The sequence below is a fragment of the Eisenbergiella porci genome (assembly GCF_009696275.1).
Lineage (GTDB): Bacteria > Bacillota > Clostridia > Lachnospirales > Lachnospiraceae > Eisenbergiella > Eisenbergiella porci.
Genome location: NZ_VUMI01000002.1, coordinates 115343 through 230685, shown reverse-complemented (window position 1 = coordinate 230685; position 115343 = coordinate 115343). Strand labels below are relative to the sequence as shown.

Genomic DNA, 115343 nt, shown 5'->3' with positions numbered 1-115343 from the left:
TTTTTTCCATAGTATAACAACCCAGCTGACCGCCAATCCTTTCTGTATATACTATCAGGCTGTAGAAAGCACTACCACCGGTGGAAATACGGAAGCGGCAAGCCTGGAAAGGTACACCGCCTTTGAGGGAAATATCATGAAAGAATATACAAGCAAAAACAATCTGCAGTGGATGTTAAAATCCCGTCGCGCCAAGCAGGGAGTCACCGGTTTCAGTATGCAGGATTCTTTCACTTTGCTTATATCCAGTCCCGGGCTGACCGGAATTCCGGTTTATACTGATGGAACGGTGTACCAATATACCCTTTCTTCAGATGATGTTGCACAAATCTATACCTTTGACGCCGCATCCATGCTTCTTATCAGTATCCATGGTGTGATTCCCGGCAAAAACGACGGCATACAAAATATTACCAACCGCCTGGACTATGTCATTACCTATAACATGTATGACGCCTTTGGCGTCCCGGCGGAAATAGCCGGTGCCGCAATACCCGTTTCATAAGGCGTATTTAAAAATTGCCCTAACGCAGCCGGTTCGTTCCGGTATCAAATTCCGCGCTGCCCATACCCAAATGATCAAATATAAGCTTTCCGTCCAGCCAGAACCGGCACCATACGGTGCATACCAGGTTTTCCTTGATAAATCGGTTCATTGAACCCTGGACCGGCGCTTTCAGATGCTGTCCTTCCGTTGGTTTTACCCGGATGGACAGCATCATTTTTCCCTGGCGGAGCAGCACTTCATTTTCACAGAATTTCAGAATCCTCACGCCGCGGTAGGTTGCCAGCCGGTATTCCTTCCCCCGGTAATAAACAAATGCGATGCAGCCCGGGAAATGGCCTCCCAGGAAGGGGATGTCGGCCACAGATACCATGAGGCTGCATTCCTGCCTGTCATACCAGCCGGACTGGCACCAGAAATAATAGGAAGGGAAGGAAGAGCCCCAGTCCTTTTCAATATAGCCTCTTCCTCCATGGAAATTATAGGTATCGCCATTGACCTTTAAGCTTCCTCTTGTCTTGTGGCACATGCTCACCACGCCGTGGCGGCACTGCAGGAAGGGTACATAGCGGAAGGGGCCCATAATATCACTTTTCAGGGCCGCCAAACCAGCGTATCGGATCCGGCCCTCTATTTTTATGGTCCGGCCGTCTTCCTCTTTATTTAAGGACACCCGGATGCCCCGGGGAGAAAAATAATTGTTCCCTATCTGTATCGTATCCTTCTTCCCGAAAACCTTTACCGCATCCAGCGGGAAATTAAAGTTCCAGGCCGCTTCCTCCGTAATCACCTGCACGGAAGCATATCCGGGAGCATCCGCCGGAAAATGAAAAGCAGGAATCAGGGCAGCCGCGCGGCTGCCTTTTTCCTGCTTGAAATACCATCCTTTAAAAAAACCTTTCCCTGCCATAGGCACCTCCGTCTCTTTTTCAGAAGCAGCTGTTTTCGGAAAGACAATTTCCAAAAAACTGCTTCCCGGCAAGCGGCTGCCAAAGAACCGCTTCCCGGCAGGCGTTACCCAAAGAAACGCCTGCCTGCCTATGGTTCAGGATTCCCGTTCTTCCCGCTTCTATACCTCACACATGAAGGGCTTCATGGGCAAATCGGCGGAATTATAAAATCTGACTCTGATATAAGGCACCCAGGCGAAGGAAACCTGGCATTTTGCATCGGACAGCGGCTCTGTCCGATGCACCACCGTATCCTCGCGCAAATCAATCTCCCTGATTTCCAGCAGCCTGCCCTCCTGGCTCACCACAAATCCATCCTTCATCTGTTCCGGTCCGGTCAGCGGAGAGGGCCGTTCCGCCTCCGCCTCGTTTTCCGGCTGTCCTTCCATCTCCCACAGGCCGATACCTGTATTGGCAAAATGCAGGGCAATGCCCTCCTGCGTCCGCTCTGCCCCGTTCAGAGCCGGAGGTTCACACAAAACCGGCTCGCCGTACACCTTTCCCCGTGCCAGCAGCGCCAGACGTTCCCCCACTTCTTTTTTATGCTTGGGATGGATATCCTCATACATTCCCAGATCCATAATGGAGGCCATATATGCCCCGGGCACGCTCTCGCCCACCATTTCCTGTCTGTGGCGAAGCTCGGGATACTTCTCCCCGGTGCCCCCCAGCCACCAGCCATAGGGTGCAAGCTGTACATACAAGAAGGGCAGCTCCTGTCCGAAGCTCTTTCTCCAACAGCGGATCATAGCCGTAAACAGCCGGTCATAAATTTCCGCATGGCCTTCGTCCGATTCCCCCTGATACCAGAGAACACCCCTCGCTGAGAAAGGGATGATTTTTTCCAGCATCTGATGATACAGGCCGCCGGGGCGTCCCACGTTGTAAGGGCCCATGGGATTTTCCGGGCCTGCCGGCCTTTTCATCCACTCTTTTTGTTCTTCCAGGCCGATTCCGTACATCACGCCGGCCCACTCCCTCCGATGCTCCATGGAGTCCTCCAGGGCAAAGGCCTTTACCGAAGCCGCTTTCAGCTCCTCCGGATCCTTACCCGCCACGGATGCCTCATATTCCTTCAGATACACATCCAGAGGCGCTTCCTTAAGCCAGCTCTCCTCCAGCCAGGTGGAAGCGCTGGTGCCGCCCCAGTTGCAGCCGATGATTCCCACAGGCACACCCAGCACAGGCTGCAGGCTCCTGGCAAAGGAATATCCGGGCGCGCTGAAATACGGCCATGCGTCATCCTCTTCCTCAAACCAATAGCCGCACTCCGACACATCCTTATCATGTCCGGGAAATGCCAGACGGGGCACATTGAACATATGAATGCGGGGGTTTTTGTTTTCATGCGCCGCGCACTGCATGTCCGCCCACTGTGCGTCATAGCACAGGAAAAATTCCATATTGGACTGTCCTCCTGCGATCCATACCTCTCCCACCGAAACATCCCCGATGGAAAGCGTCTCTTTCTGGCAGGTGATTTCCATGCACAGCCCTTCCGCGGCCTCCATCGGCGGCAGCGTACAGCGCCAGCTTCCGTTCTCCACACGGCAGACGGCCCTATTGCCGGCAAGCGCAACCGTCACCTCTTCCCCTTCCGGCCCTTCGCCCCACACAGCTATCTCCTTCTGCCGCTGCAGAACACATCCGTCCTGAAATAAAATACCTGTTTTCAACTGCTCCATTTCCTTTTAACGCCTCCTGCAATGTAATGATCTGTTTTTAAAAACCATTATAAAACAATCCGGCAGATTTGTCCTCATTTTTCCAGCAGCCAGTCCAGATTAAACTGTGTATAGCACAGGCAGTTGTTGGGCAGCGCTTCATACAGCAGGCCGATGCTGCCGTTTTCCTGGACGCACATGCAGGAATAGGAAAAAATATTGGTGAAAATGGGATCCTCCGCTGTTTTCCAGGTTCCCTCCAGCCTTATTTTTTTATGGGCCTTCCAGGTGATTTGACAGTCCTCTCCCACTTCTCCCAGCGATATGGTTCCGTCCGTTCTTCTGATATCCTCTCTGTTGTTTTCCCCCGAGGGGTAGGAACAGAGCACATACTGTCTGCCCTTCTGCATTCCCTCCGGATACCTCCAGGGAAAATTTTCTTCCGTTCCCTCATCCACGGGAAGGGCAATCAGGGATTTCTGGCAGGACTGCACGAAAAGCCGCGTTGCCTTTCCTTCCACCCAGTGTTCACCGCCGTCCCGGCTGTAGGAAACCGGGGTATACCCCGGACGGCGGGGCCTGCCGAAGCTCAGTATTGTTCCATCGGAAAGCTCTGCCGCCTGCACTTCATCGCAGTTGTACATATTTTTCTCACTGCGGCGCCAGGTAATTCCGTTGTCATCGCTGTATATTACGGAAGCGCTGTTTTCGCTTTTGCAGCTTTGGTACACCGGAATCAGGATTCTATTGTTTTTCCGGGGATCCTTTTGCCTGGAAAGCCTGATCCCCGCCCCAGGGCCTGTCCCCAGGAAAACACCCTCCCCATCCCTCTTTACCATTGGCGTCAGATCCACGGGCTGCTCCCAGTGCTCTCCGCCGTCCCGGCTGATTGTCATCCACAAATGCATGGCAGCGGCCGCCACAAGGGGGGCGGGATCCGTTTCCAGCACTCTGTAGCCGGAGGGGGCCTGCTCCCCCGGGCCGGCCATGCGTTTCCTGACAAATTCCGGCGTCCCCTGGGGAAATGAGGGCTTATTCCAGCTTAAATACACATTACCCACGTATATATCCTCTCCCTCTCCCGGTTTTTCCGGGATCAGCGGAGGCTCCCTGTCCAGATAATCCGCTTCTCCCACCGCATAATATAAATCCCCCAGCGTCTGGAAGCCGTGGGACGCAGAATGCTTCTGCGGCATGTAATATCGGGTTCTGCGGCCCTCGGGATCATAAACCCAGCCCTGCTCCCTGACGGTATAGCAGTTCCCCTTCTGTGCCTCCGGCCGGTCACCCACGCGGGTATCGCCGTCAAAGAGCATGAGACGGCTTTTCCCATCGATTTCCATAAAGGCATTTTCCTCCAGCCACTCCCTTTTCCAGAAGCCCATGCTTTCGGGGAACATATCCATAACCGCTATTACGGTCCCGTCCTCCGCCTGCACCATGCAGGGATCGATGACAAAAGGCGAATGCCAGTCATAAAAATCCTGCGGCGCATGATGGGCCTGCAGCGTGATTACCCGCTGAAGCTTTCCAAAGCTCCGTCCGCTGTCCAGGCTCCTTCTCACACCGAAGCCAAGCCAGCCCCAGTCCGCCCCTTCGTTTCCCACATCCGCGGCGGCGATGATCACCTCTCCCTCCGGTGCCTGGACGCTGATCAGGGAAGGGATCCGGCATCCCTTCAGATCTCCCAGCTCCTCCTCCCTTCCCGCCAGCTCCGGGATTTTCAGCCTGCTGCCGTCCGTACTCACGAACAGCGGTTTATTTTTACTTTTCCACGGTTTTCCCATCTGTGTTCTCCTTTCCCTTTTCCACCAGTCTGCCATGGGAACGGCCGCATAGCAATGGCAGGGCTTCATTCTGTTTTTACTTTCATAAAGATTTACATAACCGTACACTGATTTCATGGCTGGCTGTTAAAAAAATCAAATACTCATGGCATGTCTGCCTGGCCCGTTGCCCATGAAATAAAAAACGCCCTTCCGAATCAACGGAACAGGCGTTTTCCTTCATTATGCACTTTATTCCCACCGCAAGCCGATATTCTCCTGGGCGGGGCCGTCCAGCACCTTACCTTCATAATCAAACCGGGAGCCGTGGCAGGGGCAGTCCCAGCTTTTTTCGTCCGGGTTCCAGGTCAGCTCGCAGCCCAGGTGGGGGCAGCGGGCTGACACCAGGTGCAGTGTGCCCGATTCATCCCGGTATGCGCCGATTTTTCCGTTGCCGTATTCCACCAGATGGCCCTCGCCCGGCCTGAGATCCTCCAGATGCTCGCCGCCCGTCGCATTACGTTTCCCCACATAGCCCTTTATGGTACAGCCTGCCTGCTTCGCCAGGCTTTCCGCCGCATCCCAGCCGAACCTGGAGGGCGTGAACACCTCCTTTGCGGGATTTTCCTTTCCGGTAATCAGATCGGTCAGCAGCCGCGCCGCCACCATGGAATGGCTCATGCCCCATTTGCCGAAGCCCGTGGCCACGTACCAGCCGGGCGCTGCCGGGGAGAAACGGCCAATATAGGGGACCGCGTCCAGTGTCATGCAGTCCTGGGCCGACCAGGCCGCCTCCTCTTTGCAGTCCGGCCAGTAGCTGCGGGCGCTGTTTCGCAGGCGTTCGTATCTGCCTCCCTCATTCGCCCCCGTACGGTGATTGCAGCCGCCGAGGATCACCAGATCCTTATCCTCCAGGCGAAGGCCGCGGAAGGAGTAATCTCCCTCGTCCATGCCGTAATACATGCCTTCCATATGACCTGCGCCGGACAGAGCAAGGCAGTAGCTTCTGTCCTGATGCATCCTGGCAAAATAATAGCCGGGCCGGTTAATAAAAGGGAAATGTCCGGCAAAAACAATATGTTCCGCCGTCACATCGCCGCCTGCCGTGGTAATCACTTTCCCTTCCACACGCTTCACCTCCGTGTTTTCATAAACCGTCAGTTCGCCTGCGATGTTAAAAAGAAATTCCAGCGGGGAAAAGCAGGCCTGCCCTTCCATTTTTGCCGCGCCCGCCACCGGGAACGGCAGCTGGGTATCCGTTACAAAGGTAACCGGAAGTCCCAGTTCGTCACAGGCGCGCACCTCATTTTCCACAACATCCCGTTTACAGCGGGTATACAGGTACGCCGGGCAGTCCAGCCACCGGCACTGTATGTTCCGGCTTTGCACCAGGCTGCGGTAATCCTCTACCGCCCTGCTGTTTGCCCGGGCATAAAGCGCCGCCTTTTCCTTTCCCTGGCTGTGGATCAGGCCGTCATAAATCAGACCGTGCTGTGCCGTGATTTTGGCGGTGGTGCTTCCTGTCTGCCCCTCGCCCACATGCCCTGCCTCCAGCACGATTGTTTTCACCCCTGCTTCCTGCAGGAAAAAGGCGGTCAGGATGCCTGCCATCCCGCCGCCTATCACCGCCGCTTCCGTTTGAATATGACCGGAAAGCGCCAGCCTTTCCGGGTTATGAGTTATTTTTCTCCAGATAGAATCCATGCCGCACACCTCTTATCCGCCAGCTTCGGGCAGTTCTGCTATGTTCCTGTTATGCATAGTGTGGGCAGCGCCGATGAATTCTATACGGCTTCTTTTCTTTTTTCAGTGACCCTTCTGCACAGCTGCAGGCCCAGCAGCAGCACAATGGGAAATACGATGGCCGCAAACAGGCCCGCCGTGAGCCTGCCGTCAAAGGCATCGGAAACCATTCCCACCAGAGTCGGCCCGGAGGAACAGCCCAGATCGCCTGCCAGGGCAAAAAAGGCGAACATGGCGGTGCCGCCTCTGGGACATTTTTCCGCCGCCAGGCTGAAGGTGCCCGGCCACATGATGCCTACCGAAAGGCCGCAGAGCCCGCAGCCTGCCAGGGAAAGCAGCGGAATGGGGGACAGGGAAGACAAAAGATAACTGGCCACGCACAGCAGGCTGCTTGCCGTCATGAAGGCGATGAGATTGATTTTCTCACTGAATTTTGCATAAAAGGCGCGGGAGGTTCCCATCAGGATGGCGAACATGCACGGGCCCGCCATATCCCCTATTGTTTTGGATACCTTCAGGCCTGTTTCCGCAAAGGCGGAAGCCCACTGGCTCATTGCCTGCTCCGATGCCCCTGCGCACACCATGGTAATGGCAAAAATCCAGAACAGCTTGCCGGAAAGCAGCTCCTTTACGGACATTCCCTGTCCGTCCTCATTCAGGGAACGCACCGGCACAAGGCAGAAATATACCGCATTCAGCAGCGGCACCAACGCCCAGATAAAGCTAAGGATTCTCCAGTTATGTATACCGGCCAGCGCGAAAAACAGCGTGGAAATCAGGATTACCGCCACATGGCCCCAGCAGTAGAAGGAATGCAGCAGGCTCATTGCCGCCGATTTCTGGTCAAAGGGGCAGGCCTCCACGATAGGGCTGATCAGTACCTCTATCAGGCCGCCGCCGATGGCGTAAAAGAAAATGGATATCAGCATGCCCACGTAAGGGTCCGGCAGCAGATCCGGCAGGATTCCTAAGCCCGCCAGGCCCGCAGCCGCCAGCACATGGGCGGCTACGACGGATACCTTATAGCCTATTTTGTCCACAAAGCGCGCGGACAGGAAGTCCACCACCAGCTGGATGCCGAAATTAATGGTGACCAGCAGTGTTATTTTTTCCAGGGAAATCCCGTAGGACGCGATAAAGGTGGTAAAAAGCAGCGGTACAAAGTTGTTGACGATAGCCTGGGTGATATAGCCCAGATAGCTTGCATACAGGGTGTGGCGGTAGCTTTTCAGCACGGAGCCGCCGCGGGTGGCAACATTGGTTTCCATAATATTTTCGTCTCCTCAAAAACAGTCTTTTCTGTTGTGATTCCCGGGCTTATGGGAGCCGGGTTTTTGCATGTCAGGGACAGGGCAAATTGCTGTGCAGTTTTGTCTGCGTAGGGTTTTGCGGGCTGGAAATTGCCTGCGGCGATTTTCCCCGGCAAAGCTTTTTCAACAGCATTTTTCTTTGCTTGCATCAGGCCTGACAATTTAGTATTATAAAGTCACATTCCGAATAAAAATAGTGATTTTTTGTCATTATTTATGATATTTATTGAATTATCCGGTCATTTTATGTATTTTCCCTTTGCAGCGGGGCAATTCCTGTTTTTCCATATGCCCGGGCACATAAATATATCCTGTAATCTTCTGCAGCGGTAATAAAATGGAGGTGTTTTCATGCAGCTGGCCCATATCGAAATCGGCTCCGATTTACAGGAGCTGACAAAGCACGGTTCCAAAGCCTTCCCCTTCCAGGCCTATCTGGATGATATGTCGTTATATTATGCAGGCAGCATTCCCTGGCACTGGCACCGGGAGTTTGAACTGTCCGCGGTGGTTTCCGGGCAGGTTTCCTTAATGACTGCTTCGGAGTCCCATATCCTGCGGGAGGGGGATGGTATTTTCATTAATTCTGATATACTGCACAGCGCCTCTTCTGCCGCAGACGGCCGTTGTGTCATGTATAATTTTGTGTTTGCCCCGGAGCTTATCCAATCCTCCCCGGACAGCCTGATTATGGAAAAATACCTGTATCCCCTGATGAATAACAAAAGCTTTTCCAGCTATATTTTTCACAGGGAAGAGGCCTGGGAGGCGGAGTGTATCCGCACCATGCTTTCTATGTATGAAGCATCCCTGCAAAAGGACTTCGGCTATGAGCTGAAGATTCAAAGTCATATTGGCAGCCTTTTTACCGCATTTGCGTCCCATCTGCCCGCCGCATTCGCCCCGGCACAGAATGCGGGACGTGAGGAAGAGCTGCTGAAGGATATGCTGCATTACGTTGAGCTGCATTTACAGGAGCCGATAACCCTGAAGGAGCTGGCCTCCTCCTTTCATGTCAGCGAAAGCACCTGCAGCCGACTGTTCCGCCGTCATTTATCCATTTCCCCCTTCGGGTACATACTTACCTGCCGGATTGAAAAAAGCCTGCCGCTGCTTTCCGATACCAGGCAGACCATTACGGAAATCGCCTATGCCTGCGGCTTCCATGATACCAGCTATTACTGCCGGACCTTTAAGCGGATGAAGGGCATTACCCCTCTGCAGTTCAGGCGGCTGTCCGTTAGCAGCAGCTCTGATGGCTGAGCTGACGCGGCCGTTGGCAATGGCTTCGATAGCCGAACGGCCGCGGCCGTTACCTTGCAGAGCGCTGTTCCCAGTAAATACTGCGCAGCCGTTCATCCATTGTTTCCACAAACGTTCTTTTATACAGAAGAAAGTCCTCCAAATCCATAAGAACATGGTATAGGGCCGCCCTGTTTTCAAATTCCTCCCTCGTCCCGGGAAGCGGCTCCGCCTTCATCTGTTCCATCACCCCATGGAGGCGGGCAAGCTGTGCCTTGGGATCGTTAGGTTCATGGATATATGAGGCGCAGTATTCCATAAAAGAGGCCACCGCTGCAGCCTGTCCCGGCAGTGAACTCAGCTTGATAAGCTCTCCGTGCAGGTTACGGAGCACAAGGCACTGTTTTGTCCGCATCTCAAAATAGCGCAGATAATAGCCGGCATGGGGCCGGAGGATATTATAACGGTATTCATACGCCTGTTCCCGGAATCCCTCCAGCCTGCTTTCCAGAAGCTCCAAATCCTCCCATGCCCTGTCCTGCCGTCCGCTTCCCGACAGGTACGCCGCCAGCTCCTCCAATATCTTCTTTAATTCACCCTCCGTCAGCCGCACATGCGCCAGCAGCTTTTTTCTGCGTCCGGCATTGTTCTGGAACAGGTTCAGCAGTATTGCGAAAAAAATACCGATTATCACCAGCGCAAGTTCATTCCTGATAAAAGCCGGGCTGAAGTCCCCCGTTTCCAAAAAATGGGTGCCAATGACCGCATTGACGGAAATCACAGCCCCCCAGTCCATCAGGGTAAAAATAACGGAAATAAGAAACACGTACATACCATAGGCCAGCCAGTCCCCGGGCATATGCCGGAACAAAAGCCGGCAGAGAAACACGGACAGAACAAATGACAGGAGCCGGTAACAGGAGAGCTTGAGTGTCTCCCACCGGGTAGTCAAAAGGGTCAGCAGGGTAATCGTCCCTGCCGAGGCTGCGAAATCCAGCTGCAGCTGCCGGGCGATATACATGGAAATGCAGCTTCCCGCTGCTATTTTCAGGGCGGGGATTGTGGTGTGCATAATTTTTTTACTGCCGTTTCTTTTATTTTTACTGCTATTCCTTCGCTTATTTTCATTAATCATTCTGCTTCAGGGCCTTTCTGAGCGAATCAAATCCTAATACTATGGTAAGCAGTTTCGGAGATTTCATGTAAATATCTTTCTAGCATACTTTTTATTACTGTTTCTGTTTCAGCATAAAAATCTTGACTTAGAGTTGACTCAATGGGGTATGCTTTTTATCAGCCTGATAAAATTTACACAAAGAAAGAAGGATGCAGCATGGAAAAAGCAAAGGTTTATTTTACAAAAGAACTTACCCCCGAAGCAATGGAGCGTATGTACCGGGTTCTGGGAAGCAGGCTTTCCGGGGAAACGGCAGTCAAAGTACATTCCGGAGAGATGGGGAACCAGAATTTTATCCGTCCGGATTTTATGAAGAAGGTAATAGAAGCCGTAAACGGCACCGTTGTGGAATGCAATACAGCCTATGAAGGAAAGCGGAATACCACAAAGGAGCATTGGGAAACCATGAAGGCACATGGCTGGACGGAGCATTTCCGGGTGGATATCATGGATGAGGACGGGGAACTGGAGCTGCCTGTGGAGGGCGGGAAACAGATTTCCGTCAATTATGTGGGAAAGAATCTTCAAAATTATGATTCCATCCTGGTGCTTTCCCATTTTAAAGGGCACCCCATGGGCGGCTTCGGCGGCGCCCTGAAGAATATCTCCATCGGAATCGCCTCTTCTCACGGCAAAGCACATATCCACGGCGCAGGCCATCCGGAGGCCATGTGGACCGCAGATCATGATTCCTTCCTGGAAGCCATGGCCGACGCTGCCAAGTCAATCGTGGCTCAATTACATTCAGGTCATGCTTATAACTTTCCCTGTAAGGTTTCTGTAAAACATTTTATACTGAATACACACAAAAGAACCGGCAAACACACCATAATAGTGTATTTGCCGGTTCTTCTGTTCTCATCTATTATACGCTTTCAGGCAACGGCCAGCATCTCACCCACGCTCCAGACACAGAAAACTCAGCCCCGGAACCACAATGGCATTCCCGTCAGGCCCGGCCGTGCACCGCCTTATGCAGCTTTCAGCCTCCGTCTCATGGGCCATACGCCCTTCTCCCTGCAGCCCGTCCTTCAAAAACCAGCGTCCTTCCGGCAGGGCCGTCTGCACCGCCGCGCCGGAGTGGTTTACTATATAGAGCTGCTCCTTACCGCTTACCGTTTTCACAGCCAGGGCAAACAGATTTTCCGCTCCCGTCTCTGTCCCGGCCGCTGTGCAGGGCTCAAAGACACGGGCAAACATGGCAAAAATTTGGCCCATGCAGGACAAATAACAGGTTTCCTTCGTTGCCTCAATGATATTCTGCCCCCAGGTATTGCACATGTTATTGAAATTAGCCAGCGCAAACTCTCCGCCGTAGCTGATGTAATCCAACAGCCTGTGCGCGCCGTTTAAGGCATAGTTCCAGCTGATCTGCTGCACGCCAAAAATATTGGCATAATCATTGGTCACTTCCCCATGCCACCTGAAATCCTGCGGCATGGCAGGGTTCTCAAAAGGCTCCGGGCTATGGCAGGAGGGCAGCCATTCCGTGTTGACCAGCTTCAGATCCGTACCGTTTTTCCGGTTATATTTCCTGATAACGGGAAGGATTTTGTGGACAAAATCCGGATCGCCCTGCCTGTAAATCACATACTGGATATCCTTTCCCGCAATCTCCAGCATATCCGGCAGAAGCTCCGGGGAATAGGTATAAGCTGCCATCATCAGCTCGATATCAGGATCCGCCAGCCGCATTTCCCTTGCGAATTTCACGCACTCTTCGGCATACTGGCAGGCCGTCCATTTTCTTCCCGGCTCATTGTCCATTTCAAACAGCCTGACCCCGTAAGGCTCCTTATGCCCGTTTTGCATACGAAGGCGCCCCATTCCCACATCCTCCGGCGCATTCAAATATTCCACCATCTGCCTGGCCTTGAAGGGCTCCGAGGTCATCATATTAAAACAAAGCTGCGGTTCAAAGCCCACCAGCTGGGACAGCTGCAGGAATTCGTCCAGCCCCACATCGTTTTCCTCCAGGCCGCCCCAGTAAAAGCTGGGCTGCGGCTCCCTTCTGTCCCGGTCGCCGATGGAGCTTTCCCAGTTGTAGAAGCTGACAAAACAGCCTCCGGGAAAACGCACCACGCTGGGGGCCGCCTCCTTCAGCTTTTCCACCACGTCAGCGCGCCAGCCGCCCAGATTATCGGCAGGCATCAGCGAGGCAAAGGAGAGCACCAGCGTGCCCGGGAAGGAAAAGGTCAGACAGATTTGTGCATTTCCCCCGCAGGCTTCCTCCCATTCCCAGGTAAACAGGCGGGGAACCGTGGTCAGGGCAAAGCTGGTCTCCTGCGAGCCTATTTTCACGTTCAGAAGCTCCGCCTTTTCGCTGTGGATGGTATCCCCGAAGCCGTTCAGCCCGGCCTCGCTCATATCTCCCCTGACGCCTGCAAAAATCCGGAACTGATACCGTTTTCCCTTCTGCAGATGGAGCCCCTTCTGCAAAAGCCCGCATTCGCTCCCATCCGTATTCTTAAGAAGCAGCGATGTCATTCCCTTATAGGTATGGGTTCCGCAGGTATGTTCCTGCTCCGGCGCACCGATCACCTCCCAGTCATTTTCCTCATAGCCGCTGTGCCAGAAGGGCGCATTGCTGTTATAATGCTCCTTATCCAGCCCCAGCCACTCCCAGGTGGCGATTTTAATGGCCGGCACATCCCGGAAGGCACGGTTGTAAAGCATTTCACTCCACATCCCGTTCACCTGCCTGCCGAACCCGGATTCAATAAAATTCCCGAAAATCCGCCGGCCCGCCGGTTCCTTTGTCCATTCCTTTTCCACAATAATTTCCGCCATATCCCTTTTCCTCCCGATTCTGGCAACATTTCAGGCAGCTGCTCTTTTTATTCTGCCACAGGTACATGCAAATGGCAATCAGCCCTTCACTGACCCAACCATAACACCTTTTTCAAAAAACTTCTGTGCGAACGGATACATAATGATCAGCGGCAGTGCGGAAAGCACCATGCAGGCCAGCTCGATGGTCTTGTAGTTCGCAGCGGAGTTGGATACCGTTGTCAGCACGGAGGCTGCCCCTGCACTCATCGTCTCACCCAGCTGCGCAGCGGAAGCGCTGGCCTTTGTGATGGAGAGCATGTAGTAGGACAACGTCTGGATTTCTGCGGATTTCGTATAGTACAGCGTCTGGGTGTAATCGTTCCAGGTGGCAACCGCCGTGAAAATCCCCAGCGCACTGATTACCGGCTTGGAAAGCGGGATTACCAGTTTAAAGAAAATCGTATACTCGCTGGCGCCGTCGATTTTGGCGGATTCGAACAGGGATTCCGGAATCGACTTGAAGTTGGTATTGAAAATGATTACATTATAAAACCCGCCGAACAGCGCCGGAAGGATATATACCCAGTAGGTATTGTAAATATGCATGGCGTTAAACAGGATAAAATACGCGATAACGCCGCCGTTTAAGTACATGCTGACAAAACCGATTACGGTATAGAATTTTTTCCCCACCAGATTGTCCCTGGAAAAACCATAGGCAAACATGGAGGTAAAAAGCGTCTGTATCACCGTAACGATAATGGTTCTGGTAAAGGTAATCCCGAAGGCCCTGAAAATCTCAGGGTTTTTCAGCACCGACTGCCAGCTTTCCAGGGAAAACTCGCCGGGCAGCAGCATGGCATAGCCGTTTTTGGCGATATCCTGCGCACTGTTTAAGGAATTTATCAGGGAATACCACACCGGATAAACCGTGATTATCATAATAAGTATCATCACTGCGGTAAGGAGTACAGAAAAACGTTTCTCCTTCCTTGACTTGATTTTATTCATAGGAACCCTCCGTTTTCCGATCAGAACAGCCCGTTGTCCGTCAGTTTATTGGATACAAAGTTGGCGGTGGTCAAAAGGATAATTGCCAGGATGGATTTGAAAATATTTACAGCCGCCGCCATACCGAACTGCAGCTGCTGCAGGCCGACTTTATAAATATAGGTGTCAATCACTTCACTCTTTTCCAGGTTAAAGGAATTCTGCAGCACGTAAAGCTGGTCGAAGTTATTGTTCATGATACCGGCCACGGCAAAAATCACCATGATCACAATGGTTCCCTTGATACAGGGAAGAGTCACATAACGCATTTTCTGCACTCTGCTTGCCCCGTCCAGATCGGCCGCTTCATAAAGCTCCTGATCCACGCCGGAAATGGCCGCCGTGTACAGAATAGTGCTCCACCCTAATTCCTTAACCAGATTGGAAAGGATGGCAATCGCCCAGAAATATTTCGAATCCGCCATAAAAACGATAGGCTGCTCAATCACGCCCAGCTTCAGCAGGATCTGGTTGAAAAGCCCGCCGTCCCCGCTCAGCAGCGTTATAACAATGCCGCCGAATACTACCCAGGAAATAAAATGCGGCATATAGGTCACCGTCTGGACAAAGCTTTTGAATTTGGGGCGGGCTATTTCATTGATGAACAGGGCGAACAGAATCGCCATCACAATATTCACCAGGTTTCCGATCAGGTTAATGCCCAGCGTATTCACCAGCATGCGTTTGAAGTCAAAATTGCCGAATATCACCTTAAAATTCTGGAAGCCATACCAGGGGCTGGTGAATACGCCTTTAATGCCCTCTATGACACTGTAGTTTTTAAAAGCCAGCAGCAGGCCGAAAAGCGGCACAATGGAAAACAGCAGCATCAATACGGTTCCGGGGAGCATAAGCGTATGCAGCTGAAGCTGTGTGGCCCTGTCATAGCCCAGCCGGAATCCCGTAGTTTTTTTCTTTTTACTCTTCATATAGAACCTCCGTCTTCCTCAGGCAAACATAAGGCTGCCGCGTTTTGCGGGCCAGCCTTATGCTGCCGCCGGGGATTATTTGTAAAGTCCGGCGTTTATATCTTCGATTTTGTTGCCCTTCTTCTCACAGTACTCCTGGTATACTTTGTTGTATTCCTCGTCAATCGCTGTGATTTCATACTGATCCAGGGTGTCGAGCATGTTCTGGTATTCCTTTTCAAAGGCCTCGTCGGAGGCAGCCGTCACGATTTTTGCCTTCTGGGATTCCAGATAGGTCTTGATCTGGGAAAGCTTGATTCCCAGGTCGCTGGAAGGCTCGATAACCGTGCTGTTTTTGAAGCCCAGCAGGGAATCATCATAAATGTATGTATCCTTGTAATTGCCAAATGCAGGCATCAGCGCTACTTCCACGCCTCTGTTGCTTGTGGGATCCGGAACAGGCTCCGTATTTCTTTCAAAAGAGGTGTTGGCAAACGGCCACATCAGTACATTGTTGTCATACTCTTCCGCCAGCTTCTTCTTACCTTCTTCCGTTTTTGTTACAATGCCTTTTTCGTCAATCGTATAGTCCGTTCCTTCAATACCATAATAATTAAGGAGCAGTCCTTCCTGGCTGGAAGCCCAGCTTAACAATTTTGCAATTTTTTCAGGATTCTTGCAGTCTTTGGAAACAAGGGTCTGAATCCAGCCGGTGCCTGCGGACTGGTTAACGGGCATGGCCGGTCTGGCGCCGTTGGAGGCAAGGATCGGTCCGAAGGATACCCAGGGCATATTTGTTTTGTCCTGCTGTGCCTGGTTGCCGATCCAGCAGAATACTCTCTTTGCATCCAGATAGGTCTTCAGGGCGGTTTCATCAATTGTAAGGGTATTCACATCCAGGTAGTTTTTCTGTACCAGGGTATTCAGGAATTTCAGGCCGTTTTTATATCCCGGGCTGAGTTCCATATGTCTGTAATTGCCGTTTTCATCCACCGGCACTGCACCGAAGTTCCAGGAAACAATGCCGTCCAGGCTGGAGTTAATCCAGAGGTTGCACTGCAGCACTACCGGCAGGACGCTCTGTCCGTCCACCTGATAGCCGGAATTTTTCACTTTTTCACAGGCAGCATAGAAGCCTTCCTCCGTCTGTACGTCCTCCTGGGTAATTCCCAGCGCATCCATGATTTCCTTATTGAACATGATACAGCTGTTGCTGCCCTTTTCCACTACGTCAATCCATACCTGATCATCGGGAGGGAATACCTTCCTGTTATCCTTGGATTCCATATGGCTGGGATAAGAATACCAGCCGCCGTAGGTATCTGTCAGAGCCTGCTTGATATCCTCCGGGAAGTCCTTGAGCAAATGAGATTCCGGATCATAGGTTTCCAGGAAGGTTTTCATATCCCATACCTTGTCCGCTGCCACAAGCTGCTTATAAATGTCCGCATCCGTAATGGACATCATATCCGGAAGCTCTCCTGAGGCGATCATCAGGCCCAGCTTTGTGGTTACATCCGTAGGCGGCTGCTCTATTTTCAGGGTAAGCCCGAAATTTTCTTCTATGTATTCAGTCGCCGGTGATTCCTTGGTGGACCAGTTCGCTGTCGCAGGTCCCCATCCGGATACATCAGAAAACCAGTAAAGCTCGCCTGTTCCCTCACTGGAAGCAGAAGCATCTGCCGGGGCATTCTCCCCTGAAGCCTCACTCTGGGCCGCCTGTGTCCCTGCCGTCCCTGTTTCAGCCGAACCGCACGCTCCCAGGCTCAAAACCATAGTTCCGGCCAGTGCCAACGCGCACATTTTCTGCAGTACATGTCTTCTCATAACCATTCCTCTTTCCTTCTTTATTAACAGTCCAGGAAACCGGACTGTTACCTTTTTCATAATTCCATTTATCTGTACAATGCATTGTAACCTGATGGACTTTATTGTAATTTTTTCCCTCCATCTTTTGTATGGAGATTATTTTACTATTTTTGTCAAATATTTAGATTCTCCTATACAAAACGAATAAAGGCCACGGATTTTTCCCCGCAGCCTCACAATTACTCTTATAAATTTTATAATATCTTCTACATTTTTCAACTTGTTCTTATCACATCTGTCAATCCAGCACAACCCTGCCGCATAGCCAAAGGAATGCGTCCGCCTGTGTGGGGCTGCCGCTGTATTTCTTCTCCGGGGGCGGCTTTGGGGGAGTTTCCGGTCCATAGGAAAAAACGGTGATGTTTCTTACTGCTTCCGGAGGCCGAAATTCTGCCGCCCCTAGCGGCCTGTCTGACGAACACAGGCAACGGCCGCTCCCAACGCCCACGGCTGCCCACTACCCCGTTGCCTGCGGAGGAGTTTTGGCCGCGCTGGCAGAATTCCGGCCTCCGGAAACAGTTAGAAACACCCCGTTTTTGAGACTGGACCGGAAACTCCCCCAAAGCCGCCCCCGGAGAAGAAATACAGCGGCAGCCCCACGCAGGCGGACGGATTCCGCTCCCCCCTACAACTGGCGCCTGTAGGCTGCGGGGCTAATCCCCGTGGCCTTTTTGTAGACCTTGGTAAAATAAAAATAGTCCGGATAGCCCACTCTTTCCGCAATGGCCTCAATGCTGTCATTGGTAGTGCGCAGGTATTCCTGGGCCTTCTGAATCCTTACCTCCATCAGATGTTCCCCAAAGCCTTTTCCGGTTCTCTTCTTTATGAGACTGCTGATGTAGCTTTCACTCATTTTAAACTCACCGGCAAGGGTGGCAAGCGTCAGTCCCTCTCCAAAATGCTCCTGGATATATTTTACCATATTCTGCACCTGGATTTTTTCCGACTGGTAGCCCTCATCCTCATTTTCTCCGGAAAGTTTTACCCCCCCCCCTGAATTTTTCCCGTCCAGTATGCCCTTCACCTTGGACAGATATTCTATCAGCTCCTGCTCCTCCACCGGCTTTACCAGATATCCGGCGCAGCCGTACTGCAGGGCCTTCCTGGCATATTCGAAATCCGTATAGCCGCTCACCAGAAGCACCTCCGCCCTCAGCCCTCTGTCCCTGATAGTCTGCAATAGTGACAGCCCGTCCATTCCCGGCATACGGATATCCGAAATGATCAGATCCGGATTGGTTCTGATAATCCGTTCCAAAGCCTGCTCCCCGTCCTCGGCTTCCCCGCTGACGGCAAAGCCGTAATCACTCCAGTCAATCAGATTCTGCAGCGTCATCAGCGCCCAGGGTTCATCATCCGCTAAAAAAACATGATACATCTCTATCTACCTCCCGCCGGCAAAACCATTGTAATTTCCGTGCCTTCCCCGGCCCTGCTTTCCACCGTAAATTCAGCCGCCGTCCCGTAAAAAAGCCGCAGCCGCCTGTATACATTCAGGAATCCGATTCCGTGACCGTCATCAGGAATCGTACCTTCCCTGTCGTAGCATTCCATGGCCTGGCGCAGCTGTACAAGCGTCTCCTCCGGAAAGCCCTGGCCGTTATCCTTTACCACTGCCACGATTTTCTGTTCCGTCCCGCTCACGGCAACGTGCACCACGCCCCCGTCCACCTTCGTTTCCAGGCCGTGGAGCACCGCATTTTCCACCAACGGCTGAAGCAGCATTTTGGGAATTTTGACCAGATAGACTTCCCGGGAGGCTTCCACCTCCACCCTGTGTTTTCCGTTGAAGCGGTACTGGATGATTCTGGCATAACGCTGCAGATTTTCCAACGCCTCCCGCACGGTTACTGTTTCCTCTCCCTGTACGCTGTACCGGAAAAAGCTGGACAGCGCCATTGTCAGTTCTGCGATTTCCTTTTCCCCGTGATATAGCGCCATTCCCCGGATACAGTTAAAGGTATTGTACAGGAAATGGGGATTGATCTGGCTCCGATATGCAATCATTTCCGTCTGTTTTTTTGCATACTCCATCTCCAGATATTTCCGGTTGGATTCGATAATTTCCCCGTTGAGCTTTTCGATATCATCCAGCATCTGGTTCATCTTATGGGCCATTTCCCCGATTTCATTCTCCTCCAGCACCTCAATACGCTGATGGGTATCCTCCGTAAAGCCCGCCATAAATGCCGTCTGGCGGGAAATGGGATAAATGATCCGCTTATACAGCATGGCGCACAGGAAAATCATCATGGAAACCACCGCCAAAAAGGTCACATAAGTAATATTTCTCATCTGCTCCGCCCCGGTAAGCAGCGCTTTCTTGGGGATCACATTCACAATCCGCCAGCCCGTCGTGCCTATGTAATCCGCGTAAACAAGCCTTTTTTTATCCTCCAGCGCCGTCTCAAAATCCCCGTAATAATCTTCCCACTGCCCGGCTTTGACAATGGCCCTTCCATTGCCGTCCACAATCGCAATGGCCGAATCCCGGTTTAACAGCGCCCGATCCATGATTTCCTGCAGATTTCCCACATTGAATAAAAGGTAAGCGCTTCCCAGCAGTGTATAGCCGTCCGTCTCCTCCTTATAGATGGGAAGCCCCACCTCAAAACATGCCTGTTTCGTAGCTCCATCCCACATTCTGCCTGAAAAATTCAGCATTTCATTCAGTTCTAGCTCCGGCTTGTCCAGGAAAACATTTCCCAACGCAAAAATCAGGTTTCCATCCTCATCATAAAAAATGATGTTTTCCAGGTTCCGGTTGATTCTCCGGTTCATTCCAACCATCCCCTGGACGCTCTCCAGCATTTCCCAGCGTTCATAGCTGTCCGCAGCTTCCAGAAAGGCAAGCACGGAATCATTTTTTACCACATTCATGTACATGTTCTGAAGATCCTCTTCGACCTGCTCCAGCTGCTCCCTGGCCTGTTTGTAAATGACCCTTGAGGAATTCCTGGACTGTTCCATTGTTGTGGAATTGGCAATATACCCGATGATCAGAAAGGACAGCAGCAGCACCATCCCCATAATGATAAAAATAGCAATATAATCATGGAGCAGCCGTTTCCGCCTTCCCCTGATTTTATCCGTTATGTACTGAAACATTTTCTGAAAGCCCCTTTTGTAACTTTTTCCTTATTTTACCACATCCAGGCCTGTTTGCACATACACCGGGGCCGCCTAATTCCGCCTGAGGCTGTTCCGCAAGCGGCGTTACGTCCATGTCCCGGCATCCCCGCCTTGCACCCGCGCCCTCCCTGTGCTAAAATAAAACCGCCTGATACCGGTTGATAATGGCCGTTTTCCTGCCCGTTTACAGATAAATACGGCACGGATCCAGCCAACCGGCCAGTTGAAATATTTTTCAGGAGGTAATCACATGGATGGAGAACAGCGCAGGGAAGCCCTGCTTCAAATGCTGGGAGATGCCCGGGAGCCTTTGTCAGGATCCGCACTGGCCCGCAGGCTGGGAGTGAGCCGCCAGGTCATCGTCCAGGATATCGCGCTCCTGCGGGCGACCAACCGCGATATTCTTTCCACCGCCAGGGGATATCTGCTCTATAATCCCGCCGGCGCCCATTGCAACCGCTGTTTTATGGTGTCCCACTCCACACAGCAGATTGCGGATGAACTGAATACCATTGTGGATCTGGGCGGCAAGGTGCTTGACGTGATCATCACCCATCCCATTTACGGCACCATTACAGTGAACCTGATTATTTCCAGCCGCAGGGATGTGCAGGAATTCGTACGGAAAATCGCAACCAAACAGACCAAGCCTTTAAAGGAGCTTACCGATGACATCCATTACCATACGGTGGAGGCGGAAAGCGAGGAGGTCCTGGATTCCATCGAAAAAGCCCTTGCCGAAAAAAAATACTTGCTTTCGGCACCCTGATGTGCTATTTTATACCTCAAGGTGACAAGACACATGTAAACACATATGTAAATGCAATTGTCACGGCATAGGGAACAATTTATGCCGTGGCATTTTTTCTGCAGTATTCTCTGCAAAAAAGCAGTAACCGTTCAGATAACCGGACTGCTGCAAAACATATCCTGCCGCCTGACTTGCATAAATATGCCCGCCAGGGCATCAGAGGGGATGAAGAATATGGAAAAAGTAAAGAAACTCTGCAACCGGATTTTTATTGACGGCCTTTCCGGCATGGCACAGGGACTGTTTGCCACGCTTCTGGTAGGCACCATCCTGGAACAGGTGGGCAACCTCATCGGCGGCACCATCGGCGCTTATATCATCGTCGTTGCCACCGTAGCCAAAAAGCTCACCGGCGCGGGAATCGGCATCGGTGTCGCCAGCAAATTCAAGGAGCCGCCTCTTGTGACCGTATCCGCCGCTGCCGCAGGCATGATCGGCGCATATGCCAAGACCATCATTGGCGGCACTATTCTGTCGGAGGGCATTTTTACCCTGGCAGGCGTGGGGGAACCGCTGGGCGCTTTTGTCGCCGCTTACCTGGCCGTGGAAATCGGCGGGCTGGTGGCCGGGAAAACAAAGGTCGATATCCTTGTAACACCCATTACCACGATTACCGTAGGCTCTGTTGTCGGTCTTTCCATCGGCGTTCCCATCGCCGCATTTATGACCAAGGTGGGCGAACTGATCAACTGGGGCGCCGTACAGCAGCCCTTCTGGGCAGGCATCATCGTTTCCGTCCTGATGGGCATTGCCCTGACGCTTCCTATCAGCTCCGCCGCCATCGGCGTATCGCTGAACTTAAGCGGAATTGCCGCGGGGGCCGCAGCCGTGGGCTGTGCGGCCAATATGGTCGGCTTCGCCGTCGCATCCTTCCGTGAAAATAAAACGGGCGGGCTGGTGGCGCAGGGGCTGGGCACCTCCATGCTCCAGATGCCAAACATCATCCGCAAGCCTGTGATCTGGCTTCCCGCCATTCTGGCCAGCGCCATCCTGGGGCCGATTTCCACCTGCGTACTCGGCATGACCAACAATGCCACCGGAAGCGGTATGGGGACCTGCGGCCTTGTTGGACAGATCATGGCGTTCCAGACCATGACCGGTGAAGGGATGGGCGCCGCCCTGGTACTTCTCCAGATCCTGCTGATGCATGTGGCTGCCCCTGCCATTCTGGCGTTGCTGTTTTCTGAGCTGATGCGGAAAAAGGGATGGATTAAGCTTGGGGATATGAAGCTGGATATCTGATTTCAGCAAAATGGCAGACCGGAAATCTGCCCCACTGCCGCGAAGGCCAAATCCCCAATGCTGGCATAGCCGCCCGGCTCTTTGCCCACGGCAATAAATCTGAAAAATTTAAAATAATCCCGGTCCGCCTGTTGCTGCGGGACCGGGATTGTGTCTTTTTATATGGGTTCATAACTGTCTGGACTGCGCAGCTAAATGCGTTGGCCTGACTAACAGTTATGTTTCTTTTATCTTTTATCTGCACATCACTTTACAGAGCTTCTTATAAAAGGAAATCCCATATTTAATAAAAATATGGTAGCCTTCCAACCTTAGTTCAGCATCATATTGCTTCTCTTCTATCTGTATAAGCGCTTCCTCCGCCTTTTCCACCAGCTGCGCATAGGTATCCGCCACCTTAAGCTCCATGATAATGGCAATCCCGTCATAAGGGGCAGACAAAAGCTGAAGGACGCTTCTTCCCAGTCCGCTTTCCCGGTTGGACTTGATGGTATAGCCGTCCATCATTTTAAGAAGGCCCCCAGAAAGCTATGGTAATATTTCTCACGGTAATCGTAAAAGCTGATTGTCTCCATCAGGTTTACCGAAATCTCCCTTTCCAGCAGCTGTGTGTCCTTCTTCAGCAGCGCACTGTAAATCCCGGTCAAATCCTTGTGACGGATCTTTCTATCGAACCATTCCAGAATCGTATTCTGGTATATATATTTCACTTCCATATTGGGAATCGCCAGCGTCAGATAGGCAGTTACATCCTCCAGACGTTCCTCTACTTTTTTCAGGTATCCTGTGAAAAAAAGAAAATTCCAGAGATTATCCGCCGTCAGGTAAATGTCCTCATAAGTGATATCCTCATGTACCGGCTTTTCAATGGTACCTCCCTCTATCAGCGTCTCCATCTCCTGCTTTACACTGCTGTCAGCGCGTTCCACCAACTCCCGGATGATACTGTTCGATAAGGTGTTTGCCCAGTACGGCCTGGGAATTGCATCCTGTCCAGCCTCAGCTTATCTACATACATCAGTATGCTCCAGGGATTATAAACCTCTGTCTTCCCAAACTGATAACCGTCATACCAGGCTTTTCCTTCCTCCTCACGTCCTGTAATACCATAATACTGAAGCATCCTGTCCACTTCTGCCTGGGTTAACCCAAACTGCTCGGAATAGTCTACATCAAGGAGCGATACCATTTTCAGATTATTAAATCCTGTAAAAATACTCTCTTTGGAAATTCTTAAACAGCCTGTCACTACTGCAAATTCCAGGTTTGCATCGGCTGTTTGGCAGATTTTAAAGAAAAACTTATCACCGGATACTGCCCCATATGTTTTGTATACAGCTCACCTGCTTCCATAATCCGTAAGCCTTCAAACAGACTGCTGTTATCTGTTTCGATGCCATTTTCATCATAAGCCTTTTCAAAGTAATATTTTAACATACTAAGGCTTAAGGTTTTGCCAAATCTGTGAGGACGCATAAACAGACTAACTTCGCTTCTGTTATCCAGAAGTTCCTTCACGAATCCGGATTTATCAACATAGAATAGTCATTTTCTATCATCTCTTTAAAATCTTCAATTCCGATAGGCAGCCTTCTTTCCATAACAGTTCCTTTCCACCAGCGAACAGTGCTTCTCTTTACTCTCCAATTAAAAGTATGCCCTGATTCCCGGCTTTACGCAATTCTGAAAACAGAAGTATACACGAATCAATAATGCAGCTGATTAAAATGCACGGTTTATAAACTTCTCCGCCTTCTAAACAAAAAATTGAAAATATTTTACTACTTTTTCAGAATTCGCAATACGAAGTTGGTACAGGGAACCATTCGATATAATTCAGGTGTTTCCCTGCCGCCATTGTCCAGCTCAGTCCTCCCAGAACTCATCCAACTCCTTCAGCGCCTCCTTCAATTCCTCCCTTGCCGTTTCAATTTTCCCATTGTCCCTGGTATCCAGAGCGGCCTCAAATTTTCTCAGCTCCAGCTCAATGGCCATGCGCTTGTCGCCCAGGCTCTCCTCATAGAGCCGTTCGCATTTCAGCAGAAGCAGCTTGTTCTCCTCCTGATCACGGGGATGGATTTTCAGGAAGGAAAGCTCCCGGAACCGTTCTTCGATTTCCTCATCCGTCATCTGCACCTCTTCACCCTTGATGATTTTCCGCGTCATCTCCTGGGTGGAAACCACGGTGGCCTCCACCTCCAGGATGGAATTGATATCATAGGTATAGGTGATGTCTATCGCTTCCTCTCCCGCCTTGTTTTTGGGCACCTCAAGCTCTACCCTTCCAAGGAGCAGGTTATTGGAGGCGAAGCGGCTCTCCCCCTGGAGGACAGGGATGCTGATTTTGGTCTGATCATCATAAATTGTATAAAAACGCTCCGTCCTGCTGGCGGGTATCACCGTGTTCCTTTCAATGATAGGACAGAAATGCCCGCTCTCATACTGGCCGGAAATGCGTTCCTTCACCGCCACCTCCGTTCCCAGGGTAAAGGAGCAGACATCGGTAAGGATCACCTCGCGGATAGCGTCGTTTCTGTCCTTCATGGCAGCCTGGATCGCCGCTCCCAGCGCCACAGCCTCATCGGGATTGATGTGGGTATCAGGCACCCGGCGGAACAGCCTGCCGATAAACTGGCGCACGATGGGCAGTTTGGTTGCGCCTCCCACAAGCACCACCTCGTCTATCTGGGACAGACGGATGCCGGCGTCGGAAAGACTCCGTTTCACGGGCTTGCGTATTTTTTCAAACAGCGGAGCGCAGGCTTCCTCGTACTCTGATATTTTAAACGTCTCCTCCCATTCCTCCCCATCCATCACACAGCGCATCACGCTGGAGCGTTCCTCCGAAAAACCCAGCTTGCACAGCTCCGCCTGTTTTTTCAGGTAAAGCCTCGTTTTCAGGCTCAACGTTTCCTCCTCCAGCCCCCGGCGTTTTAAAAACAGCTGGTAAAGGACCTCGGTAAAATCCTCCCCGCCCAGAAAATTGTCCCCGGCCACGGCGCGGACCTCCAGGATGTTGTCGTACATTTCCAGGATGGAAACGTCAAAGGTGCCACCGCCCAGATCAAATACCAGGAACTTGCTTGCTCCCTTTTTTTCATACAGCCCATAGGCGATCGCTGCGGCGGTGGGTTCGCTGATAATCCGCTCCACCTTCAGCCCGGCCAGCTCTCCCGCGCGCTTGGTCGCTTTTCTTCTGGAATCGTTAAAATAGGCGGGCACGCTGATTACCGCTTCCGTCGCCTCCTCGCCCAGAAAGCTTTCCGCATCCTCCTTCAGGGAACGCAGGACAAAGGAAGAAAGCTCCTCTGCCAAAAATTCCTTTTTCCCTAACCGGTATTTTCTGCCGGTTCCCATGCTGCGCTTGAAAACCTCGGCGGCAGTGCCGGGATAGAGCGCCATTCTCTCCCTGGCGGTCTTTCCCACATAAATCTGATTTTCTTCATCCATGCTCACTACGGACGGCGTAAGATGGTGTCCCAGACGGTTCGGTATGATTTTCGGCCCCTCCTGCGTAAAATAAGCGGCCAGGCTGTTTGTCGTCCCCAGGTCAATTCCTATAATCATTCTTTTTTCCCTTTCCTGATCTTTGTCTTACCCGCCCGTCCGGCGGCCTTCGTGCACTCCTCCAGACTCTTTTCAATACAGATGTTTCTTCCTCCGATCTCAAATGCCGTGCGGTAATAGCCGCAGGCCGCATCATAATCCTCCGCCGCCTCCGCAAGCATTCCCAGCGCCTGATAATACTCCCAGCATGCAGGCTCAGTACATTGCTGGCAGATTCTTCCCCTGTAAGATCCGGCCGCTTCCCCCTCCGGCTCCTGCGCCTTCATGCAGGGAGCCATTGCATGGAAGCATTGCGCCGCTTCCGTAAGCCTGCCGGAATAATAAAACAGCTTTCCCACCGCAAACAGTCTGGCATTCCTGTACTTTTTCGCCGACAGATATTCCTTCAGGGAACCGTACTTCTTTTCGATAATGCCAATGGATTCATCCGCGTAGCTGCGGGCTTCCTTCCATTTCCCCCGGAAAGCCGATATTTTCGTCATATCATTTACATATTCCTCATACAGAGAGTCTGTTTTTTTCAGGAAGGACTGCGCTGATTTAAAAGTCTTTGCCGCCTTTTTGCCGTCTCTTAAGCTGTCCAGGTAAAGCTCCGCCAGCGTAAGGTACGGACGCAGATATTCCGCCTCCTCCCGCATGGCCCGCTCACAAAGCTCTATGGCAGTCTGATATTCTCCCATCTGCTCATAAATCCCGGCCAGCTTCGACTGATAGTAGGCCTTGCGCACTCCCTTCAGCTTCAGGATCTCCTCCAGGATCTGTCTGGCTCTCTCCAGAAGCTCCGGCGTCCCGATCTTCTCCAGAAGCTTCACATAATCCCAACGCACAGCGGCGGATTCCGGGAATTCCGCAATATTTTTCTCATAGGCGGCGGCCGCCCGATCCAGCTGGTTCATTCTTTCATAGCATTCTCCCAGCCCTCTGAAAAAAACGGTGGATTCCTTTTCCGTGCGCAGCGAAATCGCCTTCTCAAACATTTCTACCGCTTCCTCATACTGTCCCGCATACTTCAGTATGCAGGCCCAGTTGTAGTAAGCATAGGCATTGTCAGGTTCCAGCCTGGCGGCCTCCCTGAAATCCTCCTGCGCCTTTTCCCATTCGCAGCTCTCTATGTAAAGCTGTCCCCTTTCAATATAATAATAGGCTGTGGGGGTCTGCTTCAGCTGCCTGCAGGCATAGTCCAGCGCCTTGTCGTAATCCTCCCTGCGCTCCCGGCTGCTGTACTTTTCCCGGTAGATGGCCGCAAGGCGCCCGCAGGCGCTGGGGTGCTCCGGATCCAGCCGCACCGCCGCCTCCAGGCACTCCCTTTCCTCTTCCTCCCGGCCGCCCTTCCTATGGCAGGCAGCCATGTCCGTCCAGATATTCGCGTTATCCGGTATCTGCTCCTTCACCTCCTCATAAGCCTTCAGCGCCTGGGTAAAGGAACCGTTCTGATAAAGCAGATCTCCCTTCACCCACACATAAACATAGGCTGACGGGTCAAAACGGATAGCGTTATCTATCAGCTCCAGTGCATTTTTCAGTTCTCCAAGGCTCGAGTGGCACAACGCCATTTCCCGGAAAACCTCCGCTTCCCTGCGATCCAGCTCGGAAACTGCCTCCCCGCCGCTGTCTCCGTCCGTCTTGCGCTCCTCCTCCAGCTTCTTAAGCAGCCCGCCGGAAAGCTTCAGCACCTCCTCATACTGCTCCTTTTCCTTTGCCAATGCCCTCTTTGCCTTCACCTCCATCAGATCCAGCTTCCGGCTGTCCACCTCCGTCTGCGCGGCCTGTTCCACAATATGAAGCACGTCCTTATACTGCCTGTAAATCTGGAAAACATCGGCCGCCAGCTCATAAGGCCGGGGCAGCGCCGCATAAATCTCCTTAATCCGGTAGAAATCATCCACCACCTGCTGCGCCATATGCAGCGCATAATAGTCCTCCTGCCTAGTCACAAGGGCGGGCAGGTAGCCGTCGTTAAGCCCCAGAATAATATCGCACACATCCACGCTTTCCTGATATCTTCCCAGCTTGAAAAGCGCATCCGCCTTCTGCTGGTAGTAGGCGGCGTCTTTCCGCTGCTCCAGCGCTTTCCCGGCCGCCTCCAACGCCCCTTCATAATCCTCCTGCATCTTCCTGGAGGCCGCCAGAAGGCTGTAGGCGGTGCCGAAACGGGCGGGCAGCTCCGCCTTCTGGCTTTCCGTTTCCGCCTGTTCCAGGCGGATGCTTTCCAGCCAGGAGAGGAACTGCTCCTCCGCCTTTGCATATTCCTTTTCATTGTAATAAAAACGGCCCAGCAGGCTGTGATACTCCGCGGAGTTTGCCTGATCCGGGACGATCCCCTCCATCAGAGAAACTCCCGTTTTACTGTCCTCATTCTGCAAAAGGCACCAGCCCAGCTTGAAAAACAGGGAAAGGTTTTCCTTTTCCGCCTCCCAGTTTTTCCGGTACAGGGGAATCAGCCGTCCATTGACCTCATGGATGGCGTCTCTTACATCCTGCGTGTCATAGCCGGCGTCCACCAGCGCGATCAAACGCTTTTTGGCTTCCTCCACTTTTCCCCGTTTCATTTCGAACTGGCTGCACCGCAGGCACGGCAGATAGCTTACAGGCTCCTTTTCAAGCACCGCCAGGAAATCCAGGTAAGCGCCGTCCTCGTCTCCCGCCGCCTGCCTGACCTGTCCGGCAATATCCCTCAGCCAGGGATCCTCCGGCATCTTTTCCGTCACCTCTTCCATCAGCCTGCGTGCCTCTTCCTTTTTATCCTTCTGCACCAGTACGGCGGCATAGACCGCGGCCGCGTAAGGGTGGCTGATCCCTGTTTTTCCCAGATCCTCATACAGGCTTTCCGCTTTTTCCGTATTCCCTTCCTGCCATGCGCTGCGCATTTCGTAAAAACAGGAAAGCCACGTATCATAATCCGCGTCCTCCTCCCCTTCAAAAAGGGCATAGGGGAACCATTCCTCCTGGGTGCATTTATTCTGCACATACTGCAGGAAATCACCGGGAAAACGTTCTCCCAGATCCTCCATATCCTCCATCAGGGAAAATTTCTCGTCTATGATTTTCCAGATTTCCGAGGGCAGACGGAAGTGATCCATCAGAAAGCGCAGCAGGCCGTCCCTTGCTTCCAGCGCCGTCTCCAGATCCACACAGACATCCTGTTCCAGCAGACTTGCCCACAATTCAGTATCCAGCCTGGAGGACAGCCTGCCATAGGCTTCCTTCACCTCCCAAAGCCAGTCCCCCACCGGTCCCTCCGGCAGCTCCTCCTCAGGCTCCTGCGTTTGCGCCGCCAGACGCAGCGCCTGCTCATAAGCCTCCCGCAGACGCTTGAACCCTTCCGGATCATCCTCCGGGTTGGTCCGCGCAAGCTTCTTTCTGTAAGCCTGCTTTATCTGCTCTTCCTCCTTTGTGGGTTCTGTTTCCAATACCAGCCATATCTGTTTTTCGTCCATTGTCGCATCACCTCTGTTAATCTTTCACCCAGCATCCGATCTTCCCGCTCATGAATACTATTTTACTATGTTGGATTTTTACTTTCAACAAAGAAAAACAGACACACAAAAAAAAGGATCCGTTTTCGTTACTGTTCACTCAGAACTGTGCATTTACTGCACAGTACGTAAAAAAGTGATTCAAGAGTGCATAAATCCCATCGCCGTAGGCGATTTTTAATGGATTTATGCAGTTACTGGTCACGGAGTGAACAGTAACCCGTTTTCAGCCTGATCTGCGTAAACCGTATTTTTCAACGTATCTGTTATCCGCACAGCTTGTTTTTCAGGAAAAAAATATGGCAATTTCCATTTCAAACCGGAAATTGCCATATTAATCAGATTTTTTACCCGTTAATTAAAATATATTACGGATATTCGCATCATAAAAACCGGAATCCTTTGTGCGGATTTCCTCAAAGCATTCCTCCGCACGCTGCGTTTCTTTCCTGCCCAGATGGCCCAGCCCTTTCATAAACAGGCAGTGGCTTGCGTTCTTCCTGTTCAGATCCTCTTCGAATATGAGGAGATCAGGCAGGGAAACCGCAAAGTAGTCAATCTTCATCTCGTCAAACAGATGGGCTTCTCCGTAAGCTATCAGCTTATTGAAGCGTCCGTACGCCTCCTTCTGCCGTCCCAGCTTCAGGAGGGCCAGGCCCTGGTAATAAATCATTTCCGGCGGCTGGTCATTGTAGTACATGGCTCCTACCGGCTCCGAAATACCTGTGGAGGCCTTTGCAAAGCATTCCGCGGCTTCTTCCGCCCTTCCCTGGGCCTCCAGCGTACAGCCCAGATAATAATAGATGTGGTTTTCCTGGGCGCCGTAAAGCTTGCCCTCTCCGCCTTCCCATGGATGGAACTGCCTGCCCAGGGTCCGTTCCAGTGCTTCTTCATGCCTTCCCAGGATATTCAGCAGAGTGATATATTCCACATACAGATCATCCCTGTCCTGGGTCTGTTCCATATGCGCCTCCAGCAACGCCGCCCTTTCCTCAGGGCTTCTGCCAATCTTTTTATAAAGCTGATCCAGCTCCATGAGCACACGGGAATCCCCGGTATTAAGCGTATATGCCTTCTCCAGGGAAGCAAGCGCCTTATCTGCTTCCTGCTTCTTGTTGTAATACACCAGCGGCTCTCTGCGGCTGTTTGCATCCAGCCCGTCAATGGCGATAGTCGAAAACGTCCATGCCTTTGCCTCTTCTGTCCTTCCCATTTTTCTGAGAAGACAGGATTTCAGGTTTCTTGCCTTGATGTTATGGTAGTTTCTCACAAGGGATCTTTCTATATGGGAAAGGGCGGCTGCAAAATCCCCTCCGGCACAGTCAATACAGGCCAGCTGATAGAAGGCCGCGTCCTGCCAGGCTCCGTTCCATGTGGCTTTGTAAAACGCGTCATAGGCTTCCTGCATTTTCCCCTGGAATTTCAGGGAAAGGCCCAGCTGGTAAAGAGGCTCCCCGTCATAGGGGTTGGGATTGGAGCGCAGCTGCTTCTCCACCGCCCTGCGGAAATAAGGTTCGCTTTCCGCAAACAGCCCTCTGTTAAACAGCAGCTTTCCGTAAGCGTTGTTTAAGCGGATGTCGCTGCCGTCCAGGCCGTACAGATACAGATCCTCGCAGCTTGCCGCATCCTCAGGCGCAGGGGCCGCCCTGGCAGGCTCCGGTATCTTAACCACTTCCTCCTTCTTGGGCCTGTAGGAAACCAGTTCCTTTCCTTCCTCAGAAATCACCTGAACCAGAAGCTCCTCTTCCCTGATATCCTCCGGCAGCTTCACTTCCTTCCTGTAATGCAGTCCGGGATCCAGCTGTGCGTCCTCCTCAAAAAGGATCTGCTCTCTGCGCGTCAGACGGATTTTTACTTGCTCCTCGCCCATGGTATAAACGGTCACGACAGCGTTCCCGCCTTCCGTTTCCAGTCCCACGGCAGCGTCCAGTGTGGCATTTTTCACCATGCCCACACCCTTGTAGGGCATGAAATATTGGGTAAAGGTCTTTTCCTCATAGGGAGCCAGCCAGGAAAAATCAGGCTGATTATCCGTAAAGCAGCCGGTCATCAGCTCCACATAGGGACCGTCCTCATCCGTCAGGTTCCGATCCCAGGCCTGGCCGAATTCCCCGCAGCCCCAAGTCCACTGCTTCTTGCCGGGCGCAATATGATGATCTGCGATATGCAGGATTCCCGCCTCTTTCCCGTAATCATACCCGCCTACAAAATCATAGTCGGAATGGCAGGCCATGTAGGACGTGGGAACCGGGATGTTTTTATACCGGGAAATGTCCACACCTGCGGAATAGTCCATTTTATAATAGGTTCCCGTGGCTATGGGGAAACGGGATACGTCCCTTTTGCCGTGATCCATCACCGCATGCACATCCGGCGGGAACACGGACTGGGTGTTGTCATTGACGGGCACCGCCGGATTGGCCCACCAGAGGAAGGTCTGGGGCACGCTGGTCCGGTTGTAAAGCTGGGCGCGTATTTCCAGCCAGGCCTTATCCGGGTACAGGGTAAAATAGGCGTTTCCCTTGGTGCGGAACATGTTCTCCGCCTCGCCCACCATAACGGTGGCGCTGCCGTCTTCGTTTTCCTGCATATGGAAGGACACCGGATCATAGGTGCTGGGCCTGTGGTGCTGCGGCCAGTTGAACTCAATGCCTCCTGAAATCCAGGGACCTGCCAGGCCTACCAGCGCCGGCTTAATCACATGATTATAATAGACAAAATCATAATTGTTGGTTTTATCCGTGGCTCTCTGGATTCTTCCTCCCAGCTCCGGAAGCACCATGATTTTCAGATAATCGTTTTCCAGGAAAACGGCGCGGTACCTTTGCTTTACCGTGTTCCATTTATTGCTTCTCCTTTCTCAGACTGATTTCCAATGTGAAAGCGAACTCCCCGCCCGGCTCCAGCACACGGATGGTGCCGTTTTTTATTGTCCTTGGTACATCGTCATAAAAACCGGTGGCCGGCTCCAGCGCGCAGTTATAATCTCCCCTGTAGCCGCCTGCGGTGATCCACACGCCCAGATAGGGCAGCTTATTTGCATCATATTTCAGGGTGCAGCGCACTTCCTGGGAAGGATACCACAGGCCGCACTGTCCCGTATGGCTCCTGCCCTCCCCGTAATATTTTACCGCCGTATGGCTTTCAGCCTTCGGCACCCTGGTAAAATCATAGCGGCCGTTCACCGCCTCCAGGATGCTTCCCGCCGCCCCCATCACCGGATGGTCAGCCACACAGCGGTACCTTTCAAAATCTTCAGGCAAAAGCAGCCGCATATCCTCCTCATAACGCATCAGGCCGTGGAAGGTCCACAGCCAGGGAAAGGCTGCTTCGGACCTGTTTTCTATCCGGTAACGGATGAAAAGGGAGTTGCCCGACAGTGAAAACCGCTTCTCATACAGATAACCGAACCTGCTGCTTTCCCAGGAAAGCAACGGCCCCTCCGGGGTCTCACACACTGTAAAAGGGTGGCTCCATATCTCTCCGTGATCCGGATAGCAGTACGTCCTTCCCTCCCACTGTGTCACACAGGCGTCTATGTTGGGGAACGCATCATCCAGTCCGGAAGCGTCATACCTGGAAAAATCCGGCCCTCTATCCCCATCCCGCGCCGCTGCTGTGTCTTCCTTCCCGTAATCCTCCTGCGGCTGCCGGTATTTCCCTCCCGTATTAGGAGCCGCCAGTTCAAAATCATTTTCCTTCAGGCGCAGGGAAGTGATTTTGCCTCCCAGCCCGGGCAGGATGCGCACCGATAGCGCTTCATTTTCCAGTGTCAAAAATTCATTGCTCTCCATCATATGTAACCTCCAGAATCATCAGCCTGCTGCCATAGTCTCCCCGAAGCCTGACGGCTGTCTGGCTTTTATTTGTCTGACTTTTATTTGTCTGGCTTTTAGCTGCATGGCTTTTAACTGTTCGTCTTTTATCTGTCTGACTTACGGCCGTCCGCCTTTTGGCTGCCCGTATTGAACCTTACTTATACATTTTCACGCATAAATATCCCCTGTTTCAGGATTTTTCCTTCCCCGAAATCACTTTATGGGCTTATTATAAGATGACGTTAAAAGAAAAGCTATAATAAATGCATGCAGTCATTTATATAAATCTTGCATTTTCTTCTGCCGCCCTTTACACTGGAAATAAGGAGGGACTGCTGCCATGCTTGTTTATGATCAGTATATATACCCGGAGAAACCAGATATTGACGATGATATCGTCGTGTTCCACTCCGGCTTCTGCTCCACGTCTCCCAACTACAGCTACGGCAAGGATACCCGGGACTACTATCTCATTCATTTTGTCACCCGGGGGAAGGGTACCTACCGGGTAGGGCAGCGCATCTTCCATCTGTCCGCAAACGATGGTTTTTTAATCACTCCCGGCACCACAATCGTACATACAGCGGATAAAAAGGAACCCTGGGATCTGTGTTGGGTTGCCTTTTTCGGCAGGCGCGCTGCCGCACTTCTGGAAAAAGCCGGATTGGACGAAGAGCATCTGATTTTTCATTATGATAAGGATGATTTTCTGGAAACCTGCATCAAGAATATTTACAATGAGAGCCGAACCGGCAAAAACATCGCCTCCATTACAGGCTATTTCTACCTGTTCGCCGGCCGGCTGATAGAACTGCATGAGGAAAAAGAAAAGAAAGAACCTGACATCGTCAGCTTTTCCCGCTTTGACGACGCCGTCATCTATATCCGGCGGAATATCCGCTCCCGGATCACAATCGAAAACCTGGCAAACTACATGCGGCTGGACACCTCCCAGGTCTACCGCATATTCAAGAAAAATACCGGCATGTCCCCGCAGTGCTTCATCACCCGCATGCGGATGGAAAAGGCCTGTGAAATGCTGGAAAAAACAGATCTTCCCGTGAAGGAAATCGCCGAATGGATGGACTATGAATACCAGTCCCATTTCACGAAGCAGTTTCGGAAGGAAATGGGGCTTTCACCTTCGGAGTACCGGGAACGGATTGCGGATAAAAAGAAGCCATAAAAACAGAGTATCGGATACTGGAATTTATCCGATACTCTGTTTTTACATGACTCAAATACCTGTTTTGCCTTTATTTTTTATCCTGGCTGCGTTTCCTCCTGTTCCAAAAACCAAAGCCGCCTAATACTGCCGCCGCACCCGCAAATACCATAAGCCAGGAAATCACAGGCGTCATATCTGACGTACCCGGACCTTGGGCCTCACCTAAAACACCGATCTGGGCTTCAGGGATTTCTATCACAGGAGCCGCGCTGTCTCCGAGCACCGCTGTAGCTGGCACAGCAGGCGTCCCCGGTGTTGACGGTGTTCCCGGCGTATCTTCAGGCGGCGGAGTCCCTTCCGTCTCATATTGATTTCTGAATTCCACACCGGCAAGCTTATCCCCTCCCGTTGAGGGATGAAGTACAGCGGCAGCTTCCAGACCGCTGCCGTCTTCGGCATTGACAATATAGACCGTCAAATTGTATATGGTGCGGTCATAGGTGCATTTCGCATTTGTTCCCGGTTCCTGATAGACCGTATAAGTATAAATTCCCGGTCTGTCATAAGTTATCATTGGAAAATTCCCGCTGCCTCCTCCAGTGATAACCATGGAGTACACCCCATTCTCTGCGCCGTCCGGCATGGGATACGACTCGTGTCCTGCAGACAGCTTTACTGTGAAGTCCTCCGCCCTGGAGGGGAGTGTTCCCGAAAGGGAAATCTTCACCGGTATGGAAATCCCCGCTTCCCCGGCCGCAAAGGCTGTCTGTGCATTGAGCATAGTACAGATCACCATCCACAGCAATGCCGTAAATATGCTGATAATCTTCTTTTTCATGTGCCCCCTCCTTCTAATCCGCTGTCTGATAAGGTTTCATTACAGCCAGAATAATGGTTCGCGCATCTGTAAACTCCGTAGAGCAGGTAGACAGGGCAAGCAGCTTAGGTTCCTTAAGCCTGTTCACCTCTTCCAGAGTATTCTCATGAAGATACAATGCGTTTTCTTCTATATAAGCAAGCTCTCCATCTATATCAGCCTGCCACTGCTCCGTATTAAAAATAAAATCATCCGAAACCGGAATCAAAAGGCAGGCAAGGATTTCCAGTTTATATGCCCTGTCGGGCAGTATCAGCATTCCCGTGGTATTATCATCGAAAAATGCTTTCTTTTTATATAACTCAAGATCTCCGAACATTCCGCTGTTTTCCATATGATGCCCATACAGCAGGGAATAGGTGTCAGCAAAGGTTCTGTCATTGCGGGAATCCAGAAATATACTTCCCGCAAGGGCAAAATTGCCGTAAACGTCTCTATTGATATAAGCCAGATTCGTATCTCCCTGTAAAACAGGATAGTCCACCTTGGTGTTATCCAGGCTCACCCAGGCGCATACATCCGGGTTAACGGCCAGCAGCTCCTCAAAGGAGGCGCCGTTTTCCACATCCTGTGTTTGAGGCTTCAGTTTCAGCATGTCCGCCTGTACATCTTTGGCAGCCGCATAAATACGGCTGTTATCCCATAAAGCATAGGCTGCATATACTCCGGCGGTACAGAGGGAAAAAAACACAATGAAGCTGACTATAAAATTCACGGCTTTTAACAGGATTTTTATCATAAATTGAAACAGGCTTATCTGACAGCCCTGCTCCTTTCCATCACACCAGACTGTCGGATTCACAGAGGGCCGAAACGCCCTCTGTACCCGACGGCAGGAATTTACATCGTTAACATACTTCTCCGTTACTTTTCACGGGAGCTGCGTTTCTTTGCGAAAAATACACTCATACCGCCAAAGACACAGGCCAGAATCAGAACATAAGGAACATTGTCAAGAATGACGCCGGTATCAATATCCATATCTTTATTGTTGGTAATTGTCACCGTATCGGAAGCGGAGTCTATTTTACAGTTTCCATCTGATAAAGTATAGGCCGCTTTATCATAATCATCGTTCCCCTCCTCATCCTTTGTATAATCAGCTTCTGCAACGGTATAGGTAACACCATAAGGCAGGTTTTCAATGGTAATGGTATCATCGTGTTTCAGATAAAAATCTGTAGGGATTCCGATTTCAATGATTTCCGGATTCTCCTCATAACTGCCGCCTGTAACGCTGTAAGAGGCAGCATAGTCTTTTTCTTTTTCGCCAGTGAGGGTAACGGTCACCTTAAAGTACTTTTCCTTATCTCCCATATTTCCGGTAACTACCTTGGCGATAGCCAGGGAACCTGCGGAATATTCATTCGGAAATTTATCGGCTTTATCCCCGCCCTCTGCCTCGGTATGAACTGCAGCTACACGGAGCCTGCCATTCTCCCCCTGCAGAACGGTTACCACCAGCTTAATCTCCTTATCATAATATGTAACACCAGCGGTTTTTCCTGGAATTTCTTTGAATGAATAGGTATAAACGCCAACGCTACTATAATTATTAGGCAAGGTTATGATAGCGGTCTTGCTCATGTTTTCGGAGCCCGCGTTTCCCGACTCATAGCTTATACTGCTGATTGTAGGAGTCGGCATACTATCTACAGTTACTCCCTCCGCAGCATCTGTAACGGAGACATTGGTCAGTTCACTGAAAGTAAATGTCTCGGCAGGTGATACCGTACCAGGATTCGTCAGTTTATACTCCTTGGTAATTGTTACTTGGGACATGTCCGCATAATTCCCTTCCTCAGCCAATGCAACGGTGCCATGCTCAGCGTAAGAACAATAGCGAACACAATGGATAAAATTTTCTTCATTTGGATTTCCTCCCTTTCCTTTAATGGGTTGTATGCTGATTCAGTACTTCCGTACTGATCAAAGCATCTGTTTCATGGGGGCTATAATCCCCGTCTGCGGAGAATGGTGATGACCTTCCCCGCCACACACTCCATCGGTACCGGCCCAAAGTCCCGGCTGTCAACGGTCTGCGTACGGTAATCTCCCAGGATAAACACATGGTTTTCCGGTACTGTCAGCGGGTATTCCAGCCCTTCCTCAGCATAGGTGGGATACAGGATCTCTCCGTTTTGTGCGGTTCCATTTATCAGCAGCGTTCCGCTTTCATCCAGCATAACCGTATCCCCCTGTCTTGCAAGAATACGTCCGATGTACTGTTGTCCGTTGATATGGCAGACTACCACATCATTCTTGGCATAATCCTGCTGCAGGCGGAAGCCTATCACCAGATCCCCATCCTTTATGGCCGGAAACATGGCATTTCCGCTGGCCTGTGTAATGAAAAACACCCTGGTAAACAGGAACCATACTGCCAGTGTGAAAAACAGGATACGCAACAGGAGACTTACACCGTCCTGTCTTACAAGAACATTCTCTCTGCGTCTGCTGATGATTTCTGCAATAGATTGATTTTTAGTACTTTGTTTCATCACCAGCTTTCTCCATTTCCGTAATGTTTTTACTTTTTTCACATATTACTTTTTCCAGCCGCTTTGCTTCATAATCCGCATATTCCTTCAGAAGAACGTCATACCGAATCCGTTCAGCGGCCAGTTCGGCTTCATACAGCTCATTGAGCTCAGCAATTTTCTTCCACACATCCGCTTCATTGACTCCACCCAAAATAGTTTTTTTAAAGCGAACCTCTTTCAGCCATTTTTTGATACGCAGCCGCTCCTCTTTCTGCGGTGAACCGCGCTCCATATCCTTCTGCATCTGTAAAATGGAACCTACAGCGCCATCGCTTTGTTCCTGATGCCGGTTGAATTTTTTCATTCACACCTCCTCAATTAATCGTCATCATGATTCCTGCGCTTCCTCAGGAACATAAACGTACCGACTATTACAATCATCAGAATCAAAATATATGGTACGGAATCAAGTAAAACACCGGTATCGGGAATCTCTCCCTCCTTACGGTTTATTACAGTTATATTAATCGGTTCTGAAGCATTCAGCGGAATGGTATAGGAACCTTCACTGAGTTCCTTCGGATCCGTGCCCACCGTAAACGTCATCTTATATCCATCCGCATTGCTTTCGTAAATGGTCAGGGTAGAGCCCGTTCTTACTCCCTTCAACACTATGCTGCCATCGTGCTTCAGGCTGAACCTTGCTTCCTTGCTGCCTTCCGAGAGGGTATAACCGTCTCCCTCCGCCATTTCCCGGTCACAGGAAACAATAAAATCAAAGCTCTTCGTTATATCTCCCATACTGCCTGCAACCATTTTCCTGATGGTTACATCAATAGAAATGGGTCTCCAGATAGCATATAAGATTGTTATATCACTTGTTAACGTAATGCTTCCTTCTCCCAGCTTATAGGATGGAACCTCGGCATTACTGTTTTCATCCCAGCCGGCCAGCTCATATCCCTGACGCACGAAATGAGGAGTAGAAGCATCCATATTATCCCAGACAGTTACAACGCTCCCACGATCCCAGGTTTCGCTCACATCATTTCCACTTCCGCCGTTAGCATTATAAATTAGCTTTACGGCATCCCTGGACCACTGGGCTTCAAACTGCATGAGGATACGGGTTACAGGAACATATCTGCCCGGCTGATAAATTGCCCCATTGGGCGCTTTCCAGCCAACAAAGGTCATACTCTTGTCTGAAGGTACAGAATTATCTTTCCAGACAGAATCGTAAGAAGGCAGCATGACGCTGGCCGCATTAATCTCATATTTTCGTTCGTCAAAGACCTCCTGTGTACTGTTATCTCCGCCTGCACCGGGAAGATAGCTGACCTTACCTTCCGTGCCGTTCCATCTGGCATAAAGCTTGAGGATTCCATCCTGGTCCACATGATTTTGGCCCACGGCAGAAGTAAAATCAAAGGGCTGCAGCCTGCCGTCCTGATACCAGTACCAACCAAGAAAAATATCCTGCACTGCGGGCGGAACCGTCCAGTCCGTAATCCTGCCTCCTTCCGCAAAGCCTTCCTCGCGATAAGGGACTGATTCATCGTCCGTATAGAGGTAGAACCTTGCCGTAAACTGATTTGGTTCCCATTTGGCATAAAGTTCCATGTTTCCGGAAATTCTTGAGTTTATATCAGGAACATACTGGGTACCGTCAGTAAACCTGGAATCCGTATACCAACCGGCAAATATGTAATTCTTTTTATCCATTCCCGCTTCCACGGTTTTAAGCAAATCGGTATCATCGTTATAAATCCAATCGTTGTAAAGGTAGTCCTCCTTTTGTACGTTTATTCCGTATGTATCATCGTTTACGTGAAGCGAAAGAGAAATTTTATTCCGGTCATAGAGCAGAATCTGGCACCTGTCACCAGGATCCCATTCACTTCCATGATTAATCTGATCAGGAAATATACTGTCAAATACCTGCTGCATAGGACTATTATCTGCGGTTCCTACACTAAAACTCCCAGAAGTAATAGAATCTCTGGCCATATTATGATATTTTGCTACAAAAGTCGGAGTTCCACTGATAGGGGTACATCCTTCTAATTGTTTATAGCCTAAGTTTGTAGTGCTTTCAATATATAACTTTTGGCAAGCTTCCGTATAAATTGTATAATTCTTACCGTCAGATACAAAATCAGGGCTTTCACCGGGAAGCGTTGTCCGCGCATAGATAGCCCATAGGACGGATACTACTTTTTCCACTGCCGGAAGATTTCCGGTGCAAACCAGTACACCATTAGTTATGTAACGTTGATCAAACAGATCCCTTTCTAAAGTGTACATATTTGTAACCTGAATATCGTTATTGCTTTTCCTCCAGCCATAGAACTGCTTTCTTCCGGAGCTGTCATTTTCCACCCATCCAATCTGCGGCCAGACCGGTACAATGTTTTCTCCGTATTTCGCTGTAAATGAATAGTCAAAGACATTATACTTAGTCCCGTAACCAACTTGTTTTTCAATATACTGAACATTATATTTAGCCTGGTCAGCAGCGCTTATCCGTGCATTCACATCAATTGAGGCATTGTTGAAAAGGTCATAGGTAAATTTCAGCGTAACCCGGGCACGATTATAATATATAAGCATAACCGTAGATCCATCCGGCATTACAAAACGGTTATTGGAAGCAGAAGAATACTGGAAATAAGTTTCGCGGATATCCGGCAGCGTAGCTTTATACGTGCCCTGCGCATTGCTGGAAGCATTACCCGCCGCTTCCCCTCCCGCATCATTGGAATATATAATGTCATGCGTTTGATTCAAAGCCGTAATATTATTTTTCCGTATGGACAGATAACTGCCCGCAGGCGCATAAACAGTCTGTCCGGCTCCAGCAGGAGTATATTCACTGTCATTCGCATTCTCATCCATATAAACCAGCGTAACCGGAACCAGCTTTGGCTCCCAGAAAGCATATAGAGTTATGCTGGTAATTACAGGAGCAGTGAAATCAAATTTCATAAATTCCGTATTACTTTCGGACCAGCCGAGGAAGATATAGCCTTCCCGTTCGGTTATCGGTTCTTCCACCATCTCTCCTGCTGCAATAACAGCTGTAGGAACCGCCATGCCGCCATTGGATACAAAACTTACACTTACCTCATCACCATACCATGCATATAGATTCAAAGTGTTTCTGCCATCCGTAACCGCTTCGCTCACCGTTTTTGAAAAATCAAATTTTACAATATCAGTTACCAGGGAATCCCCCTGTAAAACTGATGACCAGCCGCGGAAAATCTTGTTCTCCACTACAGGAGCATTGTCAGGAGGATTTACAGTTCTGTTCTCTTCAACAGAAAGGGTCAGACAGACAACAGAGCCATCCTGATTGAAGAAATTGACATAATAAAGGTCTTCTTCATCAAACCCGTTCCACTTAGCATAAACAACAGTATCAGAACTTATAACTGTGCCCGTATCAAATTCTGTTTTAAACTCTTTATCCAGGTACCAGCCGCCGAAAGCCTTTTCAGGATTTCCGTCCGCTCCCATCCAGACAGGGGTGGGAAGGTTATCCACTGTTCCCTTCTCATTTACAAAAACATCTTCCGGAACGGCCACGCCCGCTTCCTCTGCATCTGCCCCGATACTAAACGATACCTTATAAAGCCCCAATGCCGGAACATCATCCTTCTGTTCATTCATTTCTAAGGAATCGCCGTACCATGCATACAGTTTTAATATATTTCCGCCATCTGCAGCTGCCGCACTCACAGCAACCGTAAAATCAAACCATTCCATCTCTTCCGAAACTTCAGCTAATGGCTCTTCCTGCATAGTCTCCGACCACCCAAGGAAAACCATATTTTCCAAAACAGGAGGGTCGGGTGGGCTAACCATCTGTCCCTCTGATACGGAAATCGTACTGCAGACGGCAGCTCCATCCCGGCTGTAGAAGCTGACATAATAAAGCTCTTTTTCATCAAGACTGTTCCACTTTGCATATAAGGTGATATCAGAGCTGACAACCGTTTCCGAATCAAACACCTCTGAAAAATCTTCACCTGTATACCAGCCGCCAAAGGCTTTTACAGGTTCTCCATCCGTATTATTCCAAACAGGGACGGGAAGGCTGCCGGCATTTTTATTTTTAGTTACGGTAATGTCTCCCGAAACAGAAACCCCCGCTGCAGCTGCCTCAGCTCCTATGTTGAAAGAAACCGTACAGGAATCCTCTGGTTTTATTTTTACTTTTAATATAGAGTTCTGAGCCCCCAGATTGTCCGCAGAAATATCATCCGCTCCGGAAACATCCCATTTTGCATAGACGGTCATATTACTTTTCACAGGAGTTCCTGTATCAAATTTCCGGGTAAATCCTTCATCCATATACCAGCCGCCGAAGACCTTTACTGATTTTCCATCCTCATCATTCCAAACAGGGACGGGAAGGTTTCCTATGGTTTCATCCTCGTTTACAGAAACGCTTTCCGGTACGGAAACGCCTGCAGCCATTGCATCCGCGCCAACACTGAAGGAGACTGTACAGGAATTCGTCATAGAACCGGGCATACTCTCAGACTCAGTACAGGAATGCTTCCCAGATTCACTTTCCTGTACTTCCTCTGTTTCAGACACGGTCATGGTCTCTTCCCCTGGGGCCTTCTCATTTTTCTCCGGGACATCCGATGTATCCAGAACCACGTTTTCCTCTTTCCCATCACTTCCTGAGCCATTTTGATCAGACACTATACCGGTTATGGATTCACTGGTCATTTCCGTCTCTACTGAGCCCCCGGCATCCTCATCCAACACAGGCGCCTCTTCTGTGAAAACCGGAGTTTCTGTTTCTGCGAAAACAGTCAGCGGAATACCGCTTTGTCCGCAAATACAGACAACACACAGCATCAGGGAAATTAACAGCGACACCTTACTCCTTTTTTTCCTGCTTACTAATCTTTTCATAAGGAATACCTCCCGCCTCTCCTTGCATTTTCTGTGAATCATCCTGCAAAACCGCCTTTACTCTTCAGGGTGAGTAAAATGCCAAATCCAAAAACATCTTTATCCTTCCTGCCCCCATCTTCCTGATTAACAAATGCTCATCTAAAGATATTTTTATATTTATAATACTCTTTTGCGTGTAACATAAAGCGTTACAATTACGATAATCCGAGAAAAAAAATAAGACATTGGATTATTAAAATCCAATGTCCTATCAAAACTTATCTGTTTTACTTTTTTATGCCAGGAAATCCTCTATAATCACCGCTTCCGCCTCTTCCTCCGTCATGCCGAAGGTCCGGAGCTTCAGTATCTGTTCATTATTAATCCTTCCAATAGCCGCCTCATGAATGATCTGGGCGTCAATATCCCTGGCGTTGATCTCCGGTATGGAGGAAATCTGCGCTTTATCCATGATAATGGAATCACACTGTACATGCGCATGGCACAGCGCATTGCCGATGGCAATCGGGTGGAAGGTCTGAACGGAATGGCCCTTCGCCACGGAACGCGACACGATCTGGGCTGAGCTTCCGGCGCCGTTCATTTCCACAGTCATATCCGAAACAGCGGTCTGGTTGCCATGGGTCATCAGCTTCTCCATCACAAACAGCTTCGCATCAGCCTCCATGGAAACTTCAGTTTTTCGCACTGTGGAATCCACTCCGCCGATTTGTGCCGTATCAAGCGTAAATACGGCGCCCTCCTCCAGAAAAATCTGCGTCACAGGATTCAATATCCTCTCTCCGGTGCCGCTTCCTTCTCCATAATGCTTCTCCGCATAGGTAACGTTGGCATTCTTTCCCACATGGAAGGCATGAATACCATCATGCCGGCTGTCGTTGCAGCCATCGTTATGGATGCCGCAGCCTGCCACAATCGTAACATTGGCTCCCTCTTCCACATAAAAATCATTGTATACCACATCCGTGATACCGGAAGCGGATACCACTACAGGAATATGAACCTGCTCGCCCTGTGCCTCACGGCTGATATACACGTCAATCCCCTGCTTATCCTCTTTCCTGCGGATTTTGATATGCTCCGTATCACCGTGGCAAAGCGGCTGTCCGTTATAGCGCAGGTTGAAAGCGCCCTCCTGCTTAAAGCCAAGGTCATCTATTTTGCTTAATACGCCATCAGTAACTGCATCCAGCTTCATTGCCGTTTCCTCCTTCCCTGTCCAGACATGTGCATCCCGCTTGGTCAAGGAAAAGCATGGGGACAATTGCATCCCTGCTGCCGCAGCTCTCCACCCTGCCGTCCCTGACTACCATGATGCGGTCCGCCATGCGTATAATTCTTTCCTGATGGGAAATCAGGACAAGGCTTTCCTTTTTCTCCCTGTGAATCTGCTCAAACTGCTTCACCAGCATGGAAAAGCTCCACAGATCGATTCCGGCCTCCGGTTCGTCGAAGATGCTTACTTTATGATCCTTCGCCATCACCGTGGCAATTTCCACTCTTTTTCTTTCTCCGCCGGACAGCGTGGCGTCCACCTCCCTGTCCAGATATTCCTTCGCGCACAGGCCGACGCTGCTTAATAGCCTGCAGCTGACATGCTCCGGCAGCTCGCTTCCCGCCGCCAGGTTCAAAAGCCTGCGCACGGTCATTCCTTTAAAAGCGGGCGGCTGCTGGAAGGCAAAGCCGATTCCCGCATTGGCGCGCTGGTCAATCGTAAGCGGCGTAATATCCCTTCCGTCCAGAAGGATCTGTCCCTCCGTCTCCTTAATAACTCCCATCAGGAGCTTGGCAATTGTAGACTTGCCGCCTCCGTTAGGGCCTGTGATGACAAGCATTTCGCCATCATTAACGGTAAAACTGATATCGGCAACGATGGGAAGCGTTTCCTGGTTCTCCGTTACCGTGTATGAAAGATGTTTCACTTCAAGCATGGGGGTACACCTCTTTCGTCTGAAACTCCTATAAAATACAGGCAGAGGATTCCCCTGCCTGTGTCTTTCCTGAACTGCTTTTTATTGTACACAATACTGATATACATTGCAAGTACAAGTTTGCCATATTAAGGCATATCCGTTACAGTCCGGCCTGCAGGCGAGCATGCCAGGACCGGGCTGCAACTCATTTCCCGCACCGGTCCGGTTAACCGGCCCGGCCGGGTTTACATTTCAATAACACAGTCCGGCTCAACCTTGCGGCATACGTTTACCACTTCCTTCATGATGCTGTCAAAACGGCTGTCATCCGCATCAATGGTCAGCTTCTGTGCCATAAAGCTCACGGTCGCATTATTGACGCCGTCAATTTTCTTAATGGCGTCCTCCATCTTTGCAGCGCAGTTCGCGCAGTCGAGATCGGTAAGGTTGTATTTTTTCTTCATAATGATAAGCCTCCTGAAAATTTCATAAAACATATGATTAATTGTTCATATGATTATATTATACAAAGACAGAGGCTGTTGTCAATGTTTTTTTATTGAAACGCCAAACTTTAAAACGGCAAACCTGCTTTTTTGTTGATATGCCAAACCTTGAAACGCCGCACTCTTTCCCTCTGCATGGCCCCCATACCTGTTATCCCTGGAACGGCTCCGTAAAATACCCCATTTCCGAAACCAGTTCCCCTCCGGCCCTCAGATGGCTGGTATCCCCCGCCGTCTGACAGCGGAAATATGCCGTTCCGGGACAGCGTTCCTCGGAAGCAAGCACCGTGACTGAGGCAGGCGCCAGGAAGAAGCCGCTGGTGAGCACCACCGGGGAAATGCCCAGAAGATGGCTGCACAGAAACAGTGTCACGCCCATATGACAGAACAGGACGATTGTGGCATCATGCGCCGCGCCCTCCGTTTTGCCGGTACGGTAAAGCCCTCCCTCACGCACATAGCCGTATTTTGCCAGGAGCGCATCCAGTTCACCCGAAATTCTTACGTACTCCTCCATCACCCGGCCGCTCTTCATCACTTCGGTATTTCCGAACCCATCCTTATCGTACATCTCGGGTATTTTCGTCCAGTATTCCGGATAAAAATCCCAGGGTATCACATTTTCCCCTCTGGTGGGATCGTTAACAGGGCCATGGAATTCTCTCAGCCAGTCAAAGGTTTCAGCCGTCCTGCCCATCTTTTTCAGGCTCAGCGACGCCGTATCCCGGGCTCTCCCCAGCGGCGACACATAAAAATCCATCACATCCCATCCGCTCACGCGCTCCGCCAGCAGCGCAGCCTCTCTCCAGCCCTTTTCCGTCAGCGTATCGTTAGCGTAATCCGGCTCTGCGTGTCTCACAAAAATAATTCTCATCCCTATGCTTCCTCCGCAACAAAGTTTTGTATCCATATTCCTTTTTTCACAAGGATAAACCCAATCACACACTTGATTATATCCGCCATCTGGCATATCAGATACAGCGGGACGATAGGCAGGCCCGAAAAGCGGCTCAGGCAGAAGGCCAGCGGTATGCTCACCACCCACATGAATGCGCTGTCAAACAGGAAGGTAATAAAGGTTTTCCCTCCGGAACGCAGCGTGAAATAGCAGGCATGCATAAAGGCCTGGATCGGCATTACCATCGCGGATATCCAGATAAACTGCTCCGCCAGGCGGCGCACCTCATCCGTCGTATTGTACATTCTGGGGAAGAGCGGCGCAATCACCGCCATCACGGCCCCGATGCCCAGGCAGCTCACCACGGAGAAAAAGATCATCTTCGTATCCGTATCCTTCGCCTCTTCCATCTTTCCCGCGCCCAGAAGCTGGCCGATAATGATGGAAACGGAATTCCCCAGCGCCAGGAAAACCACGTTGAAAAGGTTGGAAATCGTGGAGGATATGTTAAGCCCGGCAATGACCGCCAGCCCCCGCATGGAATAGCACTGCATCATAATCGCCATGCCTGCGGACCACAGCGTCTCATTTAACATCAGCGGCAGCCCCTTGAGCACAATCTGCCCAATCAGATGAGAGGGTATTTTCAGCGTCCGGTACACGCCTTCCATATACGGCGCGCGCTCCCGGTGGACATGCGTCCAAAGCACCACGATCAGGCACTCCACATATCTGGAGATTACAGTGGCAACTGCCGCGCCCACAACCCCCAGGGCAGGCGCGCCGAACTTTCCGTATATCAGGATATAATTCAATACCAGGTTTACCAGCACCGCCGCAATCCCGGCCTTCATGGGAAGCATGGTCTCTCCCGACTCACGCAGCGTACTGGAATACGCCTGCGACAACGCATACGGCGCCAGCCCGAAAAGCATGCATAGCAGGTAGCTGTAGCCGAAGGAAAGCGTCCTTGCCACATCCCCCGCCTCCGAGCTTTCATGCAGATAGAGGGAAATCAGGCTTTCCCCGCCGCCGATGAACACAGCGATGCCAAGCAGCACCAGCGCCGCGCAGAACCACAGCTTGAACCGGAACGCATTCCGTACGCCCTCATAATTTCCGCATCCGTAAAACTGGGCGCCAAAAATTCCGGCCCCCGATATTGCGCCGAAAATGCAGATATTAAACACAAAAAGCAGCTGGTTGGCAACAGCAACTCCCGACATCTGCTCCGTTCCTACCTGCCCGACCATAATATTGTCCAGCAGTCCCACAAAATTAGTGATTCCATTCTGAATCATTATCGGCACCGCCACAGACAGCACCAGCTTGTAAAAGTCTTTTGTCCCTATCAGTTTTTTCCGTAAGCTCACTTTATGTAAATCCCCTGTTTTCAATATTACAGCCCCGTAATTATGCGGGGCTGCCGTTTTCTTTTTTAGTTTTAAAATATGCTACACGCTGATGCTGTAGGAAGCGTTAAATTCGCCGCCCGCTTCCAGGGAATTGCTCCATTCCCGTTCCTCCAGCGTGCCGTTGAAATCCCTGTGATCGCATCTTCCATACCAGGGCTCAACACAGATAAAAGGCGCATTTTTCCCCGGCGGCGACCAGATGCCGAAAAGAGGCGCGTCAAACCGGACCGTCACAAAAGTATTTCCCTTAGGATCCACCAGTCCCAGAGAATGGGCCTGTCCGCCCTCAAGCACCAGCGCATCCCTGTCGAAAAGCGCTTCCTTTACCGGAAGCCTTCCGTCATCCAGAAGATATTCCTCATGCTCATCCGTCGCCAGGCCGTCCGGTCCGATAATCCTTGTTTCTACCGGTCCTGCCGTATCAAACTGCAGGGCATAGCCGTCTTTATTTCCCTCTTCATTCAAAGGGCAGGCAAAGGCCGGATGCCCTCCGATGGAAAACCAGATTTTCCTGCTGTCCGTATTTTTCACCCGCCAGAGCACTTCCAGGGTTCTGTCCTTCAGACGATATCCCAGCTCCAGCCGGAAATCAAAGGGATAACTTTTCCTTGTCTCCTCATCCGAATCCAGCGCCAGCCAGATTTCCGTATCCGTACCGGATATCCGCGTAAACTCCCGATCCCTTGCAAAGCCATGCTGTGACATGACATATTCCTGTCCGCCGAAGCTGGTTTTTTTATTCTTATAATTTCCTACCAATGGAAAAAGCACCGGAGACACTCTCTTCCAGTATGCCGGATCGCCGCTCCACATATATTCCCTGCCGGCATCCTTCAGTGACTGAAGCTCCGCCCCAAACGATGCTATCCGGGCCGTAATTTCCCCATTGTCCAGTTCAAAATACCCCATACCGCTCCTCCTTTTTATGGAATTGTAACATATTCAGTGCATTGCGATTAAAGCCAGCCATACCGCTTTATATCCGCAATTGTACTGCTAAAGCACCGCACAGCTCAGGATAAACATATCAGCTTCCCTCAGTCGATAATGTCATCATCCCCATACAGGCTGCCGTCCATTCCGTTTTCCACCGCGTCCCGGATAATCTTCGTCACACGCCGCGCCCTGGAGAAAATCCACAGATCGGAAACACCGTCAAATACCAGGAAAACACCGATAAATTTAACGGCAATGTTCATCGCCTCAAAAGGATTCCAGATCAGGACGCCCCCAAAAGCTACGGTCAGCACTGCAAACAGCAGGGCCAGCCACCAGAAGCTGTACTTCGCCCTGCACAGGTAAACCGCCTGCTGCAAATCGTAAATGCCGTGGAGAATAATGATAATCCCCACAATCACCGGAATCAGCCTGATTACGAATTCCGGCTTCAGCAGAATCCATACGCCGATGGCCACGAAACAAATCGTGAGCAGCAGGTGGATCTGCTTCATGAACGATCCCGCAGGGGAAGAAAAGAAGCTTACCAGATAGACCGCTCCCATCAGTACCAGAATGGCTCCCAGCACCATACACACGATTCTGGCCGACACATCCGGCCATACGAACAATACCACTCCGCATACAATACAGAACAGCGCGGTTAAAATAAAATTAAGCTTCAGCTCCTGCATAAAATCTTTCATTTAATTCAAGCTCCCCTCTGCGGTTCCTCCGCTTCTGCGGCCAGGGCCTGTACGGCTAAAGTCACAGCATATTCTACGTAACAGTACAGTCTTCGGCCAAACTGTTACCGCATACGCCCATTAAAAATCGCCTTCGGCGACGGTCGGATGCCTGCTGCCACCACATTTTCTCACGATCTGCGCAGCAAATGCGCAGACCTGCCTGAACTGTTACTATTCTACCTTTAACTTACTCTCAGCCTCTTCCCCTGTCAAGCCTTCTTCCAAAAACCAGCCAGCCCCAGTAGCCAAGCATGGCGCCAAAGCAGTTTAACAGAAGATCGTCCACATCAAAAGCGCCAAAGGAGGAAAACAGCTGGAACACCTCAATTCCCGCCACAAACAAAAACGCATTAACAAGCACCTTCCACCAGGCTGCAAAGCGGGAATCCACCCAGGGCAGAAGCGCCCCGAAGGGAATAAAAATTGCCACATTCCCAAACAGGTTCTCAAAACTGTTCAGCCGGTCCCTGTACACAATATACATCCGCACCGTCTTAAACAGCCTGAAATTAGCAGTCTCCAGCCCCCGCAGAATTACGCCGCTCTGCCAGGTATCCATAATCTCCTTCAGATCAGCGAAAGGGTATTTAAAAATAATAAGCCTGATAGTAAGCATCAGATAAATCAAAAAAACAGCCCTGCGGATGTTTTCCCGTTTTTGTTTCTGCAAATGATATCCTCTCTGCCCCGGTGCGCTCCCGCCAGACACCGGATCAATAGCTTACTTCCATCAGCGCCAGTCCGCAGGCAGGAGCCAGCGGCCCCGCATTTTCCCGGAGGCCGCTTTCCAGAATAGCCGGCATCTCTTCAGGCCTGCGGTTCTTCTTACCTGTTTCAATCAGAGTCCCCATCAGGATACGCACCATGTGGAATAAAAACCCGTTTCCCCGGAAGGTAAAATGGATTTCATCCCCGCACCGGACAATTTCAATAGCTTCGATGGTGCGCACCGTAGATTTTTTCCCCTTCTTTGTGGAAGTAAACGCCTTAAAATCGTGAGTGCCCTCCAGGTATGAGGCCGCTTTGCACATGGCCTGCACATCCAGCTTTTCCGGGACCTGCCAGACATACCTTCTTTCAAATATATGTGGCACGCTGCTGTTTAACACCCGGTAGCGATAGGTTTTTCCCTTCGCGCCCAGCCTGGCATGGAAGCGGTCAGGCACCTCTTCTATGGAAATCACGGCAATATCCTCAGGAAGATAGCTGTTAATCTTCTCCATCAGGGCCTCCGCAGTCAGCTTCGTATCCATATGGAAGCTGGCGACCTGACCGTAAGCATGGACGCCCGCATCCGTGCGGCCGGAGCCATGGATTTCCACCGGTTCCCCAGCAATGCGGGACAGCAGGCGTTCAAGCTTTCCCTGGATGGTGTATTCCTTCGCATTTGTTTCCAGGAAACTGCTGTCGGAAGACTCCGCATCCTCCCTGCGGCCTGGATTCGTTCCGCCCTGCTTCTGCCAGCCCTTATATCTTGTGCCCTCATATTGAAGAACTATTTTGAAATTACGCAATCAACAAACCTCCCAGGGATTCTTTTTTCCTTCCATGAACAGCTTACAGCTGGAAAGGGAATCCCTTACCACCGTTTTTGTATAGTTATCCGTATAAAACGCCATATGATGGGAAACCGTCACATTGGGAAAGCCCCGCAGGACAGCAAGCTCCCGGTTGGAAAGCACATCTGACTTATGGTCGTAATAATACAGTCCGAACTCATTCTCCACCACATCCAGGGCGGCCGCGCCTATTTTTCCGTTTTCGATTCCCGCAATCAGAGCCTCGGAATCGATGAGCGCGCCTCTGGCCGTGTTGACGATCACAACGCCGTCCTTCATCTGTGACAGCGTTTTTTCATTCACCAAATGGAAGTTTTCCTCGGTCAGAGGCGTATGCATGGTGATTACATCCGCTTCCTTCCACAGCTCCTCCAGGGAAACATACTGCCCGTAACGCTTCACTTCCTCGTTTTCATACAGATCATAGGCCAGGATACGGCAGCCAAAGCCGCTCAGGTTACTGATAACGGTACGTCCGATGCGTCCCGTCCCAATTACACCCACCGTAAGATCCTTCAGCTCCCTGCCCTGGATTCCTTCCAGCGTATAATCCTGAATATTGGTCCTCTCCAGGATACGTTTCATTTTGCGGATGCTCATGAGAATCAGCATCACTGTATAATCCGCCACCCCATTCGGCCCATAGGGCGCATTGCCCACATGGATACCGAATTCCCTGGCAGCCTCCAGATCCACATGATCATAGCCTATGGTCCTTGTGGTGATGTAACGGATGCCGTTCCTGGCAAACTCCGCCATCAGCTCCCTGGTAATCTGGGAGGTAATGATATCGGCGCATTCACAGCCCTCCGTAACGGATGCGATATTTTCCATATCCGGCGCATCCGGGCACGTGGAAAGCTCCAGCCCCAGATCCCCGGCATATTTTTCAAACCATTCCGCTTCATCAAATTCCCTTAAATTAAAAACCGCTACCTTCTTCATTATTCTTCCAGGTCCTCCTTATTCAGCCTTCTGAACCGGTTAAAACCGTTTATTAAAATCCGTATGCTGTTCTGTGTCGTTTCAAACAGGCCCGCTTCATACATATTCAGCACAACAATTCCTACGGGCACCGCCAGGATCATCCCCAACACGCTTCCAATCTTATAGCCGATAAAGAGAAGAAACAACGTTGGTACAGGAGGTACTCCGATGGAATCCCCCACGATCTTGGGCTGTATAATCTGACGAAGCAGCTGGGCAACTCCCCAGATTATCATCAGGCTCAGCGCCATGCGGTAATCCCCGGCCAGCAGTTCAATCAAAGCCCAGGGCCAGAGAACCGCGCCGGTCCCAAATATTGGGAAAAAATCAAGAAATGCGATTAAAAGCGCAATGAGCAGAGAATATTTCACCTTTAAAATCCATAGCCCCACCATCAGCACAAGATAGATCCATATCTCAATTTTAAACTGTGCCTTAAAATATCCCCCCAATGCCCCTGTAAGGCTGGAGGACAGGATATTCCACTTTCTGCGGAAGCTTTCCGGCAGATTCTTTTTCATAAACCTGCCGATGTTATCCTTTTCCGCCACGAAAAAATAAGCGGACAGAAGACACATAATCGTACTGACGATAATCGAGGGAATATTTTTTGCAAAATTCCCCACTGCAGTTACCGTAGGCGCGCTTAGCCCATTGACGGCCTCTCCGATATACTGGCCCAGCCTGTCAATCACCGTGGTTATTTTATCCCGGAAATCCAGCGGAAAACGGGCGTAGAGATCCGTGAGGTTATCCCCCACCTGATTCATGTCCCGTTCCAGGTTATTCCAGATGGATGGCAGTTCGGATACAAATCCGGCGCCCTCGGACACCAGCTTGGCGATAATCAGATAGCCCAGGCCGATGACCAGCGCCAGCACCGCCACAATGACGATGGCGGAGCCTGCCTTCCTCCTGATTTTAATTTTCTGTTCAAAGAAACGCACCAGAGGGTTGGCTATCATGGCAATAATCCAGCCCACTACAAAAGGCATGAAAAATCCCAACAGCCTGGGCAGTACAAAAATCACCAGCAGCAAAAGAACCACCGCCGTAAGCAAATTCAGCACCGCCTTAATATACTTCGTTGAACCGGATTGCTGCATATCCCGTACACCTGCCTTTCCAGTCTGCTTCGGGTTAATCCGCCTGCGCTCCCTCCCCTGTAAGCAGATTGTCAATCAAATCATAGATTTCTTCCCGTCCCTGCTTGGTCTGGGCGGAAAATGGAATGACCACCGCATCCTTTTCCGCTTCCAAGCCCTGCTTCACCGTTTTTACAGCCTTCGGAATCTGGCTTCTGTTCAGTTTATCCATTTTTGTGGCAATAATAATCGGATGATATCCCTGATACAGAATCCACTGATACATCTGCTTATCATTGGCGGAGGGTTCATGGCGGATATCGATCAGCAGGAATACCGCCTTCAGCTTTTTCGAGCTGCGCAGGTATCTCTCAATCATTTTTCCCCACTGGGCCTTCACCGCCTCATTGGCCTTCGCATAGCCGTAACCCGGCAGATCCACCAGATAGAAGGCATCGTTGATATTATAAAAATTAATGGTCTGTGTCTTTCCCGGCTGGGCGGAGGTCCTTGCAAGGGACTTTCTGTTCATAACCGCATTGATGAGGGAGGATTTTCCCACATTACTCTTTCCTGCAAAAGCGATTTCCGGAAGTGTGTTGTCAGGCAGCGTACTTGTTATGCCGCATACGGTTTCCAGGTTTACATTTTTAATTATCATATTGGTTCCTTTCTGCCTGCCCTTTTTACGGCAGCCTGACCATGGGCAGGCTGCCGTTCCTGTCCGGCCGCTTTTTATTTTTCTGCAAACGCGTGCCGGATTACCTCTTCCATTTTTTCCACCAGAATGATATCCAGGCCGCTCTTGATTTCCTTGGAGATTTCCTCCACGTCCTTTTCGTTTTCTTTGGGAACAAGCACTGTCTTCATTCCCGCAGTCTTGGCTGCCAGCAGCTTTTCCTTCAGGCCGCCGATAGCAAGCACACGGCCTCTTAAGGTGATCTCACCCGTCATGGCCACATTTGCCCTGACAGGAGTCCTGGTAATGGCGGACAGCATTGCCGTCGCCATGGTAATGCCTGCGGAAGGCCCGTCTTTTGGCACTGCTCCCTCCGGGATATGGATATGGAAATCATAGGCGGTAAAGGTATCCTCCGGCAGGCTGTATTCATCGCTGACGGACCGGATGTAGCTCATGCCCGTAAGCGCGGATTCCTTCATCACATCTCCCAGCTGTCCCGTAAGCCTGATTTCCCCTTTTCCGGGCATCATGTTCACTTCAACCTGCATGGTAACGCCGCCTACGCTCGTCCAGGCCAGTCCGCGCACAATACCGATATCGTCCTTATCATTGGCCTTATCCCTGGCAATTTTACGTTTGCCCAGATACTGCTCCAGATTCCTTCCGGTAACATGAACCGCCGGCTTTTTCTGCTCCAGCAGCTGTCTTGCCGCCTTCCGGCATATTTCCCCGATCTTTCGCTCCAACTCGCGGACACCTGCCTCGCTTGTATAGGAAAGTATGATTTCCCGCAGCGCCCCGTCGCTGATAGTCAGCTTCTTTGCATCCAGGCCGCTCTTTTCCAGCTGCTTTGCGATCAGATGCTCCCTGGCGATGTGGAACTTTTCATTGGCCGTATAGCTTGTCACTTCAATGATTTCCATGCGGTCCAGCAAAGGCCTGGGTATTTCCGCCGTGGAATTGGCGGTGGCTATGAACAGCACCTCGGACAAATCCACCGGGATTTCCACATAGTGATCCCTGAAATGGTTGTTCTGTTCACTGTCCAGCACCTCCAGCAGCGCAGAGGAGGTATCACCCCTGTAATCACTGCTTACCTTATCAATCTCGTCCAGAAGCATCAGCGGATTTTTCACCCCGGCCTGCTTCAGTCCGGTGACAATGCGTCCGGGCATGGCGCCCACATAGGTACGGCGATGTCCTCTGATTTCCGCCTCATCCCTGACGCCGCCCAGGCAGATGCGGACGTACTTTTTATTCAGGGATTCCGCCACGCTTCTTGCAATGGAGGTCTTGCCTGTTCCCGGAGGTCCCACCAGACAGATAATCGGGCTGTCTCCCCGCTTTGTCAGGCTTCTGACCGCCAGGAATTCCAGGATTCTCTCCTTTACCTGCTCCAGACCGTAATGATCACGCTCCAGAATCTGTTCTGCCCGCTTAATATCCGTATTATCTTTGGAAACCTTATCCCAGGGCAGCTCCAGAAGGGTTTCCAGATATCCTCTTTCCACGGAGGATTCGGCGCTTCCCTGTCCCAGGCTCCTGAAACGGTTGATTTCCTTCTGTATTTTTTCCTTGACCTCCCGGCCCGCCTTCAGCTTGTTCAGCTCCTGCTGGAACTGCTCCGCATCGGACATTACATTATCTTCACCCAACTCTTCACGGATATAGTTCATCTGCTCACGAAGCATATATTCCTTCTGGTTTTTCTCCATCCGGCCCTTGACCTGTTCCGTAAGCTCCGTCCTGATTTTGGCAACCTCGATTTCCTCATAGAGGATTTTCGCAAGCACCTGATAACGGGTTCCCAGATCGACAGCCTCTAAAACCGCCTGCTTTTTGTCAAAGGTAACAGGCATGCTTTCGATCAGTTCATCCATCAGCACACCCAGGCTGAAGGTGCCGTCAAAATGCTTCAGCATAGTCTTACCGATTCTCGGGAAGAAGGAACAGAACTCCATGAACAGCTCACGAAGATTGCGCATCATGGCTTCTTCTTCGATGGTGCTGCCCTCGGCAACGCCTTCCAGACGGAGAGGGGATTCCACAATTTCGATCTCCCCTACCAGATAATTTTTCTCTTCATCCGAAAAACCACGCAAAATTGCCCGGTCAAGCCCTTCTACAAGCACGCGCACCACATTTTCAGGCAGCCTGGTTACCTGTTTGATCTGGGCAAGACATCCCATATGATATACCTTGGTATAATCCGGATCATCCTCTTCCACATCCTTCTGGCCTACCAGGAAAATCCTCTGATCGCTCATCATAGCCTGTTCCACTGCCAAAATGGATTTTGTGCGGCTTAAGTCAAAATGAATCACCAAGCCCGGAAGCACTGTCATACCACGCAGCGCTACTGTGGGTACCTGAAGGACTCTTGTGGAATTTCCATTCTGTTCTTCTGAGGATGCATAATCTGTTATAATTTCATCCAAATTCATATTTCCTGCTTTTGTATTTTCTTCCATTTTGATTATCCCTATATCTTGGCAAGCAGCCGTACTGCTCTCTCTCCTTTTCCGAGCACGGCCGGCCTCATCTGTTTGTTTTTTTACTGCGCCCGCTGTCTGCCCTTCATGAAATCATCCAGCGCGCAGCAGCTGTTATATATTACCATAAACGCCGCCCTTAAAAAAGGGCGGCGTTATCTTAACCAATTACTGTGCTTCTCTATAATCTTCCAGCCGGCCCCCGGTTTCCCGATGGACAACCAAAGGCTCACTTTCTCCGTCCACGGCTTCTTTAGTGATAATGCACTGTTCAATTGTGTCATCGGAAGGGATGCGGTACATCACATCCATCATCACATTCTCCAGGATGGAACGAAGTCCTCTCGCACCGGTCTTTCTCTCCATTGCCTTCTCGGCAATTGCTTCCACTGCATCAGGCTCAAAAGTAAGTTTAACATGGTCAAAGGAAAACAGCTTCTGATACTGCTTCACCAGAGCATTCTTAGGCTCTGTGAGAATGCGCATCATTGCTTCCCTGTCCAGTCCCTGGAGGGATACATTCACCGGCACACGGCCGACAAACTCCGGAATCAGACCATACTTAACAAGGTCGGTAGGTGTCACCTCTGCAAGAAGCTCACCCATCTCCCTGGTGCTCTTATCAGCTATTTCAGCATTAAAACCGATCGATTTTCTATCCAGGCGCGTTTCCACAATTTTATCCAGGCCGTCAAAAGCTCCGCCGCAAATAAAAAGAATATTGGAAGTGTCAATCTGTATCAGCTCCTGATGGGGATGCTTTCTGCCTCCCTGAGGCGGAACGCTAGCAACAGTGCCTTCTATAATCTTAAGAAGCGCCTGCTGTACACCCTCTCCTGATACATCTCTGGTAATGGATACATTTTCGCTCTTTTTTGTAATTTTATCTATTTCATCAATATAAATGATTCCATACTGTGCTCGTTCCACATCATAATCCGCCGCCTGAATCAGCTTCAGGAGAATGTTCTCCACATCCTCTCCTACGTAGCCTGCTTCCGTCAGCGTTGTAGCGTCCGCAATTGCAAACGGTACGTTGATAATCTTGGCAAGTGTCTGTGCCAGATAGGTTTTACCGGAACCCGTGGGGCCGACCATGATGATATTGCTCTTCTGAAGTTCAACATCATCCGCATCCTTCTCTGCGGTCACGCGTTTATAATGATTATATACCGCAACCGACAAAACCTTCTTCGCTTCATCCTGGCCGATCACGTAATCATCGAGGAATTCCTTTATTTCCACAGGCTTCAGAAGATTGATGTCCATCGCTTCTTCCGGTGCTTCATCTTCATATTCTTCCTCAATAATATCCGCACAGATATCTACGCACTCGTCACAGATATAGACACCATTCGGGCCAGCAATTAATTTACGGACCTGATCCTGCGTCTTATTACAAAAAGAACATCTTATCTGGTCGTCTGAATTTCTACCTGCCATTTTTTTACCTCAATTTGTAACTGTTCAGTCCTTTCTCAGTTACTGCCAGAATCCATCTTAAATCGCCTTCGGCGATGGATTCAGGTACTCCTGCATCACTTTCTTGCCCTCAGCGCATTTACTGCGCCTGGCTGACTGAATAGTTATCCTTAATTTTCCCTTCAAAAATACTTTGCCAAAGTACAGCTGTCCGGTCCCCTGCGGCTGCAATACAATGCCGTATGCATCCATTCCGTCCTGCAGGGCGGACCCGCGGGGAACACTGAACATCTGCGTCAAAACTTACCGGATACACTGCCGCAAAGCGGCAGCATACCCGGAAAAAATTTATGCCTGTTTCTGGGCATCTGCTCTTGATATGATAACGCTGTCGATCAGTCCGTAAGCTTTCGCTTCTTCCGCCGTCTTCCAGTTATCCCTTTCGGTATCTGCCATAACGACTTCAAAATCCTGACCGGTATTCTGTGCAAGAATTCTTGCAAGCTTTTCCTTGGTCTGCAGGATATGCTTCGCAGTGATCTCAATCTCGGTTGCCTGCCCCTGAGTACCGCCGGAAGGCTGATGAATCATGATCTCCGCATTGGGAAGGGCCATTCTCTTGCCCTTTGTGCCGCCAGCCAGAAGGAATGCCCCCATGCTGGCCGCCATGCCGATACAGATGGTGGATACGTCACATTTTACAAACTGCATGGTATCATAAATCGCCATACCTGCCGTCACAGACCCTCCGGGGCTGTTGATGTAAAGATGGATATCCTTCTCCGGATCCTCGGCTTCCAGGAAGAGAAGCTGTGCCACAACCAGGCTGGCCGTGGTATCGTTCACTTCCTCCCCCAAGAAAATAATTCTGTCTTTCAAAAGCCTTGAATAGATATCATAGGAACGTTCCCCATGACTGTTCTGCTCAATGACATAAGGTACTAAACTCATTTTTCTGCCTCCGTTTCGCTTCTTAAGTTTCTGTGCAAATATGTGTTTCGGGAATGTACGGTCAAAAGTATATGGACTTAAACACACTCTATAGTATCGCACATACGTTTCTTTTGCAATAAGGCATTCATTTAATTAAGAAAAGTTTTATAACCTATTATAGATTATTTGTAACATTTCAGCCTTTGGCCGAACTGTTACTGCATCCGCCCATTAAAAATCGCCTTCGGCGAAGAACGGACGCCTGCTGCCGCCACGTTTTCTCACGGTTTACGCAGTGAATGCGCAAGCCCGCCTGAATTGTTACGATTATTCTTCACTCTTCGCTTTTTTAGCCTTTGCTTTTTTTTCCTTCGCGTTCTCTCTTACGAAATCAGCTGCCTTGGAAACTGCCAGGTCTTCCATGATCTGCTTCTTGCCGGCTTCTCCCATGATTTCCCTTACCTTATCGGCTTCCATCTGATAGGAGGCTGCCATCTTCTCGATTTCCTTATCGAAATCTTCTTCGGAAGCTTCAATCTTCTCAGCGGCCGCCACTGCTTCCAGCACCAGTCTGGACTGGATTCTCTTCAGAGCCTGAGGCTTGATGGATTCCACCATGCTTGCAGGAGTCTGTCCGGTGTACTGGCAGTACATATCCAGGTTCATGCCCTGCATCTGCAGTCTCTGTGCGAAATCATCAACCATCTGTCTCTGCTGTGTCTCGATCATGGCATCCGGAATTTCCATCTGCGCTTCTGCGATGATAGCTTCGATTACGGCATCCTCTTTGGCATTCTTGGCATCCTGTTCCTTCTTCTCGGACAGTTTCTTTCTGATGTCTTCCTTATATTCAGCCAGGGTTTCAAAATCAGAAACCTCTGAAGCGAACTCATCATCCAGCTCAGGAAGCTGCTTTTCCTTAACTTCCTTGATGCTTACCTTGAATACGGCAGGCTTTCCGGCCAGTTCCTTCGCCTGATACTCTTCGGGGAAGGTTACGTTAACCTCTACGTCTTCTCCGGCATTCTTTCCAATCAGCTGCTCTTCAAAGTTATCGATGAAAGAATGGGAGCCGATAGCCAGGGAGTAGTTCTCGCCCTTGCCGCCATCAAAAGCAACATCGTCAACAAAGCCTTCAAAGTCAATAACTGCAACGTCTCCGTCCGCAACCGCTCTTTCCACGGTCACCATTCTGGAATTGTTCTCTCTCTGCTGGTTCAGATCCGCATCCACCTCTTCATCGGATACTGTGATGTCGATCTTCTCCACTTCCACACCCTTATATTTTCCAAGGGTTACTTCCGGCTTCAGGGCTACTTCCGCTGTGAAAATAAAAGGCTTTCCTCCTTCGATCTGCGTTACATCTACCTTGGGGGAAGAAACTATTGTATCTTCGCACTCTTCCACAGCCTTTTCGTATGCTTCGGGAATCAGGGCATTGGCAGCATCTTCATAGAAGAATTCCTTACCGTACAACTGCTCGATCATCTTGCGGGGCACTTTACCCTTACGGAATCCGGGAATCTGAATTTTTCCCTTATTTTTCTGGTAAGCCTTTTCAATAGCAGCTTCCAGCTCTTCTGCCGGAACTTCAATTGTAAGCTTTGCCATGTTTTTTTCCAGTTTTTCCACCTGTAAACTCATTTTACTGCTTCCTCCTTGTATTTCACTTTCGTGATTCATGGTTCTTATCACTTATCGGCGTCGGTATGGGACTTCAAGACCAACCAACTTTTATCCTGCATAAACACAGGCTTTCCGGGGTATTACCACCCAATTTATGCCCGCCCGGCGCCAATGTCTCCGGGTGTTCACAGTCATTTTACGATTATAGCATAAAGTATTGAAAAATACTAGCTTTTTTTGGGTTTTTGTATTATAATGAAGGTCAGCCTGTGCGGGCGGCAATTTACATTCCCTTCCGGACAGCCTGTGTTACTTTAATAACTTTTTTCTGATACCAAAGGATTCCTGAAGTAAAGAAAGGGTGGCATAGCGAAACCTTACAAGCCTTCCCGGAGTCTGCCCGGGCGGGCTTTCTTAATCTTTAGAATTGAATCAGAAAGGAACCGATCTGTTATGGAAGAAAAGGTGGCAATCATCGGCATTTTTATCACGGACAACGCGGCCGCATCGAAGGTCAACGACCTGCTTCATGAATTCAGCGACTGCATTATCGGCAGGATGGGCATTCCCTACCGGGAGAAATCAATGAATATCATTTCCATCATAGTCAGTGCCGATCCGGGCCGCATCAGCGCGCTTTCCGGGTGTCTGGGCCGGATTGAGGGCATCACTTCCAAAGCCATGCAGGCGCAGGTCAGGCCCGGCCCTTCTCCCAGATAACGCTGGAAAACAATTTTCTGGCACGTCCAGTGCAGAAGAACCGGGCATAATTTTCAATCAATGGAGGAAAACTTATGAAAAAAATCTTATCCGTATTAGCAGCGCTCACGCTGACCGCTTCCCTGCTTGCAGGCTGCAGCGGCAAGGCTGCCAGCACACCGGCTGAAACTGCCGGCCAGGCGGAATCCGCCACCGCTGCAGAATCCACTATGGAATCAGCGGCCGAAACAGAAACTGTTTCCCAGCAGGAAACTACTGTGGCCGAAACAGAAGGAAGCCAGCCCGCAGAGGCTTCCGCCGAAGAAACCGCAGTACGCGTCATGGCGCTGAAGGGACCTACGGCCATGGGAATGGTACAGCTCATGGATACCGCGGAAGCCGGCTCTGTAGGCGGCAATGCTTATGAATTCACAATCGCAGCATCCGCTGACGAAGTGACTCCCCGGCTGGTACAGGGAGATGCGGACATCGCCGCCGTTCCCGCCAATCTGGCAAGCGTACTTTATAATAATACCGAAGGCAAAATCCAGGTGCTTGCAGTCAACACCCTTGGCGTGCTTTATATAGTAGAAAGCGGTGATACCGTGCAGACTGCCGCCGACCTGAAAGGAAAAACAATTTACGCCAGCGGAAAAGGCTCCACTCCTGAGTATGCCCTGAATTACATTCTTTCTTCCAACGGAATTGATCCGGAAGAGGATGTGACCATCGAATGGAAATCCGAGCACTCCGAATGCGTTGCGGCCCTTTCCTCCGGCGAAGGCGGAATCGCCATGCTTCCCCAGCCCTTTGTAACCACGGCCCAGGCCAAAAACGACAGCATCCGCATCGCCCTTGACCTGACCAAAGAATGGGATGCACTGCAGGCCGGCGCGGAAACGCCCAGCGCCCTTATCACCGGCGTAGTTGTGGTACGTACGGATTTTGCAGCAGAAAATCCCGAAGCAGTCAGCGCTTTCCTTGATTCCTATAAGGAATCCGTTGATTTCGTAAACGGCAGCACCGAAGATGCAGCGGCCCTTATTGAAAAATATGACATCGTTCCCGCCGCAGTTGCCGTAAAAGCCCTTCCCTACTGCAACATTACTTTTATAGAAGGAACTGAAATGAAAGAAAAGCTTTCCGGCTATCTTAACGTCCTCTTTGGCCAGAATCCCAAGGCTGTGGGAGGAAAGCTTCCTGCCGACGATTTCTACTACAGCAGATAACCATACCCTTAGGAGATTTCAGAATGCGCAGACAAAACAAAGCCATTCATCCTGACAAAAACAAAAAAAAGCAGACAGCGGATAACCGGCTCCGTCCCTGGGCGGTGGCCGTCTGGCTGGCAGTCTGGGAACTGGCCAGCCTGTATATCGGGCAGGAGATACTTCTGGTATCTCCTGTTTCCGTCTTACGCCGCCTCACCGTCCTCGCCGTCCAGTCCGATTTCTGGGGTTCCATCGCCTTCTCCTTTTTCCGGATCATAGGCGGTTTCCTCCTGGCATCCCTGTGCGGCACCCTGCTTGCCTCCCTTTCCGCCGCCTTCTGTTTTGTCCGCGACCTCCTGGCCCCCGCCATGGCAGCCATCAAAGCCGTCCCCGTGGCATCCTTCATCATCCTGGTGCTCATTTGGGTTCCCTCCCGGAACCTCTCCGTCGTCATCTCCTTCCTGATGGTGCTGCCGGTCATCTACACCAACGTCCTGGGCGGCATCCTCAGCACTGACCGGAAGCTGCTGGAAATGGCCCAGGTTTTCCGGATTCCGCTGTTCCGCCGCATCCGCTACATTTATCTCTCCCAGCTCCTTCCCTATCTGCGGACCGGCTTTTCCCTCTCTCTGGGACTATGCTGGAAAGCCGGCGTTGCCGCCGAGGTCATCGGCATCCCCAAAGGCTCCATCGGAGAAAAGCTATACGAAGCCAAAGTATACCTGGAAACCCCAGACCTCTTTTCCTGGACGCTGGTCATCGTCCTAATCAGCGTCATCTTTGAAAAGCTGTTCCTCCGCTTCATAGACAAGACCGTAGCCTTCATAGAAAAAATGTAAAGGAGAAAGATTCCTATGCCCGCCAATATCCAAATTACCGGACTTTGCAAAAGCTACCGGGACAAAAAAGTGCTGGACAACTTAAGCCTCACCGTCAAAGCCGGCTCCATCACAGCCCTGATGGCTCCCTCCGGCGCCGGCAAAACTACCCTCCTGCGCATCCTTATGGGCCTGGAGACCCCAGATTCCGGCACCATCCTGGGCCTTACAAACCAACGCATCTCTGCCGTCTTCCAGGAAGACCGCCTCTGCGACAACCTGAGCCCCGTATCCAACATCCGCCTTACTGCCGGAACCCACTTTCCCCGCCGCGCCATCACCGACGCCCTGGAAGCCACCGGCATCCTCTCCTGCGCCGCCCAGCCCGTCCGCGAACTCTCCGGAGGCCAGCGCCGCCGCGTCGCCCTCCTTCGCGCCCTTTTAGCCCCCTACGATCTCCTCCTTTTGGATGAACCCTTCAAAGGCCTGGACGCCCAGACCCGCCTCCAGGTCATAACCTACACCCAAACCGCCCTCCAAACCGCCGCAGACTCCCCCACCCCCAAAACCGTCCTCCTTGTCACCCACTCCCCCGAAGAAGCCACCCTCCTCGCCACCCAAACCCTATCACTCGTTTAAAAATTCACTTCCACCATTAACGCACTCCGCATCGCACTATATTTCCCCCTCTCCCTTCCCTTAATCCTTTCCCACACCTTAAATTTTAAAAAATCATTTCCCAATAATTGTCATAATAATTAAATGAATTCCGCAAATAATAACATCAAGATAAGCGACGGAAACAAACGGAACGCCGACACGCAAGTTCAGACATCCCCCTGGATAAGCGAGCGGCACAACGGATGGAGCCGCTTGCTTATCTAAATAAAACAAAGAAAAAGAAACAAAAATTACGGAGGTGAATTCAAATGGCAAGTTCAAACAGATCTAATAGAGTAGAGGTCCCTGAAGCAAAGGCAGCAATGGATCGTTTTAAAACAGAGGTAGCTTCTGAATTAGGCGTTAACCTGAAAGAGGGCTACAACGGAGACCTTACTTCCAAAGAAGCTGGTTCTATCGGCGGAGAAATGGTTCGTAGAATGATCAGAAAACAGGAAGAGCAGATGAAATAACTCTCTCTGAATGCAGATATCCCGGCTTGCTTAATGCAAGCCGGGATTTTTTTCCGGAATATAAAGCTGTCGTAAAACACGTCATTCTTTCAGCCCTTACCGATTTTTCAGTTTCCCGCAGGTGCCATAATCTGGATTTTTTCCTGGGAGGCCGTCTTTTTTTTCTTTTTCAGCTCATCCATCAGATACTGAATGACGTCCTTTCTTGTAACAATACCTATAAATACCTTATCATCATCCACCACCGGGACAAAATTCTGATGCATCACCTTATCCAAAAGGCCTTCCATATCCACATTCACATGCACCGGCTTATTATCCCGATTACGTATCATTTCCATGACGGAAATCTCTTCCATCTCATGAAGCTCGGGAAAGCCTTCCTTTTTCAGCTTCCAGAGCACATCTCCTTCCGTAATGGTTCCGATATATCTTCCCTCGGAGGAAAGCAGGGGAACAGCCGCATACCCGTGGTGCTCCATTTTTTCCAGCACCTGTCGGAGACTGTCGTCCTCCTCCACATAAGCCACGTCGCTTTTAGGGGTAAGAAAAAATAAAATATTCATTTGCTGCTAATACTCCCTTTTCCGTAACTGCCGGGTGTCCTTCAGTTACCTATTCTTTCTTATCTTGTGTATACAATCTTCTCTGCAAGCGCATCCGCCGCATTTTTTCCCTGGAACAGCTCCACTATAGCCAGCCCGAAGGGAATTGCGCATCCCATTCCCCGGCCAGTAACCACATTCCCGTCCACCTCGGCCGAACCGTGGGTAACCACGGAACCTTCCAGATGGCACTCAAAATCAGGGAACGAGGTTGCCCTTCTGCCCTTCAGATAGCCTCTGTGACCGAAAATACTGGGTGCCGCACAGACTGCAGCCACATATTTATTCTCTGACGCATAAAACTCATCCAGCTTTTCCATCAGTTCCTGACAGTTCTCCAGGTTCTTAGTCCCCGGCATCCCGCCCGGGAGCACCAGCATGTCCAGCCCGCCGAAATCAACTTCGGAAAATACCTTGTCCATTTTTACAGTAATACTATGGGAACCCGTGACCTCCCGGCCGCCGGTCACTGAAATCATATCGATTTCAAGTCCGGCCCTTCTGGCCAGATCCACCACAGTTAAAGCCTCAACCTCTTCATAACCCTCCGCAAAAAAAATACCGATTCTGCTCATTATTCACACTCCAATCCCGAACTCAATATGTTCAACTATGTTTTTTACCTACTCTTTGTGCCCTTGTTCATTGTACCAAAAATCCGGCCAATATCCAATAAAAAAACTGTGAATATTTCCTTAATTTTGTTTACATTATTTGTGTTCGGACCCACCGTATGCTAAACTGGAGACAGGCGGGCTGTACTGGCCCGCCGCTGACACAGGGCCCGCCCGGTAAGCGGGAGAAAAGAGGTATTTATCATGGAAATAGAACGGAAATTCACCGTACGCAGCATCCCGGGGAATCTCTCACAATATCCGCACCATCTCATTGAGCAGGGTTATTTGAATACGAATCCGGTTGTCCGTGTCCGCCGGGAGGACGACACCTGTTATCTTACCTACAAGGGCAAAGGCCTTATGGCAAGGGAGGAATACAATCTTCCCCTGAATGAAGAAGCCTACCGCCATTTAATTCAAAAGGCGGACGGCAATATCATAGGCAAACGCCGTTATCTCATCCCACTGGAGCCCTATACGATTGAGCTGGATGTTTTCCTCGAACCTTTCACACCGCTTGTTATCGCAGAAGTAGAATTTCCTACGGAAGAAGAGGCCAACGCTTTTATTCCTCCTGACTGGTTTCTTGAAGACGTAACCTGCAATCCTGCCTACCATAATTCCACACTCAGCTCCATTCCTGAAAATGAACTCAAGGAAGCGCTGAAAAAATACGAAGAAAGGCAGAAAACAACTGTGGAAGAAATATGACAAAACTAAAAAGGCTCTTGCAGACGTTCTCGCCCACCAAATGACCCACGCGGAAACCCACCAGCGGATCTATCAGAACAGCACGGGCCCCTCATCCATTCCCATATGGTTTGATGAGGGGCTGGCTGTGCAGAACGACTACCGCGAGCCGTACAGCAATGAAACCTGGCTGAAGCTGACGGACAACGGACAGAATATCCCGTCCCTTTCCGAATACGGTTCCGGAGAAACCTTCTTTTCCGGTAGCACGGAGGACAGAAGGGCCAGATACTGCCTTGCGGGACATGAGGTATCAAAATGGCTGGAAAAGAATTCTGGACGGAACACTGATGAAAAAGGATCAGACCATATCCGCCTTTACTGCCAAAGCCATCAACATGCTGGTGAAGCAGGGACTTCATTTTTCCTAGCCACTGCGCGTTCCATCCTCACCGCTTCAAAAATAACGGAAAATATAACGGCTGATACCAGCTGGAATACATGTTAAAGGATACAATGTCAGGAAGATCCAGACTGATATCCGTAAAATGGCGGCAGGTAGCCGAGGTAGTGGGCCGGGAGGCATCCATGCTCTTTATCTGCGCATACTGCCTGGCATATTTTTCCCTCCCCTCTTCTGTTTCGCTTGCACATTCATTTAAAATTCCCCAGATAATAATAGAAGGATGGTTGTAATGATTTTCAATCATTTCCCGGATACAGTCTTCACACTGCCTGTCAAAATTGGGATTCTGCATGCTTTCAAGCCCCAGTCCACGGGCATGATTTTCCTCCCAGACCAGGATTCCCCGTTCATCACACAGATCCAGGAATCTTTCATCGTTGGGATAGTGGCAGGTTCTCAGCGCATTCGCTCCCGCCTCCTGCATCAGATCCATATCCTGCGCCATAAGCTGAAGCGGGATTGCACAGCCCGGAAGCATAATCCTCATGGCGGTTAAAGCCCTTCAAATACACAGCCTCGCCGTTTACCATGATTTTGGAACCGTCCAGGGTTACTGTCCTGAAGCCCACCCGTTCAATCAAATCATCCGCTGGCTCTCCGTTTACCGACAACACTGCCTGAAGAAAGTAGAGAGCGGGCTGCGCATTGGACCATGCCTGCACTTCGTCAAATTCCATAGCAAAAACCAGACGTTCTTTACAGCCGCCGCCCACTGTCACCGTCTTTTCCATACAGCATCCGGCCAGCTTAACCTCCACGCTGATCTCCATTTCCCGTCCGCTCACATTGCATACGAATACTTCTGTTTCAGCGCTCCAGCGGCCGCATGTAAGCTGCGGCGTAATTTCCACATCTGCAATCACTGCCGAAAAAGGAGTGAAGGCATTGTAATGGCTGACAATCGCCTTCCCATCAAAAGAAACGTCAGCCGTATGGAAATATGAAAAGTGCTTTTGCACCTTCCCTCTGCGCTTACCTGCTTCAATTCCATGGGTTCCACATTGCTGCAGATAAATGCTTCATCCGCTTTTAATTTTATGTTTTCTAGACTGATATTTTTCAGCTTATGCTCGGGCAGGCCCTTGATTTAAATTCCGACAGCAGCGCCGTTTCCTCACACCTTTCCCCGCAGCCGCAATATCGGTACAATCCTTCACATAAATAAACGGAGAATAATTATAGATCGCCCCTGAAAACCAGTCTCCCTCCGACACCGCCACCACGCCCTGGCACAGGCGTCAACCGCTGCCTGAACCGCCTGAAGCTCTCTGTGCTTAAATCATTTACATTCCATATTTCATCCATATTCTTTTCACCTTCCCGCAGATATACCATTATAAGCGCTGCGCAGCGAAAAAACATACAGATATTGCGGATATAAAAAAAGGGACAGCAGATATTGCTAAACAACCGCGCTTATCTTTCAGCGCATTGATTCCTTCCTTTTTCTGAACTGTGTGGGAGCCATGCCATATGCCTTTTTAAAAACACGGGACAGATTCAGAGATGAAGAAAAGCCTGTTTCCCGCGCAATTTCCTCCATGCTGTATCCGGTATCCATCAGCAGACTGTGGGCCTTTGACAGCCGCACATTATTCAGATATTCCAGCATGGTAGCCCCGGTAATCTCCTTAAAGGTATGGCACAGATGATATTTGTTCACATTGCACGCCCGGCTATCTCCTCCAACCCCGGATTCTCCCTATAATGCTGATTTATGTAGGTAAGCGCCGTCCTGATCTGTCTCACTGAAGTTCAATACAAACCGCTCATAATATTCAGCATCCCGGCTCTGTGCATAATGGATGTCAAATGGCCTGAGAACAGCCATGTCCCCCCGTTCCAGGGTGAAGCATATGTTATCATAAAACAGATAACGCTTTCCTCCCAGCATCAGAAAAATTTCATAGCCGTCATGATAATGCTGCACCGGCATATCATGCTTTTCCATATTCCTTAAATACTGGATATAAATATCATCATGGGGCGAAAATGCTTTTCGTTTCAAGCGCCTCCCTGCCTTCCACCGCAGTCCGATTATACAGAATATTTTCTAATCATAGGATGTATTTTCCACGGATATAAAGAAGCGGCACGGCATAGCCAAATGCTATTCCGTGCCGCCTGAAACACTCATAATTTAAAAGGATATCTGTTCAATACCCTCACAGTTATATTTCAAACTACTAAAGCCCGTTTCCTGCTTCGTCCGGCAATCAGCCGCTGATCTGCAGAAGCTTTGATTTCAGCTCGTTTTCCATACGGGCCATTTCCGCTTCCGCTTCCTGACGCTTCTGTCTGCCTTCCTGCTGGATGCGCATTACATCGTCCAGTGTGGAAATCAGGGATTCGTTGGTAATCTTCAGGGTTTCCATATCCACAATACCGCGTTCGGATTCCTTGGCAGTCTCAATTGTCGCCGTTTTCAGTGTGGCGGCGTTCTTGCGGAGCAGTTCATTCGTCATATCGGTCACCTGACGCTGTGCCGCAGCGGCCTGTGTGGAATGCTCCACGCCAAGGGCCAGAACCATCTGGCTTTTCCACAGAGGAATGGTATTCACTAAAGTGGACTGTATTTTTTCCACCATAAGGGTGTCGTTATTCTGTACAAGACGGATCTGCGGCGCCGTCTGGATGGAAATCATGCGGGTCAGCTCCAGATCATGAAGCTTCTTCTCAAAACGGTTGCACATGGAATCCAGATCCCTGGCTTCCTGCGCATCCTCAGGCAGGCCTGACTGCTGTGCCCTGGCGGTAATCCTTGCCAAATCACCCTCGCGTACTTCCTTCAGCTTCTTCTTGCCGGCCAGAATGTACATGGAAAGCTCTTTAAAATAGGTCTTATTCAGTTCATACATCTTATCCAGGGTAGCCGCATCCTTCATCAGCTGCACCTGATGGCCCTCCAATACCTGGCAGATCTTATTGATATTGGTTTCCGCCTTCGCATATTTCGCCTTCATCGCCGTGATTTTGTTCGCGGATTTCTTGAAAAGCCCGAAAACGCCTCTTTCCTCTTCCGCATCAAAGCTTTTCAGTTCTGAAACTACGCTTCCGAGAAGCTCCCCGACCTCGCCCAGATCCTGTGTTTTAACATTATCCAGGGCTTTTTCGGAAAAATCGGCCATTTTCTTCTGGGCGCCTGCGCCGTACTGTAATATCAGGTTGGAGTTCTTCAGATCTATCTGTTTTGCAAAATCGTCCACCATCTGTTTTTCTTCCACGGTGAGCATACTGTCGTCCCAGCCAGCCTCCTCCGGCTTCAGCGCAGTTTCCTGTTGCAGCACAGGCGCCGCCTTGTCCTGAAAAGGATCCAGCGTCAATGTTGGCGTTGCAGTAAAATCCTTGAATTCTTCACTCATTTTGTTATGCTCCTTTTATCTTTGATCAGTCTTAGCTTCCTGCCTTCATACCCGGTTCGGTCAGCCCTTCCTGTGCCAGCATCGTCTGCAGTACGGAAATATCCGTGGCAACATCCCATGCCGTATCCTCGAACAGGCTGTCCAGCAGATTCTCAAATGCCAGATTCAGCGTATCCAGCGTTTTCTCAATCTCCGTTTTGCCGTTTTTAATGTTTTCTCCCTGAACAGGCTGCCTGTCCAGTTCCTCATAAGCGTCCAGAAGCTTAACAGTAGTGGGAAGATAATACTCCATAAACTTATGGAGATCCGGAGCAAATTCCGGATGTTCCTTCACTCTCTGGAAAATTTTCTCGACTATCACCTGCATATGGGAAATTTTCCCGGAAATTTCCTCGCCCGGTATAGCATCGTTGCTTTTCTTAATCTGGGCGATATAATTATTTCCGGTCTCTATCATTTCCTTCACTTCATCGGAAAGGCCTCCGGTCTGTCTTTCCATCTCTATTGCCTTTTCTTTTTCCTGCTTCTGCTTGTCCTCAAGCTGCCTCTGCGTCTCCTCATACTGCTTATAGGTTTCATGGCTGACAATCAGACAGGTCTCCAGCCGATCCATGTGTCCCTGCTTAAACCAGCCGATTTTAATCAGCTTCTGCAGATCATTGCGGACAAACTTCTCATTTTTCCCTATATGCTCCGCCAGCTCCTTAACGCTGCAGTAGGTGCGCCCCTTCAGACCGTCCACATATTTACGGAACCGCTTCACCCTGCCGAGCATGGAGGTTCCCTTCCAGGCCATAATACTGGAACCGCCCAGAACCAGGGCAAGAATAGAAATGGCTATCGTCATGCCGGGCAGCCAGGTGCTGGCAATGCCCACAAGCGCAATTATCAGTATCCCCAACGCAGAACATCCGGCCACCGTAAAGCCCACCGCCGACAGCGCGGTGCCTCCGGCCTGCGCCCCGAAGGTCTTGGCAAACAGCGGATGCTGCATCAGGCTGTTCTTCGCTGAATTAAATGCATTCTGCACGCTGGTATTCTGAACTCTCTGCGCCGGACGTCCATACTGCCACTGTCCGGAAGCCGGGGTTCCATACGGAATACCGTTCTGGCGTCCCCAGGGTGCTCCCTGTCCCGGGGCGCCCTGCGCGGGATTTCCCTGCTGCCAGCCGCCGGCCCCGTTCTGATAAGGCCCTCCCGGATTAGACCCGGCCGGTCCTGCCGGCCCATTGCTGTATGGAGGACCCCACTGTCCGTTATTGTTCTGATAAGGTCCCTGATTTTCACCATAACCTATATTTTTCTTAATATTCCTGCTGATTGTGTCAAGCCCGTCCGTTACCGTGCGGCATATATTCTCATTCAGCCTTCTGAAGTCCTGCGACTTGACTGCATCATCCACCATGTCCCTGATATTATTCCCCAGGTCCGTCCAATCTTTATCACTCATTTTATTCTCCCTGTCTCTATCAGTGCCCCTCACGATAAACGTATGGATAAATTATATATGATATACCCCAAAAAATCAACGAAACCATATCTTAAATTCCTAATGTTTTTCTTAAGATGGGAGGAAGGTTGTGAACCATAGTCGGATGGGGCTGGTTTTGGGGCGGGGATGGGGGCGGGCGGTTCCGGCGGGGGGGATGGCGGCTTTGGGGACGGAGGCTGGCCGGAGGGGCAGGGGTTTTGAAAGTGGATTACGGAAAAATGGGAGATATTACTTACAGCGCCGCAGGTATAAAGTTCTGTCTGCCCTTTTGGCTTTGTCTGACGAACGAAGTGAGGAGTTCAAGCCATTTAGACAGCACTTTATACCTGCGGCACTGTTAGTAATACCCCATTTTCCCGACGGAACGCACAAAACCCCTGCCCCTCCGGCCAGCCTCCGTCCCCAAAGCCGCCATCCCCCCGCCGGAACCGCCCGCCCCCATCCCCGCCCCAAAACCAGCCCCATCCGACTATGGCCGCAACTTCTCTTCTTAAGAAAACATTAGTGTGGTCTGTAGTGGAGGACATGGTTATTATAGTGTTGGATTAAAAGGGGGATGATTTCTGTTATTCCAGGAAGGCGGAAGTCTCTCTCTTTTTAAGTGGGTTGGTGTGATGAGCGGAAGTAGTGGGATTGGATTTCGGTGAAGAAGTTTTTCGGGACTCGGTCCGTCCCGAAAAAATCTTCACTTATGTCAGAACTGGCGGCGGCGGGCCTGTAGGCCGGCTTTGCCGAAGAAGCCGAGGTAAGATGGTTCTTCGCATAGCCTGTCGGGCGGGAGTTCTTCTTTTTTTACTTTGTCGCTGTCAAAAATATCGCATAGTTCCATCATATCCTGTACCACTTCTTTTCCCAGGGGATTATAGGGGGAAGGGTTATATGGCGTTCCGAAGGGGTAGCCGCCTTCCTGCTCCAGGTGTCCTCCCAGGAGGACGTAATCGTCCATTTCCTCCAGGCGTTCATAGAAGCGCTGCAGATTCTTTCTGTATTCCGAAAGCGGGATGCAGGGTTCCAGCTGGAGGAGTACCATCTGGCCGGAACCGATGGCATCTCCGGTAAAAATCACCTTGTGGGTGTGGTCGATGAATACCACGCTGCCCGGCGTATGGCCCGCAAGCTCCATTACTTCAATGCCGCAGCCGCCCAGATCAATCATTGTGCCGTCTGGGATGTCCAGGACAGCATCGTAGTTGATGTCTCTTCCGGCGAGCATGGTCTTTTTCATGATTTCCAGTACGTCTTTTTCTTTGGAGGACAGGTAGACCGTCTCAAATTCATCCGCATGGTACATGTGGTCGCCGTGGCAGTGGGTCAGGGCAAGCTCCAGAGGCAGATGGGTGATTTTCCTGATCCAGGGGGTTATTGCTTCCGGGCCGAAGCCTGTGTCGATGACCAGGGCCGCCCTGCTTCCTTCCACCACATAGAAGGAGCTTCCCGTATAATCCTGCAGCTTAAAGACGCCGGGGCGGACCATGTCAATCCGGCAGCCCTCCCGTTTGCTTCTGAAAAACATCCAGTCCAGAACCTCCTTCTGTTCCAGCAGCTCTTCTCCTGTCATTTCCGGCTTCTGGGCATAAAGCACTCTTTCGTTTCCTGCCGCCCTGAGGCTCCTTGCCAGGGTCAGGCATCCGTGGAGCAGCTTGCCCTGTTCAGACCATACCTGTCCGCCTGCCGGACAGTAGCTGTCGTTTTCCCTGCCTGAAATCCAGGCGGGAACGTAGGATGCCCTTCTGACCTTCCAGGTCTGGCCCGCGCCTCCTGAAACAGCCACGGCTGCAAACAGATCCGGATAGGCTCCCATCATCTCCCAGAGCATGTTGGCCGCACGGCCTGCCCCGGCGCAATAAATCCTCGTTTCGTCAATGGGATAGGTCTTCACAAGCTCCCTCATCCGTTCGGCAATGTCCATATGCTCCGTACCCTGGTTCACCGTTACCTGCCAGAAAAAGCAGGGATATTTCTCCTGGTTCCAATCCACGCCTTTTCCGTCCTCTTCCAAATACAGAAGCAGCGGATAACCTTCCCCTGATGTTTCATGGCTCCAGCCTTCCGGTTTTTCCAAGTGATTCATTTTCTGTTTTTCCATCCCCATACCTCCCTCTTATTTTGTAATCTAATATGAATGTTCGGTACTATTGCTGTATTCTTATTCTGTCTCTGCCCTCCTCTTTAAGCAGAAAAAACCGCCGGCGGCGGTTTTTTCCTGTCTTGTATTATAATACTGCCGTAAGCAGCCCGAGGGCCGGGAAGGGCAGTATTCCTGCTTTTTTAGTTTACCGGCAGCTGTTTATCTTCCGTACAGTCTGGTCAGCGTGTGGATTTGTTCCGCAAGCTGGGCACTGCACTGGCCTTTTTTCAGACGCCACTTCCAGTTTTCCCCAAGGGTGGAGGGAGTGTTGATTCTGGCCTCAGCTCCCAGTCCCAGCCAGTCCTGAACCGGGATAACGGCTGTATCGGAAACACTGGAAAGCGCCGCTCTCACCATGGCTTCCGGCACATCCTTACTTCTTTTCACATGAAGGTACTGCTTGGCAAAGGCCCTGTCGGCCCTTCCGATTTCCTCCACCCAGGCCGTTGTGGTCTGGTTATCGTGAGTCCCCGTATATACCACGCTGTTCCTGGTATAATTATGGGGAAGGTAATCACTTTCTTCTCTCGGGTCAAAGGCAAACTGCAGCACCTTCATGCCCGGGTAGCCTGTCTTTTTTACCATTTTCAGGACCGCAGGGGTCAGATAGCCCAGATCCTCCGCAATCACCTCTTTTTTGCCCAGCTTCTCCTTCAAGGTCTTAAAGAAGTCATAATCGGGTCCCTTTTCCCAATGGCCGAACTCTGCGGTGAGATCTCCATAGGGAATTGAATAATAAGATTCAAAGCCGCGGAAATGGTCAATGCGCAGAATATCATACAGCTTATAGCAGTAGGCAATGCGCTTCATCCACCACTCATAGCCCGTTTCTTTATGGTATTCCCAGCGGTATAAGGGATTGCCCCAAAGCTGTCCGGTCGCCGAAAAAGCATCCGGCGGGCAGCCTGCCACCGCCAGGGGTGTGCAGTCCTCATCTAACTGGAACAGCTCCGGATTTGCCCAGGTATCCGCTCCGTCAAGGGCCACATAAATGGGGATATCCCCCACGATTTTTATTCCTTTTTTGTTGGCATAGTCCTTCAGTGCAAACCACTGCTTTGCAAAAAGGAACTGCTGGAACTTGTAAAATGCAATTACTTCGGAAAGCCTGCCGCGGTATTCCTCCATGGCTTCCTTCCTGCGAAGCTTGATATCCTCGTCCCAGGTAAGGAAGCTTGCGCCGCCCAGGGAATCCTTGATGGCCATGTAAAGCGCGTAGTCCTCCAGCCAGAATTCATTTTCCTTTACGAATGCCTGATAGTCCGCATTCTCTTCGATTCCGCTTCTGTCAAAGGCTTTCTTCAGCAGTTTGAAGCGGGAATGATACATCTTTTCATAATCGATATAACATTCATCCTCTCCAAAATCCATTCTATCACATTCCGAACAGGTAATCCAGCCTTCTTTCACCAGGCTTTCCAAATCAATGAAATAGGGATTGCCGGCAAAGGTGGAAAAAGACTGGTACGGGGAGTCCCCGTAGCCAGTCGGTCCCAGCGGGAGTATCTGCCACAGCTTCTGCCCCGCCTGTTCCAGAAAATCAACAAACTCATAAGCCTCTTTTGAAAATGCACCGATTCCGTATTCCGAAGGAAGGCTGGAAACAGGCATTAAAATACCACTTCTTCTCATATCTCTACCTCCTGCATATCGCCGGCCCGCCTGCGATACCGCATCAAACTACCCCTTCTCAGTTAAGCTTCCAGATATCCCTGTTGTATTCCCTGATAGTTCTGTCCGAAGAGAAAAAGCCTGCTTTTGCGATGTTCACCAGCATCATCTTTTTCCACTTTTCTCTGTCCCTGTAGTCTTCCAGCATCTTATCCTTCACTGCGATATAGTCCTCCAGGTCAAGAAGCGTCATGAACCAGTCTTTATTCAGGAGCTCCTTGTAAAGACGCTCCAGATTCTCCTTATGGCCGGACTTCATCGCCTGCTTTCCGATGATGAAATCCACCGCCTCTTTGATAACGGGGCTCTTCTCATAATAATCCTTTGACACATAATCCGCTTTTTCGTAATGGTCGATCACGGTTTCGGAATCCCTGCCAAAAATATAGATATTATCATCACCCACCAGATCATGGATTTCCACATTGGCTCCGTCCGCAGTTCCCAGTGTCACGGCTCCGTTTAACATAAATTTCATGTTGCCGGTTCCTGAAGCTTCCTTGGATGCCAGGGAAATCTGTTCGGAAATGTCGCAGGCGGGAATCAGCTTCTCCGCATAGCTTACATTGTAATTTTCCACCATTACGATCTTCATATATTTGCTGGCCTCCGGATCGTTGTTTACAATATCCTGAAGCACCAGGAGAAGATGAATGATATCCTGGGCAATGATGTAAGCAGGCGCCGCTTTGGCTCCGAAAATATAAGTTACCGGTGTGGAAGGCTTTTTGCCTTTTTTAATTTCCAGATATTTATGGATAATATAAAGCGCATTCATCTGCTGGCGTTTGTATTCATGAAGCCTCTTGGCCTGAATGTCAAAGACGGAACCAGGATCGATGTCCACGCCTTCCTTTTCTTTAATAAAAGCAGCCAGCGCCTGCTTTTTCTCCTTTTTAATGGCTTCCATGCGGTTCAGGAAATCCGCATCGCTGCCATATTCCAGAAGCTTCTCCAGCTCATCCGCATCCCTCTTGAAGCCGCTGCCGATTGTTTCCTCTATAAGGGAAGCCAGTTCCCTGTTGCAGGAAAGCAGCCATCTGCGGAAGGTGATGCCGTTTGTCTTGTTGTTGAACTTCTCAGGATAAATCTCATAAAAATGATGCAGCTCGGTATCTTCCAGGATCTGCGTATGAATCGCCGCAACGCCGTTCACGGAGAAGCCGTAGTGGATATCCATATGAGCCATATGGACTCTCTTATCCTTATCAATGATCTGTACCTTGGGATCCTTATATTTAGCCTTCACCCGCTTATCCAGCTCGTCAATGATGGGGATGAGCTGGGGAACCACCTTCTGCAGGTAAGCATAGGGCCATTTTTCCAGCGCTTCCGCAAGAATGGTATGATTGGTGTAAGCGCAGGTTTTGCTTACCACATCGATGGCTTCATCCATGGTGAACGCCTTATCCTCCACCAGGATACGGATCAGCTCCGGAATGATCATGGAAGGATGGGTGTCGTTGATCTGGATAACCGCATGCTCGTTCAGCTTGCGCAGGTCATAATGCTTCTCCCTCATTTCCTTTAAAATCAGCTGGGCAGCATTGCTTACCATGAAATACTGCTGATAAATACGAAGCAGGTTACCGGCCTCGTCGGAATCATCCGGATATAAAAACAGTGTCAGGTTTTTCTCCACATCCTCCTTGTCAAACTGGATGCCCTTCTTTACCAGATCCTCGTCTACGGTTTCCAAATCAAACAGACGAAGCTTGTTTACACCGCTGTCATAGCCGATCACATCGATATCGTAAAGTCTGGAGGTCACCTTCTGTTTTCCGAAATAAACGTCAAAGCTGGTGTCCGTTTTGGTCAGCCAGGACTGTTTTTCCAGCCATTCATCCTTTTCCGCTGTCTGCAGCTTATCCCTGAAAACCTGCTTAAACAGGCCGAAATGATAGTTCAGCCCAATTCCTTCTCCGGGAAGTCCCAGCGTTGCTATGGAATCTAAGAAGCAGGCCGCCAGCCTTCCAAGGCCGCCGTTTCCCAGGGAGGGTTCCGGCTCAGCTTCTTCAATCCTGGACAGCTCCCTGCCCTTTTCCTTCAGAATATTCTCCACCTTCTCATAAACTCCCAGGTTGATCAGGTTGTTGGAGAGCAGCTTCCCAATCAGGAATTCCGCGGAGATGTAATAAACCTTCTTCTTTCCGTCCGTGGGAATCGTTGCATGCATCATCCCCTTTGTCAGGTTCAGAAGCACATAATACAGCTCCTTATCCGTTGTCTCTTCAATCGTCTTTCCATACATTTCCTTTGCCAGATCGCTCATTTCCTGCTCCAGCCGTTCTTCCAGAATCTCTCTCTGAATCGTTTCCATTAATGCCACTTGTTTTTCCTCCTGTCCTGTCCGGTTCTTTGCCCGGGTTATGATTGGAACCCATGTTATCAACATATAATATCCAAATACTGCATTCTTACTATTGAAAAGTCAAGCACAACAGCCCTGCCTTCTCCGCCCTCCAGAAGCCTGCCCATTTCCTCCATTGCTTCAGAGGATACCCGGTAAAAATCCTGCTTTACCGTATTCATCTGCTTTCCTGCATATCCCATAAGAGTGATGCCGTCAAAGCCGCACACCGGCCTGAAAATATCCATTTCCTGCAGCGCCCGCATGGCTCCGATCGCCATCAGATCCGAGGCGCACACGATGATATCCCGGTTCCTGGCGTACTGAAAGGTCAACTGCCTTGCCTTTTTCTCACTGAAATCGCCCTGCCTGACAAACAGGGAAAGCCCTTCCTGCGCAGCCAGCCGCTTTATGCCCTCCAGCCGCTGCGTTGTGACGAATCCGTTTTTCTTTCCTGCGATATAGAGAATCCGGTTTCCCTGGTTCTCATGCAGCGTTTTTCTCGCCACATCGTACTGGGCCTTTTCATGATCAATCGCAACCGACGATGTGCTCTGATTAACAAAGGGCGCATCCACTGCCACAATCTTGAACTGCTGCCCTTCTATCAGTTTATGCAGAACCCTATCCTCTCTGCTCATTCCGTAGATAATAATTCCTTCAATGGCCTGCGCTCTGAGATAATTCTCGATCTCCGCCACACTCCGGTCCTTTATCATGGAAAAAAATACGGTGATGACATCCAGCCCTTTTTCCTGGGCCTTGTTAATGGCTCCGGAAAGGTACTGCATATCAATTTCATCGATTGCCTGGGTCTGCGTGTTCAGATTGACAAGCAGCGCCACTCGTCCGGCCTGTTTGGAAGACAGCGCGGAGGCAATGGTATTGGGCGTAAATTTCAACTCCCGTATCGCCTCATTGACTTTGATCCTGGTCTCTTCACTCACATTGGGATAGTGGTTAAGCACCTTGGAAACAGTGGAAATAGCCACTCCTGCCTTACGCGCCACATCCCTGATGGAAGCCATATCATTCCTCCTTCTGCGTTCCCCTCGTACGGAAAACGTTTTCTACAGACAAATAATACTCCATCCCCCTGCAATTGTCAATAATCGCGATAAAAAAAGTGGTTCAGAAGATACAGCTTACAGCTGCCTGATTTGCATAAAAAAAGACAGCCTGCCGGGACTCTGACTCTCCCGCGGCTGTCTGCTTTATCTGAAAAGTATGTATTAAAAAGAAGCTTATACTCTTGTTTCCTTTGAAGAATTCATAGCTTCCTGCATCTGCTTCTTAGCTTCCGGATCGGTTTCCACCATCAGCTGATGTCTTACTCTCGTTTTCATATATTCCGTATCAATAACTAACGCTGCCTTGCAGGCTGCAACCCTTACTTTGGCATCCTCATGCTCAAGATAATGGGTTATCATATTAAAGGAATCTTCATCCCCGATTTTCCCCAGTGCATCAAGTGCAACTACCAGCACATCACTGTCTGCTTTCCCCATCATTTTAATAATAGGCGCTGTTTTCTTCTTTTCCGTAAGCTTTTTGATTTTTTCAATTTCTTTTTGATCGTTCATTTCTGCTGCCTCCTGATTTTTCTCCGGAGTCCGGGGTTCTTCTGTCCGCCGGGCTTCCGCCGTATTTGTAAAGCGCCCGCCATTCTGGCTAATATCAGGTCAGCATAGCTGGTGTCTTACTCACTATCTACTACTTTAGACCTAAATTGTGTCCAAACTGTGTCCTTGATCTAAAAATACTATTAAACCGTATTTTTTCCTTCCTTATCTGATAAAAAGGGACAGCCCCGGCGGAACTGTCCCTTTATCAGACGGCCGCTTTACGCGGGCCGGCTGTTCTTTATTTTCTTACAAGATGACGCGGCACGCCGTTTACATACAGCGGCTGCAGTTCGCCCATGATGAGCGGTCTTGCATATTTTACATAGCCATCATTTACGTCACAGCCGTCTTCTGTAATCCATTCAGCCGGAACAGGTCTTTCCACGTTGGCGATTGCATGGATATCGTAAGCGCTGGTACCGCACTGATAAGGATCGTCTCCGTTTCTGTCCAGAGTGATCATCATGCCGGTCTTGCCTTCTTCAGCTGCCATAACAGCGTCATGTCCTACCTGGAATGCTTCGTTGATATCTGTCAGGGAAGCAAGATGGGTAGCTGCACGCTGCAGTGTGGAGAATTCTACCGCACGGGTCTTCAGCCCTGTCTCAGCCGCTACCTTGTTAGCCAGAGTAGCCGCACAGCCGGAAAGCTGCTTGTGTCCGAAAGCATCCACGAAATCGGAAGCATTGCCCAGCTCGCATACAAAACGTCCGTCAGCCAGAGCGATGCCTTCAGATACGGCAATAACAACGGAAGACTTGGTTTCGGACAGATATTTTACCTTTTCCATGAACTTGTCCATATCAAAGGTTACCTCAGGAAGGTAGATTGCATCCGGTCCGGAGCAGTCATCACCGCGGCTTAATGCTGCTGCCGCGGTCAGCCATCCTGCATGGCGTCCCATGATCTCAACGATGCAGACGGTGGGCTTCTCCACACCGAAGGACTCGTTGTCGCGGATGATTTCCTTCATGCTGGTTGCAATATATTTTGCTGCGGAACCGTATCCGGGGCAGTGGTCGGTTACCGGCAGGTCATTGTCGATTGTCTTGGGAACGCCCATGAAACGCTGAGGCTTGTTATGAGCAGCCGCATAATCGGACAGCATCTTTACGGTATCCATGGAGTCATTTCCGCCTGCATAGAACAGACACTCAATATCATGCTTCTCCATGATCTCAAATACCTTCTCGTATACTTCTTCATGTCCTTCAATCTTAGGCATTTTGAAACGGCAGGAGCCTAAAAATGCAGAAGGAGTTCTCTTCAGTAATTCAATACCCGTCTCGTCATCCAGATATTCGCCAAGGTCAATCAGGTTGTCCTGTAAAAATCCCTGAATACCATGAACCATACCATAGATTTTCTTTACTCCAAGCTTTTTAGCTGCGGCATATACGCCTGCAACGGAAGAGTTGATTACGGCTGTCGGTCCGCCGGACTGTCCAACTACAATGTTTCCTCTCATTTTGACATCTCCTTTTAAAATTCTTGATTTTATAGCCTTTTTCCATAGTTCGTTAAAATTATAGCAGATTCATTTCCCTATTACAAGTGCTACTCTCAGAAAAAGTTGAATGCGCAATACAGCCCGTAAACAGCCAGCAGAGCGGCCCCCTGTATACGGGAAGCTTTTTTCCTGAACAAAATAGGGACGATGAGGACCGCCATCACAAGAGCGCCTAACGGCGCGTCAACACGCACAGTCTGCGCCTCCAGCTCAATCCCCGTAACCGTGGCCGGAATACCGATTACCAGAAGCAGATTCAGAATATTGGCTCCGATAATATTACCCAGCCCCACATTTTCACAGCCTTTAACCACCGACATAATGGAAGTCACCAGCTCCGGGAGGGAAGTCCCCAACGCAATGGCCGTTACCGCAATCACACGTTCCGGTACTCCCAGATATCCTGCAATAATAATCCCGTTATCCACCAGAAGATTAGCTCCCCAGAACAACAGCACCGCACAGAAAGCCAGAAGCATCAGATTCCTGGGAAGGGAAATCTTCTTCAGCTCCTCCAGGCTCTCCTCCGTCTCCGCCGTTTCCTCCTCCTCGGATTTGGAACGCACCATGTTCAGCCAGGCATAAACACCAAACAGCACAAGAAGCACAATCCCGGCCATTCTGTCAAAATGCCCCGTAAACCACCCATAAGCCGTCAGCGCCAGAATCGTAGCAAAGAAAAACAGACTCCGCCACGCCAGCGAACCAAACTCAACCTTCTTCACCGGACGCAGCAGCTGCGTAAGCCCCGCGATCAACGCCGTATTACAGATAATCGACCCAAACGCATTCCCCGCGCTAATCGCCGCCGACCCGTCAAAAGCCGCCGTCGTAGACACCAGAATCTCCGGCAGAGTCGTCCCAATACTCACAATCGTAGCCCCGACAACAATCTGCGGGATCCCAATCTTCCTGGCCAAAGCCACCGAAGCATCCACCAGCTTGTCCCCGCCGAAGCAGATCAAAACAAGCCCCAACACAAACAACAAAATCACCGAAACCATTTCCATTTCCTCCAAAAAAACATACTCCGCTGCTCATATCCAGCCATCACAAAAACCAACATTCCCCGCCGCCCCAACACAATCCCCCTCGAAAAAACACCATTCCACACAAAATAAATCCCACCCCGACGAACAGCTACCAGTATACCTTCCCCCCCAACACTCGTCAAGCAATTTACACCCCAGAATCTATCCCTCCAATTCTATTTCTTCAATTGATTCCCACTATACCATCAATTTCCCGTTCTCCCCTTTCCACCTGCCTCCCCTCCCCCACCTGCCCTTCCAGGGATAAAGGCATCCGCCGCAGTTTTGCCGTGTACCGGCCGCTGTACGCCCGGAGCCTGCCGCCGTCTTCCGTACCGGTGTGTGCGGCCCGGGCAGCGGAGGGATGCAGAGGGATTTTATACCCCATTGGAAAAAACGGAGATGTTTCTTACTGCTCCGGAATGCCAGGACTCAGCCGCCCCTAGTGGCCTGTCTGACGAAGCACCGGTTAAGTCGCCTGCGACGCCAACCGATGTTGAGGAGTTCCGGCCACGTTGGCTGAATCCTGACATTACGGAACAGTTAGAAACACCCCGTTTTTGAGACTGGAGCATAAAATCCCCCTGCATCCCTCCGCTGCCCGGGCCGCACACACCGGTACGGAAGACGACGGCAGGCTCCGGACGCACAGCGGCCTATACACTGGCAAAACTGCGGCGGATGCCTTTATCCCGATCTTCCCTATTGAGTTTCGGGCGCGGAGCATTTATAATAGGAAGCGCCCATATTTTTCGGGCGGTTATTTTTTTGCAATCAATTCATCTTTAAAGCTGTATGGGGGGACTCTACTTATGAAAAAACAGACAGGAAACCAAATTACGGAAGGTGTTATCTGGAAGCAGCTTCTGTTCTTCTTTTTCCCGATTCTGTTCGGCACTTTTTTTCAGCAGCTCTATAATACCACCGATGCCGTAATTGTAGGCAATTTTGTGGGAAAGGAAGCGCTGGCGGCGGTGGGCGGACCGGCGTCAACACTCATCAACCTTCTGGTGGGCTTCTTTGTAGGGCTCTCTTCCGGCGCTACCGTTATTATTTCCCAATATTACGGAGCCAAAAACAAAACAGATGTAAAAAGGGCCGTACATACTTCCATTGCCCTGTCCATCGCCGGCGGCGCAATTATCATGGTACTGGGCATTATTTTTGCAGGGGCGGCTCTACGCCTCATGAATACGCCTGATGATATCATGCGCCTCTCCGTTGTTTATATGCGTATTTATTTTCTGGGTGTGATTCCTTCCCTGATTTATAATATGGGATCCGGTATACTGCGCGCTGTGGGAGATTCCAAACGTCCGCTGTATTTCCTGATCCTCTCCTGCCTTGTGAATATTGTGCTGGATATTTTCTTTGTGGTAGGGCTGAAGCTGGGTGTTGCCGGCGTTGCCATTGCAACCGCCCTTTCCCAGGTAGTCAGCGCAGTCATGGTCCTTACCGCCCTGATGCGGACGGAGGATTCCTACAAACTGTCACTGAAGGAGATCCGTTTTTACCCCGGAATGCTGAACAATATCATCCGAATCGGCCTGCCCGCCGGACTGCAGTCCACCATGTATTCCATTTCCAATCTGATCATCCAGGCAAGCATCAATTCCTTCGGTACGGATACCATTGCCGCCTGGACGGCCTACGGAAAGGTGGACGGCATTTTCTGGATGATCATGGGCGCCTATGGCGTGGCCATCACCACCTTTGCCGGTCAGAACTTCGGCGCGGGAAAATATGACCGGATTCATAAAAGTGTCCGCGTCTGCCTGGGCATGGCGGCCTTTACCAGCATCCTGCTCAGTGCAATAGTCCTGCTGGGCGGCAGGGTTTTCTTCCGCCTGTTTACCTCCGATGCAAATGTTACCGCCATCGGCCTGCAGATGATGCGTGTGATCTCACCCAGCTACATTACTTATATATGTATTGAAATCCTGGGCGGCACCGCCAGGGGCTGCGGAGATTCCGTCATTCCCATGCTGCTCACCTGCTTCGGCATCTGTGTGCTGCGTGTGGTGTGGATTCTGGCCATCGTGCCACTGCGTCCGGAGCTGTCAACCGTGGCCTTCAGCTATCCGCTGACCTGGACGGTCACCTCGGTTATGTTTATCGTATATTATCTGCGGGGCAACTGGCTGAAGCGCAGCCGGCGGCTGGAGTAAGATCACAGTACTTCCTTATTAAAAAAACGCCGGTTCTGATAACCGACGTTTTTTTACCCCCTTTTAACCTCTCTTTTTTATATCCGTCCTCCCCCTGCCGTTACTTTTCTCTTTGTCCAGCAAGGAACCTTTCCATAAATTCTCTGTAATCTCCGACCGGCATGGGTCTGGCGTATACATAGCCCTGTATGAAATCACAGCCCATTTCCCGCACCATATCCACCAGCTCCATATCCTCCACGCCCTCGGCCACCGTTTCCATTTTCAGCGTCTCAGCCAGGTTCAACATACAGGCTACCACCGCCCGTCCCCTTTCCTCATACTCTCCCCGCTCAAAAAACCTCCTGTCAAATTTCAGCACATTCATAGGAATATCCTTCAGGATGTTCAGGGAGGACTGTTCCGCTCCAAAATCGTCCATGGCGCAGGAAAACCCGTGTTCCTGCAGCCCTTTTACAATCCCGCGGAAAATGTCATGATTTTCCACAATCACGCCCTCGGTAAATTCCAGCTCCAGATATCCGTCGGGTATTTCGTACTGTCTTTTCAGGCGACGGCAATTTTCTGTAAAATCAGGCTGCAGCATGGTTGTCCTGGATACATTGACAGAAATACACAGGGGTCTTCCCTGCTGCCTCAACCATTGCTTCAGGAACCTGCAGGCCTGCTCTAGCATGTAATAATCCAGGCGGAATATAATCCCCTCCCGTTCAAACAAACCGATAAAATCTGCCGGGAATATAAGTTTCCCGTCTGCCCCGCGCCAGCGTACCAGGGCTTCCGCCCGCAGGACTCCCGATTTTTTCAGGGAAATCTGTGGCTGGAGATACATCTCAAACTCCTCTTTACGCAGTGCGTCAGCCATTGCCGCTTCCATGGCCAGCTCCTGCACCACCCTGCTGCGCATCTTTTCATCATAAACAGCCATATGGCTCCCCGGAAGGCTTTTAACGCTTTTTTCAGCAATGTTGGCTCTGTCCAGCATCTCATTCAGACTGAGCCGATCCTCCGGCTTTTCCATCCGATATGCACCGCAGGCAAGTTCCACGCGGATCCGGCGGGAGTCTCCTGCAAAACTTACATCATTATGATGCTTACATATATAATACTGATCTCTGCGCAATACGGCATTGGTGCAAAACGGGCAGGGCTCCTTCCTGTTCTGCAGCACCTCATAGCACTTTTTTCCCTTGTAGTCTCCCCAGGTTTCCTTTATCCGTCCCGCCAGCCGCATCATCCTCTGCCTTTCTTTTTTCAGATATAATCTTATTCTTCTACTATAAATATACCACTGCAAAAAGCAAGTTTTTATTCATTTCTTCAAATGGTTCTTATTCCCTTTTCAAAGCCGCCTTTTTGAGGTACTATTAAAGTAAGGAAAGGTAATGGCAACAGTTCGGTCAGCCCAACTGTTGCAGGTAATGACGGGGCGTTTGCAATTAATAAAAAGGGGGCTTTTATATGGCAAACACAATTATTACAATCGGCAGGCAATTTGGCAGCGGCGGCCATGAAATCGGCAAGCTCGCGGCACAGAAGCTGGGCATCGAATGCTATGACAGCAGGCTGATCCAGCTGGCTTCCGAAAAAAGCTGTATCGGCATGGAGCATCTCAAGCCCGTGGATGAAAAGAGGGCAAATCCCTGGCTCTATACCGTACCCTCGGATTACTCCAACGAAATGACCGGTTTCGGGCTTCCCATGAACGACATGCTGTTCAATGTGCAGTCCCAGATCATCCGGCAGCTGGCAGATAAGGAATCCTGTATCATCGTCGGCAGATGCGCAGATTCCGTGCTGGAAAGCTATCCGAACGTCATATCCGTTTTTATCCGGGCCAATCATCCTGAGCGCGTTAAAAGAATCATGGAGCGCCAGAACATTTCAGCAAAAGAAGCGGAAACGCTCATCAAAAAGATGGATAAGGACAGAAGCCTTTACTACAATTTCTTCTCCGACAAAAAATGGGGACGCGCCGAAAGCTATGATCTCGTCCTCAACAGCACTGCGCTTGGCCGTGAAAGATGTGTTGACCTCATCTGTTCCCTTATGAAGCAGCTGTAAATCCCTTACATAATACAATACAGCTGCGCAGTTTAACTGATTCCCGAAAGGGTTCCCGGGCCGTAAGGCTTCCGGGAATCCTTTTTTTGTTTTTCCCACTTTTTTGCACTATCTTAACCTATGTAAAATGTTTGTAAAATCAATGCAGAAAGCATGTTTTTCCCGTTTTCTTTCATTATAATAGGCCATGTAAATATTATGTTTGAAACATGTTGAGAAAGGGTAAAGAAATGACTATCAGCTTCTCTTCTTTTCTGTCACAGCTTCTTTCCAGCCCGGTTCTGGCGGTCACCGTTGTGCTGACTCTGGGCGTAATTCTCGTCAATGGCTGGACCGACGCCCCCAACGCCATCGCCACCTGTGTCTCCACAAGAGCCATCGGCCCGAAGGCGGCAATTCTCATGGCGGCGTTCTTTAATTTCCTCGGAGTTTTTGTCATGACAATGATCAATGCCAGCGTGGCTTCCACCATCTATAATATGGTGGATTTTGGCGGAAACCCGGATCAGGCCCTCACCGCCCTGTGCGCCGCACTGGTAGCTATTGTCTCCTGGGCTGCGGCCGCATGGTGGTTCGGGATTCCTACCAGTGAAAGCCATGCGCTGATTGCCGGACTGTCCGGCGCCGCGGTTGCCATGCACAACAGCTTTGCCGGAATCAACGGCTCCGAATGGATCAAGGTTATCTATGGCCTGATCCTCTCCACACTTTTGGGTTTCCTGCTGGGCTGGCTGTCAGCAAAAACTGTGGAGACGGTGTGCAAAAACATGGATCGGCCCAAAACCACCGGATTTTTCGGCGGGGCGCAGATTGCAGGAGGGGCGGCCATGGCCTTTATGCACGGCGCACAGGACGGCCAGAAATTCATGGGTGTTTTCATGCTCGGGATTTTTCTCGCAAACGGACAGGATAATGTGACCAGCTTCCGCATTCCCCTGTGGCTCATGATTCTGTGCAGCGCCGTGATGGCCCTGGGCACCTCCATCGGTGGCTACCGCATCATTAAGGCCGTGGGAATGGATATGGTAAAGCTGGAAAAATACCAGGGCTTTGCCGCGGATATGGCCGGCGCGGCCTGTCTTCTGCTCTCCTCGCTGACCGGCATCCCCGTCTCCACCACACATACGAAAACCACGGCCATCATGGGCGTGGGCGCGGCCAGAAGGCTTTCCAGTGTAAACTGGGGAGTGGTCCGTGAAATGGTGCTCACCTGGGTTCTTACCTTCCCGGGCTGCGGCCTGATTGGCTATCTGTGCGCCAGGCTGTTTTTGTTTATATTCTGAACAGTTACATACAATTATTTCATTTCACTGAAAGGATATTGCAATGGGTAGAAAAAAAGAAAATAATTATTTTGACATGTTCATCCAGGCCGTAACCTATTCCTGCCAGGCGGCGGATATGCTGAAGGAAAACTTTATCAGCTTCGATCCCGAACAGCTGCCGGCCTGCATGGAGGCCCTCCATCATATAGAACATACGGCGGATCTTGCCAAACATGATTTGATGGAAAAGCTGCTGAAGGAATTCATCACTCCCATCGACCGGGAGGACATCATAGAGCTCTCCAGCGCGCTCGATGACGTGACCGACAGCCTGGAAGACATACTGCTGCGGCTGTATATGTTCCGCATCACTTCCCTGCGCGAGGACGCCGTTTCCTTCGTCAGCATTATCTGCGACTGCTGCTGCGCCCTGAAGAAGCTGATGGTGGAATTCCCTGAATTCCGCAAATCCAAAGCGATTAAGGATATGATAATCGAAATCAACCATCTGGAGGAAAACGGCGACAAGCTTTACACAGAAGCCATGCGCAGGCTGTATTCCGAATCCGGCGACGCCGTGGAAATCCTGTCCTGGACCGCAATTTATGACAGACTGGAAAAATGCTGCGATAAATGCGAGGACGTGGCGGATGTAGTGGAAACGGTTATTTTGAAGTACAGCTGACGGCAGGGAAATGGAATCCGGGCTGCTGTGTTTTTACAGCGCCGGTTTCCTGCCGGACAGGAGCGCACTTTCCAGGGAGCAGCCAGGATTTCCTTCGCCATGTTATTTTATATAATTTTCATTTTTTATTTCCGCCATGCTGTGTTATTATAAAAAACACACTGGCTGCCGATTGTGTAAATCCTATCTGCCAAGTTTATTTTTACATATACAATCAAATCGATTTTTCTGTCCAATCGGACAAAGATTCCACTATGAAAGCAAATATTTTTATTCCATAATAACAAAATCTATTACCATAATAACAGTAAGAAACGGTTGCCATGTGTCGGATTACCAGCTATAATTAAATGGAAGATAGATATTTACACATAGCTTACGGAACAGGAGGCTGTGTGCAGGAACACGAAGAAAAAGAAGTGACAAATCAGGCTGATCCGCAGAACATTCACCATGAGGATCTGGCTTTAAAAACGGCGGCGCAGTATTTCGGCGAAGAGCTTCTGCCCCTGCTGGGGATAACCGACAACGTACGGTACGTTGCCCCCACTGAAAATGTGAAGCTGGAAGCGAAACAGATGTACCAGGATTTCAACTACATCTCAACGAATAATCTCTGGGTACAACTGGAGTTTGAAAGTGACTCCGTCACACGCAAGGATCTGAAACGGTTTCGGGAATACGAGGCAACAACGGCCCGAACCTTTAATGTTGCGGTCATTACTTATGTAATCTGCTCCTCTAAAGTGAAAAGGCCCATAAGCTCACTGGCAGAGGGCATCAATGTTTATCATGTGAAGCTTATCCGTCTGAAGAATAAGGATTCAGATCGGCTGTTCGCCTGCGTAAAAGAAAAGCAGGAGCAGGGAATGCCCCTGGAGAAAGAAGATCTGGTTTCCCTGCTTCTGACGCCCCTGATGTCCGGGCATATGGGGATCGGGGAACGGATTATAAAAAGCCTGAATTTTATACAGTATGCTTCAAAAACGGTAACTCCGATTGAACTGGAGAAAATGAAGGCCGTGCTGTATACATTAGCTTTTAAATTCTTAAATAAAAAGGAATTGGCCGAAGTAAAGGAGGTAATTGCAATGACAGAACTTGGAAAAATGCTTGTAAATGACGGGTTCGAAAGAGGGCTTGCCGAAGGTGAAGCAAAATTTGTAGCTATCATCAGGAAAAAGAGAACGAAAGGGCTTGATGCTTCTGCCATAGCAGAAGAATTGGAACTGGAAACCGCCTATGTTGAAAAAGTAATGGAATTAATCGCTGAAGACTCTTCCGTGAGCGACCTGCAGATAGCGCAGATGATTCTCGGACAGTAACCGTCGGCTCACAAACAATATGAGCCGCAGCCGGTTTGATTTGATTTCATTTGCCCGCTGCGGCTGCCTTTTACCCGTTCTGCTTTTCTATTGAAGCACTGCTTTATCCCATCTGTTTTTCAGCCGCCATTCTCACAGCCCCATAATAAAACCCGTACAATGCCGAAAAAATCCAACCGCCATTGCCACCGCCTGCCAAATCCACATATTTCCCGTAAATACAGGCATTCCCAAAGTATCAAGAAGCAGCTTTCGCGCCCCGTTATATATCAGCCGGCCGCTGGTAATAAGAGCCGGAGGCAGCGGCAGCAGAAACAACAGCATCAGCTGTCGGCTATCTAACCTGGCAATCTGTTTCCCGCTCATTCCCAGCTGCCCAAGAATATTGTTTCGTCTTTTCTTTTTTTCACCGTCACTGAGGGCCTGCGTTGCAAGAATTGCCGCGCCGGTAATTTCCAGAATGACAGACAGATATACCAGACAGATAAGCAGCACATAAATCTGAGAAAGCGATTCCTTCTGCACCCACTTGCCTGACAGGTAATCCTTATCCGGATATATCAAAGAAGTGACCGCCCGTCCTGTTTCCATAGATAGTAAATCGTCAGGGGGAACTGATTCATCCCGGGAGGTTAACCTCTCACAGGAAGCTGACTTTCCCGGGGAGGCAGGCCTCCCTTCGGAAACAGATTTCCCTGGGGAAACAGATTTCCCACTCCCCCTGTCCAAAAGAACAAGCCCGCCGTCCGTGAGCTGTTCAAGCTCCGCGCTGTTCAAAGGCTGCTCCGTAACTGCCGCATACAGACTGTACCGCATCTCCATCCCTTGCGGCACCTTATCAGGAACCACAACAACATAATCCAGGCCGTTGCCGTAGGTATCATTCTGGCTGAACGGCTCTGAGAAAACGCCTCCTGCATTCAGCTCATATCCATTCACCTCTTTTGTCCCGGCCTTCTCCATATAATCCGAAAATTTGCCGGCAAGAGACGGCGTGCAGTGGACATAGCAGGAATTTTCGTAAACCTCCGGGATTTCATATCCCAGCATCTGTCTCAGATAAAGATAGTCGCTCTGTTTCATATACGTATCCGACAGATATTCCGCATATATAAGCCGTTGCGGGCTTTTCCAGCTCCTGCGCCGCCTGCCGCCTTAAAGAAAAAAATTCCCTGCTTTCCCAGCCATAGATTCCGTAGGAACAGCTCTTTTGTATGGGAAAGCTTTCCCCAATCCGTTTTTCATAAGCGCTGAAATCCATCATACCGCCCGGATGCAGTATCATTATATCAAACACATTCAGCTCGACGCTGCGATCCGCAAAAATACGGGCAGCAGCCCCTGTTCCAAAAAAGAATACCGCCAGCATAAATAAAACTGACAGGATTCCAAGCACCACACTCATGGAACGAAGCCTGCCTTCGTTCTGCCGATCGTAATACAACAGATCATACAGCTGATTTTCCGGAGCCGCCTTTTATTTTTATGCAGGGCAAACAGATACATTCCAGCAAAATATAACAATGTCACTCCTGCCGTCTGAAAGGAAACGGAAAAACCAAGGGTAAACGTCATGCCAAACATTCTGAGCACCGCGGCTTTCACAAGCCTGGACAACAGAATGCCGGCCAGCAGTCCGAAAACAAACGCCATGCCTGCAATCATCAGATTTTCATATAAAAATAAACCTGCAATGGTCCGGTTAGACAGCCCTCTGAAAGGGGAATTTTCCCAGCACATCGCCAATCTGCAGCTTATCTGCAATCTTCCTGACCCGCAACCCAATTTCCTCCGGCCCCAGTCCCTGAATCGTCAGGGGCAGCGCCATATTTTCTTCCAGAGTAAGCGTATCCAGCAGGTTATACTCCTGAAATACAAAGCCCAGGTTATCCCGCCGGAACGCGGCAAGCTCCTCCTCCCGCAGCTTTGTAATATCCTTTCCATCCAGCATAATATGCCCGGCGCTCACAGAATCAATGGTGGAGAGACAGTTGAGCAGCGTGGTTTTCCCGGAACCGGAAGCGCCCCACCTGGATAATCCGCCCCTTTTCCGTCCCTGTCTGTATACACGCTCCATAATGGACGCCTCCATAATATTTTGGACCGGCAGTCCTGCAAAAGCTCCTGCTGCCTGAATCCAACCCCATTGTACCGGGAGGCGCCTCTTTCTTGTATACATGTTTCCTGATCTTATGTGACAAATCTGTAAGATACCGTAACAGCCGGTCATCTGAACAGTTACAGGATACCGTCAGCCGCTTACATCCAACATATGCTGACTGAAAATTTACAGGCAGCGGGGATTACAACAGCACCGTCCTACACCGTGAGATGCCCGCTTTTAGGAAAGGTCAGGCGGATCGTTGTAAATTTCCCCGGCTCAGACAGCGCATCCATGGCAAAAAGCTGCCTGACGGCAAATCAGAGCATTATTACCATATCTGGCCTGCCGCCGCTTCCCTTCCCCAAACTGCAGGCCGTCTTTTTTGTCCGGCAGCTTTTTCTATATTTATGCAGGAATAATACAAGTATAGCATTATCTGTGCCGGAACAAAATAATACAAAAACAAAACAAGAAAATACATTTTATTTTTCTCCCGATCACCTAATATAAAAAGGTACTTCATTCCACAAAAAAGGGAATGCGGCAACTGTAATTTTTTTTAATCATCCGGGAGGGGATTATCCTATGACACCAATGAAATGGTTCTATTCCTTTATCAAGCCCTATCGAAAGCGGCTCTTTCTGGGATTGTTTCTCGTAACATTTCTGGCAGGACTCGCCATCATTAATCCTATCGTCAGCGGTAAGGTCGTGGACGACGTTATCAGCGGCGGACAGTATCACAAGCTGCCTGTGCTTGTGGCCATACTTCTGCTGGTGACGGCCGTACGAAGCGTTCTCCGCTTCCTGGTTCCCTATAACTTCGAAATCTGTTCCCAGGGTGTGCTGTACAAAATGAGGGATGCGGTTTACAGAAAGCTCCTGATGGAAGACTTTGACTTCTATAACCGCAACCGCACCGGCGACCTGATGAGCAGACAGACAGGTGATATGGACGCCATCCGCCATTTCGTGGCAAACGTCATCTCATCTATTTATGAAAATATCCTGTATTTTTGCTTCGCGTTGGTCATGATTTTCACCATCAATACGAAGCTGGCGCTGTGCATGCTCTGCATCCTGCCTTTTACGCTGGTGCTCACGCTCTGCCAGTTCAAGCAGGTAAAACCGGCCTTCCATAACATCCGTACCCATTTTTCCAGCCTGAACGCCTTCGTCCAGGAAAATATCAGCGGCAACCGGGTGGTAAAGGCTTTTGCCAAGGAAGATTACGAAACCGAAAAATTCGAAGTCGAAAACGACGGCTACAAAAAAGCGGAGCTGGACTGTGCGGCAATCTGGTCCAAATATGTGCCTGTTTTTGAATTCTTTTCCAACATACTTACCGTTGTCCTCATGCTTTACGGCGGCATCATGGCCATTCGGGGCGAGGTAACCCTGGGCAGCCTGGTAACCGTAAACGGCTACCTGTGGATGCTCAATATGCCCATGCGTATGGCGGGCTGGTTCGTCAACGACGTACAGCGCTTCGTCACCTCCGTGGAAAAAATACATACCACATTTTCCGAGGATCCTCATATCTGCAAGCCGGAAAATGCCATTACCAAAAAACATCTGAAGGGAAGCATTGAATTCCGCAATGTATCCTATCAGGCCGAGGGCGAGGATATTATCCAGAATGTAAGCTTTTCTGTGAAGCCCAACCAGACCATCGGTATCCTTGGTCCTACCGGCGCGGGGAAATCCACCATCATGAACCTGCTCTGCCGTTTCTATGACGCAACGGAGGGCGAGGTGCTGGTGGACGGCGTCAACGTAAAGGACATGGATTTATACGATCTGCGGGACAATATCGGTATGGCCATGCAGGATGTATTCCTCTTCTCCGATACCATTGAGGGAAACATCGCCTACGGCCGGCCCGACTGTCCTTTTGAGAAGGTAAAAAAAGCGGCCATTGCCGCGGATGCCAACCATTTTATCCAGGCTATGCCGGACGGCTACGACACCATTGTGGGGGAACGCGGCGTCGGTCTTTCCGGCGGTCAGAAGCAGCGTATTTCCCTGGCCCGCGCTCTGCTTAAGGACCCTGCCATACTGATTCTGGACGACACCACCTCCGCAGTGGATATGGAAACGGAATCCTACATACAGACGCAGTTGAAAAACCTGGAGGGCAACCATACAATTTTCATTATTGCCTATCGTATTTCTTCCCTGAAGGATGCGGATCAGATTCTGGTTCTGGATCACGGCCGTATCGCGGAACGGGGAACACACGATGAACTGCTTGCAAACAACGGCTATTATGCCCGGGTTTTCGAGCACCAGTATCACACACCGGCAAAGGAGGGACGTTAAAATGGCACGCAACAGATACGATATCGACGAAGTCATGGAAGACCATTTTGACTTAGGGCAGCTCAAAAGGCTCGGCCATTATGTCCTTCCCTTTAAAAAGGATATGGCCCTGGCGGCCTTTCTCATGCTCTCCGCAAGTGCGCTTACCATGCTCATTCCCCGTTTTTTCATGACGGTGATGAATGACATTATTCCCCAGGGGGATGTTAAGGGACTGCTGCGAATCAGTTTTTACACGCTGCTGATCATCCTGTATTCCGTGTTCTCCCTGAAGGCCAAAATAAAAATTACCAACCGGGTGGGCCAGTCCGTCATCCATCAGCTGAGAACCGATATCTTCTGCCACCTGCAGGAGCTTCCCTTCTCCTACTATGACGACAGGCCCCACGGAAAAATCCAGGTCCGGGTCGTAAACTATGTAAATAATTTAAGTGACCTGCTTTCCAACGGTCTGCTGAATACAATAACGGACCTGTGCAGCCTGATTTTCATCATCTTTTTCATGCTCTCCATCAACGTGAAGCTGACACTGATGTGTATGTGCGGCCTTCCTGTACTGGCGCTGTTTGCCAGCCTCATCAAGAAAAAGCAGCACCGCGCGTGGCAGATACAGAGCAACAAGCAGTCCAACCTGAATGCTTATATTGCAGAAAGCATCAACGGCATCCGGGTGACCCAGTCCTTTGTCCGCGAAAAAGAAAACAGCGGAATTTTCAACCGCCTCAGCGACGGCTACCGCCAGTCCTGGATGCGCGCGGTCCGCTTTAACTTTATGATGGGGCCTACCGTTGACGTTATTTCCGCAGTGACCACGGCGTTTCTGTATGTGGCAATCGTGGATATGGCCATGAGCGGCGGAACGGCTTCCGTAGGTGTACTGGTTGCCTTTACCGGCTATATCAGCCGTTTCTGGTCTCCCATCACCACACTGGCAAACTTTTATAACTCCCTGTTAACGGCCATTTCCTATCTGGAACGTATTTTTGAAACCATTGACGAGCCTGTCGCTGTCAAGGACGCCCCCGGCGCAGTGGAAATGCCGCCTATCATCGGCAAAGTTACCTTTGACCATGTATCCTTCTCCTACGAGGAGGGCATAAAAACACTGGATGACGTGAGCTTCACGGCCATGCCTGGCGAATCCTTCGCTATCGTAGGACCTACGGGCGCGGGAAAAACCACCATTGTCAACCTGCTGAGCCGCTTCTACAATATCGGCAGCGGAACGGTTTATATTGATGACACGGATATCTCCAAGGTGACGCTGCATTCCCTGCGCACGCAGATGGGCGTCATGATGCAGGACAGCTTCATTTTCTCCGGAACGATTATGGATAACATCCGCTACGGCAACCGGACGGCTACGGACGATGAAGTAATCCTGGCTGCGAAAACCGTATGCGCCCATGACTTCATCATGCAGATGGAGGACGGCTATTATACCCAGGTAAATGAACGCGGAAGCCGGCTTTCCGCAGGACAGCGCCAGCTGATTTCCTTTGCCCGCGCACTGCTGGCCGACCCGAAAATACTGATTCTGGACGAAGCGACCTCCAGCATAGATACTGAAACGGAAATTATCCTGCAGAAAGGCCTGAATGAGCTGCTGAAAGGACGTACCTCCTTCATCATCGCCCACCGTCTTTCCACCATCCAGAACTGTACGCGCATCCTGTATGTGGATAAAGGCAAGATTCAGGAAAGCGGAAGCCATGAAGAATTGCTGCTGAACAAAGGACCTTACTATAACCTGTTTATGTCCCAGTACAGCTTTATGAAGGATAAGGCCGTACAGTAAAATCAGAGCGCTCTTGAAGCACTTTCTTATGGACGGCACAGCAAATGTACCGGCCTACGGAACAGTTACCATCAAAGTTCATTACCTGAGGGCGGATCGCTTCGCTTTCGGTCATGAAAACGGCCTGGCCAAAAGTCCCCTTTACTTTTGGTCAGGCCGTTTCTTTTATGTTGCTTTCGTTTGTCTTAGTTGTTTAATGTAGCAAAATGCCCCGCAGGAAAATCATCCGTATCGTAAACTACCCAAACATGACGATATCCGTTGGCATTATCCAACACTCTCTGCTTTGCTTTCCAAAACAAATTAATTGTATTATCGCCTTCTCCTGCAACTTCAAGCTGTATTCTTTTTCGATACTGGCTGTTGATAATATCAGCGATTGCCTCAAAATATGCAGGCTCCGTATCAGTTCCTTCCGATACAATCAAATGATATTCCGGCTGGATTTTCATTCCTCTGTCAGGCTTCGGCTTCATCCATGATTTGTTTAAATCACTTTTCTTTAGAGGCTTCAGACTCATTTCCAATCGCCTCCGCTCAGCATACTTTGCAGATACGGATCCGCGCCATATCTTCCTTCCAGATACTGTTTATCAAATGCAGCTGTACTATTTACCCTTTCATTATCTTCTCTGCGAATTTCATAAAGAGAATAAATTTCACTGCTATGACAATCATTTAATGCCGCAAACCATATTTCATCTCTGCGAAATACCGTATTCTTCATGGTAGCCATATCATGGGATGTAAATAAAAGCTGCGCCCCATACCTGTTAATTTTTCGATTCTGAAACATAGAAATTACATATCTGAGAAGTTTTGGATGCAGCTTCGCATCAAGTTCATCTATGATAACCAATCTTCCTTCCTGCAGCGCAACCAGGAGGACCGGTAGGATGGCAATCAGCTTCTTCGTTCCGTCCGATTCGTGACTGAACGGCAGTTCATAATCAGCTTCCCCGATCCTGCGCTTCAGAAATAGCTGCTTTTCCTTTTCATCATATCTGTAATCGTCCACATCGATTCCCAAATCATTTAAGAGCAAAAGGATACTTTTCTTTATTTCAGCATCATCTGATACCATAATCTGCATTTCAGCCATAGGATTAGCATAACTGCGAATAATACAAGATTCAAACCACTCCTGCACCTCTGCAATTACCGGGATATTATAATTGATGGCAAGGAACGATATAAACGGCATCTTGGCATTGATACTGGTATTCACATTTTCCTTCTTTAAAATTGTTCCGAGGCTGATTTCTTCACCTTCACGATAAAAAATATGAGCAGGCTTTTTTCCGCCGATTTTCTTTCTGTCCAGGGTTTCTGCAGATATTTCATCCTGTAAAACAGCCAGATAATAACGGTATTCATATTCCTCTGTTCGGAAGAATATCCGAAACTCTGTGGGTTTTTCTGCTGATACCGGATCAAATAAAAAAGGTTCTGCCGCCACCCTCTGCTGCATGATCAGCGGCTTCCGGTTCTTCTCCAGATCATGGATCGGTTTTACAACGGTGGAAATCAAACTGGCCAATGCCAGCAGTAAATTTGACTTGCCGCCTCCATTAGGACCATAAACAGCACTTACAGGCAAAAGACTGCTGCACTTATCTTTTGTTATAAGGCTATCTGCAAACTCCGGAACAGAAGAAGCCTGGAAGTCAAATGTGGTTTCCTCTCTATATGATTTAAAATTCTGAAATGAAAACTGACAAAGCATCCTTTTCACCTCCTTTTCTTACTGCCTTAAGTATATCACTAATTCTTTCCCTTTATCAACTTTTATATGGTATTTCAAAAAAACATTTTTTTGCAAGGATTATAAATGTATTTTTACTCAGATTTATCCTGTCATGACTGCACCAAACTCTCCCCCGATTTTCTGCCGTGACAGCTTAATTATCCTATCAATTGGTATAATGAAAAAAATCATCAGAAATACCAGGACATTCTTACCCTTCAGTTCCTGTGTTTCTTCCTCAATCTGTTGTGCTTCCTACTTCGAAGAAGGCAAGTAGCGCAGCAGGTCTATCTCCGTATCCTGTCCGTCAATGGAAAGAAACATGGTCAGCTCGCTGTATCCGTCCTGTGCCTCAAAGGAATAGGTCCTGTTTTTCTCCCAGCTCTTCCCTGTGCTGTTTTCTTCCAGATAATGCACGCTCACGCCGCCCTCTTCCGTCTGCGTACGGCCGCTGATTTGGATGTACTGATCCTGTTTTTTGGACATTATCAGAAAAAGAACCACAGCGATGATAAAAAGCAGGATGGCGCCTGCGATTACTATCGCTGTTATTTTCTTTTTATCCATATGTTTATCCTCTCTGCCTTCTGCTTATTCCTGTTATTAAGTTACCGTTCCTCTTTTGCAATAAGCCGGTCTATTTTCTGAATCAGTTCCTTCCAGTCCATAACCGTCAAATAAGGAATATCTTCAGCAAGCGTCTGGTTTGCCTTTGCGCAGGCGCCATACCACACAGGACTCATACCCGCCTGGTAAGAGCCCTTCACATCACAAATCAGATTATCTCCGCAGTACCAGATTTTTTCTGCAGAAAGCTTTGCTTTCGCACAGGCCATCTTAAAAATCCTGGGATGGGGCTTTTTAAACAGATAATCGCAGGAGGTCATAATAAACTCGAAATGGTTCTCCGGAAAGAATCTGTTAATCCGAAGTGTCAGCGTTTCCGAATTCTTCATCATATTGCTGACCACCGCGGTTCGGATTCCCTTTTCATGAAGAAAACCGAGAAGCTGCTTCATACCGGCTGTCGGATATCCCGGCGCTGCATGATCTGCTTTTCCCCTTCCGGCATATCTCATTTCCATATGCCGCACTGCTTCCCACTGCCGTTTGGTGCTATGCCGCAAAACGGCTCAGGTCCTTCAGGGCTTCCATGCTACCTTCATTATACAGTCTTCTCTTTTGCATGCAAACCTTTTATAAAACAGTTGTTTCAAAAAGCGTAACATTGCAGATGGCGCTGAACCGTTACCGAAAAGCGGCAATCTTTCTAAAAAAAGCGCCCCGCCTATTTTCTTTTTTCCGTAATCTATCTATAATAAATAGGGAGCAGAAGCTTTTCACTTCCTTACAGGTATATGAAGCTTAACTCTCCCTATCCCCAAAGTCTTATGCGGTTAAAGCCGCATGCCGTCTCCCCTGGCTATCGGGAAGGCCGGAAAAAGCTCTCCCGGACGTTTTTTTCAGCATGAATAAAATTACAAAACATAAGCGCCGAAACGCGCAGACAGGAGCAAAAATGAATCAACTTTATTTGGATCGCCTTGGCCGGGTATGCGCCGAAATGGAAAAGAAAGGGCTGACACAGATGATCGTAAGCGATCCTTTAAGCATCTGGTATCTTACCGGTGTCTGGATTGAACCTTACGAAAGACTCTATGCGCTGTATCTCAGAACAGATGGGAAGCATAAATTCTTCCTGAACAAGCTTTTCGTCATCCCTGAAATTGATGTGGAAAAAATATGGATGACAGATACAGACGACTGTATCGGAACCGTAGCGGCTGCAGTGGACGCAAAAGCTGATATGGGCATAGACAAAAGCTGGCCTGCACGCTTCCTTCTTGATCTGATGGAACGCAATCCCGAAGTACGTTATGTCAATGCCTCCTCCTGTGTGGACAACGTCCGTTCCATCAAGGATGAATATGAAAAAGAAAAAATGCGGGAATCCTCCCGGATCAATGACGCCTGTATGGAAAAAGCCGCCGCTTTCGTAAAAGCGGGCATGACGGAAAAAGAATGCGCTGATTACGTCCGTTCTCTTTATCAGGCGGAAGGCGTCGAAGAAGGTTTCAACACCATTCTTTCTTTCGGGGCCAACGCCGCGGATCCCCACCATGAGCCTGATGATACTGTTTTAAAACCGGGTGATTGCATCGTGATCGATATGGGCTGCCGCAAGGACAGCTACTGTTCCGATATGACACGGACCTTTTTCTGCCAGGAAGCAGATCCCGATTATGCGAAAATCCACGATCTTGTCAGAAAGGCCAATGAAAAAGCCGAAAGCCTTATCCGTCCCGGCGTCCGTTTCTGCGACCTGGATAAAGCTGCAAGGGATTACATTACACAGGCGGGCTACGGCGAATATTTTAACCACCGTCTGGGACACTCCATCGGCCTGCAGGATCATGAGGCAGGCGATGTAAGCCTTTCCAATACCGCAGTTGTGCAGGAAGGAATGACCTTCTCCATCGAACCGGGCGTCTATCTTCCCGGCAAATTCGGCGTCAGGGTTGAGGATTTGGTTCTTGTTACCGCAGAAGGCTGTGAAGTCCTGAACAAAGTTGATAAGCATTGGAAAACCATCGGTTAAGGCAGACACGCCTACTCGTCCGCAGCACCTTTGTCCGTAGAAAAGAACACCGTCCGATTCCGAAGCTCTCCGAAATCGGACGGTATTTTCAGTGAATCTGTTTTTTACAGCGCTGTTTCCTCCCGGCTCATCCACATGCCGTTTGTAAAGTCGGGAATTGCCACCGGCTGCCCGCCGAGGGCAATAGATTCCTCAGTTAATGCGGAAATACTCATCCAGGCCGCCGCATCATAAACATCTATCGGACAGGGCCTTTTTTCCAGAACACTTACAAAGAAAGCTTTGAATACCAGCCAGTCCATACCGCCGTGCCCTCCGGTCACGCCGTCATTAAGGAAGCTCTTCCAAATCGGATGATCATACTCCTTTTCATATTCCTTCGCATTCCCCCAGTATTTACTAAAGGCAAATTCATCTTCCTCTGAATACTTCTGATCCAGAAATACGGTGTCATTTTCCTCTTCATACATCCCCTTCGTACCGCATACCGTAAAATCTCTGCTGTAAAACCGGGGCAATGTTGTATTCAGCGTCAGCAGAATGGTTTCCCCTCCCGCACATTTGATAATAGTATTCACCACATCTCCCTGGGCAAAACGCGTATTCACCAACGCCTTATTCTCCGGATTCCTCTCCGCGGCATAAGCATGCATCCCCACCGCATTGGAAGCCATGGAGGTCAATGTCAGCATACGGTTTCCGCTGTTGATGCCAAGAATTTTTGCAATCGGCCCCAGCTCATGCGTAGGATAATTCTCCGCATTGCGGTGTATGTAATTACGCAGACGGTAATGACGCATCTCACAGCCTGTCCCCACCTCCGTGCGCAGATCATGCATATAACCGCCCCGGCAGTGCACCACTTCCCCGAACAGCCCCTGCTTCACCATATTTAACGCCATCAGCTCCCGCCTTCCGTAGCAGCAGTTTTCCAGGAACATAAACGGCGTCCCTGTCTGTTCGTAAGCATCCACCAGATCCCAGCACTGCTTGACGCTATAAGCGCCGCCAACCTCCATTCCCACTGCTTTTCCGGCCCTCATGGCTTCCACCGCCACCGGGATATGGCTTTCCCATGCACAGGAAATAACAACAGCATCCACATCCTCCCTGCGCAGGACCTCACGGTAATCCGTCGTTACCGCCGGCAGCCTTCCGCACATTTCCTGCGTCAGCCTTCCCCCTTCCTCCGCACGGTCTGCGTAAGCATCGCATACTGCCGTTACCTCCACCATCGGCATCTGAAGAATAACCTCCTTCATCAGCCCATGTCCTCTGTTTCCCAGTCCAATAACTCCTATCCTTAATTTTTCCATTTGGTTTATCCCCCATTTATTATTTTATGTAACTGTTCAGTACCCCTCACAGTCACTATTTTATTTCCTTTTATTCTACTTTTACCATATCCAAAATTATATTTCTATAGGAATTGAGGGATAAAATCTTTGAATTCAGATATATATTTTTTCTGTTGCCCAAGCCTCCCGGCTTATCCTTACACAACAGACGGAACAGGCCAAAGCCATCCTTTCCTACCTCCGCAGCGCCAGGTAGGCTCTGGGAGACATCCCCACGATTCGTTTGAAAACGGTGCTAAAATAATTCTGATCATGGAATCCCACCGCTTCCGCAGCCTGGCCCACACTTTTCCCCTCCTCTAAAAGCCTTGCCGCCTGCCGCATCTTCATCTGGTTAAAATACTCCACCATCCCGATTCCCGCATAGCGTGAAAAGGTTTTCTTAATGGTGGATTCACTCATACTGCACAGCTGGGACACCTCCTGAAGAGACAGCCGCTCCGTCATATGCTCCTCCAGTACCCGGACAATGGCGCGGTAATTTCCGGCGCCGGCGGATTCAATCACCGTAAAGCCCTCTCCCCGCCTGGAACAGGCTGACAGGATAATATTTTCAATCCCGCTGACGAACAGATGGGCATCCACTTCCCTGCCGGCATTGATCTGATGCACAAGTATCTCCTGTTCAAACCGGAAAATCCGCTCCGACTCTGAAAGAAGTCCGCAAAGCATTTCTATCTCCCTCTCCAGCAGCCGGAATCTACGCTCCTTCAGCGCAGGCATGACATCCGCGGCAAAGGTCACCACAATGATATGCGGCATAGTCCCCTTTTCCGACCAGAAGCTGTGAAATTCCATAGGACTGTGTAGAACCGCCTGCCCTTCCTCCAGCATAAAAATATCTTCACCCGCCGTCACCCGGATAGCCCCTTCCACCACGCAGACCAGCTCCCAGAAATCATGGGTCTCCCCGCCAAAATAATAATCTTTATCAAAAATACGTTCAAAAGCGCTGAACAGGGCGGAAATACGGATACATTTTTCCACCACGCAGCCCTTCAGTGTTGTTTTCATCCTCTCTGCCTCTTTTCCAATCACAGTTCAGACCAGGCTGAACCGATACTGGATGTACTACATCTGGTGCATCGTTGCCCTCCGGATGCTGCTGCCCTTTGCCCCACGGCAGAACCTGGTAGGCAGTCTGCTTGCGGATCCGTCAGCCGCCATGCAGCAGTTATCCGCACTATCCGCATTTACGGAGGATACAGCCCCTGCCGCTCTGCCAGCAAACCAGGTGCTTAACAATGCGGGAACGCAGGTATTCAAAGTCACCGTCACGGAGATTTTATTTTGTGTTGTACTAGACTGCATCCGGAACAATATCAGAATACCCGGAGAAATCATAGCCAGATGCTGCCTTGCCCCAACTGCAGTTCCGGGCAAATTCAGAAAATATCTTCCGGCGGCGGCTTCCTTATTTTCAAGGAAAGGGAAGAAACAATGGCAATTACGTTATTTTACAGCCCGCCTTCAAACGCCTTGTTCAGCTCTTCACAGCCCTCCAGCACAAAACGGCCGTCGCGGATAATCACGTATTCCTGTCCGCCGCCGTCTACGGCCGTAAGCTCACCCAGCTCATCATAGGGAATCGTAATATCCGTATGGCAGTTCAAATAAGCCTTGTCCAGATCCTCACCGCGCAGGGCTGATACTTCATTTTCCTTGGCAATCAGGCGCTTTCCGTCCGGATTGAAGGTTGTAAGCTCCTCCTCATGGGAATAGCAGGTATCGCCCACAGCGAAATGAGGCCCCATCTTCTCTGCAATCAGAATCGGCAGCTTATCCCCGATATCGTATTTATCGGCAAATACATACGCCGTAGTGTTGGTACCGATGGCAAATTCACCCATGGGCAGCGTATCATGATGGTGAAGCACGTTTTCCCGGATAAACTTCCGATTTTCCTCCGGCGTGTCAAAATTGGTGCAGCTGTAATCCGCAATCATGCCATCCTTAAAATCAATCTCCAGATTCAAATACTTCAGTCCGTTCAAATAAACCTTGGAAACATGAAGCTTCCCTTGCGTACCCGCCAGCACCGGGGATGTGAAAACCTCTCCCACAGGGATATTCACGTCGGCCACACAGTTCTCAAAGTTGGTTTCCTTCTCCGGGTTTTCCAGCCTGTGAAGTACCACTTTCAGATCCGTCCTGTTGGCGCCGCAGCCTTTGATGCGGACATATGCCGCCTTATCCAGCGTGTCGATGATTTTCTGCTGAATGCCCTGATACAGGGTATAATCCAGCGTGTTGATACGCAGCACACCATCGAAAATCTCTTCGAAATTGTCCCCTATTTCCGGCACGGGGAAAGCGATAATCGTAAAGCTGCGCTCTTCTCCCTTTACATATTCATTCATCAGCGCGCCCGCCGCGGACTGGAATTCCACTGCCAGCTTCTGCTGTTCCTCATTCAGGCGCAGATTTTCTTCCTTGCTTTCCGGTTCAAAGGGAATGCCGCCGAATTCTTCAATCACCGCAGGACCGCCGTGTACGGCCGCCAGTTCCTTCACGCTTTCCAGAGCATTTCGGTAATTTTCCAGACGATGATGCACGTATTTTTTGTCATAGTACAGCGCCTGATCATATCCATGATCGTATTCAAACTGTTTATTGGCGCAGGCGCCGTAATACCCGTTCTTGCTCAGCTTTCTGCCCTCCAGGAAGCTGGCTGGCGCCCGGTAGATTACGGATTCAAGCCCAATCCCTGCAAAATTTTCCACAGCTTTCCGCACGACCCGTTCAAAGCCGAGGAAATACCGGATATTCACCGATTTTTTCTTCTTGATATCCTTGCCGGTCACCTCAAAGCCGATGCGGTAGCCCTCCGTATAGGTATCCGCCATGAGCGCGATCTTTTCCTCCGGCAGGCTATTCACATAACGGGCCATCCGCAGCTCATTTTCCGTTACATATTCCCCGAAACGATAAAGATAACGCAGATCCTGCAAATCACTGTCCATAATGATGCGCAGTGCGAAATCCTCCTTCCAGTCGAAGGTGGAGCGCATATTTTTTTCCAGCATGGTTTCGGAATAGTCGCTGGCAAACCAGTAAATCATATCCCTGATTTCCTCTGCCCTGGGGCTGACGCCCTCCTCCGCCGCTGAAACAAAGGCGTGATAAACCTCTAAAAACAGCTCCATCCGGATCACCATGGATTCCACATCCTGCTCATAAGCAAAGGCGATCAGGCTGCGCAGCTCCGCAGCCAGGAAGGAGAGCATCTGTCCGAATTCCTTCCCCAGGCGGGCGGCGGCAAAAGACGGGTTGGTGTAGCTTTTTCCATAATTTTCAGGTAGGATATCCTCATACAGCCGGCGGTTATGCTCCCTGAGCTCCTCTATTCCCGCTTTATCCAGGTTTCCGTCCGCAATATAATGGAATTCCTGTACAAACAGATCAATCAGACCCGCCGTGCGTCTAAAATAATCCCTGAATGCGGCGTCCACGGCTTCTTCCTGCAAAATCTGTGCAATTCGTTCACAGCTCAGTGCAAAACGTTCCGCCAGCATTTCATCCTGCACCGCTTCTTTTTTATTCTCACTCATATTCCATACACTCCTGCATAAATAATAAATCCAATCCCCGCAATTGCCATCAGGTTCAGAATGATCCCCAGATAAGAGAAAAGATAAAATCTGTCCTCTTCCATTTTCGACATGATCCCCAATACGACTCCGGCCAACGCGAAAAGCAGGGCAAATAAAGCAGCCACTCCGTATTTTACCAGTGCCTGCCCCTGATTCCTGAAGGTTTCATATACGGCAAAAAACAGGGATGCGAGGGCAATTATCCCCAGCACTGCGGACATGATCCCCTTTTTTGACTCTTTCTTGTTCGTAAAAATATATTTACGTCCCATCTGCTTCCTCCGTTTTCCCTGTAAGCGAATTTACAAACCCGCTCCGGGAGCTGTCAAAGGGTGCCCCGTGCTGCTGCCGGGGAAAAACCTCCCGCTCCCGGCCGCCGCACAAAAGACACCCTGCAAAATCAGAAAATAATCTTTGATTTTCCGGACAGCAGCTTCGCGCCGCCGATAATCAGCAAAGTTCCGCTGACAATTCCTGTTACCATGGCAATGATGCCCAGAATGATATTCATCGCCCCGGTGCCTTTCATGGTTCTGTAAAGCTTTTCATCCATATATGCTGTCCTCCTGTTTTGCAGCCCTTAAGTAACCTATTTCACTCCATACTGCGCATAATATGCATCAATTGATGCTTTCATGGCATCGTCAATTATAATCTTGCCGTCATGAGGTTTATTATACAGATATTCCACCACTTCTTCCATACTTACGATTGCATTTGCGGGAAAGCCGTACAGCTCCTGGATTTCCTGGAGCGCGCTCTTTTCTCCCTTTCCCCGCTCGCAGCGGTTGAGGGAAACGATCAGTCCCTTGATTTCAACATCGGCCTGGGCCTTGATGATGGGGAAGGTTTCCTCGATGGATTTGCCGGAGGTGGTTACATCCTCGATGATAACCACTCTGTCGCCGTCCTTCATTTTGCTTCCCAGAAGGATACCCGTATCGCCGTGATCCTTTACTTCCTTCCGGTTGGAGCAGTATCTGATATCCTTTCCGTACAGCTCGCTGATCGCCATTGTGGTGGCAACGGACAGCGGGATACCCTTGTAGGCGGGCCCGAAGAGGATGTCAAAATCCAGCCCGTAGTTGTCATGAATCGCCTTTGCGTAGTATTCCCCCAGCTTTCGGAGCTGCATTCCTGTCACATATGCGCCGGCATTCATGAAAAACGGGGATTTTCTGCCGCTCTTGAGCGTAAAATCACCGAACTTCAAAACATCACTTGCAATCATAAAATCTATAAATTCCTGCTTATATGCTTCCATTCTAAATAAACCTCCTGTATTTACGGGCTTTTTCAGCCTTTTGTTCTTGTCCGAATGCCTTACTACACACTTTCTACACGTTTGCTCTCAAGGTGCACGGCTCAAATCATCCAGATTTTATACCATTCATCCAGTGTCATATCCTTGGAAATGACGTTAGGTGCCTTCTCATCCTCGTACTGCTCTGTCCGCAGCTTCTGACGAATCTCGTCTTTGCATAGATGGTCTGCGTTTTTCCGAAACAGTTTACAAACCTTCCCTGATAGAGTCCATCACTCTTTCTCTGCATAATGCCTCTACCTAACTCTTTTCCATTAAGGGATTTTCCCATTTGTGCCTCCTTTCTGTGCATATCCACATGAAAGAAAGCATCAAACATCCTCTTCATATTATCATACACACTATTTTTTTTCAATTAGTTTCAGCCAATCTGGTTCAGCAGCCAGATATCCAGCTTCCCCTTATGAGCATACAGCCTGTTTCCAATCCGAACCGTAAAACCATTTGCCGGATTCGCGAGCAGCTCTCTTGCTTTGGTCTGCCCGATTCCCAAATGAGTACATCTTTCTTTTAAAAACTTTAACTCCTCCGAATGGTCTTATCTTCAATACACGGCAAGCTCCTTCACCAAATACCTTATCTAACTTATTTTTCTTTATACTCTTTTGGCGAAAGATTCGTATATTTCTTGAAAAATCTGGAGAAGTAAGTGATATTTTCAAACCCCAGAGCTTCTGCAACCTCATAAATCTTCATATCGGTTTCTCTCAGATATTCTTTGGCCTTTTCCAACTTTTTCATGCTCAAGGTATAGATAATCGTCTGCCCTGTCTCGTCCTTAAAAATTCTGCTGAGATAACTCATACTTACACCAATATCTCTCGCAATATCAGCAACTGTGATGTTTTTCTCATAGTTTCCTTCAATGTATTTCTCACATTCCTGAATCAGTACACTTCTTCTGGAGGATGATGCGTCAATGTATTCTGAAACCTGCCCAATAATTGTTTCCATGATTTCCATGTACTCACGGACATGCATACAACGATAGATCAGTTCTGAAATGCTGGTTTGATATGGCGTAACATCATAGATACTCTTGTCATATTCCAACAGTATTTTTTTGCAGTAATTCCTAATATTAACACCTGTACTGAGGATAGCGTTAATAGGTTCATCTGCCTGTTTCTGCAGATTCAGAAGTTTCCGAAATGCTTCTAAAGCTTCATCCCTATTTCCTTTTTTGACCAGAAAATGCAGTTCTCCCTGTTCCAGTTCTATTTCTTTCAAAAGTTGTTTATCCAAGTTATGTTCTTCCCGTCTATAAAAAACAATTCTAGACCCTTCATCAAAAAAATTCTCTCTCACAGCATACTCTGCATTCTTGTACTCACGCTGTATCTCCTCCGGATCACAGCTGCGTTCTCCCACCCCGATAGACACATGCATCTTCATGAAGTTATCCATCATGTCAATGATCTGCAGACATTGTTCTCTAATTATTTCCTGATATCCCTGTTCCGGTATTTCTGTAAGCATAACAAGCAGCATATTCTTTCGCACTAGGAAACCCTGCTTCATGTTGTTTCCAAATACCATTTTCAGGAAATTTAACAGACTCTTATGTATTTTTTTCTGCCTCTCAGAGTCTGCATTTTCCTCTATGCGGAAATGAATCATAACAAAGAGATAACCACAACTGAAATCCATTTGTAATCTCGCTGCGTTTTCCCGAACATCCTTTAACTCATATAGGGAGCCTGAAAACACAGATTTTAAAAAATTTTCCTGCAAAGCAGAAAGATTATCTCCGACCTGATGTTCCTCAGCCTCCCTGATTTTATCCTGAGCTTTTCTGACCGCTTCAACAATGCCTTCCATGACACCGGTTTTTACTACATAATCGACCACATCGTATCTGACAGCCTGCTGCGCATAAGAAAAATCCGCATAGGCTGTCAGCAGAATTACTTTTGTCTTAAGCTTCTGCTCCCAGATATATTTTGCAGCTTCAATCCCGTTTTTTCCCGGCATTTGAATATCCAGAATGAGAATACCGGCTTTAGTAACTCCAAACGCTCCATGACCTCTGTTCCTGTAGATGCAACATAGATTAGCTCACATCCCAAATCTTCCCAGTTGATCAATGTTGTCATTGCTTTGCGCATAATCGCTTCGTCGTCAGCAGCCATCACTTTATATGCCATATTTCTCACCTGCCTAATATGTTCTTATCCAAATATATCATCTTACATTAGCTTTTACAATACATGTAGCTTAGTCTTCAATTAACTCCAATTCGATTACATTATCTCTTGTTTCATCCACATGGAAGGAAGCCCATTCCGGATTTGCATAATTGATAAATTCACAGTCCGGGAATTCCTTTGCCACCCACGGAGTCAAAAGAAGCATTTCGCTTCCGTCAGCCAGTCTTCTTGCTTTCTTTACTCTACCTTTCACTCCCGGCAGTGCAATGGCCCCAATACTTTCTTCCAAAATATGAGCATACAATTTGTTACCTTTCTGGGTGTATCTTCCCCATTCCGGTTTCTCAAATTCAGACATGCCGCAACCGTAGATACTGTCACTGTTCTCGTGCATCCACTCACCGGTTTCTTCCAGAATCTTCAACTGCCAATCAGGAATCTCTCCCTTGGGAGTCGGAGAAACATTCAGAAGCATATTACCGTTCTTGCTGGTACACTCTACAAGCTTTTTGATCAGCTGCGTGGATGTTTTTCTATGAATATCCATGGGCATGTATCCCCACTCATTATTCATGGTAAAGCAGGCTTCCCACGGAATCTTTCTGCCAGAGGGCGTTCTAAGCCCCTGCGGCGGAATAATCATTTCAGGACAGACAAAATCTCCGGAAAAGATATTGGGGTCATCTGTCATAACAGAGCCATAAGATTCCCCGTTGGCCTCCAGCCTTCCATTCAGAATAATATCCGGCTGCAGAGAGCGAACCATATCAACCAGCTCTTTTCCTCTCCAGTCTTCTCCCAAATGACCTTCATAGGAGAAATCAAACCATAAAATATCGATTTTTCCATAGTTAGTCATCAATTCTCTCACTTGGTTATGCATATAGTCCAGATAGCGTTCAAAATTATGCTCTTTACCTTTATACGCTTCATTTGCTCTATCCGGATGGTACATATCTCCATAGGCAGGATAATCAGGATGATGCCAGTCTAGCAGTGAATAGTAGAAACCAACCTTCAATCCCTCTGCACGGAAAGCCTCCACAAATTCACGTACTAAATCTCGTCCACATTTTGTATTTGTACTCTTATAGTCTGTGTAGGCACTATCAAAGAGGCAAAATCCTTCGTGGTGCTTTGTAGTCAGAACAGCATATTTCATCCCGGCATTCTTGGCTGCCTTTGCCCACTTCTTCGGATCATAGAAAATTGGATTCCATTCTTCAAAATAAGGCTCATACGCCTCCAGAGGAATCTGTTCATCAGAGCGAATCCAGGCTCCACGTCCCGGAATCGCATATAATCCCCAGTGAATGAACATGCCAAATCTGTCATGCATAAACCACTCTGTTCTTTTTTCTCTCTCATCCATAATCTTGTTCATATACGTCTCTTATCCTTTCACCGCTCCAGCTGTTAATGATTTCATAAAGGTTTCTGAAAATAAACAGAAAATGACAATGGTCGGAAGTACTGCAACAATAATTGCCGAGAACATTCCGTTCAAGTTCTTGGAATATGCCGAAGAAAACTGTCCAAGCAAGGCCGGGATGGTCATCTTCTCAGGAGATTTCAGCAAAATAGAAGCAAAATAAAACTCATTCCAGTTATTCAAAAAAGCCATTATTGCTGCTGTGGAAAGTCCCGGTTTTGCAATCGGAAGAATTACTTTAAAGAAAGTTCCCTCATATCCACAACCGTCTATTCTTGCCGCTTCTTCCATTTCTTTCGGAATCGAACGGAAATAGCTCTCCAAAATAAAAAAGGTTACCGCGATTCCCAGTCCGGAATAGATTAAAATAACACCAAGTCTCGTGTCCTTCAGTCCCAGATTTCCAAGCATTCTATAAATAGGGAAGGAAATAGAAACAGAGGGAATAAAAAGAGTTGTGGAGAACATTAGTGACACCAGCCATCTTCCCTTAAATTCCATTCTGGATACCACATAAGCGGCCATTGCAATAATTGTCACACTGACAATTGTTGAAATGGCAGTAATCACAATACTGTTAAAGAAGTAAGTATGAATATCCAATTTTGTAAAAATCGTAACATATCCGTCAAATATCCATTTCTCCGGCAATCCCAGTCCACCCGGTTTTTCCTTAAAGGAAGAAATGAAAACCCAGAGAATCGGATAGACTGAAATAATCAAAACAAGCGCCATTATGAAATAGCGGAAAACTCGCAGAACAATGCTACCGCCTTCCGGACGTTCCTTTTCTCTTCCCATTACATCATATCCTCCTTACTCTGTGTTCGAAGTACTTTATTCAGAAGTCCTACCAAAACTACACCCAGAATGATCTGAACGACACCAGCTGCATTACCTCTGGCAAAATTCAATTTAGTACTTCCCATCGCTGTCTTATATATATAATAGCTCAAACTGTACGTTGCATTATCCGGTCCGCCGCCACTGATCAATGCAATCTCGTTATACAACAGCAGGCCGTAATTTGCAGCAATTACCGAAATAGTTCCAATCATAGGTTTCATTAACGGCAGTTTTATTTTCAATGCAATCTGAAAACTGCTGGCTCCATCAATTTTTGCAGCCTCATAAACTCCCGGATCAATCGAAAAAATCTGTGTCAGCAATAAAAGGCAGGAGGAACCGCCAAACAAAATAAAGGAAAAGGTTACTCCCCAGAAGGCCCATTTCTCATTTGCCAAAACACTCACGTTGCTTTCCGGTACAATCATATTACAAATCTCTGTTATGATACCTCTGGAGGGGCTGTAGAGATTCAGGAAAATCAAACCGATGGCCGCTGTGGAAATGATATTGGGAATTACAAACATATTCCTTATAAAGCGCCATCCTCTTTCCTTGCTTGAGAGTACCAGCGCTACAAGTACGGACCAGGGAACCTGAATCAAAAGAGTCAGAACCACCCATTTCAGAGAATTCAAAAGTGCCATCTTGAAATTAGCATCCAGCGTAAACATCTTGATGTAGTTATCAAACATATGGTCCCATCCAAGGAATTTTGGAGAAACGAAGTTCTTGGAGTTCCATTCGCAGAAAGAAGTAAGAAATATATTCACCAATGGATAGGCATAAATAATAGCGAACAATAAAACTGAAGGCAGCAAAAAGGCTATGATAAACACTGTTCTCTGATTTAGCTTGCGTTTCTTTGATTTCATATTGTTTTTCTCCTCTTATAAAATCAGGGACTATCAAAGACAGTCCCTGATGAAAAACTCTTTTCTATTCTGCTGCCTTAATCTGGTCGAGCTCTTCCACTAACTGCTGCGGTGTCTTGGAGCCTTCCTTCAATCCGGCATACTTGTTCTGTATTTCGCCTTCCATATCACCAAAGGTGTTGCCCCAGCCCAATACCTGAACATCTGCAGACTGTAAAGTTCTACATGCCTCAACAAGAAGCTTTCCTTCTGTGCTCTCTACTTTTGCAGCTGCCTCGTCGTAATTTACAGTTGTGCTCGGAACCATACCGATACCATTCTCAACGATTCTGGATGCAATCTCAGGGCTTGTCATGTATTTGATGAACTCTACACAGATTGCTTTCTGTTCGTCTGACAGACTGTCAGACACTACGAAACCACAACCACCAGAGAGAAGGCCAGCTTTCTTGCCATCATCTGTGGGAAATACTGCCGGTTTCAGGTTCTCGATTCCAGCTTCGCAGTCAACGAAATCGCCAGTTGCCCATACACCGTTGAACAACATTGCGGAATCTCCGCTTGTAAAGTCATCCATGTACTGATTATCATCATCACCGCCAGGTCCGAAGTGTGCTGCATCAATCTTAGCAAGAACATTGTCCTGCAGGAATGCCATGGTTCCCAAGAAGCTCTCATCATTGAAGCTCTCTACATTTTTGCCGTTAGCATAGAATTCTCTGGAAGCCTCATCTCTCTGTGCATATCCGGCTGCCAGAATATTGGTGGGCCAGCCTGCATTTAGGCTGTACGGAGAAATACCTGCCTCAACTAACTTGTCAACAGCTACATCAAAGTCTTTCCAGGATGTCCACTGATTCGGAGTGGTTGCTCCAGCCTGCTCGAACAGTGCCTGATTGTACCAGAAGCCTACGCCCTCAACCTGCTCTCTTACGGAATAGATTTTTCCATCTTCAGTCAAGTTCTGGTCATAGCAGATACCTACACCTGCTTTCAGGTCTGCATCCGCATCCAAGTACGGTTTCAGGTCCATGATAGCACCTGCGCTTGCAGCTGCCTCTGTGATGTCCCAGCCGCCGAAGTCTGCAATATCGTAGAACTCACCGGAACTCAAGTCGTTCAGAGCTGTGTTGTAGATACCTTCTGCTCCACCCTGGTCAGCCTTCACAACAAAGTTGAATTCATCCTTGTGTGCCTCTGCAAACTCGTCATAAATTCTGCGCATCTCTGCTGCGGGAGCCCACTCGGACTCATCATGATAATATCCATGAGTAAAAGTTACTGTGGGAAGTTCTGCAGTTGCTTCTGTTCCCTCTGCCGGAGTTGCTGCCGCATCTTCTGTGCTTCCTTTTGAACCGCAGCCGGTCAGAGCCATAGAACCTACAAGTACTCCAGCCAGTAACAGGTTGGTTATCTTTTTCATTTTCATTTTCGTTCCTCCTTAAACCATTTGGTAATTACACTATACTTCTATCTGCCTTCTATCTGAATAAACAAAACCATGTTCTTCTTGTATCTTTTTGATGATTTGCAGCCTCTTCCCTTTCTAATCCTGCACTTTTTTTACTTTCCCTTTTTTATCCATCTCTCCGGTTAAAAAAGTGCAAAAATGCAGAGAGTACTCTCCGCAGAAAATACTCCCTGTATTCTTACTCATTTACTTATTTGTATCTTATCACCTATGCTTTTCTTAAGAACTCATGAAAGGTTTCAATTCCTCCGCCGAGCCACTTTACCTCAGCAGGAAGAGTCCTGTTTTCCTTTGATACATCAAAGAAGTCCCCCTCCCGTGTCATATCTGTAATCATATAGGCATCGCTTCCCGGAACACCTTCCGTCAGATAGCAGTACTCGTCTCCCCAGAAGCAGCAGTCCTCCGCACTGATACCAAAGTCTGTCAGTACATGGTCCATAAAATAATTTACGTTATCGCTCTTAGTACTGATTCCAACCTCTACATATTTGGCATCCGTGGTTGCCTTTAGCTTAATTCCTTCTTCCTCACCCAGCTTTTCTGAGAGTGCAAGCACTTCCAGAAGGCCTCCTGTCAGACCTCCTTCTGTCAGAATCTCTTTTACCTGATCGATTTCTTCCTGCTGTAAGAACAACTTCCCACCTCTGACATGGGCAGCCATCAGATCCACCTTGCAGTAGTTCGGTCTGTTGAATACAATATCCGTACAGATGTCGTACTTTACAAGCAGCTCCTCGTGGAGACGGTAACTGGCACGATGGATTTTCATCAGTTCTTCCAGATTCGGCATATTCTCTTGCAGAATAACAGGCTGTCCATCTTTAAAGCCATAGTTATATGCCCCTCTTCCAAGACCCAGGTACAGATTGTTTAGACAATCCTTCGGAAGCAGTTCATGAAGCTTTCCCTCCGCGATGTTCTCGTATGTAGTTCCGCTTACGATAATGAGTTTCTTTCCTTCCCGTAAGAGTGGAATCATGCATTCTCTTACCACTTCTGTGGGTGCTGTGCGGGATAAAACGGCTGTTCCATCCCAGTCAAAAAAGATTGCCTTATATTTCATTTTGTATCTCCTCTTAAAATTTCCAGTTTTTCTGTTGGCTTGCAGGTATAAGTTCCTGTTTCTGTTGTTACCTTCAGTATGTGTTCGCCTTCCAGCGGTTCCAGGGTGATTTTTTCACTTGTAATGCTCACACGATATCGCCCTGTACCATAGTAGAAGCAATAGGAAAGCTGAGTCCATTTTTCTGGCAGATGAGGAATAATGGAGACTCCCTCTTCCAGAGGTGTCAATCCTCCAAATCCCTGTACTGTTACCATCCAAGTTCCGCCGTTTGCTGCCGGATGGGTTCCTCCGATATATAGATCTCCCAGATAAAGTTTATAATCTCCATCCAAATCAATCCGACCTGCCCGCATCAAATACTTATATGCCCAGTCTGTCATTCCAATCTGAGCAGCCAGTAACGCATAGATACAGGTACTTAAGCTGGAACCGTGTTCGGTGCGGGGTTCGTAATACTTCCAGTTCTTTTCCTTTATTTCGCTGCTGAATTGATCACCCAGAAGGCTCAGGAGCAGAACTACATCTGCCTGTTTGAGAATCTGCGTATGAACTGCCAGACCTGTCGGGCTTCCCAGATATTCGTTGGGCTTAATAATTCTTGAGTACAGCTCTTCAATGGTGAGATCCTCTTCCTTGAAGTATCCGTCGAACTGTTCAATCACTCCGTCCGCATTGGGCTGCGGAAGATATAACTCTACAGCCATTTCCCCGATAATCTGTTCTGCATCCGGGAAATCTATCTTTTTCAGAAGTTCCTCGAAATAAGCCGGATTTTCTTTCTTTAAATACTCAATCACATGCAGTGCAGTTTTCAAAGACAGGTCAATCATGTAATTTGTATAGGCGTCATTGTTGATTCTCTCGTGATATTCATCAGCTCCGGTTACATCAAGGAACTCATATCTGTGTTTCCCCTTTTTGTAATATGAGTAAGAATAAAAGAATCTTGCACATTCCAGAATCGTCTCCGCACCGCCTTCGAACAGAAGGGAATAATCCCCTGTAATCATCATGTATTTCCAGAGTCCGTAAACAACATCTGCACTGATATGAATCTGCTTATCGCGGAAATAAGTCCGCATCTTTCTTCCGGTAAAAATATCAGTCAGATTATAGTGTGTACAGCCGTCCTCACCGTTCTCCTGACTCTCCCACGGGAAAAAGGCTCCCTGATAATCATATTCAGCGGCCTTCTTTAAGGCTCCCGCCAGATTTTTCACACGATAGTTCATGAGATTTCTCGCTACTTCCGGTTCGCAGAAGGCAAACATCGGAAGCATGTAGATTTCAGTGTCCCAGAACATGGCTCCCTTGTACACCTGACCAGAAAGTCCTCTTGCCGGGATTGCAACCGTATCGGTATGAAAAGGTGCTGAGCAAAGTAGAAGGTAACAGCTGTAATAAACAGCAAGCTGTGCCTCCTCATCTCCGATAATCTCAATTCCCAAGTGCTCATAGCGCTCTTTCCATAGTTTCTCCTGCTCTTCTCTCCAGTACTGATATCCTTTTTCCGAAGCATCCAAGCAAATGTCCGCAGCTGCAACTTCCGGGAGGACACAGTCTGTTTCCTTGCAGACAGACACATATTTTACAATTTCAAGAGTCTTTCCTTTCTCAAGTACAGAGGTGACTGTAATCTCTCCGTTCTCCCGAAGAAGCTTTCCCTCTCCCTCTCGAATGACGGCAAACTGGCCTACTGCAGCCTTCTTCTTATTCTGGATTGTTGTGGAAGCAACCACGTCAATTCCGTGAATCTCTCCCTGCTTCTGTTCATAGAAATGCGGGCCATTAATATCCCAGATGTCGCAGTCGAAATGGCTTTTCCATACAAGCTCCGCTTTCTCATCCACAATCACTGCATACTTCATCACCAGAAGATGCAGATCCTTAAGAGAGGCAAATCGTTCTGTCTTTATCTCAATTCGTTTTCCAGACTTTGATACAAATACGCTCCTTCTTTCATGGAAGCCGCCCTTCAGATCCAATGCCTGCTCATGTTCCACCGGTTCCTTTGTCAATACAGAAAGTTCCTCTCCATCACACAGAAGTGTACATTTCAGACCATTCGG

At 49.4% G+C, this 115343-nt stretch carries 101 protein-coding genes and 3 pseudogenes (2 of these 104 running past the window's edge); 21 read left to right on the top strand and 83 right to left on the bottom strand.

What is annotated here, in order from left to right:
* Positions 1 to 505, top strand: the 3' portion of a protein-coding gene (locus FYJ45_RS02165; RefSeq protein ID WP_154463241.1) for a hypothetical protein. It extends 212 nt beyond the left edge of the window; only the last 505 of its 717 coding nucleotides appear in the window; the start codon falls outside the window, past its left edge; its stop codon occupies positions 503 to 505.
* A gap of 19 nt (positions 506 to 524) precedes the next feature.
* On the opposite strand, the gene FYJ45_RS02160 is transcribed toward FYJ45_RS02165, so the two are convergent.
* The 5 genes from FYJ45_RS02160 to FYJ45_RS02140 all read right to left on the bottom strand — a co-directional run bounded on the left by FYJ45_RS02160 (position 525) and on the right by FYJ45_RS02140 (position 7896).
* Positions 525 to 1415, bottom strand: a complete 891-nt coding sequence (locus FYJ45_RS02160) for a tocopherol cyclase family protein (protein ID WP_154463240.1) — start codon at positions 1413 to 1415, stop codon at positions 525 to 527.
* Between the two features lie 159 nt (positions 1416 to 1574).
* A complete protein-coding gene (locus FYJ45_RS02155) occupies positions 1575 to 3140 on the bottom strand; it encodes a sialate O-acetylesterase (RefSeq protein WP_154463238.1) in 1566 nt (521 codons plus the stop codon).
* A 74-nt stretch (positions 3141 to 3214) separates the two neighbouring features.
* Positions 3215 to 5023 (bottom strand): exo-alpha-sialidase, encoded by a 1809-nt coding sequence (locus tag FYJ45_RS02150; RefSeq protein ID WP_154463237.1) that lies wholly within the window; start codon positions 5021 to 5023, stop codon positions 3215 to 3217.
* Positions 5024 to 5137: 114 nt separating this feature from the next.
* Positions 5138 to 6589, bottom strand: coding sequence for an FAD-dependent oxidoreductase (locus FYJ45_RS02145; RefSeq protein ID WP_154463235.1), 1452 nt, complete (start codon positions 6587 to 6589; stop codon positions 5138 to 5140).
* 80 nt (positions 6590 to 6669) lie between these two features.
* Positions 6670 to 7896, bottom strand: a complete 1227-nt coding sequence (locus FYJ45_RS02140; protein ID WP_154463234.1) for an MFS transporter — start codon at positions 7894 to 7896, stop codon at positions 6670 to 6672.
* 393 nt (positions 7897 to 8289) lie between these two features.
* Here FYJ45_RS02140 and FYJ45_RS02135 point away from each other — a divergent pair, with 393 nt between their 5' ends.
* Positions 8290 to 9201, top strand: coding sequence for an AraC family transcriptional regulator (locus tag FYJ45_RS02135; RefSeq protein ID WP_154463232.1), 912 nt, complete (start codon positions 8290 to 8292; stop codon positions 9199 to 9201).
* 49 nt (positions 9202 to 9250) lie between these two features.
* On the opposite strand, the gene FYJ45_RS02130 is transcribed toward FYJ45_RS02135, so the two are convergent.
* Positions 9251 to 10252 carry an aromatic acid exporter family protein gene (locus FYJ45_RS02130; RefSeq protein WP_235930508.1) on the bottom strand — a complete coding sequence of 334 codons (1002 nt, stop codon included), beginning with the start codon at positions 10250 to 10252 and terminating at the stop codon, positions 9251 to 9253.
* A 204-nt stretch (positions 10253 to 10456) separates the two neighbouring features.
* Here FYJ45_RS02130 and FYJ45_RS32515 point away from each other — a divergent pair.
* A pseudogene (locus tag FYJ45_RS32515) lies at positions 10457 to 11041 on the top strand (DUF362 domain-containing protein); the annotation flags it as partial.
* A gap of 210 nt (positions 11042 to 11251) precedes the next feature.
* Here FYJ45_RS32515 and FYJ45_RS02120 read toward each other — a convergent pair.
* The 6 genes from FYJ45_RS02120 to FYJ45_RS02095 form a co-directional block, all read right to left on the bottom strand.
* Positions 11252 to 13147 (bottom strand): hypothetical protein, encoded by a 1896-nt coding sequence (locus FYJ45_RS02120; protein ID WP_154463229.1) that lies wholly within the window; start codon positions 13145 to 13147, stop codon positions 11252 to 11254.
* A 78-nt stretch (positions 13148 to 13225) separates the two neighbouring features.
* A complete protein-coding gene (locus FYJ45_RS02115) occupies positions 13226 to 14140 on the bottom strand; it encodes a carbohydrate ABC transporter permease (protein ID WP_021636960.1) in 915 nt (304 codons plus the stop codon).
* 20 nt (positions 14141 to 14160) lie between these two features.
* Complete coding sequence (locus FYJ45_RS02110; protein WP_021636959.1) at positions 14161 to 15108, bottom strand: ABC transporter permease; 948 nt, start codon at positions 15106 to 15108, stop codon at positions 14161 to 14163.
* A 75-nt stretch (positions 15109 to 15183) separates the two neighbouring features.
* Positions 15184 to 16914, bottom strand: coding sequence for an extracellular solute-binding protein (locus FYJ45_RS02105; RefSeq protein ID WP_195841612.1), 1731 nt, complete (start codon positions 16912 to 16914; stop codon positions 15184 to 15186).
* A gap of 667 nt (positions 16915 to 17581) precedes the next feature.
* On the bottom strand, positions 17582 to 18334 hold the full coding sequence (locus FYJ45_RS02100) for a response regulator transcription factor (RefSeq protein WP_154463227.1): 753 nt from the start codon (positions 18332 to 18334) through the stop codon (positions 17582 to 17584).
* Between the two features lie 2 nt (positions 18335 to 18336).
* On the bottom strand, positions 18337 to 20064 hold the full coding sequence (locus FYJ45_RS02095; protein ID WP_154463226.1) for a cache domain-containing sensor histidine kinase: 1728 nt from the start codon (positions 20062 to 20064) through the stop codon (positions 18337 to 18339).
* Between the two features lie 274 nt (positions 20065 to 20338).
* Between FYJ45_RS02095 and FYJ45_RS02090 the strand changes: the two genes are divergently transcribed.
* Positions 20339 to 20857, top strand: coding sequence for a transcription repressor NadR (locus tag FYJ45_RS02090; protein WP_154463225.1), 519 nt, complete (start codon positions 20339 to 20341; stop codon positions 20855 to 20857).
* A 216-nt stretch (positions 20858 to 21073) separates the two neighbouring features.
* Positions 21074 to 22141, top strand: coding sequence for a PTS transporter subunit IIC (locus FYJ45_RS02085; RefSeq protein WP_154463224.1), 1068 nt, complete (start codon positions 21074 to 21076; stop codon positions 22139 to 22141).
* 234 nt (positions 22142 to 22375) lie between these two features.
* Here FYJ45_RS02085 and FYJ45_RS32035 read toward each other — a convergent pair whose 3' ends face one another.
* The 8 genes and pseudogenes from FYJ45_RS32035 to FYJ45_RS02060 all read right to left on the bottom strand — a co-directional run bounded on the left by FYJ45_RS32035 (position 22376) and on the right by FYJ45_RS02060 (position 32981).
* Positions 22376 to 22648 (bottom strand): PD-(D/E)XK nuclease domain-containing protein, encoded by a 273-nt coding sequence (locus tag FYJ45_RS32035; RefSeq protein WP_330588494.1) that lies wholly within the window; start codon positions 22646 to 22648, stop codon positions 22376 to 22378.
* Positions 22645 to 23070 carry a hypothetical protein gene (locus FYJ45_RS32030; RefSeq protein WP_330588493.1) on the bottom strand — a complete coding sequence of 142 codons (426 nt, stop codon included), beginning with the start codon at positions 23068 to 23070 and terminating at the stop codon, positions 22645 to 22647. Before FYJ45_RS32030 ends, FYJ45_RS32035 begins: the two co-directional genes overlap by 4 nt.
* Complete coding sequence (locus FYJ45_RS32025; protein ID WP_330588492.1) at positions 23046 to 23390, bottom strand: P-loop NTPase family protein; 345 nt, start codon at positions 23388 to 23390, stop codon at positions 23046 to 23048. The genes FYJ45_RS32030 and FYJ45_RS32025 overlap by 25 nt, the downstream gene beginning before the upstream one ends.
* Positions 23390 to 23659: an AAA family ATPase gene (locus tag FYJ45_RS32020; RefSeq protein WP_330588491.1), complete on the bottom strand. Its 270-nt coding sequence runs from the start codon at positions 23657 to 23659 to the stop codon at positions 23390 to 23392. Before FYJ45_RS32020 ends, FYJ45_RS32025 begins: the two co-directional genes overlap by 1 nt.
* A gap of 348 nt (positions 23660 to 24007) precedes the next feature.
* Positions 24008 to 25708: a molecular chaperone HscC gene (locus tag FYJ45_RS02075; RefSeq protein WP_154463223.1), complete on the bottom strand. Its 1701-nt coding sequence runs from the start codon at positions 25706 to 25708 to the stop codon at positions 24008 to 24010.
* Complete coding sequence (locus FYJ45_RS02070) at positions 25705 to 29145, bottom strand: J domain-containing protein (RefSeq protein ID WP_154463222.1); 3441 nt, start codon at positions 29143 to 29145, stop codon at positions 25705 to 25707. The genes FYJ45_RS02075 and FYJ45_RS02070 overlap by 4 nt, the downstream gene beginning before the upstream one ends.
* A 397-nt stretch (positions 29146 to 29542) precedes the next feature.
* Positions 29543 to 32011: pseudogene (locus tag FYJ45_RS02065) on the bottom strand (DUF5107 domain-containing protein); the annotation flags it as partial.
* Between the two features lie 16 nt (positions 32012 to 32027).
* Positions 32028 to 32981, bottom strand: a complete 954-nt coding sequence (locus FYJ45_RS02060) for an aldose epimerase family protein (protein ID WP_154463220.1) — start codon at positions 32979 to 32981, stop codon at positions 32028 to 32030.
* 361 nt (positions 32982 to 33342) lie between these two features.
* Between FYJ45_RS02060 and FYJ45_RS02055 the strand changes: the two genes are divergently transcribed.
* On the top strand, positions 33343 to 34188 hold the full coding sequence (locus FYJ45_RS02055) for an AraC family transcriptional regulator (RefSeq protein WP_154463219.1): 846 nt from the start codon (positions 33343 to 33345) through the stop codon (positions 34186 to 34188).
* A gap of 70 nt (positions 34189 to 34258) precedes the next feature.
* Here FYJ45_RS02055 and FYJ45_RS02050 read toward each other — a convergent pair whose 3' ends face one another.
* From FYJ45_RS02050 to tig, 22 genes are all read right to left on the bottom strand, one after another.
* Complete coding sequence (locus FYJ45_RS02050) at positions 34259 to 35008, bottom strand: Spy0128 family protein (RefSeq protein WP_102287929.1); 750 nt, start codon at positions 35006 to 35008, stop codon at positions 34259 to 34261.
* A gap of 13 nt (positions 35009 to 35021) precedes the next feature.
* A complete protein-coding gene (gene srtB, locus FYJ45_RS02045; protein WP_276924850.1) occupies positions 35022 to 35849 on the bottom strand; it encodes a class B sortase in 828 nt (275 codons plus the stop codon).
* A gap of 62 nt (positions 35850 to 35911) precedes the next feature.
* On the bottom strand, positions 35912 to 36829 hold the full coding sequence (locus FYJ45_RS02040; RefSeq protein ID WP_235930504.1) for a DUF7601 domain-containing protein: 918 nt from the start codon (positions 36827 to 36829) through the stop codon (positions 35912 to 35914).
* A gap of 170 nt (positions 36830 to 36999) precedes the next feature.
* Positions 37000 to 37548 (bottom strand): signal peptidase I, encoded by a 549-nt coding sequence (lepB, locus tag FYJ45_RS02035; protein WP_154463218.1) that lies wholly within the window; start codon positions 37546 to 37548, stop codon positions 37000 to 37002.
* Positions 37532 to 37894 carry a hypothetical protein gene (locus tag FYJ45_RS02030; protein ID WP_154463217.1) on the bottom strand — a complete coding sequence of 121 codons (363 nt, stop codon included), beginning with the start codon at positions 37892 to 37894 and terminating at the stop codon, positions 37532 to 37534. Before FYJ45_RS02030 ends, lepB begins: the two co-directional genes overlap by 17 nt.
* A 14-nt stretch (positions 37895 to 37908) precedes the next feature.
* Entirely contained in the window at positions 37909 to 42465 is a 4557-nt protein-coding gene (locus tag FYJ45_RS02025; protein WP_195841611.1) for an InlB B-repeat-containing protein, read from the bottom strand.
* Positions 42466 to 42742: 277 nt separating this feature from the next.
* Positions 42743 to 43666, bottom strand: coding sequence for a SufB/SufD family protein (locus FYJ45_RS02020; RefSeq protein WP_154463215.1), 924 nt, complete (start codon positions 43664 to 43666; stop codon positions 42743 to 42745).
* A complete protein-coding gene (locus FYJ45_RS02015; RefSeq protein WP_154463214.1) occupies positions 43644 to 44399 on the bottom strand; it encodes an ABC transporter ATP-binding protein in 756 nt (251 codons plus the stop codon). Before FYJ45_RS02015 ends, FYJ45_RS02020 begins: the two co-directional genes overlap by 23 nt.
* Positions 44400 to 44626: 227 nt before the next feature.
* Positions 44627 to 44845 (bottom strand): cation transporter, encoded by a 219-nt coding sequence (locus FYJ45_RS02010; protein WP_021636614.1) that lies wholly within the window; start codon positions 44843 to 44845, stop codon positions 44627 to 44629.
* A 193-nt stretch (positions 44846 to 45038) separates the two neighbouring features.
* Positions 45039 to 45761 (bottom strand): histidine phosphatase family protein, encoded by a 723-nt coding sequence (locus FYJ45_RS02005; protein WP_154463213.1) that lies wholly within the window; start codon positions 45759 to 45761, stop codon positions 45039 to 45041.
* A gap of 2 nt (positions 45762 to 45763) precedes the next feature.
* The gene (locus tag FYJ45_RS02000) at positions 45764 to 47158 is read right to left on the bottom strand and encodes an MATE family efflux transporter (protein ID WP_276890421.1); all 1395 of its coding nucleotides are present in this window, start codon (positions 47156 to 47158) and stop codon (positions 45764 to 45766) included.
* A gap of 81 nt (positions 47159 to 47239) precedes the next feature.
* The gene (locus FYJ45_RS01995; protein ID WP_154463211.1) at positions 47240 to 48109 is read right to left on the bottom strand and encodes an aldose 1-epimerase family protein; all 870 of its coding nucleotides are present in this window, start codon (positions 48107 to 48109) and stop codon (positions 47240 to 47242) included.
* Positions 48110 to 48237: 128 nt separating this feature from the next.
* A complete protein-coding gene (locus tag FYJ45_RS01990; RefSeq protein ID WP_021636610.1) occupies positions 48238 to 48843 on the bottom strand; it encodes an HdeD family acid-resistance protein in 606 nt (201 codons plus the stop codon).
* A gap of 235 nt (positions 48844 to 49078) precedes the next feature.
* Positions 49079 to 49555, bottom strand: coding sequence for a VanZ family protein (locus FYJ45_RS01985; RefSeq protein WP_235930503.1), 477 nt, complete (start codon positions 49553 to 49555; stop codon positions 49079 to 49081).
* 43 nt (positions 49556 to 49598) lie between these two features.
* A complete protein-coding gene (gene truA / locus FYJ45_RS01980; RefSeq protein ID WP_154463210.1) occupies positions 49599 to 50399 on the bottom strand; it encodes a tRNA pseudouridine(38-40) synthase TruA in 801 nt (266 codons plus the stop codon).
* Entirely contained in the window at positions 50400 to 51389 is a 990-nt protein-coding gene (locus FYJ45_RS01975; RefSeq protein ID WP_154463209.1) for a D-isomer specific 2-hydroxyacid dehydrogenase family protein, read from the bottom strand. It abuts the gene before it with no gap.
* Positions 51389 to 52537 (bottom strand): sporulation integral membrane protein YtvI, encoded by a 1149-nt coding sequence (ytvI, locus tag FYJ45_RS01970; RefSeq protein WP_021636606.1) that lies wholly within the window; start codon positions 52535 to 52537, stop codon positions 51389 to 51391. The genes FYJ45_RS01975 and ytvI overlap by 1 nt, the downstream gene beginning before the upstream one ends.
* 34 nt (positions 52538 to 52571) lie before the next feature.
* Positions 52572 to 53177 (bottom strand): ribosome biogenesis GTP-binding protein YihA/YsxC, encoded by a 606-nt coding sequence (gene yihA, locus FYJ45_RS01965; RefSeq protein ID WP_154463208.1) that lies wholly within the window; start codon positions 53175 to 53177, stop codon positions 52572 to 52574.
* Between the two features lie 74 nt (positions 53178 to 53251).
* Positions 53252 to 55642 (bottom strand): endopeptidase La, encoded by a 2391-nt coding sequence (gene lon / locus FYJ45_RS01960; protein ID WP_235930502.1) that lies wholly within the window; start codon positions 55640 to 55642, stop codon positions 53252 to 53254.
* 216 nt (positions 55643 to 55858) lie between these two features.
* A complete protein-coding gene (gene clpX / locus FYJ45_RS01955; RefSeq protein ID WP_154463206.1) occupies positions 55859 to 57133 on the bottom strand; it encodes an ATP-dependent Clp protease ATP-binding subunit ClpX in 1275 nt (424 codons plus the stop codon).
* A gap of 327 nt (positions 57134 to 57460) precedes the next feature.
* Positions 57461 to 58063 carry an ATP-dependent Clp endopeptidase proteolytic subunit ClpP gene (gene clpP, locus FYJ45_RS01950; protein ID WP_021636601.1) on the bottom strand — a complete coding sequence of 201 codons (603 nt, stop codon included), beginning with the start codon at positions 58061 to 58063 and terminating at the stop codon, positions 57461 to 57463.
* A gap of 309 nt (positions 58064 to 58372) precedes the next feature.
* Positions 58373 to 59689 carry a trigger factor gene (gene tig / locus FYJ45_RS01945; protein ID WP_154463205.1) on the bottom strand — a complete coding sequence of 439 codons (1317 nt, stop codon included), beginning with the start codon at positions 59687 to 59689 and terminating at the stop codon, positions 58373 to 58375.
* A 435-nt stretch (positions 59690 to 60124) separates the two neighbouring features.
* Between tig and FYJ45_RS01940 the strand changes: the two genes are divergently transcribed.
* The 5 genes from FYJ45_RS01940 (at position 60125) to FYJ45_RS01920 (ending at position 63532) form a co-directional block, all read left to right on the top strand.
* A complete protein-coding gene (locus FYJ45_RS01940; RefSeq protein ID WP_154463204.1) occupies positions 60125 to 60391 on the top strand; it encodes a TM1266 family iron-only hydrogenase system putative regulator in 267 nt (88 codons plus the stop codon).
* Positions 60392 to 60465: 74 nt separating this feature from the next.
* Positions 60466 to 61599, top strand: a complete 1134-nt coding sequence (locus FYJ45_RS01935; RefSeq protein WP_154463203.1) for an ABC transporter substrate-binding protein — start codon at positions 60466 to 60468, stop codon at positions 61597 to 61599.
* A gap of 23 nt (positions 61600 to 61622) precedes the next feature.
* Complete coding sequence (locus FYJ45_RS01930; RefSeq protein WP_154463202.1) at positions 61623 to 62420, top strand: ABC transporter permease; 798 nt, start codon at positions 61623 to 61625, stop codon at positions 62418 to 62420.
* Between the two features lie 15 nt (positions 62421 to 62435).
* A complete protein-coding gene (locus FYJ45_RS01925) occupies positions 62436 to 63038 on the top strand; it encodes an ATP-binding cassette domain-containing protein (RefSeq protein ID WP_154463201.1) in 603 nt (200 codons plus the stop codon).
* A gap of 290 nt (positions 63039 to 63328) precedes the next feature.
* A complete protein-coding gene (locus FYJ45_RS01920; protein ID WP_021638421.1) occupies positions 63329 to 63532 on the top strand; it encodes an alpha/beta-type small acid-soluble spore protein in 204 nt (67 codons plus the stop codon).
* A 107-nt stretch (positions 63533 to 63639) separates the two neighbouring features.
* Here FYJ45_RS01920 and FYJ45_RS01915 read toward each other — a convergent pair whose 3' ends face one another.
* Both FYJ45_RS01915 and FYJ45_RS01910 read right to left on the bottom strand, forming a co-directional pair.
* Positions 63640 to 64098, bottom strand: a complete 459-nt coding sequence (locus FYJ45_RS01915) for a CBS domain-containing protein (RefSeq protein WP_154463200.1) — start codon at positions 64096 to 64098, stop codon at positions 63640 to 63642.
* A 59-nt stretch (positions 64099 to 64157) separates the two neighbouring features.
* Positions 64158 to 64712 (bottom strand): DJ-1 family glyoxalase III, encoded by a 555-nt coding sequence (locus FYJ45_RS01910; RefSeq protein ID WP_154463199.1) that lies wholly within the window; start codon positions 64710 to 64712, stop codon positions 64158 to 64160.
* Positions 64713 to 64955: 243 nt separating this feature from the next.
* Between FYJ45_RS01910 and FYJ45_RS01905 the strand changes: the two genes are divergently transcribed.
* Positions 64956 to 65465: a CYTH domain-containing protein gene (locus tag FYJ45_RS01905; RefSeq protein WP_235930501.1), complete on the top strand. Its 510-nt coding sequence runs from the start codon at positions 64956 to 64958 to the stop codon at positions 65463 to 65465.
* 275 nt (positions 65466 to 65740) lie between these two features.
* On the top strand, positions 65741 to 65875 hold the full coding sequence (locus tag FYJ45_RS31315; protein ID WP_268890893.1) for a hypothetical protein: 135 nt from the start codon (positions 65741 to 65743) through the stop codon (positions 65873 to 65875).
* Between the two features lie 18 nt (positions 65876 to 65893).
* Here FYJ45_RS31315 and FYJ45_RS01895 read toward each other — a convergent pair whose 3' ends face one another.
* From FYJ45_RS01895 to FYJ45_RS01835, 13 genes are all read right to left on the bottom strand, one after another.
* Positions 65894 to 66343 (bottom strand): glycoside hydrolase family 2 TIM barrel-domain containing protein, encoded by a 450-nt coding sequence (locus tag FYJ45_RS01895; protein WP_195841610.1) that lies wholly within the window; start codon positions 66341 to 66343, stop codon positions 65894 to 65896.
* Positions 66282 to 66869 carry a glycoside hydrolase family 2 protein gene (locus FYJ45_RS01890; RefSeq protein WP_195841609.1) on the bottom strand — a complete coding sequence of 196 codons (588 nt, stop codon included), beginning with the start codon at positions 66867 to 66869 and terminating at the stop codon, positions 66282 to 66284. The genes FYJ45_RS01895 and FYJ45_RS01890 overlap by 62 nt, the downstream gene beginning before the upstream one ends.
* Before the next feature lie 464 nt (positions 66870 to 67333).
* Positions 67334 to 67573: a helix-turn-helix transcriptional regulator gene (locus FYJ45_RS01885; RefSeq protein WP_154463195.1), complete on the bottom strand. Its 240-nt coding sequence runs from the start codon at positions 67571 to 67573 to the stop codon at positions 67334 to 67336.
* A 39-nt stretch (positions 67574 to 67612) separates the two neighbouring features.
* A complete protein-coding gene (locus tag FYJ45_RS01880) occupies positions 67613 to 67918 on the bottom strand; it encodes an AraC family ligand binding domain-containing protein (RefSeq protein WP_154463194.1) in 306 nt (101 codons plus the stop codon).
* Between the two features lie 208 nt (positions 67919 to 68126).
* Positions 68127 to 69272 carry a toxic anion resistance protein gene (locus tag FYJ45_RS01875; protein WP_021638408.1) on the bottom strand — a complete coding sequence of 382 codons (1146 nt, stop codon included), beginning with the start codon at positions 69270 to 69272 and terminating at the stop codon, positions 68127 to 68129.
* Positions 69273 to 69303: 31 nt separating this feature from the next.
* Entirely contained in the window at positions 69304 to 70722 is a 1419-nt protein-coding gene (locus FYJ45_RS01870) for a 5-bromo-4-chloroindolyl phosphate hydrolysis family protein (protein ID WP_154463193.1), read from the bottom strand.
* A gap of 736 nt (positions 70723 to 71458) precedes the next feature.
* A complete protein-coding gene (locus tag FYJ45_RS01865; RefSeq protein WP_195841608.1) occupies positions 71459 to 72850 on the bottom strand; it encodes an MBL fold metallo-hydrolase in 1392 nt (463 codons plus the stop codon).
* Positions 72851 to 73051: 201 nt separating this feature from the next.
* The gene (malQ, locus tag FYJ45_RS01860; protein WP_154463191.1) at positions 73052 to 74524 is read right to left on the bottom strand and encodes a 4-alpha-glucanotransferase; all 1473 of its coding nucleotides are present in this window, start codon (positions 74522 to 74524) and stop codon (positions 73052 to 73054) included.
* 58 nt (positions 74525 to 74582) lie between these two features.
* Positions 74583 to 76883 carry a glycogen/starch/alpha-glucan phosphorylase gene (locus FYJ45_RS01855; RefSeq protein ID WP_154463286.1) on the bottom strand — a complete coding sequence of 767 codons (2301 nt, stop codon included), beginning with the start codon at positions 76881 to 76883 and terminating at the stop codon, positions 74583 to 74585.
* Positions 76884 to 76951: 68 nt separating this feature from the next.
* Complete coding sequence (locus tag FYJ45_RS01850; protein WP_154463190.1) at positions 76952 to 77941, bottom strand: LacI family DNA-binding transcriptional regulator; 990 nt, start codon at positions 77939 to 77941, stop codon at positions 76952 to 76954.
* 216 nt (positions 77942 to 78157) lie between these two features.
* A complete protein-coding gene (locus tag FYJ45_RS01845; protein WP_021638401.1) occupies positions 78158 to 78496 on the bottom strand; it encodes a HEAT repeat domain-containing protein in 339 nt (112 codons plus the stop codon).
* A gap of 280 nt (positions 78497 to 78776) precedes the next feature.
* Entirely contained in the window at positions 78777 to 80006 is a 1230-nt protein-coding gene (locus FYJ45_RS01840; RefSeq protein ID WP_021638399.1) for a 6-phosphofructokinase, read from the bottom strand.
* Positions 80007 to 80101: 95 nt separating this feature from the next.
* On the bottom strand, positions 80102 to 81058 hold the full coding sequence (locus FYJ45_RS01835; RefSeq protein WP_021638398.1) for a calcium/sodium antiporter: 957 nt from the start codon (positions 81056 to 81058) through the stop codon (positions 80102 to 80104).
* An 833-nt stretch (positions 81059 to 81891) separates the two neighbouring features.
* On the opposite strand from FYJ45_RS01835, the gene FYJ45_RS01830 reads away from it, so the two are divergent.
* Positions 81892 to 83247, top strand: a complete 1356-nt coding sequence (locus FYJ45_RS01830) for an MATE family efflux transporter (RefSeq protein WP_154463189.1) — start codon at positions 81892 to 81894, stop codon at positions 83245 to 83247.
* A 100-nt stretch (positions 83248 to 83347) separates the two neighbouring features.
* On the opposite strand, the gene FYJ45_RS01825 is transcribed toward FYJ45_RS01830, so the two are convergent.
* Positions 83348 to 84484 carry an EAL domain-containing protein gene (locus FYJ45_RS01825; RefSeq protein WP_154463188.1) on the bottom strand — a complete coding sequence of 379 codons (1137 nt, stop codon included), beginning with the start codon at positions 84482 to 84484 and terminating at the stop codon, positions 83348 to 83350.
* 224 nt (positions 84485 to 84708) lie between these two features.
* Between FYJ45_RS01825 and FYJ45_RS01820 the strand changes: the two genes are divergently transcribed.
* The 4 genes from FYJ45_RS01820 to FYJ45_RS01805 all read left to right on the top strand — a co-directional run bounded on the left by FYJ45_RS01820 (position 84709) and on the right by FYJ45_RS01805 (position 88586).
* Positions 84709 to 85311 (top strand): cytidylate kinase-like family protein, encoded by a 603-nt coding sequence (locus FYJ45_RS01820; protein WP_021638394.1) that lies wholly within the window; start codon positions 84709 to 84711, stop codon positions 85309 to 85311.
* 230 nt (positions 85312 to 85541) lie between these two features.
* A complete protein-coding gene (locus tag FYJ45_RS01815) occupies positions 85542 to 86594 on the top strand; it encodes an inorganic phosphate transporter (protein WP_025488933.1) in 1053 nt (350 codons plus the stop codon).
* 43 nt (positions 86595 to 86637) lie between these two features.
* On the top strand, positions 86638 to 87261 hold the full coding sequence (locus tag FYJ45_RS01810) for a DUF47 domain-containing protein (protein WP_154463187.1): 624 nt from the start codon (positions 86638 to 86640) through the stop codon (positions 87259 to 87261).
* Between the two features lie 395 nt (positions 87262 to 87656).
* Positions 87657 to 88586, top strand: a complete 930-nt coding sequence (locus FYJ45_RS01805; RefSeq protein ID WP_276890449.1) for a hypothetical protein — start codon at positions 87657 to 87659, stop codon at positions 88584 to 88586.
* Positions 88587 to 88718: 132 nt separating this feature from the next.
* Here the strand turns inward: FYJ45_RS01805 and FYJ45_RS01800 are convergent, their stop codons facing one another.
* The 4 genes and pseudogenes from FYJ45_RS01800 to FYJ45_RS01785 all read right to left on the bottom strand — a co-directional run.
* A complete protein-coding gene (locus FYJ45_RS01800; protein ID WP_154463186.1) occupies positions 88719 to 89669 on the bottom strand; it encodes a hypothetical protein in 951 nt (316 codons plus the stop codon).
* Positions 89623 to 89991 carry a hypothetical protein gene (locus FYJ45_RS01795; protein ID WP_154463185.1) on the bottom strand — a complete coding sequence of 123 codons (369 nt, stop codon included), beginning with the start codon at positions 89989 to 89991 and terminating at the stop codon, positions 89623 to 89625. Before FYJ45_RS01795 ends, FYJ45_RS01800 begins: the two co-directional genes overlap by 47 nt.
* Positions 89988 to 90251 carry an SH2 domain-containing protein gene (locus FYJ45_RS01790; RefSeq protein WP_235930499.1) on the bottom strand — a complete coding sequence of 88 codons (264 nt, stop codon included), beginning with the start codon at positions 90249 to 90251 and terminating at the stop codon, positions 89988 to 89990. Before FYJ45_RS01790 ends, FYJ45_RS01795 begins: the two co-directional genes overlap by 4 nt.
* Before the next feature lie 49 nt (positions 90252 to 90300).
* A pseudogene (locus FYJ45_RS01785) lies at positions 90301 to 90612 on the bottom strand (ATP-binding cassette domain-containing protein); the annotation flags it as partial.
* A 663-nt stretch (positions 90613 to 91275) separates the two neighbouring features.
* On the opposite strand from FYJ45_RS01785, the gene FYJ45_RS01780 reads away from it, so the two are divergent.
* Both FYJ45_RS01780 and FYJ45_RS01775 read left to right on the top strand, forming a co-directional pair.
* Entirely contained in the window at positions 91276 to 93012 is a 1737-nt protein-coding gene (locus tag FYJ45_RS01780) for an ABC transporter ATP-binding protein (RefSeq protein ID WP_154463183.1), read from the top strand.
* Position 93013: 1 nt separating this feature from the next.
* The gene (locus FYJ45_RS01775; protein WP_117544065.1) at positions 93014 to 94810 is read left to right on the top strand and encodes an ABC transporter ATP-binding protein; all 1797 of its coding nucleotides are present in this window, start codon (positions 93014 to 93016) and stop codon (positions 94808 to 94810) included.
* A gap of 185 nt (positions 94811 to 94995) precedes the next feature.
* Here the strand turns inward: FYJ45_RS01775 and FYJ45_RS01770 are convergent, their stop codons facing one another.
* The 4 genes from FYJ45_RS01770 to FYJ45_RS01755 all read right to left on the bottom strand — a co-directional run bounded on the left by FYJ45_RS01770 (position 94996) and on the right by FYJ45_RS01755 (position 97642).
* Positions 94996 to 95331: an RloB family protein gene (locus FYJ45_RS01770; RefSeq protein WP_320620403.1), complete on the bottom strand. Its 336-nt coding sequence runs from the start codon at positions 95329 to 95331 to the stop codon at positions 94996 to 94998.
* Positions 95328 to 96536 carry an AAA family ATPase gene (locus FYJ45_RS01765; protein WP_154463182.1) on the bottom strand — a complete coding sequence of 403 codons (1209 nt, stop codon included), beginning with the start codon at positions 96534 to 96536 and terminating at the stop codon, positions 95328 to 95330. The genes FYJ45_RS01770 and FYJ45_RS01765 overlap by 4 nt, the downstream gene beginning before the upstream one ends.
* Before the next feature lie 276 nt (positions 96537 to 96812).
* A complete protein-coding gene (locus tag FYJ45_RS01760) occupies positions 96813 to 97124 on the bottom strand; it encodes a hypothetical protein (protein ID WP_154463181.1) in 312 nt (103 codons plus the stop codon).
* Between the two features lie 41 nt (positions 97125 to 97165).
* Complete coding sequence (locus tag FYJ45_RS01755) at positions 97166 to 97642, bottom strand: HAD family hydrolase (RefSeq protein WP_154463180.1); 477 nt, start codon at positions 97640 to 97642, stop codon at positions 97166 to 97168.
* 434 nt (positions 97643 to 98076) lie between these two features.
* Between FYJ45_RS01755 and FYJ45_RS01750 the strand changes: the two genes are divergently transcribed.
* Positions 98077 to 99156, top strand: a complete 1080-nt coding sequence (locus FYJ45_RS01750) for a M24 family metallopeptidase (RefSeq protein ID WP_154463179.1) — start codon at positions 98077 to 98079, stop codon at positions 99154 to 99156.
* Positions 99157 to 99260: 104 nt separating this feature from the next.
* On the opposite strand, the gene FYJ45_RS01745 is transcribed toward FYJ45_RS01750, so the two are convergent.
* The 17 genes from FYJ45_RS01745 to FYJ45_RS01675 form a co-directional block, all read right to left on the bottom strand.
* A complete protein-coding gene (locus FYJ45_RS01745; RefSeq protein WP_154463178.1) occupies positions 99261 to 100472 on the bottom strand; it encodes a Gfo/Idh/MocA family protein in 1212 nt (403 codons plus the stop codon).
* Positions 100473 to 100688: 216 nt separating this feature from the next.
* On the bottom strand, positions 100689 to 101528 hold the full coding sequence (locus FYJ45_RS01740; RefSeq protein ID WP_154463177.1) for a helix-turn-helix transcriptional regulator: 840 nt from the start codon (positions 101526 to 101528) through the stop codon (positions 100689 to 100691).
* 57 nt (positions 101529 to 101585) lie between these two features.
* Positions 101586 to 101858 (bottom strand): hypothetical protein, encoded by a 273-nt coding sequence (locus FYJ45_RS01735; protein WP_154463176.1) that lies wholly within the window; start codon positions 101856 to 101858, stop codon positions 101586 to 101588.
* 113 nt (positions 101859 to 101971) lie between these two features.
* Positions 101972 to 104065: an aminopeptidase gene (locus FYJ45_RS01730; RefSeq protein ID WP_235930498.1), complete on the bottom strand. Its 2094-nt coding sequence runs from the start codon at positions 104063 to 104065 to the stop codon at positions 101972 to 101974.
* Complete coding sequence (locus tag FYJ45_RS01725; RefSeq protein WP_154463175.1) at positions 104062 to 104379, bottom strand: DUF6142 family protein; 318 nt, start codon at positions 104377 to 104379, stop codon at positions 104062 to 104064. Before FYJ45_RS01725 ends, FYJ45_RS01730 begins: the two co-directional genes overlap by 4 nt.
* Positions 104380 to 104507: 128 nt before the next feature.
* Entirely contained in the window at positions 104508 to 104660 is a 153-nt protein-coding gene (locus FYJ45_RS29365; protein WP_195841605.1) for a hypothetical protein, read from the bottom strand.
* A 36-nt stretch (positions 104661 to 104696) separates the two neighbouring features.
* Entirely contained in the window at positions 104697 to 105371 is a 675-nt protein-coding gene (pyrE, locus tag FYJ45_RS01720) for an orotate phosphoribosyltransferase (RefSeq protein ID WP_154463174.1), read from the bottom strand.
* Between the two features lie 136 nt (positions 105372 to 105507).
* Entirely contained in the window at positions 105508 to 105702 is a 195-nt protein-coding gene (locus FYJ45_RS01715; RefSeq protein WP_330588486.1) for a hypothetical protein, read from the bottom strand.
* Positions 105703 to 105792: 90 nt separating this feature from the next.
* Positions 105793 to 105924: a molybdate-binding protein gene (locus FYJ45_RS01710; RefSeq protein WP_154463173.1), complete on the bottom strand. Its 132-nt coding sequence runs from the start codon at positions 105922 to 105924 to the stop codon at positions 105793 to 105795.
* A gap of 92 nt (positions 105925 to 106016) precedes the next feature.
* Positions 106017 to 107405, bottom strand: a complete 1389-nt coding sequence (locus FYJ45_RS01705) for a helix-turn-helix domain-containing protein (protein ID WP_235930497.1) — start codon at positions 107403 to 107405, stop codon at positions 106017 to 106019.
* Complete coding sequence (locus FYJ45_RS30245) at positions 107339 to 107578, bottom strand: response regulator (RefSeq protein WP_235930496.1); 240 nt, start codon at positions 107576 to 107578, stop codon at positions 107339 to 107341. Before FYJ45_RS30245 ends, FYJ45_RS01705 begins: the two co-directional genes overlap by 67 nt.
* Before the next feature lie 70 nt (positions 107579 to 107648).
* Entirely contained in the window at positions 107649 to 108965 is a 1317-nt protein-coding gene (locus tag FYJ45_RS01700) for an alpha-L-fucosidase (protein ID WP_154463172.1), read from the bottom strand.
* Positions 108966 to 108974: 9 nt separating this feature from the next.
* Positions 108975 to 109814: a carbohydrate ABC transporter permease gene (locus tag FYJ45_RS01695; RefSeq protein ID WP_154463171.1), complete on the bottom strand. Its 840-nt coding sequence runs from the start codon at positions 109812 to 109814 to the stop codon at positions 108975 to 108977.
* Positions 109814 to 110734 (bottom strand): carbohydrate ABC transporter permease, encoded by a 921-nt coding sequence (locus FYJ45_RS01690; protein WP_154463170.1) that lies wholly within the window; start codon positions 110732 to 110734, stop codon positions 109814 to 109816. Before FYJ45_RS01690 ends, FYJ45_RS01695 begins: the two co-directional genes overlap by 1 nt.
* Before the next feature lie 64 nt (positions 110735 to 110798).
* Positions 110799 to 112163: an ABC transporter substrate-binding protein gene (locus FYJ45_RS01685; protein ID WP_154463169.1), complete on the bottom strand. Its 1365-nt coding sequence runs from the start codon at positions 112161 to 112163 to the stop codon at positions 110799 to 110801.
* A gap of 250 nt (positions 112164 to 112413) precedes the next feature.
* Positions 112414 to 113271 carry an HAD family hydrolase gene (locus FYJ45_RS01680; protein ID WP_154463168.1) on the bottom strand — a complete coding sequence of 286 codons (858 nt, stop codon included), beginning with the start codon at positions 113269 to 113271 and terminating at the stop codon, positions 112414 to 112416.
* Positions 113268 to 115343, bottom strand: the 3' portion of a protein-coding gene (locus tag FYJ45_RS01675) for a glycosyl hydrolase family 65 protein (RefSeq protein ID WP_154463167.1). It continues 189 nt past the right edge of the window; the window shows 2076 of its 2265 coding nt (coding positions 190-2265); the start codon falls outside the window, past its right edge; it ends in the stop codon at positions 113268 to 113270. The genes FYJ45_RS01680 and FYJ45_RS01675 overlap by 4 nt, the downstream gene beginning before the upstream one ends.

Bases quoted from the DNA above. Each gene is read 5' to 3' on its own strand.
- FYJ45_RS02075 (WP_154463223.1), bottom strand. From the start codon at position 25,708: ATGATTATAGGAATTGACCTGGGGACGACAAACAGCCTGGCCGCTTAT.
- FYJ45_RS02110 (WP_021636959.1), bottom strand. From the start codon at position 15,108: ATGAAGAGTAAAAAGAAAAAAACTACGGGATTCCGGCTGGGCTATGAC.
- FYJ45_RS01775 (WP_117544065.1), top strand. From the start codon at position 93,014: ATGGCACGCAACAGATACGATATCGACGAAGTCATGGAAGACCATTTT.
- FYJ45_RS01715 (WP_330588486.1), bottom strand. From the start codon at position 105,702: ATGGGAAAATCCCTTAATGGAAAAGAGTTAGGTAGAGGCATTATGCAG.
- clpP (WP_021636601.1), bottom strand. From the start codon at position 58,063: ATGAGTTTAGTACCTTATGTCATTGAGCAGAACAGTCATGGGGAACGT.
- FYJ45_RS01810 (WP_154463187.1), top strand. From the start codon at position 86,638: ATGGGTAGAAAAAAAGAAAATAATTATTTTGACATGTTCATCCAGGCC.
- FYJ45_RS02115 (WP_021636960.1), bottom strand. From the start codon at position 14,140: ATGAATAAAATCAAGTCAAGGAAGGAGAAACGTTTTTCTGTACTCCTT.
- FYJ45_RS02050 (WP_102287929.1), bottom strand. From the start codon at position 35,008: ATGAAAAAGAAGATTATCAGCATATTTACGGCATTGCTGTGGATGGTG.
- FYJ45_RS01875 (WP_021638408.1), bottom strand. From the start codon at position 69,272: ATGAGTGAAGAATTCAAGGATTTTACTGCAACGCCAACATTGACGCTG.
- FYJ45_RS01910 (WP_154463199.1), bottom strand. From the start codon at position 64,712: ATGAGCAGAATCGGTATTTTTTTTGCGGAGGGTTATGAAGAGGTTGAG.
- FYJ45_RS01705 (WP_235930497.1), bottom strand. From the start codon at position 107,405: ATGCCGGGAAAAAACGGGATTGAAGCTGCAAAATATATCTGGGAGCAG.
- FYJ45_RS02005 (WP_154463213.1), bottom strand. From the start codon at position 45,761: ATGAGAATTATTTTTGTGAGACACGCAGAGCCGGATTACGCTAACGAT.
- FYJ45_RS01790 (WP_235930499.1), bottom strand. From the start codon at position 90,251: ATGATTGCAGGCATGGCGTTTGTTTTCGGACTGCTGGCCGGCATTCTG.
- FYJ45_RS30245 (WP_235930496.1), bottom strand. From the start codon at position 107,578: ATGGCATATAAAGTGATGGCTGCTGACGACGAAGCGATTATGCGCAAA.
- malQ (WP_154463191.1), bottom strand. From the start codon at position 74,524: ATGAGAAGAAGTGGTATTTTAATGCCTGTTTCCAGCCTTCCTTCGGAA.
- FYJ45_RS01745 (WP_154463178.1), bottom strand. From the start codon at position 100,472: ATGGAAAAATTAAGGATAGGAGTTATTGGACTGGGAAACAGAGGACAT.
- FYJ45_RS02155 (WP_154463238.1), bottom strand. From the start codon at position 3,140: ATGGAGCAGTTGAAAACAGGTATTTTATTTCAGGACGGATGTGTTCTG.
- FYJ45_RS02105 (WP_195841612.1), bottom strand. From the start codon at position 16,914: ATGAGAAGACATGTACTGCAGAAAATGTGCGCGTTGGCACTGGCCGGA.
- FYJ45_RS02060 (WP_154463220.1), bottom strand. From the start codon at position 32,981: ATGATGGAGAGCAATGAATTTTTGACACTGGAAAATGAAGCGCTATCG.
- FYJ45_RS01825 (WP_154463188.1), bottom strand. From the start codon at position 84,484: ATGATGCGGCTGGCGGGACGGATAAAGGAAACCTGGGGAGACTACAAG.
- FYJ45_RS29365 (WP_195841605.1), bottom strand. From the start codon at position 104,660: ATGGATGAAAAGCTTTACAGAACCATGAAAGGCACCGGGGCGATGAAT.
- lepB (WP_154463218.1), bottom strand. From the start codon at position 37,548: ATGAAACAAAGTACTAAAAATCAATCTATTGCAGAAATCATCAGCAGA.
- FYJ45_RS01815 (WP_025488933.1), top strand. From the start codon at position 85,542: ATGACTATCAGCTTCTCTTCTTTTCTGTCACAGCTTCTTTCCAGCCCG.
- FYJ45_RS02010 (WP_021636614.1), bottom strand. From the start codon at position 44,845: ATGAAGAAAAAATACAACCTTACCGATCTCGACTGCGCGAACTGCGCT.
- FYJ45_RS01840 (WP_021638399.1), bottom strand. From the start codon at position 80,006: ATGAGAGGAAACATTGTAGTTGGACAGTCCGGCGGACCGACAGCCGTA.
- FYJ45_RS02150 (WP_154463237.1), bottom strand. From the start codon at position 5,023: ATGAAATCAGTGTACGGTTATGTAAATCTTTATGAAAGTAAAAACAGA.
- clpX (WP_154463206.1), bottom strand. From the start codon at position 57,133: ATGGCAGGTAGAAATTCAGACGACCAGATAAGATGTTCTTTTTGTAAT.
- FYJ45_RS02095 (WP_154463226.1), bottom strand. From the start codon at position 20,064: ATGTTTCAGTACATAACGGATAAAATCAGGGGAAGGCGGAAACGGCTG.
- FYJ45_RS02015 (WP_154463214.1), bottom strand. From the start codon at position 44,399: ATGCTTGAAGTGAAACATCTTTCATACACGGTAACGGAGAACCAGGAA.
- FYJ45_RS01685 (WP_154463169.1), bottom strand. From the start codon at position 112,163: ATGAAAATGAAAAAGATAACCAACCTGTTACTGGCTGGAGTACTTGTA.
- tig (WP_154463205.1), bottom strand. From the start codon at position 59,689: ATGAGTTTACAGGTGGAAAAACTGGAAAAAAACATGGCAAAGCTTACA.
- FYJ45_RS01800 (WP_154463186.1), bottom strand. From the start codon at position 89,669: ATGAAACAGAGCGACTATCTTTATCTGAGACAGATGCTGGGATATGAA.
- FYJ45_RS02160 (WP_154463240.1), bottom strand. From the start codon at position 1,415: ATGGCAGGGAAAGGTTTTTTTAAAGGATGGTATTTCAAGCAGGAAAAA.
- FYJ45_RS01690 (WP_154463170.1), bottom strand. From the start codon at position 110,734: ATGAAATCAAAGAAACGCAAGCTAAATCAGAGAACAGTGTTTATCATA.
- FYJ45_RS02085 (WP_154463224.1), top strand. From the start codon at position 21,074: ATGGAAAAAGTAAAGAAACTCTGCAACCGGATTTTTATTGACGGCCTT.
- FYJ45_RS01845 (WP_021638401.1), bottom strand. From the start codon at position 78,496: ATGAACGATCAAAAAGAAATTGAAAAAATCAAAAAGCTTACGGAAAAG.
- FYJ45_RS02140 (WP_154463234.1), bottom strand. From the start codon at position 7,896: ATGGAAACCAATGTTGCCACCCGCGGCGGCTCCGTGCTGAAAAGCTAC.
- FYJ45_RS01930 (WP_154463202.1), top strand. From the start codon at position 61,623: ATGCGCAGACAAAACAAAGCCATTCATCCTGACAAAAACAAAAAAAAG.
- FYJ45_RS01905 (WP_235930501.1), top strand. From the start codon at position 64,956: ATGGAAATAGAACGGAAATTCACCGTACGCAGCATCCCGGGGAATCTC.
- FYJ45_RS01870 (WP_154463193.1), bottom strand. From the start codon at position 70,722: ATGAGTGATAAAGATTGGACGGACCTGGGGAATAATATCAGGGACATG.
- FYJ45_RS02020 (WP_154463215.1), bottom strand. From the start codon at position 43,666: ATGAAGCTGGATGCAGTTACTGATGGCGTATTAAGCAAAATAGATGAC.
- lon (WP_235930502.1), bottom strand. From the start codon at position 55,642: ATGAATTTGGATGAAATTATAACAGATTATGCATCCTCAGAAGAACAG.
- FYJ45_RS01700 (WP_154463172.1), bottom strand. From the start codon at position 108,965: ATGAACAAGATTATGGATGAGAGAGAAAAAAGAACAGAGTGGTTTATG.
- FYJ45_RS01725 (WP_154463175.1), bottom strand. From the start codon at position 104,379: ATGGGACGTAAATATATTTTTACGAACAAGAAAGAGTCAAAAAAGGGG.
- FYJ45_RS02070 (WP_154463222.1), bottom strand. From the start codon at position 29,145: ATGGACGAAAAACAGATATGGCTGGTATTGGAAACAGAACCCACAAAG.
- FYJ45_RS01760 (WP_154463181.1), bottom strand. From the start codon at position 97,124: ATGGATAAAAAGAAAATAACAGCGATAGTAATCGCAGGCGCCATCCTG.
- FYJ45_RS01820 (WP_021638394.1), top strand. From the start codon at position 84,709: ATGGCAAACACAATTATTACAATCGGCAGGCAATTTGGCAGCGGCGGC.
- FYJ45_RS02025 (WP_195841611.1), bottom strand. From the start codon at position 42,465: ATGAAAAGATTAGTAAGCAGGAAAAAAAGGAGTAAGGTGTCGCTGTTA.
- FYJ45_RS02100 (WP_154463227.1), bottom strand. From the start codon at position 18,334: ATGTATCATGTTTTTTTAGCGGATGATGAACCCTGGGCGCTGATGACG.
- FYJ45_RS01765 (WP_154463182.1), bottom strand. From the start codon at position 96,536: ATGCTTTGTCAGTTTTCATTTCAGAATTTTAAATCATATAGAGAGGAA.
- ytvI (WP_021636606.1), bottom strand. From the start codon at position 52,537: ATGCAGCAATCCGGTTCAACGAAGTATATTAAGGCGGTGCTGAATTTG.
- FYJ45_RS01780 (WP_154463183.1), top strand. From the start codon at position 91,276: ATGACACCAATGAAATGGTTCTATTCCTTTATCAAGCCCTATCGAAAG.
- yihA (WP_154463208.1), bottom strand. From the start codon at position 53,177: ATGATAATTAAAAATGTAAACCTGGAAACCGTATGCGGCATAACAAGT.
- FYJ45_RS01990 (WP_021636610.1), bottom strand. From the start codon at position 48,843: ATGAAAGATTTTATGCAGGAGCTGAAGCTTAATTTTATTTTAACCGCG.
- FYJ45_RS01740 (WP_154463177.1), bottom strand. From the start codon at position 101,528: ATGAAAACAACACTGAAGGGCTGCGTGGTGGAAAAATGTATCCGTATT.
- FYJ45_RS01920 (WP_021638421.1), top strand. From the start codon at position 63,329: ATGGCAAGTTCAAACAGATCTAATAGAGTAGAGGTCCCTGAAGCAAAG.
- FYJ45_RS02130 (WP_235930508.1), bottom strand. From the start codon at position 10,252: ATGCACACCACAATCCCCGCCCTGAAAATAGCAGCGGGAAGCTGCATT.
- FYJ45_RS01895 (WP_195841610.1), bottom strand. From the start codon at position 66,343: ATGGATCTGATGCAGGAGGCGGGAGCGAATGCGCTGAGAACCTGCCAC.
- FYJ45_RS01855 (WP_154463286.1), bottom strand. From the start codon at position 76,883: ATGGAAACGATTCAGAGAGAGATTCTGGAAGAACGGCTGGAGCAGGAA.
- FYJ45_RS01755 (WP_154463180.1), bottom strand. From the start codon at position 97,642: ATGGAAATGAGATATGCCGGAAGGGGAAAAGCAGATCATGCAGCGCCG.
- FYJ45_RS01995 (WP_154463211.1), bottom strand. From the start codon at position 48,109: ATGGGGTATTTTGAACTGGACAATGGGGAAATTACGGCCCGGATAGCA.
- FYJ45_RS02090 (WP_154463225.1), top strand. From the start codon at position 20,339: ATGGATGGAGAACAGCGCAGGGAAGCCCTGCTTCAAATGCTGGGAGAT.
- FYJ45_RS01750 (WP_154463179.1), top strand. From the start codon at position 98,077: ATGAATCAACTTTATTTGGATCGCCTTGGCCGGGTATGCGCCGAAATG.
- FYJ45_RS01795 (WP_154463185.1), bottom strand. From the start codon at position 89,991: ATGAGTGTGGTGCTTGGAATCCTGTCAGTTTTATTTATGCTGGCGGTA.
- FYJ45_RS01915 (WP_154463200.1), bottom strand. From the start codon at position 64,098: ATGAATATTTTATTTTTTCTTACCCCTAAAAGCGACGTGGCTTATGTG.
- FYJ45_RS01730 (WP_235930498.1), bottom strand. From the start codon at position 104,065: ATGAGTGAGAATAAAAAAGAAGCGGTGCAGGATGAAATGCTGGCGGAA.
- FYJ45_RS02135 (WP_154463232.1), top strand. From the start codon at position 8,290: ATGCAGCTGGCCCATATCGAAATCGGCTCCGATTTACAGGAGCTGACA.
- FYJ45_RS01770 (WP_320620403.1), bottom strand. From the start codon at position 95,331: ATGAGTCTGAAGCCTCTAAAGAAAAGTGATTTAAACAAATCATGGATG.
- FYJ45_RS01735 (WP_154463176.1), bottom strand. From the start codon at position 101,858: ATGATTTCTCCGGGTATTCTGATATTGTTCCGGATGCAGTCTAGTACA.
- FYJ45_RS01925 (WP_154463201.1), top strand. From the start codon at position 62,436: ATGCCCGCCAATATCCAAATTACCGGACTTTGCAAAAGCTACCGGGAC.
- FYJ45_RS01935 (WP_154463203.1), top strand. From the start codon at position 60,466: ATGAAAAAAATCTTATCCGTATTAGCAGCGCTCACGCTGACCGCTTCC.
- FYJ45_RS02040 (WP_235930504.1), bottom strand. From the start codon at position 36,829: ATGTCCCAAGTAACAATTACCAAGGAGTATAAACTGACGAATCCTGGT.
- FYJ45_RS01835 (WP_021638398.1), bottom strand. From the start codon at position 81,058: ATGGAAATGGTTTCGGTGATTTTGTTGTTTGTGTTGGGGCTTGTTTTG.
- FYJ45_RS32035 (WP_330588494.1), bottom strand. From the start codon at position 22,648: ATGATGGACGGCTATACCATCAAGTCCAACCGGGAAAGCGGACTGGGA.
- FYJ45_RS02030 (WP_154463217.1), bottom strand. From the start codon at position 37,894: ATGAAAAAATTCAACCGGCATCAGGAACAAAGCGATGGCGCTGTAGGT.
- FYJ45_RS01940 (WP_154463204.1), top strand. From the start codon at position 60,125: ATGGAAGAAAAGGTGGCAATCATCGGCATTTTTATCACGGACAACGCG.
- FYJ45_RS01865 (WP_195841608.1), bottom strand. From the start codon at position 72,850: ATGGAAAAACAGAAAATGAATCACTTGGAAAAACCGGAAGGCTGGAGC.
- FYJ45_RS01695 (WP_154463171.1), bottom strand. From the start codon at position 109,814: ATGGGAAGAGAAAAGGAACGTCCGGAAGGCGGTAGCATTGTTCTGCGA.
- FYJ45_RS02055 (WP_154463219.1), top strand. From the start codon at position 33,343: ATGCTTGTTTATGATCAGTATATATACCCGGAGAAACCAGATATTGAC.
- FYJ45_RS01975 (WP_154463209.1), bottom strand. From the start codon at position 51,389: ATGAAGAAGGTAGCGGTTTTTAATTTAAGGGAATTTGATGAAGCGGAA.
- FYJ45_RS01830 (WP_154463189.1), top strand. From the start codon at position 81,892: ATGAAAAAACAGACAGGAAACCAAATTACGGAAGGTGTTATCTGGAAG.
- FYJ45_RS01680 (WP_154463168.1), bottom strand. From the start codon at position 113,271: ATGAAATATAAGGCAATCTTTTTTGACTGGGATGGAACAGCCGTTTTA.
- FYJ45_RS01850 (WP_154463190.1), bottom strand. From the start codon at position 77,941: ATGGCTTCCATCAGGGATGTGGCGCGTAAGGCAGGAGTGGCTATTTCC.
- pyrE (WP_154463174.1), bottom strand. From the start codon at position 105,371: ATGGAAGCATATAAGCAGGAATTTATAGATTTTATGATTGCAAGTGAT.
- FYJ45_RS02120 (WP_154463229.1), bottom strand. From the start codon at position 13,147: ATGGCGGAAATTATTGTGGAAAAGGAATGGACAAAGGAACCGGCGGGC.
- FYJ45_RS02145 (WP_154463235.1), bottom strand. From the start codon at position 6,589: ATGGATTCTATCTGGAGAAAAATAACTCATAACCCGGAAAGGCTGGCG.